This window comes from Glycomyces sp. NPDC050141 (assembly GCF_055586545.1).
On sequence record NZ_JBVJHZ010000013.1, the window covers coordinates 1 to 115343 of the forward strand.

Annotated in this window: 79 protein-coding genes, 1 tRNA gene and 2 pseudogenes (1 of these 82 running past the window's edge); 34 read left to right on the forward strand and 48 right to left on the reverse strand. The window is 69.2% G+C overall.

Going from position 1 to position 115343, the window contains the following annotated elements; translation table 11 throughout:
- Positions 1 to 119: 119 nt before the first annotated feature.
- Entirely contained in the window at positions 120 to 2948 is a 2829-nt protein-coding gene (locus ACZ60M_RS10325) for an AfsR/SARP family transcriptional regulator (RefSeq protein WP_465416720.1), read from the reverse strand.
- A gap of 126 nt (positions 2949 to 3074) precedes the next feature.
- On the opposite strand from ACZ60M_RS10325, the gene ACZ60M_RS10330 reads away from it, so the two are divergent.
- Positions 3075 to 3767, forward strand: a complete 693-nt coding sequence (locus ACZ60M_RS10330) for a hypothetical protein (protein ID WP_465416722.1) — start codon at positions 3075 to 3077, stop codon at positions 3765 to 3767.
- Complete coding sequence (locus tag ACZ60M_RS10335) at positions 3767 to 4447, forward strand: hypothetical protein (RefSeq protein WP_465416724.1); 681 nt, start codon at positions 3767 to 3769, stop codon at positions 4445 to 4447. The genes ACZ60M_RS10330 and ACZ60M_RS10335 overlap by 1 nt, the downstream gene beginning before the upstream one ends.
- Positions 4448 to 4494: 47 nt before the next feature.
- Here ACZ60M_RS10335 and ACZ60M_RS10340 read toward each other — a convergent pair whose 3' ends face one another.
- The gene (locus ACZ60M_RS10340) at positions 4495 to 4848 is read right to left on the reverse strand and encodes an ArsR/SmtB family transcription factor (RefSeq protein ID WP_465416726.1); all 354 of its coding nucleotides are present in this window, start codon (positions 4846 to 4848) and stop codon (positions 4495 to 4497) included.
- A gap of 103 nt (positions 4849 to 4951) precedes the next feature.
- Between ACZ60M_RS10340 and ACZ60M_RS10345 the strand changes: the two genes are divergently transcribed.
- Positions 4952 to 6439, forward strand: coding sequence for an FAD-dependent oxidoreductase (locus ACZ60M_RS10345; protein WP_465416728.1), 1488 nt, complete (start codon positions 4952 to 4954; stop codon positions 6437 to 6439).
- Positions 6440 to 6548: 109 nt separating this feature from the next.
- On the opposite strand, the gene ACZ60M_RS10350 is transcribed toward ACZ60M_RS10345, so the two are convergent.
- Positions 6549 to 8591, reverse strand: coding sequence for a beta-galactosidase (locus ACZ60M_RS10350; protein ID WP_465416730.1), 2043 nt, complete (start codon positions 8589 to 8591; stop codon positions 6549 to 6551).
- A 102-nt stretch (positions 8592 to 8693) separates the two neighbouring features.
- Complete coding sequence (locus ACZ60M_RS10355) at positions 8694 to 12980, reverse strand: putative Ig domain-containing protein (RefSeq protein ID WP_465416732.1); 4287 nt, start codon at positions 12978 to 12980, stop codon at positions 8694 to 8696.
- 407 nt (positions 12981 to 13387) lie between these two features.
- Here ACZ60M_RS10355 and ACZ60M_RS10360 point away from each other — a divergent pair, with 407 nt between their 5' ends.
- From ACZ60M_RS10360 to ACZ60M_RS10370, 3 genes are read left to right on the forward strand one after another with little or no spacing between them, the layout of a single operon-like run.
- Positions 13388 to 15040, forward strand: coding sequence for an extracellular solute-binding protein (locus ACZ60M_RS10360; RefSeq protein WP_465416734.1), 1653 nt, complete (start codon positions 13388 to 13390; stop codon positions 15038 to 15040).
- Positions 15037 to 16011 carry an ABC transporter permease gene (locus tag ACZ60M_RS10365; RefSeq protein ID WP_465416736.1) on the forward strand — a complete coding sequence of 325 codons (975 nt, stop codon included), beginning with the start codon at positions 15037 to 15039 and terminating at the stop codon, positions 16009 to 16011. The genes ACZ60M_RS10360 and ACZ60M_RS10365 overlap by 4 nt, the downstream gene beginning before the upstream one ends.
- Entirely contained in the window at positions 16011 to 16913 is a 903-nt protein-coding gene (locus tag ACZ60M_RS10370; RefSeq protein ID WP_465416738.1) for a carbohydrate ABC transporter permease, read from the forward strand. The genes ACZ60M_RS10365 and ACZ60M_RS10370 overlap by 1 nt, the downstream gene beginning before the upstream one ends.
- 59 nt (positions 16914 to 16972) lie before the next feature.
- On the opposite strand, the gene ACZ60M_RS10375 is transcribed toward ACZ60M_RS10370, so the two are convergent.
- Positions 16973 to 19240 carry an alpha-L-arabinofuranosidase C-terminal domain-containing protein gene (locus tag ACZ60M_RS10375; protein ID WP_465416740.1) on the reverse strand — a complete coding sequence of 756 codons (2268 nt, stop codon included), beginning with the start codon at positions 19238 to 19240 and terminating at the stop codon, positions 16973 to 16975.
- A 68-nt stretch (positions 19241 to 19308) separates the two neighbouring features.
- On the opposite strand from ACZ60M_RS10375, the gene ACZ60M_RS10380 reads away from it, so the two are divergent.
- On the forward strand, positions 19309 to 20301 hold the full coding sequence (locus ACZ60M_RS10380) for a LacI family DNA-binding transcriptional regulator (RefSeq protein WP_465416742.1): 993 nt from the start codon (positions 19309 to 19311) through the stop codon (positions 20299 to 20301).
- A 74-nt stretch (positions 20302 to 20375) separates the two neighbouring features.
- Here ACZ60M_RS10380 and ACZ60M_RS10385 read toward each other — a convergent pair whose 3' ends face one another.
- From ACZ60M_RS10385 to ACZ60M_RS10405, 5 genes are read right to left on the reverse strand one after another with little or no spacing between them, the layout of a single operon-like run.
- The gene (locus tag ACZ60M_RS10385; RefSeq protein ID WP_465416743.1) at positions 20376 to 21332 is read right to left on the reverse strand and encodes a glycosyl hydrolase; all 957 of its coding nucleotides are present in this window, start codon (positions 21330 to 21332) and stop codon (positions 20376 to 20378) included.
- 17 nt (positions 21333 to 21349) lie between these two features.
- Positions 21350 to 22843 (reverse strand): arabinosylfuranosidase ArfA, encoded by a 1494-nt coding sequence (arfA, locus tag ACZ60M_RS10390; protein ID WP_465416745.1) that lies wholly within the window; start codon positions 22841 to 22843, stop codon positions 21350 to 21352.
- 37 nt (positions 22844 to 22880) lie between these two features.
- Entirely contained in the window at positions 22881 to 23699 is an 819-nt protein-coding gene (locus ACZ60M_RS10395) for a carbohydrate ABC transporter permease (protein ID WP_465416747.1), read from the reverse strand.
- On the reverse strand, positions 23696 to 24601 hold the full coding sequence (locus ACZ60M_RS10400; protein WP_465416751.1) for a carbohydrate ABC transporter permease: 906 nt from the start codon (positions 24599 to 24601) through the stop codon (positions 23696 to 23698). The genes ACZ60M_RS10395 and ACZ60M_RS10400 overlap by 4 nt, the downstream gene beginning before the upstream one ends.
- The gene (locus tag ACZ60M_RS10405; RefSeq protein WP_465416753.1) at positions 24598 to 25860 is read right to left on the reverse strand and encodes an ABC transporter substrate-binding protein; all 1263 of its coding nucleotides are present in this window, start codon (positions 25858 to 25860) and stop codon (positions 24598 to 24600) included. Before ACZ60M_RS10405 ends, ACZ60M_RS10400 begins: the two co-directional genes overlap by 4 nt.
- A gap of 322 nt (positions 25861 to 26182) precedes the next feature.
- On the opposite strand from ACZ60M_RS10405, the gene ACZ60M_RS10410 reads away from it, so the two are divergent.
- Positions 26183 to 27847, forward strand: coding sequence for an AbfB domain-containing protein (locus ACZ60M_RS10410; RefSeq protein ID WP_465416755.1), 1665 nt, complete (start codon positions 26183 to 26185; stop codon positions 27845 to 27847).
- Positions 27848 to 27950: 103 nt separating this feature from the next.
- Here the strand turns inward: ACZ60M_RS10410 and ACZ60M_RS10415 are convergent, their stop codons facing one another.
- The gene (locus ACZ60M_RS10415) at positions 27951 to 29051 is read right to left on the reverse strand and encodes a ricin-type beta-trefoil lectin domain protein (RefSeq protein ID WP_465416757.1); all 1101 of its coding nucleotides are present in this window, start codon (positions 29049 to 29051) and stop codon (positions 27951 to 27953) included.
- A gap of 127 nt (positions 29052 to 29178) precedes the next feature.
- Complete coding sequence (locus ACZ60M_RS10420) at positions 29179 to 30675, reverse strand: non-reducing end alpha-L-arabinofuranosidase family hydrolase (protein WP_465416759.1); 1497 nt, start codon at positions 30673 to 30675, stop codon at positions 29179 to 29181.
- Positions 30676 to 31538: 863 nt separating this feature from the next.
- On the opposite strand from ACZ60M_RS10420, the pseudogene ACZ60M_RS10425 reads away from it, so the two are divergent.
- Both ACZ60M_RS10425 and ACZ60M_RS10430 read left to right on the forward strand, forming a co-directional pair.
- A pseudogene (locus ACZ60M_RS10425) lies at positions 31539 to 33746 on the forward strand (beta-xylosidase family glycoside hydrolase); the annotation flags it as partial.
- Between the two features lie 132 nt (positions 33747 to 33878).
- Positions 33879 to 34427 (forward strand): annotated as a pseudogene (locus ACZ60M_RS10430) (RICIN domain-containing protein); the annotation flags it as partial.
- A gap of 242 nt (positions 34428 to 34669) precedes the next feature.
- Here the strand turns inward: ACZ60M_RS10430 and ACZ60M_RS10435 are convergent.
- Positions 34670 to 36451 (reverse strand): cellulase family glycosylhydrolase, encoded by a 1782-nt coding sequence (locus ACZ60M_RS10435; RefSeq protein ID WP_465416761.1) that lies wholly within the window; start codon positions 36449 to 36451, stop codon positions 34670 to 34672.
- 535 nt (positions 36452 to 36986) lie between these two features.
- Here ACZ60M_RS10435 and ACZ60M_RS10440 point away from each other — a divergent pair.
- The 6 genes from ACZ60M_RS10440 (at position 36987) to ACZ60M_RS10465 (ending at position 45647) form a co-directional block, all read left to right on the forward strand.
- Entirely contained in the window at positions 36987 to 38378 is a 1392-nt protein-coding gene (locus tag ACZ60M_RS10440) for a glycoside hydrolase family 43 protein (RefSeq protein WP_465416762.1), read from the forward strand.
- A 189-nt stretch (positions 38379 to 38567) separates the two neighbouring features.
- Entirely contained in the window at positions 38568 to 40637 is a 2070-nt protein-coding gene (locus ACZ60M_RS10445) for a glycoside hydrolase family 36 protein (RefSeq protein WP_465416764.1), read from the forward strand.
- A gap of 219 nt (positions 40638 to 40856) precedes the next feature.
- Positions 40857 to 41594 carry a sugar phosphate isomerase/epimerase family protein gene (locus tag ACZ60M_RS10450; RefSeq protein WP_465416766.1) on the forward strand — a complete coding sequence of 246 codons (738 nt, stop codon included), beginning with the start codon at positions 40857 to 40859 and terminating at the stop codon, positions 41592 to 41594.
- Positions 41591 to 42691, forward strand: a complete 1101-nt coding sequence (locus tag ACZ60M_RS10455) for a Gfo/Idh/MocA family protein (protein WP_465416768.1) — start codon at positions 41591 to 41593, stop codon at positions 42689 to 42691. The genes ACZ60M_RS10450 and ACZ60M_RS10455 overlap by 4 nt, the downstream gene beginning before the upstream one ends.
- Before the next feature lie 152 nt (positions 42692 to 42843).
- Positions 42844 to 44331: a non-reducing end alpha-L-arabinofuranosidase family hydrolase gene (locus tag ACZ60M_RS10460; RefSeq protein WP_465416881.1), complete on the forward strand. Its 1488-nt coding sequence runs from the start codon at positions 42844 to 42846 to the stop codon at positions 44329 to 44331.
- A 320-nt stretch (positions 44332 to 44651) separates the two neighbouring features.
- On the forward strand, positions 44652 to 45647 hold the full coding sequence (locus ACZ60M_RS10465) for a LacI family DNA-binding transcriptional regulator (protein ID WP_465416770.1): 996 nt from the start codon (positions 44652 to 44654) through the stop codon (positions 45645 to 45647).
- A 49-nt stretch (positions 45648 to 45696) separates the two neighbouring features.
- On the opposite strand, the gene ACZ60M_RS10470 is transcribed toward ACZ60M_RS10465, so the two are convergent.
- From ACZ60M_RS10470 to ACZ60M_RS10520, 11 genes are all read right to left on the reverse strand, one after another.
- Positions 45697 to 48051, reverse strand: coding sequence for a glycosyl hydrolase 53 family protein (locus tag ACZ60M_RS10470; RefSeq protein WP_465416772.1), 2355 nt, complete (start codon positions 48049 to 48051; stop codon positions 45697 to 45699).
- A 19-nt stretch (positions 48052 to 48070) separates the two neighbouring features.
- Positions 48071 to 49603, reverse strand: coding sequence for an RICIN domain-containing protein (locus ACZ60M_RS10475; protein ID WP_465416774.1), 1533 nt, complete (start codon positions 49601 to 49603; stop codon positions 48071 to 48073).
- A gap of 6 nt (positions 49604 to 49609) precedes the next feature.
- Positions 49610 to 50848, reverse strand: a complete 1239-nt coding sequence (locus ACZ60M_RS10480; RefSeq protein WP_465416776.1) for an RICIN domain-containing protein — start codon at positions 50846 to 50848, stop codon at positions 49610 to 49612.
- A 108-nt stretch (positions 50849 to 50956) separates the two neighbouring features.
- Positions 50957 to 53197 (reverse strand): rhamnogalacturonan lyase family protein, encoded by a 2241-nt coding sequence (locus tag ACZ60M_RS10485; RefSeq protein WP_465416778.1) that lies wholly within the window; start codon positions 53195 to 53197, stop codon positions 50957 to 50959.
- A 97-nt stretch (positions 53198 to 53294) separates the two neighbouring features.
- Positions 53295 to 54584, reverse strand: coding sequence for an RICIN domain-containing protein (locus tag ACZ60M_RS10490; protein ID WP_465416780.1), 1290 nt, complete (start codon positions 54582 to 54584; stop codon positions 53295 to 53297).
- Positions 54585 to 54894: 310 nt separating this feature from the next.
- Positions 54895 to 55893, reverse strand: a complete 999-nt coding sequence (locus ACZ60M_RS10495; RefSeq protein WP_465416781.1) for a LacI family DNA-binding transcriptional regulator — start codon at positions 55891 to 55893, stop codon at positions 54895 to 54897.
- Between the two features lie 74 nt (positions 55894 to 55967).
- Complete coding sequence (locus ACZ60M_RS10500; protein WP_465416783.1) at positions 55968 to 57590, reverse strand: glycoside hydrolase family 53 protein; 1623 nt, start codon at positions 57588 to 57590, stop codon at positions 55968 to 55970.
- A gap of 73 nt (positions 57591 to 57663) precedes the next feature.
- A complete protein-coding gene (locus ACZ60M_RS10505; RefSeq protein WP_465416785.1) occupies positions 57664 to 58506 on the reverse strand; it encodes a sugar ABC transporter permease in 843 nt (280 codons plus the stop codon).
- A 3-nt stretch (positions 58507 to 58509) separates the two neighbouring features.
- On the reverse strand, positions 58510 to 59931 hold the full coding sequence (locus tag ACZ60M_RS10510) for a carbohydrate ABC transporter permease (protein WP_465416787.1): 1422 nt from the start codon (positions 59929 to 59931) through the stop codon (positions 58510 to 58512).
- Positions 59932 to 59943: 12 nt separating this feature from the next.
- Complete coding sequence (locus ACZ60M_RS10515) at positions 59944 to 61254, reverse strand: extracellular solute-binding protein (RefSeq protein WP_465416789.1); 1311 nt, start codon at positions 61252 to 61254, stop codon at positions 59944 to 59946.
- Between the two features lie 416 nt (positions 61255 to 61670).
- The gene (locus ACZ60M_RS10520) at positions 61671 to 62429 is read right to left on the reverse strand and encodes a FadR/GntR family transcriptional regulator (RefSeq protein ID WP_465416791.1); all 759 of its coding nucleotides are present in this window, start codon (positions 62427 to 62429) and stop codon (positions 61671 to 61673) included.
- Positions 62430 to 62709: 280 nt separating this feature from the next.
- Here ACZ60M_RS10520 and ACZ60M_RS10525 point away from each other — a divergent pair, with 280 nt between their 5' ends.
- Genes ACZ60M_RS10525 through ACZ60M_RS10560 form a run of 8 tightly spaced genes read left to right on the forward strand, consistent with a single transcriptional unit; the run spans position 62710 to position 71072 of the window.
- Positions 62710 to 63972 (forward strand): MFS transporter, encoded by a 1263-nt coding sequence (locus tag ACZ60M_RS10525; RefSeq protein WP_465416883.1) that lies wholly within the window; start codon positions 62710 to 62712, stop codon positions 63970 to 63972.
- The gene (locus ACZ60M_RS10530) at positions 63969 to 65699 is read left to right on the forward strand and encodes a dihydroxyacetone kinase family protein (protein ID WP_465416793.1); all 1731 of its coding nucleotides are present in this window, start codon (positions 63969 to 63971) and stop codon (positions 65697 to 65699) included. The genes ACZ60M_RS10525 and ACZ60M_RS10530 overlap by 4 nt, the downstream gene beginning before the upstream one ends.
- Complete coding sequence (locus ACZ60M_RS10535) at positions 65696 to 66166, forward strand: ribose-5-phosphate isomerase (RefSeq protein ID WP_465416795.1); 471 nt, start codon at positions 65696 to 65698, stop codon at positions 66164 to 66166. Before ACZ60M_RS10530 ends, ACZ60M_RS10535 begins: the two co-directional genes overlap by 4 nt.
- Positions 66166 to 66930 carry a triose-phosphate isomerase family protein gene (locus ACZ60M_RS10540; protein ID WP_465416797.1) on the forward strand — a complete coding sequence of 255 codons (765 nt, stop codon included), beginning with the start codon at positions 66166 to 66168 and terminating at the stop codon, positions 66928 to 66930. The genes ACZ60M_RS10535 and ACZ60M_RS10540 overlap by 1 nt, the downstream gene beginning before the upstream one ends.
- On the forward strand, positions 66927 to 67721 hold the full coding sequence (locus ACZ60M_RS10545; protein ID WP_465416799.1) for a sugar phosphate isomerase/epimerase family protein: 795 nt from the start codon (positions 66927 to 66929) through the stop codon (positions 67719 to 67721). The genes ACZ60M_RS10540 and ACZ60M_RS10545 overlap by 4 nt, the downstream gene beginning before the upstream one ends.
- Positions 67718 to 68572, forward strand: a complete 855-nt coding sequence (locus tag ACZ60M_RS10550; RefSeq protein WP_465416801.1) for a phosphogluconate dehydrogenase C-terminal domain-containing protein — start codon at positions 67718 to 67720, stop codon at positions 68570 to 68572. The genes ACZ60M_RS10545 and ACZ60M_RS10550 overlap by 4 nt, the downstream gene beginning before the upstream one ends.
- A gap of 9 nt (positions 68573 to 68581) precedes the next feature.
- On the forward strand, positions 68582 to 69337 hold the full coding sequence (locus ACZ60M_RS10555; protein ID WP_465416803.1) for an SDR family NAD(P)-dependent oxidoreductase: 756 nt from the start codon (positions 68582 to 68584) through the stop codon (positions 69335 to 69337).
- Position 69338: 1 nt separating this feature from the next.
- Positions 69339 to 71072: a D-apionate lactonase family protein gene (locus ACZ60M_RS10560; protein ID WP_465416805.1), complete on the forward strand. Its 1734-nt coding sequence runs from the start codon at positions 69339 to 69341 to the stop codon at positions 71070 to 71072.
- Positions 71073 to 71108: 36 nt separating this feature from the next.
- Here the strand turns inward: ACZ60M_RS10560 and ACZ60M_RS10565 are convergent, their stop codons facing one another.
- From ACZ60M_RS10565 to ACZ60M_RS10580, 4 genes are read right to left on the reverse strand one after another with little or no spacing between them, the layout of a single operon-like run.
- Positions 71109 to 73535: a glycoside hydrolase family 2 TIM barrel-domain containing protein gene (locus ACZ60M_RS10565; protein ID WP_465416807.1), complete on the reverse strand. Its 2427-nt coding sequence runs from the start codon at positions 73533 to 73535 to the stop codon at positions 71109 to 71111.
- A gap of 16 nt (positions 73536 to 73551) precedes the next feature.
- Positions 73552 to 74997: a glycoside hydrolase family 43 protein gene (locus tag ACZ60M_RS10570; protein ID WP_465416809.1), complete on the reverse strand. Its 1446-nt coding sequence runs from the start codon at positions 74995 to 74997 to the stop codon at positions 73552 to 73554.
- Positions 74990 to 77386 carry a glycoside hydrolase family 3 N-terminal domain-containing protein gene (locus tag ACZ60M_RS10575; RefSeq protein WP_465416811.1) on the reverse strand — a complete coding sequence of 799 codons (2397 nt, stop codon included), beginning with the start codon at positions 77384 to 77386 and terminating at the stop codon, positions 74990 to 74992. The genes ACZ60M_RS10570 and ACZ60M_RS10575 overlap by 8 nt, the downstream gene beginning before the upstream one ends.
- Before the next feature lie 43 nt (positions 77387 to 77429).
- A complete protein-coding gene (locus ACZ60M_RS10580; RefSeq protein WP_465416813.1) occupies positions 77430 to 80231 on the reverse strand; it encodes a family 78 glycoside hydrolase catalytic domain in 2802 nt (933 codons plus the stop codon).
- Positions 80232 to 80390: 159 nt separating this feature from the next.
- On the opposite strand from ACZ60M_RS10580, the gene ACZ60M_RS10585 reads away from it, so the two are divergent.
- From ACZ60M_RS10585 to ACZ60M_RS10615, 7 genes are all read left to right on the forward strand, one after another.
- The gene (locus ACZ60M_RS10585; protein ID WP_465416815.1) at positions 80391 to 81503 is read left to right on the forward strand and encodes a LacI family DNA-binding transcriptional regulator; all 1113 of its coding nucleotides are present in this window, start codon (positions 80391 to 80393) and stop codon (positions 81501 to 81503) included.
- A gap of 287 nt (positions 81504 to 81790) precedes the next feature.
- The gene (locus ACZ60M_RS10590) at positions 81791 to 83305 is read left to right on the forward strand and encodes an ABC transporter substrate-binding protein (RefSeq protein WP_465416817.1); all 1515 of its coding nucleotides are present in this window, start codon (positions 81791 to 81793) and stop codon (positions 83303 to 83305) included.
- Positions 83302 to 84276, forward strand: a complete 975-nt coding sequence (locus ACZ60M_RS10595; RefSeq protein WP_465416819.1) for an ABC transporter permease — start codon at positions 83302 to 83304, stop codon at positions 84274 to 84276. The genes ACZ60M_RS10590 and ACZ60M_RS10595 overlap by 4 nt, the downstream gene beginning before the upstream one ends.
- Positions 84273 to 86030 (forward strand): dipeptide/oligopeptide/nickel ABC transporter permease/ATP-binding protein, encoded by a 1758-nt coding sequence (locus tag ACZ60M_RS10600; protein ID WP_465416821.1) that lies wholly within the window; start codon positions 84273 to 84275, stop codon positions 86028 to 86030. The genes ACZ60M_RS10595 and ACZ60M_RS10600 overlap by 4 nt, the downstream gene beginning before the upstream one ends.
- A 2-nt stretch (positions 86031 to 86032) precedes the next feature.
- Positions 86033 to 86854 carry an ATP-binding cassette domain-containing protein gene (locus ACZ60M_RS10605; RefSeq protein WP_465416823.1) on the forward strand — a complete coding sequence of 274 codons (822 nt, stop codon included), beginning with the start codon at positions 86033 to 86035 and terminating at the stop codon, positions 86852 to 86854.
- Between the two features lie 37 nt (positions 86855 to 86891).
- The gene (locus tag ACZ60M_RS10610; RefSeq protein ID WP_465416825.1) at positions 86892 to 89012 is read left to right on the forward strand and encodes a Tat pathway signal sequence domain protein; all 2121 of its coding nucleotides are present in this window, start codon (positions 86892 to 86894) and stop codon (positions 89010 to 89012) included.
- Between the two features lie 87 nt (positions 89013 to 89099).
- Positions 89100 to 90827, forward strand: coding sequence for a DUF5605 domain-containing protein (locus ACZ60M_RS10615; RefSeq protein ID WP_465416827.1), 1728 nt, complete (start codon positions 89100 to 89102; stop codon positions 90825 to 90827).
- A gap of 280 nt (positions 90828 to 91107) precedes the next feature.
- Here the strand turns inward: ACZ60M_RS10615 and ACZ60M_RS10620 are convergent.
- From ACZ60M_RS10620 to ACZ60M_RS10670, 11 genes are all read right to left on the reverse strand, one after another.
- Positions 91108 to 91184, reverse strand: a tRNA-Pro gene (locus ACZ60M_RS10620).
- 85 nt (positions 91185 to 91269) lie between these two features.
- Entirely contained in the window at positions 91270 to 92661 is a 1392-nt protein-coding gene (gene der / locus ACZ60M_RS10625; RefSeq protein ID WP_465416828.1) for a ribosome biogenesis GTPase Der, read from the reverse strand.
- The gene (gene cmk, locus ACZ60M_RS10630) at positions 92654 to 93331 is read right to left on the reverse strand and encodes a (d)CMP kinase (RefSeq protein ID WP_465416830.1); all 678 of its coding nucleotides are present in this window, start codon (positions 93329 to 93331) and stop codon (positions 92654 to 92656) included. Before cmk ends, der begins: the two co-directional genes overlap by 8 nt.
- A 62-nt stretch (positions 93332 to 93393) precedes the next feature.
- The gene (locus tag ACZ60M_RS10635; RefSeq protein ID WP_465416832.1) at positions 93394 to 93768 is read right to left on the reverse strand and encodes a YccF domain-containing protein; all 375 of its coding nucleotides are present in this window, start codon (positions 93766 to 93768) and stop codon (positions 93394 to 93396) included.
- 44 nt (positions 93769 to 93812) lie between these two features.
- Positions 93813 to 94550, reverse strand: coding sequence for a pseudouridine synthase (locus ACZ60M_RS10640; RefSeq protein ID WP_465416834.1), 738 nt, complete (start codon positions 94548 to 94550; stop codon positions 93813 to 93815).
- Positions 94537 to 95298, reverse strand: a complete 762-nt coding sequence (gene scpB / locus ACZ60M_RS10645; protein WP_465416836.1) for an SMC-Scp complex subunit ScpB — start codon at positions 95296 to 95298, stop codon at positions 94537 to 94539. Before scpB ends, ACZ60M_RS10640 begins: the two co-directional genes overlap by 14 nt.
- Positions 95295 to 96173, reverse strand: coding sequence for a segregation and condensation protein A (locus ACZ60M_RS10650; RefSeq protein WP_465416838.1), 879 nt, complete (start codon positions 96171 to 96173; stop codon positions 95295 to 95297). The genes scpB and ACZ60M_RS10650 overlap by 4 nt, the downstream gene beginning before the upstream one ends.
- Positions 96174 to 96278: 105 nt before the next feature.
- The gene (locus ACZ60M_RS10655; RefSeq protein ID WP_465416885.1) at positions 96279 to 97151 is read right to left on the reverse strand and encodes a ParA family protein; all 873 of its coding nucleotides are present in this window, start codon (positions 97149 to 97151) and stop codon (positions 96279 to 96281) included.
- 225 nt (positions 97152 to 97376) lie between these two features.
- Positions 97377 to 98498 carry an alanine dehydrogenase gene (gene ald / locus ACZ60M_RS10660; protein ID WP_465416840.1) on the reverse strand — a complete coding sequence of 374 codons (1122 nt, stop codon included), beginning with the start codon at positions 98496 to 98498 and terminating at the stop codon, positions 97377 to 97379.
- Between the two features lie 212 nt (positions 98499 to 98710).
- Positions 98711 to 99265, reverse strand: coding sequence for an NUDIX domain-containing protein (locus ACZ60M_RS10665; RefSeq protein WP_465416842.1), 555 nt, complete (start codon positions 99263 to 99265; stop codon positions 98711 to 98713).
- Between the two features lie 32 nt (positions 99266 to 99297).
- Positions 99298 to 99837, reverse strand: coding sequence for a TetR/AcrR family transcriptional regulator (locus ACZ60M_RS10670; protein ID WP_465416844.1), 540 nt, complete (start codon positions 99835 to 99837; stop codon positions 99298 to 99300).
- Between the two features lie 130 nt (positions 99838 to 99967).
- Between ACZ60M_RS10670 and ACZ60M_RS10675 the strand changes: the two genes are divergently transcribed.
- Both ACZ60M_RS10675 and ACZ60M_RS10680 read left to right on the forward strand, forming a co-directional pair.
- On the forward strand, positions 99968 to 101485 hold the full coding sequence (locus tag ACZ60M_RS10675) for an MFS transporter (protein WP_465416846.1): 1518 nt from the start codon (positions 99968 to 99970) through the stop codon (positions 101483 to 101485).
- 91 nt (positions 101486 to 101576) lie between these two features.
- Entirely contained in the window at positions 101577 to 101963 is a 387-nt protein-coding gene (locus ACZ60M_RS10680) for a DUF805 domain-containing protein (protein WP_465416848.1), read from the forward strand.
- A 52-nt stretch (positions 101964 to 102015) separates the two neighbouring features.
- Here ACZ60M_RS10680 and ACZ60M_RS10685 read toward each other — a convergent pair whose 3' ends face one another.
- The 9 genes from ACZ60M_RS10685 to ACZ60M_RS10725 all read right to left on the reverse strand — a co-directional run bounded on the left by ACZ60M_RS10685 (position 102016) and on the right by ACZ60M_RS10725 (position 114615).
- The gene (locus ACZ60M_RS10685) at positions 102016 to 103626 is read right to left on the reverse strand and encodes a CTP synthase (protein ID WP_465416887.1); all 1611 of its coding nucleotides are present in this window, start codon (positions 103624 to 103626) and stop codon (positions 102016 to 102018) included.
- A gap of 145 nt (positions 103627 to 103771) precedes the next feature.
- Complete coding sequence (locus tag ACZ60M_RS10690) at positions 103772 to 106012, reverse strand: hypothetical protein (protein ID WP_465416850.1); 2241 nt, start codon at positions 106010 to 106012, stop codon at positions 103772 to 103774.
- A gap of 7 nt (positions 106013 to 106019) precedes the next feature.
- Positions 106020 to 107117: a glycosyltransferase family 4 protein gene (locus ACZ60M_RS10695; RefSeq protein ID WP_465416852.1), complete on the reverse strand. Its 1098-nt coding sequence runs from the start codon at positions 107115 to 107117 to the stop codon at positions 106020 to 106022.
- Positions 107114 to 108823, reverse strand: a complete 1710-nt coding sequence (murJ, locus tag ACZ60M_RS10700) for a murein biosynthesis integral membrane protein MurJ (protein ID WP_465416854.1) — start codon at positions 108821 to 108823, stop codon at positions 107114 to 107116. The genes ACZ60M_RS10695 and murJ overlap by 4 nt, the downstream gene beginning before the upstream one ends.
- Positions 108820 to 109716: a hypothetical protein gene (locus ACZ60M_RS10705; RefSeq protein ID WP_465416856.1), complete on the reverse strand. Its 897-nt coding sequence runs from the start codon at positions 109714 to 109716 to the stop codon at positions 108820 to 108822. The genes murJ and ACZ60M_RS10705 overlap by 4 nt, the downstream gene beginning before the upstream one ends.
- A gap of 10 nt (positions 109717 to 109726) precedes the next feature.
- Positions 109727 to 110656: a copper transporter gene (locus ACZ60M_RS10710; RefSeq protein ID WP_465416858.1), complete on the reverse strand. Its 930-nt coding sequence runs from the start codon at positions 110654 to 110656 to the stop codon at positions 109727 to 109729.
- The gene (steA, locus tag ACZ60M_RS10715) at positions 110653 to 111840 is read right to left on the reverse strand and encodes a putative cytokinetic ring protein SteA (protein WP_465416889.1); all 1188 of its coding nucleotides are present in this window, start codon (positions 111838 to 111840) and stop codon (positions 110653 to 110655) included. Before steA ends, ACZ60M_RS10710 begins: the two co-directional genes overlap by 4 nt.
- 91 nt (positions 111841 to 111931) lie before the next feature.
- Positions 111932 to 113668 carry a DNA repair protein RecN gene (gene recN, locus ACZ60M_RS10720; protein ID WP_465416859.1) on the reverse strand — a complete coding sequence of 579 codons (1737 nt, stop codon included), beginning with the start codon at positions 113666 to 113668 and terminating at the stop codon, positions 111932 to 111934.
- Between the two features lie 47 nt (positions 113669 to 113715).
- Positions 113716 to 114615, reverse strand: coding sequence for an NAD kinase (locus ACZ60M_RS10725; RefSeq protein ID WP_465416861.1), 900 nt, complete (start codon positions 114613 to 114615; stop codon positions 113716 to 113718).
- Between the two features lie 224 nt (positions 114616 to 114839).
- On the opposite strand from ACZ60M_RS10725, the gene ACZ60M_RS10730 reads away from it, so the two are divergent.
- Positions 114840 to 115343: the start of a GMC oxidoreductase gene (locus tag ACZ60M_RS10730; RefSeq protein ID WP_465416863.1), read on the forward strand. Its footprint extends 1092 nt past the window's final position; only the first 504 of its 1596 coding nucleotides appear in the window; the start codon lies at positions 114840 to 114842; the stop codon falls past the right edge of the window.

The following is a 115343-nucleotide window of genomic DNA, read 5'->3' on the forward strand; positions in this document are numbered from 1 at the left end:
GTGGCCCTGGAAGGCCTGCGTCCTCTTCCGCTCGCCCCCGCCCCCCCCCCCCCCCCCCCCCCCCCCCCCCCCCCCCCCCCCCCCCCCCCCCCCCCCCCCCCCCCCCCCCACTTCGGCCTTTACGCGGTTACCCCGGCGAGCTTGTCCCGGACCTGTCGTACGGCGGGGTGCTGGAGCTCGTCGAAGATGGCCTCGGCTTCGCGCCAGGCGTCGCGGGCCGCAGGCTGGTCGCCCATCGCGCGGCAGGTGTCGCCGAGGTTGTCGAGGCTCCGGGCGATGTAGAAGCGGTTTCCGACCTGCCGGGCCAGCCGGATGGACTCCTGGTAGCTGTCGACCGCTTCGGTGAACCGCCCCGACCGCTGGTAGGCGTCGCCGATCGTGTCCAGGGCCGCGGATGCCGCCTCAGGGGCGTTCAGCTCCCGGAACGCCGCGAGGGACTGTCGGGCGTGGTCGAGTGCCAGCTGATGCTGCCCCACTTGGATATAGCAGCAGGCCACCGAGTTGAGGGCGTTCGCGTGAGAACCGGCGTCGCCCAGCCGGTGGTGCAGTTCCAGCGCCCGCAGCGCGTGCTCCAGTGCCTCGGGGTGCCGGCCCTGCTGTTCGCGGAACGCCGCCAGTCCCATCTCGACGTGCGCCTCGCCCGACAGGTCGCCGTTGCCGCGGTAGAGGGTCAGCGCCGTCCCGAAGTGCCGGTCGGCGTCGTCGTCGCGGGCCGCCCTCAGGTACAGGTTCCCGAGCCCCCGGTGCGCCCTCGCTTGCAGCAGGGGTTCGCCGAGCCGTTCACCGGCCTTGAGCGCCGTCTCGAGACAACTGATGCTCTGCGCCGGGCTTCCCTGCCGCATGAGGTACGGGAAGAGGACCCACACCAGCTGCCACACCTGGCGGTCGAACCCGGCCTCCGCCGCCCAGTCCAGGGTGGAGAGCAGGACCTCCTGCTCGGCCGTGATCCAGTTCAGGGCCGCGTCATGGTCCGCCAGCTCCTCCAAGGCGACCTCGGGAAGCGCCTCACCCGGCCCCTCACCGGTCAGCAGCGGGTCGACGACGTTCACTGCGGCGTATCCGTTGTGCAGGTAGTGGTCGAGGAGACGGCGGGCGGCCCGGTCCCGGTCGGCTTCGGACTCGTCGGCGGACACCAGTTCGGCGGCGTACTCGCGCATCAGGTCGTGCAGGGCGAAGCGCCCCGGGACCGGTTCGAGGACGAGGTTCGCCTGCACCAGTTCGTCGATCAGCCTCCCGGCCGTCGTCACCGGGAGCCCGCCGAGGCTCGCCGCGGCGGGCGCCGTCAGATGCGGCCCCGGGTGCAGCCCGAGCAGTCGCAGCATGCGGGCGGCGTCCGGGCTCAGCGCGCGATAGGACCACGAGAACACCGCGCGCACATCTGTCAGGGCCGATGCGGTGTCGAAGGCGTCGAGCCCGCCGCGCAGCTGCTCGGCGAGTGCGCTGAGCGAGGCGCTGCGGTCGATCACGGCGCGGGCGGCGGCGATCGCGAGCGCCAATGGAAGCCGTGCGCTGGCGGCGATGATGTCATCGGCGCCTTGCGATTCGACGGCCAGCCGTTCGGGGCCGAGCCGCCGCGCCAGCAGCTCCCGCGCCTCGGCCATGTCGAACAGCTCCAGGTCGACCCGGCTCGCCCCCTCGATGGCGATCAGGCTCAGCAGTGCGTCACGGCTGGTGACGACGGCCAGGCAGTCGCGCCCGCCCGGTAGCAGCGGCCGGACCTGGTCGGCGCTGTTCACGTTGTCCAGCACCATGAGCAGTCGTCGGCCGTCGATCGTGGACCGGTACATCGCGGTCAGCTCGTCGGCTTCGGTGGGGATGTCCTCACTGCGCACCCCGAGCGTCCGCAGGAACCGCGCCTGTACGCGGTCCGGCGACAGCGCCTGCCCCGGGTGGTAGCCGCGCAGGTCGGCGAACAGCTGCCCGTCGACGAACTCGTCGGCGACCCGGCGCGCCCAGTGGACGGCGAGCGAGGTCTTCCCGACCCCGGCCGTTCCGGTGACCACGCCGACGACCGGCACGGACGACCCGTGCATCACCGTCAGCAGCCCGTCGAGCTCGGCGAGCTCGGCCTTGCGCCCCGAGAAGGCCGCCGCACCCGCCGGGAGCTGACGCGGGACCGGCAGCCGCAACGGCTCAGTGCCGGTGCCCTCGTCCTGTCTGCCGGTCAGGATCGCGGCGTGCAGGGTCCGCATCGACTCGCTCGGATCGACGCCGAACTCGTCGCTCAACCGGCGGCGGAACCGGTGGTAGACGTCCAGAGCCTCACCGCGTCGTCCACAATGGTGCAGCGCTTGCATCAGCTGGCCGCAGAGCCCTTCGCGCAGCGGATGCCGCGCGGTGAGGGCCACCAGTTCGTCCACCAGCTCGGCCGCGCTCCCTTGGCGGAGCATGATGTCGATGCGCCGCTCCAGCAGCAGCAACCGCTTCTCGCGCAGGCCCGGCACCACCTCCCGCTGCAGCTCGTCCGACGGGACGTCCGCCAGCGGCTCACCACGCCACAGTTCAAGCGCCGCAGTCGCTGCGGCCAGCTCGCGTTCGGCATCGTCGGCGGCCGCATCGGCTTCGCGCAGATGGATCGCGACGCTGCCGATGTCGGTGGCTTCCGGCGGGACGTCGAGCCGGTACCCGTCGGGACAGGTCGCCACGATGTCGCCCGCGCCGATCCGGTCGAGCTGCGCCCGCACCCGCACCGCGCACAGCTGGACCGCGCGGCGGGGGTTCTGCGGAAGGTCCGTGCCCCACAGGGCGTCCGCGAACTCGGACAGCGTCACCTGCCTGCCGGCGTTGAGCACCAGCAGGGCCAGGAACGTGCGCGACAGCGGTGAAGTCAACTGCAGTTCCGTGCCGCCTGCGGCGACCCGCAGCGGCCCGAGCACGCCGAGTGCAACGCCGCCAGGTGATCCAACGGGGGTGTTGGCGCTGCTCTCGCTGCCATGAGGGTCCGACACGTCCACATTTTAGCCCCGGGGACCAAGGGCCCCTGTGACGGTGAAGCCGATCTGAAGCCGGGTTCGGCGATAGTGCTCCCCATAGCCGCGAGGCGGCGAAGCCGAACGACCGATCAAGGAAACCGCATGTCCCTACGTACACCGTCCATACTCGCCGCGAGCCTGCTCCTCGGACTCGCCGGATGCTCCGGAAGCGGCAGCGGCGAGCGCTCGTCCGACGCGGCGGCAACCGAAGCGAGCGCATCTGCAACACCGCCCGGGCCCGCGTACTCGCAGTATGAGGACTACCCCGGCGAGGAGCTGCTGTACACCGACGGCCGCGAGGATTACCGCCTGAAAGTCAAGGCGGTGGAGACCGCGTGGCTCACCGAGCTGGCCGGCAGGCCCGCCCAGGTGGGATCGCACTACCTGGCGGTCTACGTCGTGGCGACCGGCGAGTCGGCCGACCGCGGCGTGGAGGAGGCCTACCTGAACGCCTTCTCGGTGGCGCTGCGGTTCGGATCGGGCGAGGACTGCCAGCGCGACAACCTCGGCGGCCGGGACGAGTCGATGGAGGAGATCTGCCACGACATGGCCACCTTGGTCACCTATCTCGAGGAGGTCCCCTACGAGGACTGGGGAACGTTCGGCTGGACGGAGTCGACCCTCGGCGGTATGCCGCTGGACGCCGGGGAGACCGTGGCCGGGGTCGCGGCCTTCACCGTTCCGGACGCGTTCGTGGCGACCGGTGCGATCGAGCTCTGCGGGGGTGGCGACTCGGTCCTCATGGAGTACGACGACTGCATCGCCGTTCCCGCGCCGACGGAGGAGCGGGTCTGATGTCGAAGCGCATTTCCTCCATCTTCATCGCGGCACTCCTCTTGGCGCTCACCGGATGCAACGGCAGCGGCGACACCGGCTCCGACTCCGACGCCGCCGAATCGACCGCGCAGCCTGAGTCGTCTCCGAGCCCGGCCGGACCGGTCTACACCGCGTTCGCCGACTTCCCCGGCGATGAACTGCTCTATGTCGAGCAGGAGGTGTCGCCCGTCGGGATGCGGCTGAAGGCCGTGGACACGGCCTGGCAGGTCGAACTCGCCGACCACATCGCCGATGCGGACTCCCACTACCTGGTGGTCTATGTCGCGGTGACCGGCGAGGCCGACGACCGCGGCGTGGCCGACGCCTGGCTGAACTACTTCGACTTCGAGCTGGCCTTCCCCGCTGGCGACAATGCCTGCGCGGCCGAGAGTCTCGACCCCTACGGGGCCTGCACCGCCAACCCCATCACCAGTCTCGAACAGGTCGCCGACGACGAGTGGCGCGAACACCGATGGGGCAGCGCCGACGTCTTCGGGCGCGTCGAGATCCCGCTGGGCGCCACCATGATCGGCGCTCTGGCGTTCCAGATCATGGACGACACCGAACCTGGCGAGATGGAACTGTGCGCCACCGGCCGCGACCTCTACCGCGCGGACAACTGCATCACGGTTCCTGCACCGGCGGAGCCGCGGACCTGAGTGATCTCCGGCGCGGACCCGACCCGAGCCGAGCGGCCGGGTCGGGTTCAGCAGCCCTTGGTTTCGGTGGCGGTCGAGAGCCCCGCCAGCGCCCGCATGGGGCCGGTGAAGGCGTCGCAGCAGAGGGCGTAGATGTTGCTGCGGCCCTTGGGGGTCACGGTGACGAGGCCGAGTTCGCGCAGCGGCGCGAGGTGGTGGGAGACGAGGGTCTGGGCGAGGCCGGTCGCTTCGGTGAGTTCGCGCACGGTGCGGTCGCGCTCGGACAGGAGCATGACGATCGCGAGGCGGTTCTCGTCGGCGAGGGCCTTGAACTGGGGTGCGAGGTCGCGGGCGCGCTCGACGAGCTTCTCGTCGGACTCGGCGGTGACGTCGGTCAGCTCGATCTCGATCAGGCGGCTCATGCAACAAGTAAACCACGGAACTTGCCATCAACAATAATCACTGGTATTAATTATCTCCGTTGATGTGATCGCGATCGGCGCGACCACCCCAAGGAGGTTCACCATGTCTTCCAGAAGTGCAGGGCTCTCCACCCGCCGCCTCGCCAAGACCGTCGCCGTGATCGGCGCCGGACCGGTCGGGCTCGCCGCCGCCGCGCACCTGCGCGAACGCGGCATCACCCCGATCGTCCTCGAAGCCGGTCCCAGCGCCGGGGCCGCGATCGCCCAGTGGGGCCACGTCCGCCTCTTCTCCCCCTGGCGCTTCGACATCGACTCGGCCGCAAGGCGACTCCTCGCCGGGACCGGCTGGACCGAGCCGGACGCGGACGGCCTGCCCCACGGCTCCGAGCTCATCGGCCGGTACCTCGAACCGCTCGCCGCCGCGCTCGCTCCCCACATCCGCTACGGCACCCGCGTCACCGGCGTTGCGCGCCTCGGCGCCGACAAGACCCACTCGCTCGGCCGCGAAGGCCGCGCCTACCTACTGCGCACCGTGACCGAGGACGGATGGTCCGATGTGGTCGCCGACGCGGTCATCGACGCTTCGGGCGTGTGGGGCCGCGCGAACCCGCTCGGCTCGGGCGGCCTGCCCGCCGCGGGCGAGAGCGCCGACGCCCCCTGGCAGGCCGGTCCGCTTCCCGACGTGCTCGGCCGCGAACGCGAACGCTTCGCGGGCAAGCGGACCCTCGTCGTCGGCGCGGGCCACTCCGCCGCAAACACGCTCCTGCTCCTCGCCGAACTCGCCGAGACCGAGCCGGGCACCCGCATCACCTGGGCGATCCGGGGCCGCAGCGCCGCGAAGGTCTACGGCGGCGGCTCGGCCGACGCGCTCCCGGCGCGCGGCACGATCGGCACCCGCCTCAAGGCCCTCGTCGAATCCGGCAGGGTCGAACTCGTCACCGGCCTCACGATCGACGCGTTCACCACGGCCGCAGACGGATCGGTCACCGTCCACGGCAAGGCCGGCAGCCGCGCCGTCCAGCTCGAAGCCGACAGCATCGCCGCCGCCACCGGCTTCCGGCCCGACCTGGAACTGCTGCGCGAACTCCGCCTCGACCTCGACGCCACCGTCGAGGCCCCGGTGAAGCTCGCCCCGCTCATCGACCCGAACTTCCACTCGTGCGGCACCGTCCCCGCCCACGGCGAAGCCGACCTCGCCCACCCCGACGAGGGCTTCTACATCGCCGGGGTCAAGAGCTACGGCCGCGCCCCGACGTTCCTCCTCGCCACCGGCTACGAGCAGGTCCGCTCCATCGTCGCCGCCCTCGCCGGGGACCGCGAGGCCGCCGACCGGGTCGAACTCGAACTGCCCGAGACCGGGGTCTGCTCCTCCAGCCGGGCCCTCGACGCCACCAGCATCAACGACGCCGACGAGTCCTCCGGCTGCTGCGGCACCACCGCATCGGACACCGGATGCGGCACCGAGGCCTCGGCCTGCGGCACCCCGGCCGCTGAAACCGTCCCGTCCCGCGGCCTCGCCACGGGCGTCCTCCACGGGCGCGCCGGACAGCTCATCGAACTGCCGCAAGTGAAGTCGAGCTGCTGCGGCTAGCCGGGGCCCGACCGCTGGCGCCGTTGCGACGGCCGACCAGCTGACGTTCGACTCCATGCGAGACCTCCGTTCGAGGTCGATCTTCGCAGTGCTGTCAAGGAGTCCTCCGCTACGCACGGCCCCCGGATCTCGGCCGTTCCAGGACCGCGGTGCCGTAGGCGGCGAGTTCGAGCAGCTCGCCGTCGAGATCGATGCGGACCTCCGTCGGGTTGAAGTTGAGGACGAAGACGTAGTCGGTCTGGCCGTCGCTGCGCAGCCGGGCGGTGACGCCCGCGGGCAGGTCGGCGTCGAGGGAGCGTTCCACACCGGTCGCCGAAACGGTCGCTCTGTAGAAGTCGTCGAGGAATGCGGCTCCGGTGCGGGCAGCGATGAAGTAGGCGCGGCCCTTGCCGTGGGCGTTGACCGTGAGCGCCGGGCCGCCGGCGTAGAAGTCGGCGCCGTAGGCGCCGAGGGCCTGAGCGCTTTCGGTGTGGACGATTTCGCAGAGGTCGAACGCGGGGTAGCTCTTGCCGTTCCATTCGATCGAGTTGCGTTCGCCTTCGTAGAGCGCGTCGATCTCCTCGCACCAGATGCCCAGTGTGGACCGGAGCGGCCCGGGGAAGCCGCCGAGGAACGTCCGGTCGTGCTCGTCCGTATAGCCGGTGGCATAGGTGGCGACGAACGTGCCGCCGTCCTGCACGAAGGTGTCGATCGCTTCGGCGACACCGGGTCTGAGCATGTAGAGCATCGGCGCGACGAGCATCTTGTACCCGCGCAGCCCGCCCGGGGCGGCGATGCGGGCGCCGTCGAGCATGTCGACCGGCACGCCCCGCCGCCAGAAGGCCGAGTAGTGGTCGACCACGGTGTCCCGGTAGCCCGTCCGGTCCTGGAGCAGTCCCTTCATGTCCGCGAGCGCCCACTGGTTGGGCCAGTCGAAGACCATCGCCACTTCGGCGGGGGTCGCCGTGCCGACGACCGCGTCCATGCCGGCGAGCCGCTCCCCGAGCCCGGCCACCTCGCGGAACACCCGGGTGCGCTCGGTGCCCTCGTGGTCGACGATCGCGCCGTGGAACTTCTCGGAGCCGCCGCGTCCCTTGCGGAACTGGAAGTACTGCACGGTGTCCGAGCCGTGCGCGACGGCCTGCAGCGCCTGGAGTTCGACCATGCCGGGACGCAGCAGCTTCGCCACCGGCCGCCAGTTGATCGCCGAGGGCGAGGACTCCATGAGCATGAAGGGCTTGTCTTTGAGGCCGCGCATCAGGTCGTGGGTAATGGCGGCCTCGGCGCCCACCCGCACGTCGAGGTCGGTGCCCGTCCAGGCCGGATAGGAGTCCCACGAGACGACGTCCATGACCTCGGCGAGCCGGAAGTAGTCGATGCGCGGGTTGGTGCCCATGAGGTTGGTCGTGCACGGGATCTCGGGCGTCGCGGCCTTGAGCGGGGCGGTCTCGTGCAGGTAGAAGTCCACGAACTGCTCCGTGGTGAACCGCTGCCAGTCGAGGTGCAGCCCGTGCATGTCGCGCTCGCCGCGCGGGCCGGGGCTCTCGATCTGGGACCAGTCGGTGTAGGTCTTGGCCCAGAAGCCGGTCCACCAGGCCTCGTTGAGGGCGTCGAGACTGCCGTGGCGCTCTTGGAGGTACGCGCGGAAGCGCTCCTGGCACAGGTCGCAGTGGCATTCGCCGCCGAACTCGTTCGAGACGTGCCAGACCCCGAGCGCCGGGTGGTTCCGGTAGCGCTCGGCGAGGGCGGTGTTGATCGCGAGCGTCTTCTCGCGGTACAGCGGTGAGGTGAGGCAGTGGTTGTGCCGCTCGCCGTGGAGGATGCGCCTGCGGTCCGCGTCGACGCGCAGCACCTCGGGGTAGCGGTGGCTCATCCAGGCGGGCCGGGCACCGGAGGGCGTGGCGAGCACGGCGGTGATCGCGTGCTCGGCGAGCATGTCCATCACCTCGTCGAGCCAGCCGAACTCGTAGCGGCCCTCCTCGGGTTCGAGTGCGGCCCAGGCGAAGATGCCGACCGACAGGGTGTTGACCCCGGCGAGCCCGGCGAGACGCATGTCCTCCTTCCAGACCGTGTCCTTCCACTTGAGCCACTGATCGGGGTTGTAGTCCCCGCCGTACAGGATTCGCGGCGCATTCGCCACGATCGGGTCGTGGCGGAAGATCTTCCTGGTCATCTCGTGTTGCGTCCCTTGCGTTGTTGATCGTGGCGGCGCATCGGCCGATGCGCCGCCGGTCGCGGCGGGGTCCGGGTGGTTTCGGACCCCGCCACCGGTTCATCAGGCCTCGACGAGTCCGCCGATCGCCCCTGCGAGTGCTTCAGTCGCCGCGTCGACAGTGGCCTGGTCGGCCCCCTTGTCGTCGGACACCGCCTGGGCCGCATCGCGAGCGGACGCCACCGCGTCCCACGATTCGGCCGTCCAGTCGGCCTCGGTCAGCGCCGCCGCGTCGGCCAAGCGCACCGCGAGCCCCGACTTGTCGATGGTCTCGACGATGAGCTGGAGTTCGGCCACGTTGCAGTAGCCGTTGCCGCCGCTGATGCGGACCGCGTCGTAGGCGACCGGTTCGGTGAGCGCGAGCGTGTTCCAGCCCGCGGTCGGTGTGCCGGTGTTGGCGAAGGCGGTCCAGGTGGCGCCGCCGTCGTTGGAGCCTTCGATCGGCATGCCGGTGGCGCGGGAGACCGCGTTCGAGCGGGGATGGTATTTGACCGCTTCGATCACGAACGCGGTGCCGTCGGTCGGCAGGACCGTGTTCGTGCACGCCTTGGTCGTGGTGTCGGTGTAGGTGCCGGTGTTCCCGTCGAACATGAGCCAGCCGTTGCCCGCGGCGTCGAGGCTGCCGTCGCCTTTGGCCGTACTGGCCGCGACCCAGGACTTGTCGATGACCGCCGGGCCGGAGGAGGCGGCGGCGTCGAGGAAGTCCCAGGCGTCCAGGAGGCGCTGGGCGAGCGCGGACTCGTCGGCGCCTTCCTCTTGTGCGAGAGCGCGAACGGTCTCGACTTCGCGCGGGAAGAGGATCTGCGAGCCGCGGGTGTAGGCGGAGAGGTCGACCGCGTCGGCGCGGGCCAGGATCGGGTCCAGGTCGCGTTCGATCGAGCCGAAGATCCGCAGTTCGGCGATGTTGATGACGGTGGTGTTGGTGACGCGCAGGTACCGGTACTCGCCCTGGTCGAGGGCGTCGAGTCGCTGCCAGGCGTGGGTGTTGAACGCCTGCCCGGTGAGGTCGGTCCAGTTTTCGAGGTCGTTCGAGCCCTGGAGCCTCAGGTTCGGCAGGCGGATCATGCCGTTGTTGTCGCGCAGCGACATGAAGTCGACCCGGTCGAGGCTGTAGGCCGCGCCTTCGCCGAAGTCCCAGATCAGTTCGAACCGACCGTCGACGGCGGTGACGTCGCTGAAGGTGGTGGCGCTGCCGTCGACCATGCGGGCGGCGTGGGCGGCCTTGGCCGCATCGGGTTCGCCCGCGCTGTTGACGACCTGGGCGTCGGCGAGGTCGATCAGGTTTCGCTGGTCGGAGCCGTACAGGGTGGAGAAGTCGGTCGAGCCGTGGACGGTGGCCGCCTGCTCGCCGTCGGCGGTGGTGTGGTCGATGGCGACGTCGAGGACGCCGCTGCCTTCCAGGTCGCCGAGGACACCGGTCGCGGTCCAGGACAGGCCGTCCTCACTGGCGGCTTCCAAAGGTTGCCCGGCGACCGTGACCGTGGTGTCGCTGATCGGCTCGGGGCTGGTGAAGGCGACGTTCACGGTGTCGCCGGCGGTGACGCGACCGGCCTCGGAGTCCGGCGAGGTGACCGCGACGGTGTCCACCGTGCCGGGCGCCTCGGTGCGCTCGCCGTTGATGCGGAAACCGCTGAAGGACCAGAGACCCGGGTAGGCCGGGTCGGTCGGGATGCCCGGGTGGTCGACCTGGAGTTTCAGATACCGGTAGGCGTCTCCGGCGTGGTCGTCGACGACGTCGATGTGCTCCCAGTCGTTGGTGTCGGTCGTCTCGCGCTCGGTCAGCAGGTCCCAGGTGACGCCGTCGTTCGAGCCGTACACGTTCGTCCCCTGGAGACGGTTGCCGAACGTGAACCGGGCCTGGAGCCCGAATGATGCGGCCTCGATGCGGTAGCGGGTGCCGAAGTCGAACACGATCGAGCCGGTCCGCAGGTCGGCGATGCCGGTTCCGTTGTGGTCGTCGGCGAGGTTCTTCAGGCCGGTCGCGTCGATGCCGGTGTAGGCCACGACACCGCCCTGATAGTCCAGGGTGCCGTCCGGCAGCGACGGGTTCAGCAGTCGCAATTGGCGGATCGCCGATCGCAGCTCGGCGACCGCGGCGGTGAACTCCTCGAGGCTGCCGAATTCGGCGGCTGCTTCGGCGGCCGCCTTCGCGGCCGTGTAGGGCTCGAAGGTGACGGTGGTGTAGACCGCGTCGCGGTCGGTCCCGTCGGCCACGATCGTTCGCACGGTCTGCTGCCGGTTCTTGGAGACGACCAGTTCGAAGGTGCGGGCGGCGACCGACTCGCCGTCGTCGGCGACGATCTGGACGTCGTAGCGCCCGGCCTGGTACCTGGTCGGCTTCCAAGTCAGCGCGCCGGTCGCGGCGTCGAGCTCGGCGCCGTCGGGGAGCCCGGAAGCCCGATAGGCGACCTGGCCGCCCGTGTCCACCGCGGAGAAGTCGAACGTCGAGGAGTCCTTGGCGGTCAGGTATTCGGTGGTCGTCGACTGGGCGAACTGCGGCGGCGTCAACGTGGTCTGCGCGTTGAACCGGAGGCGGTCGAGGTCTACGGTGGTGCCCTCGCCGCTGAGGCGCAGGAAGGCGGTGAAGGTGCCGCGCTCGGGGAAGATCACGTAACGCCATTCGCCGCCGGTGTCGGGCAGGTCGATCGTCGCGAGGACGGTCGCGTCCAGCTCGTTCGGGTTGAGCGGCGAGGGCTCGTCCTTGTCGAGGACTTCGAGGACGGCGGGACCGTCGGTGCGAACCCGGAGTCCGTTCACGCCGTTGGTGTCGTGCATGACCCGCGACAGGACGCTGGTCGTGCCCTGCTCGTCCGCGAAAGCGCGCGCGAAGGTCTCGCCGTCCTCGGTGACGAGCGCGGTGCGGTCGTCCGACTGCAGGCTGCGGTCCTCGAACCGGAGGTCGGAGGTCTCAGGGAGGGCAGCAGGGGCGGTGCCGGCCAGCGATTCGGGGAAGGCCACCCAGTACTCGGGGTTCTTGTCGCCCGGCAACCAGAAGTTGACCTTGTTCTGGCCGTCGTAGAAGTAGGGGCCGTCGATGCGAGAGGCGAGCTCGGCGACCCAAGGCGCCTCGGCTTCGACGTCGACGCCGCGTTCGAGCGCGTACTCGTAGTAGAGCTCGTTGACGGCGTTGAACATCCGGCCGCGGTACGCCTCGGAGATCGAGCCGTTCCAGCCCTCGCCGCGCTCCTCGGCCCACGGGGTCCAGGCGCCCATCATGAACCCGAAGAACTGGTTGGCGCCGTCGAGCAGGCGCTGGTCGAGGAAGTCGTAGGCGCTCACGGCATCGGAGGCCGTCGAAACGGTGCCCGCGGTCGGGTCGACTCTCGTGCCCTGGACTTCGAGCATGCGGGCCAGGCCCGTGAAGTTGTCGATGTTGCACTCGCCGTGGGCCTGGTCGCGGCCCATCTCGCGGACCTGCACGAACCCGAAGCCGTACGGGTTCGCCGGGTCGTCGGCCCCGATGTAGGGGATCTGCGCGGCGATCGACCCGTTGTCGTAGTCGGGGTCGGTGGCGTTGACGGTGAACCACTCGACGCCCTTGGCGTATCCCTCGGCGTCGTCGGCGTAGATCGCGGTCGCGATCCGGCCGAACAGGCCGAAGTTGTGCTGGTTCATCCAGCGGGTGTTGGAGTACAGGAACGTCTCCACTACCGGGTTCGCGAAGTTGGCGAGCAGGTTGGCGTCGTCCTCAGCGGACCAGACGACGTCGTAGCCGCCGTACGTGCCCGGGGTGTCGTCGGCGACCGGCTCGGTGGCGCGGATGATCTCGGCCGCCATGAGGAACTGGTAGAGCGGGTGGCCGGTGTGAATGTGCGCGTCGGCGAAGTACACGAAGCGGTCGGCGTCCATGCCGCCCCAGGTGCGCAGGGCCTGGATCGCGTTGCGGCGGTAGACCTCGTCGCCGGTGACCGTCCACATGAGCGCCTGCGTGAGGGCGCCGAACGAGTCCCTGGTCTCGCGGTTGCGCAGACCGGCGTGGGTGAACGTGGGGTCCAGCGGCACATCGGGTTCGGCCGCGGACTTCGAGTTCGAGGCGCGGTAGTCCGTGCCGGCGAAGCCGCTGGTGCTCATCGCCTCGAAGTAGGAGGCCCACGGCTCCTGGCCCGAGCGGACCATCGCCTGGGCGTTGCGGAGGTCCTCGGCCGAGAGGCCGACACCGGGGTGGACGAACCCGGCGTCGGAGACGGTCTCGTTGATCGCGACGACGTGATCGGTGATGAGGTCCGCCGCCGCGGCCTGCACGGGGGGCGGCGCCACGATGGCGCCGATCATCGAAACGGCCGCAGCCGCAAGGGCGGTGAGCCGAAGCGTCCCGCGTGGGCGGACATGCATCGTTGCAGGTCTGTTCAAGGTAGGGGTCCTTCCAGGTCAATCGGCGCAAAGTGGACTGATGCCGGGGAGCTGCTGGCGCACCGAGAGAGACGGATATCGCGATCCGTCTATGCGGATGATAGCGCTCACGCACGATGAGCGCAAGCGCTGTCAAGAAACCGATATCACCACCGCTGATATCAACCCTGATCGGTCATTCGTCCGATGCAAGATTGTTACTGGGCTCAAAAATACGGCATCTACCTGGATGTTTATCGATTCAATGACACAGGTAGGAGCGGCGATCCGCGATGCACTGGTATTGAGGGCTCGACATTCGACGATTCGACTCTTAATTTAGAAACCGATATCTAATGACCCCTTGGCGACACGCTCGCGAAGGCCCCGCGCCTGCACTTGTCAACGATGATTTAAGGAGGCCCCTCATGGCCGAACTCTCACGCCGCAGACTCCTCGGCACCGCCGGTGCGGCGGCCGCGACAGCGGCCCTCGGCACCACCGCCGCCTGCTCGGAGAACACCGGTGGCACCACCGGCGGCGACTTTGAACTCCCGACGTTCCAACCCGCCCCCGAACTCGACGTCCAGCCGTACTTCGCCAGCGAGACACCGGGAATGGAGAAGGTCTACACCGAGTTCCCGAAGTCGTGGTTCAAGTCCGTCGAGCGCGAGCCCGCGTCCGGCGGCAAGGTCACGAGCTTCCAGCTCACGTGGGGCGACCCCTCGACTCCGCTTGAAGACAACCCCTATTGGCAGGAGCTCAACGAGCGTCTCGGCGTGAGTTTCGAGCCGCAGTTCGTGCCGCAGCCGGTCTTCGACCAGAAGTTCGCGACGATGCTCGCCTCCGGTGAAGTGCCCGACCTGGTGTTCGTCAACGACCAGTCCGCGGTGAACCTGCAGGGCATCCGGGACGGCGCGTTCGCCGACCTCTCCGAGGTGTTCTCGGGCGACAACATCCTCAAATGGCCCAACCTCGCCGCACGTCAAGAGGAGATCTGGCAGGCCAGCCTCAAGGACGGCCGCATCTACCAGATCCCCTCGATCGTCTGGGCCCTCACGAACCTGCCGACGATGCGCACCGACCTGGTCGACCAGACCTCGATCGGCCGCGCACCGAAGGACGCCGACGAGCTGCTGACCGTCCTCAAGGAGGTGTCGGCACTCGGCACCGGACCTGGCGGTCAGAAGGTGTACGGCATCAGCAAGTACGAGCCGGTCATGTGGCGGCGCCTGTTCAAGGTCGGACCCGACTGGCAGCTCAATGATGCCGGCGAGCTCGTGCACGCCTCTTCGACCGAGAACTACAGGGCGATGCTCGAATGGCTCGCGCGGGCTTGGGCGGAAGGCGTCTTCGACCCGGTCGCGATGACCACCAACCCGGCCGACATCGTCTCGGGTGCCGCGCTCACCTGGGACGCGGTCTCGACGACGTTCGCGTCCCCGGACGGCTTCGTCCTGCGGGAGCGGGACCTGGCGGGCGCGACGTTCGACTTCTTCGACATGCCCGGCTTCGACGGATCGCAGCAGCTCGCCGTCCGCAACATCCCCTACGGGCGGTCGACGTGCGTGTCCGCCAAGGCCGCCGAGGACGAGGAGCAGCTGCACCGCATCCTCGACGTCCTCGACTACTTCTCGGCCCCGTTCGGCTCCGAGGAGTACCTGTTCGTCAGCTCGGGGATCGAAGGGCGGCACTACAACCTGGACCAGTTCGGCATCCCGGTCTCGACCGGCGAGAACGTCACCGAGCTCGGCGTGCAGTACGTGGGCGTCGTCTCCGGCGACAACTCGTACCGCGGCCACCCGAACCAGGCGCCGTGGGCAGAATCGTTCTCGCAGGTCATGGAGTCCATGGCGCAGAACTCGGTCGTGCGGCCGCTCGAAGGGCTCGAAGGGTCCTCCGACACGTTCATCGCCAAGGGCGCCCAGCTCCAGACACTGTGGGACGACTTCGAGCGCGGTGTCGTCACCGGCCGCGAGAGCGTCGACGACCTCGAATCGATCGTCTCCAACTACATGTCGCAGGGCGGCACGCAGGTCAAGGACGAGTACACCCAGGCCCTCAAGGACGCCGGCAAGTGAGCGTGAGCGTCACCGACAACCCCGGGACCCGCACCGAGCGGGCCCCGGGGCCACCCGCGCCCAAGCGCAAGACCACGCTGCGGCACCGCATCTGGCGTGAACGCTGGTCCTACACGTTCATCGTCCCCGGGGCGCTGTTCTTCCTGGTGTTCGCCTACGTGCCGATGCTCGGCAACGTCGTCGCCTTCCAGGAGTACACGCCGTTCCGCGGCATCGAGGGCTCCTCTTGGGTGGGCCTCGCGAACTTCACTGCGATCACCGCGGACCCTGAAGTGCTCATGGCCCTGCGCAACACGCTCATCATCGCGGTGCTGCAACTGGTCTTCGCCTTTCCGGCACCGATCGCCCTCGCACTACTGCTGAACTCGCTCATCTCAGACCGCGCGAAACGCATGGTGCAGACCGCGGTCTACCTGCCGTACTTCCTGTCCTGGGTCATCGTGATCTCGGTGTGGCAGCAGGTCCTCGGCGGCGGCGGGCTCGTCGCGGGGATCCTCGACGCCTGGGGGATGTCTGGGTTCGACGCGATGACGAACGCCGACACCTTCAAACTCCTCGTCGTCGCCCAGGCGATCTGGAAGGACTGCGGCTGGGGCACCATCATCTTCTTCGCAGCCATCGCAGGCATTCCCTCGGACCGTTATGAGGCGGCCGCGATGGACGGCGCGACCGGCTGGCAGCGCACCTGGCACATCACGCTCCCGGCACTTGTCCCCGTCGCGACGCTGCTGCTCATCCTCAACATCGGCTCGATCCTCACCGTCGGCTTCGAGCAACTGCTCCTCCAACAGCCCATGGTCGGGGCCCAAGCGGCGGAAGTGCTCGACACGTTCGTCTACTTCAGAGGCGTCCTCGGCGGCCAATGGGGCGTCGCGACCGCCGCGGGCCTGCTCAAGGGCGTCATCGGCACGATCCTGGTCCTGTCGGCCAACCGCATCGCCAAACGCCTAGGCGGAGAAGGGATCTTCTAATGAGCGCACTCGCACAGCAGCGCCGCCACGGTGCCCCCTGGTTGAGCCCGCCCTCCTTGGGGGTCCGGGCCGTCAAGGCCGTCGTGATCGCCCTGATCGTGACCACCATGATCTACCCGCTCGTGTACGTGATCGCGATGAGCTTCGCGGCACCGTCCCAAGCCCGCGCCGGAGTCATCTTCCCGACCGAGTTCTCCCTGGACGCCTACCGCGCGATCTTCAACGGCGGCACCGTCACCCAAGGCCTCATGAACTCGCTCTTCATCACCGTCGTCGGGACGCTGCTCTCCCTCGCCGCGACCTCGATGCTCGCCTGGGGCCTGGCACGCACCCGCCAAGTCCCCGGCGCCAAGATCGTGCTCGTCATGGTCCTGGCGACCATGTTCTTCTCGGCCGGGATCATCCCGAACTTCATGCTGATCAAATACCTCGGGCTCCTGGACTCCACCTGGTCGCTGATCATCCCCGGCCTCATCTCGGCCTTCAACATGATCGTCATCAGGAACTTCTTCCAAAGCCTCCCAGAGGAGTTGATCGAAGCAGCCCGAATCGACGGAGCAGGCGAATGGCGGATCTTCCTCCGGATCGTCCTGCCGCTGTCGAAACCAGTACTCGCCGTGATGGGCCTGTTCTACGCGGTCGGGTACTGGAACACCTACTTCAACGCGCTGCTGTACATCAACGACGCCGAGAAGTGGCCCATCCAAGTCGTGCTCCAGCAGTACGTCCTGGCAGGGGTCCAGATCCCGGGGGCGACCCTTTCCGGCGACGCTCCTCCCCCGCCCGGCGTGACGCTGCAGATGGCGGTCATCGTCCTCGCCACCGTCCCCATCCTCATCGTCTACCCGTTCCTCCAGCGCTTCTTCACCTCCGGAGTCCTCACCGGCGCCGTCAAAGGCTGAGTACGGACTGCATAGCGAAGGGGCCCTGCGGATCGCAGGGCCCATTCCGTTCGCGTGCCCTACCGTTCCGGGCGGACCACCGCGGTGGCGAACGACCACGGCGGCAGTTCGACGTCGAGCCCGTCGTCGCCCTTGACGCTCAGGTCGAGCGGTGCGACGGGGGACGTCTCGAAGCATTCGCCGTCGTCAGGTCCGGCGCCTGCCAGGAGGCGCACCGCGCCGGAGACCGGCCCGCGGATGGCCAGGTGCGCGGTCTTCGCCGTGTCCTCGGCGTTGACCAGGCGCACCACGTACTCGGTCCCGTGCTCACCGGTCCGGGAGAGGACCCCGGCGGCGACGCGCTGCTCGGGCCGGAGGTCCTGCTCGTAGTCGTGGCGCAGTTCGCCGTCGGCCCAGACGCGGACGCGGGCCCCGTCGAGGCGGACCCGCACCCGCACCGGTTCATCGGGATGCAGGCCCTTCCAGGGAACGGGGCCGTGGTCGCTGCCGTCGATGTCGTCGTCGTTGCGGTTGACGACGGTGAACTTGTTCTGCCACATGCCGAAGTTCACCGACAGCCAGCTCTGCGGCGACTCCGGGCCGAGGCGGATCTCGAAGCCGTCATCGCCGTCGCTCTTGAGTGCGGTGAACTCCAGTTCGGCGTTGGTCGGGTCGATGCCGCCCAGATGCGCGCCGTCGCTGCCAGGGGCGGTCCGCGCATCGGGCAGCCGGTTCCCGTCCAGGACGATGTCGGTGAACGCGACATCGGCGCGCGGCGACTTCAACAGCGCCGTGCCCGCGGTCGGCACCGTCACGGCCAGCCCCTCGACGCCGTCGAGCTCGACGGCGTGGACCCGCTCGCCGCGCTCAGCGCCGAACGCCTGCTGCACGTAGTAGGACGCGCTGGGCCGGACCTCGTCGGCGGTGAAGTAGATCAGGTCCGGCGTCCACTGCGTGTGGCCGACCCGGGCGAGCAGGGGCGCATAGGAGGCCAGGCGGACCACCTCGGGGCGGCGCTCCATCGCGATCATGTACGCGGCCTCGGCCAGCGCCGACCGGACCTTGCTCGACCATGCGGCGTATTCGCCCAGGTACACCTTGGGGCCGTTGGGGTCGTAGGCGTCCCAGCGGTCGGTGTTCTGGTGGTACCAGCGGGGGTTGCAGTAGCCGTGCTCGTCGATCATCGGGATCGCGCGCTCGCGGGCGAAGGCCCATCCGGCTTCGTAGTCGTCGCCGTGCGGGGCGGGACCGGCGGTGCCGATGGGGGTGACCTCGGGGTGGGCTTTGCGGAGGGCGTCTTCGATGCGGGCGTAGCGGTCGCGGAACTGGTCGGTGATCTCGTCTTCGTTGCCGATGCCGAGGTAGCGGAGTCCGAAGGGCTCGGGGTGTCCGAGGGCGGCGCGTTTGGCGCCCCACTTGGTGCCGGTGCCGCCGTTGGCGAACTCGACGAGGTCGAGGACGTCCTGGATGTAGTCGTCCATTTCGGATTCGGGGATGGCGTGCTGGCCGCCGGGCGAGTTCTGGCAGCAGACCCCGGCGGCGACAATGGGGATCGCGGTCGCGCCGGTGGCTTCGCAGAGCTGGAAGTATTCGAGGTAGCCGATCTGGCGGGACTGGTGGTAGTGCCAGATGTTGCGGGCCTGGACGCGTTCGTGGCGGGGGCCGATCGTGTCTTTCCAGTGGTAGACGTTGTCGAGGCCGAACCCGTGGGCGAGGCAGCCGCCGGGGAAGCGGATGAAGCTCGGGTGGAGGTCTTTGAGCGCTTGGAGGAGGTCGGGGCGGAAGTTGAGCGGTTCGCCGTGTTCGTCGAGGGGGCGGATCGAGACGGCGTCGATGTCGACGGTGGCGCCGTCGGGGACGGTGATGCGGAGGTCGCCGCGGCCGTCGGCCGTGACGTCGAGGTCGATTTCGGCGCGGTGCCAGCCGCCGGGGGCGACGGGGAGGCGGCCCCGCGCGCATCCGTCGGCGATGGTGATCTGCAGGCTGGTGGGGTCGCCGTCGGTGCGGGCGAACAGGGTGAGCCGGAGGCGCTGTCCCGCGGTGGCGCCGATCCCGTCCCAGCCGCTGTTGGCGATCGAGGCGGGACCGGTGAGGCGCGCGTAGTGGGCGTTGTTGGGGTGCAGCGGCTCGTCGGCGCGCACTTCGACGGCTCCGGCGGTGTCCCATCCGGTGAGCGGGTGGAAGCCCTCGCGTTCGGAGGCGTCGAACTCGAAGTCGCCGTTGCGCACCTGCTCGGCGTTGAGGCCGCCGTCGAGGGCGTCGTTGAGGTCTTCGATGAACAGGCCCCACAGGTCGGGGGCGGCTTCGGCGACGGCGTCGCCGATCGTGACGGTGAATCGCTGGCTCATTCGAGGGCTTCCTTGGCATTGTCGGTGGACAGTTGGTCGAAACTGCGTCTCCCGGGATAATGGGAGGCATGCAACGACGTGTGACGATCGAGGACATCGCGGAGGCGACCGGGGTCTCCCGGCAGACGGTGAGCCGTGCGATGAACGGGAAGCCGCGCATCAGCGCCGAGACCCGCGCTCGCGTCCTCGAGGCGAGTGAGCGGCTGGGCTACCGTCCGGACCGCTTCGCGTCGAATCTGGCCCGCAACGACAAGACGACGACCGTGGCGTTCGTGGTCGACTCGTTCCGCAACCCCTATTACTCGGAGCTGACCGCCGACCTGCTCGACGCGGCTTCGTCGCGGGGGTGGCAGATGACGATCTCCTCGCACGAGAACGAGCCCGAGCTCGCCTTGATCAGTCGCCTCACGAGCCAGGTGGACGCGGTTGTCGGCTATTTCAGCGAGGCCGACGAGGCCGCGATGGTCACCGCCGCGCGGGGTGCGCCGCTGGTGGTCTTGGGCCGTACCGCTTCGACGCCGGGGCTGCGGTCGGTGGACTTCGACTTCCAGGCGTCGTTCAAGGCACTCGTACCCGAGCTGCGCGAGCGCGGTTCGCGCCGCTTCGGTCTGCTTGAGAGCCAACCGGCTGGGACGGTGTACGCCCCGAGCAGCAGGCGCATCGCCTACGAGGCCGCGGTCGACGACGCGTCGGCGGCAGCGGTGGTGGTGTGCGAGGCGACCGCGCAGTCGGTGGAGGCGGGCGAGCGCGGGTTCCACGAGCTGATGGAGCAGTTCCCCGAGACCGACACGGTGATCGCGTTCGCCGACCTGATGGCGATGGGTGCGCTGCGCGCCGCCCAGCAGCGGGGACTGGGCGTCCCCGGAGACGTGCGGATCGTCGGGGTCGACGGTCTCTCCTTGGGCGCGGCCACTTCTCCGGCGCTGACGAGTCTGGCGATCCTCGGCGGGCCGTTCACCGAGACCATCGCCGATGCGGTGGAGCGGGCGCTGTCCGGTGAGCGGGATTCGTTCAAGCCCCGGTTCACGGTGCCGACGGTGCTCTGGCGCGAGTCGGCCTGAGCCCGGGCAGGCGTGTGCCCGGCGGCGCCCCCGGGGAGGCGGGCGCCGCCGAACGGATTCAGGGAGCGTGCGGGTCAGGGCCGTGGTCCTTCGACGGGGAGGATCGGGCCGGTCAGGGCCTCGTCCCGGTCGCACACCAGATGCCCGTCGACGACGCGGGCGCGGGCGACCTGGATGGAGGTGCGCCGGTGGCCGTGGAGGTCGTCGCGGATCGGCTGGCCCGGCACGCGTTCGGGGTGGGTGAAGTAGAAGACGAACGCGTCGTCGCCGACGACGACCACGTCGGCGTGCAGGCCGATGCCGCCGTCGTCCTCGCCCGTTCCCGGGGTTTCGAGGATGCGGTCCTGCTGGGCCCAGTCGCGCAGGTCGCCGGACTGGTGCACGCGCAGGCCGGACCATTCGTCGGTGAGCATCCACCATGAGCCGCCGAGCCGGAACACGTTCGGGCCCTCGTGCGGCTGGTTCGTCACGCCCGGTCCGCTCGGCGTCCACTGGTAGAGGTCGGGGCTGTCGGCCGTGTAGGTGTGCGCGCCGCCGCGATCGCTGTCCTTGAACCACATGCGCCAACCGCCTGCGGGGAGCGGGAGGACGCAGGCGTCGATGACGTCGCGCGAGTCCAAGTCGAGTGTGGACTCGTATCGCCAGGTGGCGAGGTCGTCGCTGGTGTAGTGGCGGATCTGCTTGTCGTGGCCGACCCACTGCTTGGGCACGCCTTCGATGACGCTGACGTACATGTGGAACGTCTCGCCGTCGTCGATCACCTCGGGCGCCCAGTAGGTGTCGCGGCCGAAGCCGGTCGCGAGCCCTTGGGCGGTGCCCCGGTAGAGCCAGGTCGCCCCGCCGTCCTTCGAGGAGGCGATGCCGATGTCGGTGCCGTGGACCCATGAGACGTCGTCGAACGGCGGGGCCCACACGCGCCGGTTGGTGTAGAACATCCACCACTCGCCGGCGGCGCGGTTCCAGATGACCGTGGGGTCGGCCGCGCCGTCGTGGATCGGGTCGCGGAACAGGGGCTTGGGAATCGCGGTCATGTGCTCGCTCCTTCAGCTCAGGCGATGGTGATGCAGGTCCAGGAGACCGGCGGCAGGTCGATGGTGACGGTGCTGCCGTCGCGTTTGACGGTCTCGTTGGTGCGCAGTCGGACCCGGTCGGGCTGCTCCAAGGTGTTCTTGGCGTGGCGGTCCTCGTCCCAGATCCCCTGCGCGGTCACGTCGCCGTCGAGCCCGAGCGCGCCGATGTCGACGGTGAAGCTCGCGGATTCGGTCGCGGAGCGGTTGACGGCGAAGACGGCGGCGCGGTCGCCGTCGATGGTGGCGACGGCGTCGACGGCGGTGACCTCGCCGTACTTCGCGGTCGCGATGGCCGGGGCGTCGAGGGCGCCGCGCAGCGCGGTCCCGGTGGCGGTCCTCGCGGTGAGCGCGAAGGGGTGGAACGTCGTCTGCTTCCAGGCCGGGCCGCCCGGTTCGGTCATGATCGGCGCGATCACGTTGACCAGCTGCGCGAGGCTCGCGGCCTTGACCCGGTCGGCGTGCTTGAGCAGCGAGACGAGGAGCCCGCCGAGTGCGACGGCGTCGGTGACCGAGTACTGGTTCTCCAGGAGGCGGGGCGCGACAGGCCAGCCTTCGATGGCGTCGACCTCGCCCGCCTGCTGGTACCAGATGTTCCACTCGTCGAACGAGAGGTTGATCCGGCGCTTGGAGCCCTTGACGGCGCGCACGTGCTCGATGGTGTGGACGATGCCCTCGATGTAGTCGTCCATGTCCGCGCCCGAGGCGAGGAAGCTCTCGACGTCGCCGTCGGACTCGTGGTAGTAGGAGTGGCAGGAGATGTAGTCGATCTCCTCGTAGGCGTGCTCGAGGACGGTGCGCTCCCAGGTACCGAAGGTCGGCATGCCGCGCCAGGAGGACCCGCAGGCCGAGAGCTGGAGGTCGCGGTCGAGGGCGCGCATGGCGCGGGCGGTGGTGACGGCGAGCTTGCCGTAGTCCTCGGCGCTCTTGGCTCCGATCTGCCAGGGGCCGTCCATCTCGTTGCCCAGGCACCACATCCGGACGTCGAACGGGTGCTCCCGCCCGTTGGCGCGGCGCTGGTCGGAGCGGGCGGTGCCGCCGGGGATGTTCGCGTACTCCAAGAGCTGCAAGGCTTCACGGGTGCCGCGGGTGCCGAGGTTGGAGGCGAGCATCAGTTCGGCGCCGACGAGGTCGAGCCAGTCGGCGAACTCGTGCAGGCCGACCTCGTTCGTCTCGGTCGAGTGCCAGGCCGGTTCGAGTCGCCTGGGGCGCTGCTCGACCGGGCCGACCCCGTCCTCCCAGTCGTAGGCGGAGACGAAGTTCCCGCCGGGGTACCGGACGGTGGTGATGCCGAGCTCGCGGACCAGGTCGACGACGTCGCGGCGGAACCCGTCCGGGCCGGACTCCGGGTGGCCCGGTTCGAAGATGCCGTCGTAGATGTGGCGGCCGAGGTGCTCGACGAACCCGCCGAAGAGCCGGTGGTCGACGCCGCCGACGGCGAAGGCCGGATGGAGGCGGAGGCTGGCGTTGTACATGGGTGGGTGTTTCGCTTTCGTTGAGGAGGGCGGCCGGTCAGCCTTTGACGGAGCCGCTGACCAGGCCGGAGACGATGTACCGCTGCGCGCACAGGAACACGATCACCATGGGCGCGAGGGCGATGACGCTGAGCGTCATGAACTTGGGCCAGTCGGTCGTGAACTGGCCGACCGCGCTGTAGACCTGGAGGACCAGGGTCTGCTTGTCCGGGGAGTTGATGAAGACGTTCGGGGTGATGAAGTCGTTCCACACCCACATGGCCTGGAAGACGCCGACGGTGACCAGGATCGGCCGGGTCAGCGGCAGCACGATCGTCCAGTAGATCTTCAGCGAGCCGGCCCCGTCGATCCGCGCGGCCTCGAACAGCTCGGACGGGATCGTCCGCATGTAGCCGATGATGAGGAAGTAGCAGAAGATCGCGCCCGACAGGTAGAGGACGACGAGGCCCTCCAGGGTGTCGACCAGCTGCATCCGCGTCAGCATGCGGTACAGCGGGATCAGCGTGGTCTGGCCCGGCACCAGGAACGCCACGACGAACAGGACGCCGAGCGCGGTGGTGAGCATGCCCCGGCCGATGAGCATCCCGTAGGCGGCCATCGAGCCGACCAGCAGCATGAGCAGGATCGACGCGGCGGTCACGTACACGGTGTTGAGGAACGCCTGCCCGATCGGCAGGGTCTGGAACACCTCGATGTAGTTGTCCGCGTTGAAACTCGAAGGCAGCCCCAGCGGGCTCGCCGAGCTCTCCGGCTGGGTCTTGAACGTGTTGACCACGAGGTAGTAGAAGGGGATCGCCATGAGGGCGGCGATCGGGAGCATCACGACACTCAAGACGATGCTGCGCAGATTCCTCATGAGAACCGGGCCTCCAGACGGCGCGAGAGGGCGAGCTGGGCGACGATGATGAGCCCGACCGCCAGGAAGAACACCACGCTCAGCGCCGACGCCTTGCCGATCTCCGACTGGGCGATGCCGTTCTCGATGATCGACTGCGTGAGCGTGCGGGTCGCGAATCCGGGCCCGCCGCCGGTGAGCGTGTACGGCAGGTCGTAGACCTTGAGCCCGCCGGTGAGCAGCAGCAGCTGGCTCACCGTGACCGCCGGTGTCAGGAGCGGCAGCGTCAGGTGCCGGAACTGCTGCCAGCGCGAGGCCCCGTCGATCCGGGCGGCCTCGTAGAAGTCCGAGGGGATCGCCTGGAGGTACGCGAGGTAGAGGATCGTGTGCCAGCCGGTTCCCGCCCACACGGCCACCACGATGACGCTGACCTTCGCCAGGACGGGGTCGGCCAGCCACGGGACCGGTGCGGCGCCGAACCAGCCGATCACGGAGTTGATGACCCCGGACCCCAAGGGCGCGAAGATGAACCCCCAGATCAGGCCGAGGATCGCGATCGACAGGACCGACGGGAAGAAGAACACCGAGCGGACCGCGTTGCGGCCGAAGAACTTCTGGTTCAGGGTGATCGCGAGCGGGATCGCCAGCGCGGTGATCGCCACTGTAGTGGTCACGGCGTACAGGAGCGTGAACCCCAGCGCCGAGAGCATCGAGGAGTCCTGCCAGATCGTGGCGTAGTTGTCGAGGCCGACGAATGCCGCGTCCGTCGAGTAGCCGTTGAAGTCGGTGAGGCTGTAGTAGAACGACTGCCCGAGCGGCACGAGGAAGAGCACGATGAATACCGCGATGACCGGCAGCAGGAACAGGTAGGACTCGAGACTCTGCCGGCGCAGCGCCCTGCGGCGCGAGGGCCGGGCGCTCATCGGAGCGAGGCCAGCTTCGCGTCCATGCCCTTGCCGACGTCGCGGGGGCCGATCTGGCCGGACGCGAGCTGCTGGACGAGCGCGGTGGACTCGGTGGCCATCGCGTCGCTGAACTCGGGCCAGCTCGCCGACGGCAGGTAGTACTCGTCGGCGCGGACGGCCGGGGCGAGTTCGTCGAACTCGGCCGGGAGCTCGGGCTCGAAGTCCTTGGTGGTGGTGATGTTCTGGTTGACCTCCTGGTAGACCTCGACGCCGGCCTTGGTGGACATCCAGTCGATGAACAGCTTCGCGGCCTCGGGCTGCTTCGCTTTCGCGTTGAGCGCCAGGCCCGGGGAGACCGCGCCGCACCAGTAGGGCTCGCCCGCGATGGCGGGGACGGCTTTGAACGTGATGTCGAGATCGGGTGCGCCGTCGAGGATGCCCGCCAGGCCCCAGGACCCGGCCGGCATCATGGCGACACGGCCCTGCTGGAATTCCTGGAGCACCTGGTCGTAGGTGGTACCGGCCGCTGCCTCGTCGAGGTAGCCCGCTTCGAAGAGTTGGAACCAGGCCTCGACTGCGGGGGCCCATGCCGCTTCGAAGGTCAGGTCGCCGTCGAAGATCTGCTGGTCCATGGTGCCGCCGTAGACGAGGTTCTGCTGGCCGAGCAGTCCGGCGAGCGTGGGCGTGACGCTGTCGACGGCTTCCATGTGGGCGCGCACGCCGGAGTCTTCGATCTGACCGCACAATGCGAGGAACCCGGCCCAGTCGGTCGGGAACTCGGCGGCGCCTGCGGCGGTGAGGAGTTCGTTGTTGACGGCGATGCCGCCGCCCCATGCGGAGACGGCCGAGCCGTAGAGCTTGCCGTCGCGGCTGTAGGTCGCGACCGCGGCGTCGGCGAGGTTCGAAGCCCATGCCTCGCTGCTGAGGTCGGCCACCAGCGCGGCGTCGATGAGCTGCTTCTTGTTCTCGGCGGTGATGATGACGACGTCAGGGGCGCTGTTGGAGCCCAGCTGCGTCTGGAGCTTCTGAATGTACGGCGCCCCGCCGCCGGGGTACTGGGCCTCGACCGTGTAGTCGGGGTTCGCCTTTTCGAACTCGGCGATGATCGGGTCCATGGTCACGGCCCCGTCCCAGGACAGGAACGTGATGGTGTTCGGGTCGGATTCGCCGCCCGAGCAGGCGGTGAGCGCGGTGCCGGCGATTGCGGCCGCAGGGGCGGCCGCCGCGAGGCGCCCGATCTGACGGCGTGAGAGCCGGATGTCGTCGGAAGGCTTCATTGCGCTTCATTCTCCCTCAGCTATCAAGTCGTCACTGCATGTTATAGTTGCATGTCACGACTGCGTGAGCGTTCACGCATTGGAAACTCTAACACCGCCGCGCCGAAACGCACCAGCACCAGCCCTCAAGCGATGCGAAGCCGAGACCTTACAGGTGGGAAGGTCGAGACCGCCGACCCGCAACCACGGCATCTCCCCCAACACATTGACATCTTTGCATCTATGAAGTTATCGTGAACCTGTTGCGTGATCGCTCACGCAACTGACACAGTTCGCGGTGACCTCCCCCGGCGTCGCTCACCGCATGGCGCATTGGAGCACCATGTCGAACCCAAGCACCACTCCCGCCCCGACCCGGGTGGGACGAAGAAACCTCCTTAAGGGAGCTGTACTCACAGGCGGTACCGCCGCCGGACTCGTCGGCCTCGGCCTCGCAACGGCTGCAAGCCAGGAGCTCGACGCCGCGGCCGCGACCCATCCCGGGATGCTGCACAACCAGGCCGACTTCGCCTACATCGCCGCCAAACTCGCCGCAGGCGCCCAGCCGTGGACGGCGGGCTGGAACAAGCTCACGGCCAACCCCCACTCCCAAGCCGGATGGGTCCCCCGCCCCTCCGCGACCATCACCCGCGGCGGCACCGGCACCCAGAACTACCCGCTGCTCTACAACGACGCACACGCCTGCTACCAGAACGGCCTGCGCTGGCGCATCGCCGGGACCGCCGACAACCGCGAGACCGCGGTGACCATCGCCAACGCCTGGTCGTCCACACTGGTCGAGATCAACGGCAGCTCCGACGCCCAACTGGCCGCCGGGATCTACGGCTACCAGATGGCCAACGCCGCCGAGCTCATCCGCGACGCGCCCGGGTTCGACCTCGGCCGGTTCCAGCAGATGCTCATGGACGTCTTCTACGTCATGAATGACGACTTCTTGCGCAACCATCAGGGCACCTGCGACTCCCACTACTGGGCCAACTGGGACCTGTGCGTCATGTGCTCAGTCCTGGCCATCGGCATCCTCTGCGACGACGACGCCCTCATCGACCAGGCGATCGACTACTTCTGGAACGGCATCGGCAACGGCTCGATCCAGCACGCGATCCCGTTCGTCTACGACGAGTACGCCCAATGGCAGGAATCGGGGCGCGACCAGGCCCACTCCGTGATGGGCCTCGGCCTCATGGCGACGTTCATGGAAATGGCCTGGCACCAGGGGATCGACCTCTGGTCGGCGCGCGACAACGCCTTCGCGAAGGCCTGCGAGTACGTCGCCCGCTACAACCTCGGCCACGACGACGTCCCGTGGACCAACTACTCGTGGGGCTCAGGGCACAACTGCGCCTACAACGAGCTGACCGCCATCAGCTACGCCGCCCGCGGCACCTACCGGCCGGTGTGGGAGATGGTCTACCACCACTACTGGTCGCGGCGCGGCATGGCGCTGCCGATGTCGGCCCAGTTCGCCGCCCAGGGCAGCCCCGAAGGCGGCGGCGGGGACTACGGCACGACCTCCGGCGGGTTCGACGCCCTCGGCTTCGGGACGCTGCTCTATGTGCGCGACCGGGTCCCCGTCGCCTCGAACCGGCTGCAGTCGTACAACTACCCGGACCGCTACGTCCGCCACAGCGGCCTCGTCGCCCGCATCGACGCCAACGTCAACCCCGCCGACGACGCCCGGTTCACCCTCGGCGCCGGGCTCGCCGACCGCGCCGCCGACTGCGTCTCGTTCGAGTCGCTGAACTTCCCCGGCTACTACCTGCGCCACGAAGGCTTCGCGCTGAAGCTCGAAGCGAACGACGGCAGCGCCGCCTTCGCCGCCGACGCCACCTTCCGCCGCGTCCCCGGCCTCGCCGACCCCGCCGCGGTCTCGCTCCAGTCCTACAACTACCCCGACCGCCATGTGCGCCACGTGAACTACGTACTGCGCATCGATCCGATCACCGACGCCACCGGCCGCGCCGACGCCACCTTCCGCATCATTTGACGCCCAGGGGCGGGCTGACGGCTCAGTCCGCCCCTGCTGTTCGCCAATCCCCCTCAGTCCAGGAGGACGGCGACTTTGCCTGCGGCACCTGGCGTCGTCGTGGTTACCGTCTGGCCCATTGCTGGTTGGCCTGTCCGCTGCCGCAGGTCCAGAGAGTGACCTTCGTGCCGTTGGCGGTGCCCCAGCCCGAGGCGTCCAGGCACAGGCCGGACTCCACCCCGGTGATGGTGCCGTTGGCGTTGACGTTCCATTGCTGGTTGGCTTGTCCGTTGCAGTCCCAGATCACCACCCGGGTGCCGTTGGCCGTGCCGTGACCGACGGCGTCCAGGCATTTGCTGCCGTACAGCATCAGCTGCTTGCCGGCGGTGTAGGTCCACCGCTGGTTGGCGCCGCCCCAGCAGTCCCATAGCTGGACGTCGGTGCCGTTGGCGGTGCCGACCCCGGTGGCCTCGAGGCAGCGACCGGACTGGGCGCCAACGATCTCGGTGCCGCCCGCGGAGCCGATGCTGCCGGGCACTGATCGCAGCGCGTCGTACCAGACCGCGGCCATCTTGTCGTATCCGGCGGCGGTCGGGTGGACCCCGTCGTCCAGGTCGGCGGCCGTCATGGCGCTGTGCATGTCGACCATGTGCACGTTCTGACCGGCGTTCACCTTGCCCTGCACGATGCCGGGGATCGCCGCGTTGAAGCTGTTGACCGCCGCGTCGCCCTCGGGCCACCCGAGCGGCGTGATCTGCGCGACGAACACCTCGGCGTTCGGCGCCGTCGCGGTGATGCGGTCGATCAGTGCGGACAGGCGGTTCGGGGCGGTGGCGACGTCGTGGTTCTGCAGGATGTCGTTGGTGCCGATGTGCAGCAGCACGGTCTTCGGCTGGTAGGTGTTCAGCCAGCCGACGATGTTCGCGTCGATCTGGTCGATCCGCCAGCCGGGATGGCCCTCGTGGTCGTGGTCGCCGAGGTTCCCCGGCCCGTTGAACTGCGACCCGACGAAGTCCGTGGTGTACCCGCCGCCCGCGAGGCGCTGCCACAGGCCGATCCGGTATCCGCCCGGCGTGGCGGTGCCCTCGGTGATGGAGTCACCCAGCGGCATGACCCGGACCCCGCCGTTCGACTCCGCGCTCGCGGAACCCGTCGGCGCCGCCATCATGGCCAGCACGAAACCGAGCGCCGCGATCGGTCCGAGCCACCTTGCTTTTCTGCGCATCTCTTGCTCCTGGAATTCGTTGGATCGTTGCCGTTCCGGGTGGCCGCAGGGGTCGGGGGCGGGCTCGGCCTTGGACCGAGCCCGCCGGGTACCTCAGGAACACCTGAGCCTGACCTGCGTCGTGCCGTTAGCGCTGCAGGGTCAGCAGACCCGGCCGATACGGCAGGAGTCCGTAGTCCATGCCGTCAGAGCCGGGGTCGCGTCCCTGGTAGAGGAACTGCAGGTTGCAGGGGTCGATGGTCTTGGTCTGGTCGGGGTTGTTGCGGACCAGGTCGCCGTGGCTGATGTCGTCGGTCCAGGTGACACCGGTGTTGGCCTTGCCCGCGAACGGGTTGGACTCGGTGGCGGCCTGCGGCGTCCACGTGCCGTCGAGGCTGGTGGCCGTGAACGAGCGGAAGTAGCGGCCGTTGTTCCCCATGGCCTCGACGATCATGAGGTACTGGTTCTGGCCCTGGACCTTGTAGACCTCGACCGCTTCGAACAAGTTCTCCTTCGTGTCGCTCATGACGAGCTCGTAGTCCGTGCCGAAGCTGCTCGGGAACTCCCCGAGCGGCATGCTGGACCGGTAGATCTGGCCGTTGTCGTTGGCGAAGAACAGGTACATGTTCCGGTCATCGGCGATGAGGGTCTGGTCGATGGGAGCGGCCACGGGAAGCTCCCCGTTGAACAGCTCCTGGTGCGGGCCCCAGCTGTTGGGGTCGCTGGGGTTGGTCGACGTGCGGTAGGAGAACTTGTACGGCCAGCCCCACTGGTAGGCGAGCACCCAGATGTTCTTCGGGGCGAAGTAGATCAGCGTCGGGGCGACGGGGTTGAAGCTCGTCACCGGGTTCTGGCGCGCCGAGGCCATGTCGGACCAGTTGGTGAACGGGCTGAAGACCGTCGAGTTCCAGGCGTCTCCGGCGTCGTGCGTCGTCCCGTAGACGAGGTACTGGCCGTTGTGGCGGACCGCGGTGAAGTCCTTGAGCGCGACCTGTCCGTTCTGCGGTTGCGCCAGCGGGCCGGTCGATGTCCAGTTGTACGTCGACGGGAGCGTGCAGGCGCCGCTGCCGCCGTCGACGCGGACGAGTTGCCACTGCTGGTTGGTGCCGTTCCAGTCGCTGTACTGGACGACGCCTGCGCCGTCGTTGGTCGCGGCGTTCTGGACTTCGACCGCCTTGTTGCTGTTGCGGTTGATCAGGCGGATGTAGCCGTTGTCGGCGTCGGCTAGTCGGAACTGCTGGTTGGCGCCGCCGTGGTCGGTCCACTGGTGGATAGCGGCGCCGTCGTCGGTCGACCAGCCGGAGACGTCGAGCACCTTGCCTGAGTGCCGCGCTTTGATCTTGTAGTAGCCGTTGCCGGCGTCCACGAACTGGAACTGCTGGTTCTGGGTGTCCGTGCGGGTCCACTGGTGGAGCAGGGCTCCGTCGGCGGTGGACACACTGCTGACGTCCAGGGCCTTGCCGCTGTTGCGGTTCACCAGCACGTACCAGGCGGTGGTGTCGACGGTGGCGGCCGATGCCGGGCCGGTGGCCGCGACGACACCGGCACCGGCCAGCACCGCTGTCACGCCGGCGGCGAGGAGCCGCGTCAACCATCGACGCCGCCGAGGCGGCGCGATCGACCGGGAATGAGAAAGGGCGGACATGATCCTCCTTGATTGAGAAACGGACGGTTCACCCGGAGACGGGCGCACCGCGAAGCGGCGCGGCCAGAGGGAAGTTCAGAACAGACTCGTTGCATGAATTTCCCTTTCGTGAGCAGCCAACACCGTCTGTTATCGCTCACATATCGCAATCCAACCCGGAAACATCTGATGATTTTCCCGGCGATTCGAACTATAGAGAGATATCTATGTGTAGTCAATGGTTCGACGAAGGTTTGTTGGTGCACCTAGCGTTAAGTTGCCGCGTCGAGTGTCGCGCCCTTGCCCCCCAGCGGCGCGAGTTCGCGACGCGGGCGTCCTGTCGGCAGAGGTCAGTCGGGGAGGGCGAGCGGCCAGGAGCTTGGCGGCGACGGGAAAACGTCGCCGACGAACCACCGAAGGCACCGGTCGCCAACAATCCTCCGTCGAGCCGTTGACTGCACATAGAGATCTCTCTATAGTTCAAATCGCCGGAGAAATCATCAGATGTTTCGGAGCTAGGTTTCGTCATGTGATCGATAACAGGCGGCTGCGTCTGCTCGAGGAGGGGAAATTCATGCAACGAAACCGTTCTGTGCTTCCCGCTGCCCCTGAGCGGAGGCGCCCCCTGGCCGGTGGGGAAGCGAACCTCGACTAAGGAGAGCAGCATGGCCTGGATGGAAACCCCCAAGAGCCGCAGGCAGATGCTCATCGGCGGCGCCAGCGCGCTCGCCGGGGCCGCCGCCGCGACCGCACTCAACCCGCCCACCGCAGCCCAAGCCCAGCAAGTGTTCGCGTCGACGGGCGCCGCCCAGGTCGCCGAAGCATGGAATCCCGCTTCGTCGTATACGACGACGGACACCGGCGATGGCGCCTACACGGTTCCCATGCTGAACTCCGACGTGCCGGATGTCAGTGTCGAGCGCGTCCCCGCGTCGCAGAACGATGAGAGGCGCGACATCTACTACATGGTCAGCACGACGATGCATCTCAGCCCGGGCGCACCGATCATGAAGTCGTACGACCTCGTCAACTGGGAGATCGTGAGCTACGCGTTCGACCGCCTCGACATCAGTGATGCCGCGTCCTTGCGCAACGGCTCGAACTCCTACGGGCAGGGGCAGTGGGCGTCGTCGGTCCGCTTCCACGAAGGCACCTTCTACGTGCTCATCAATTCGCTGAACCTCGGCGGCGCCTTCCTCTACCGCACCGACGACATCGAGAACGGAGCGTGGACGAAGACGGCGTTCGGTCGTGGCTTCCACGACCCATCGCTCTTCTTCGACGACGCCAACGGCGGAACGCCGTACGTCATCTACGGCGGCGTCAGCGCGGTTCGGCTGAACCCGACGCTGACGGCGGTCGAGCAGGATTTCCCGGACTTCATCCGGCGCAGCGACTACTCGAGCGAGCCGTACGTCGGCAGCGACGGGATCTTCGAGGGCGCTCAGGTGTGGTTCATCGACGGCTACTACTACGTGGTGATGATCACCTGGCGCAGCAACGGTCGACAGGTCGTCATGTTCCGCTCGACCGAACTGCTCGGACGGCTCGCGGACACCCCGGTGGCCTACGAGTCCTATGGAGCGCTGGCTTCGAACGGATTCGCGCAAGGCAGTCTTGTGCCCATCTCGAATGACGCGGGCGACGACGACTGGTACGGCTTCTTCTTCCGCGACTCGTACCCGGTCGGTCGCATCCCGGCGCTGATCCCGGCGACCTGGAGCGACGGGTGGCCGACCTTCGGTGACAACGGCGTCGTGCCGGTCGACGGCGTCTTCGAGAAGCCGATCAGGCTCACCCCGGAGCAGGAGCGCTTCGAACGGCTCAAGTGCATCGTCGTGTCCGACGACTTCGACAACGATGCACCGCACCGTGCCTTCCAGGACGAGCAGTGGACGCTGCCGACACCGCCCGACATCGACGAGACGCTGGTCGGGGTCGAGCTCTTCGGCAATCCCGGCGTCGAGTCCGGAAACACCGAGGGCTGGATCGCCAACGACGGCGCGACGCTCTCGGCGACGACGGACGCGCACAGCGGCTCGACGGCTCTCGCGGTCACCGGGCGGAACCTCACGGGATCGGGGCCGGCGCAGAACCTCACAGGCAAGGTGCAGCACAACGTCACCTACGACGTCTCGGCATGGGTCAAATACGAGAACCCCGCAAGCCCGGCGACCAAGCCGTTCCTCATCACCGCCCGGTACGGCGGCACCAACACGAACTTCGCCAACCTCACGCCCCAGACGGAGGTTGCCCGCGGGACCTGGGGCAAGGTGTCCGGGTCGTTCACGATTCCTGCGTCCCAGGAGCTCTCCGACGTGCGCATCTTCATCGAGACTCCCTGGGTGAGCAATCCGTCGACCGACCCCGACACGCACCTCATGGACTGCAAGGTCGACGACGTGTCACTCATTGGGAGGGCTGACGCCGTCGAGCTGCCGCATCCCGATGAGATCGCCCCGAACGGGTCGAACCTCGATCTGGCCTGGGAGTGGAACCACACGCCCGACAACCGGTACTGGTCCCTCACCGACCGCGAGGGGTGGCTGCGGTTGACGGCCGGCAAGGTCGTGACCGGTGGGTACACGCACCGCGACTCCGGTGGCGAGCTCACCTGGCTGGAAGAAGCGCGCAACACGCTCTCGCAGCGCTCCTTCGGACCTCGGCAGTCGGCCGAGACCAAGCTCGATTTCTCAGCTATGAACGACGGCGACGTCGCCGGACTCGCAGCATTCGGGCAAGACTTCTCGTATGTCGCGGTCCAGCGCGCGAACGGGGTGAACACGGTGGGGGTCGTCCATCGCGGCCGGCCCTTCGCTGCGCCGGTCGACCAGGCGGCGACCGAGCGTTTCCTCCCTGGAGCCACTGCGGAACTCGGGGATGCCACGGAGGTGCACCTCAAGGCGGATCTGGACTTCACCCGGAGCGAGGGGCAGCTCTTCACGACCTTCTATTTCAGTCTGGACGGGATCGATTGGACCCAGCTCGGCAACGCCGTCGGACCGCTCGAGTTCGGCGGGTCGTTGCACTTCATGGGACACAGGGTCGCGCTGTTCAACTACGCGACCCAGCAGACCGGCGGCCACGTCGACTTCGACCACTTCCTGCTGAGCGACACACTGACATCGCAGAACCAGCCGCTCGACAAACGCGACCTGGAGGCGGCGATCGCCTACGCCGAATCACTGGACTCAGGGGCCTATCCCGCCGAAGCGTGGGCGGCGATGCTCGACGCGCTCGCCGAAGCGCGAACCGTGGCGGCAGCGGTGGTCGGCACGCAGAACCAGATCGACGCCCCCGAGCGAGCACTCAGCTATGAGCTCGCCCGCCTCGGAACGCTGAAGGGGCCGGACCTCACCGCCTGGTATGTGCTGGTGAACCGCAACAGCGGTAAGGCCCTGGACGTCAGCAGTGTGTCCACCGCCGACGGAGCCCTGCTCCACCAGTGGACCCGCACGGACACCCAGAACCAGCAGTTCCAGTTCGTGGACGCCGGCAACGGCTACTACAAGATCAAAGCGCGGCACTCAGGCAAGGTGCTCGACGTCTCCGGCTGGTCGACGGCTGACGGCGCCGCTATCCACCAGTGGACCGACCACGGCGGCGCCAACCAGCAGTTCCGACTAGCCGACGCCGACAGCGGCTACATCCGCCTGATCAACCGCAACAGCAACAAGGCGGTCGAAGTCCAGAACGCCGCGACCAACGACGGCGCAGGCGTCGTCCAGTACAGCGACTGGAACGGCACCAACCAGCAATGGCAACTCGTCCGCTGACCTGAGCGGCACGGACTCCGCCGACCCGGTCCGCGTCAATCGTTCATGACTTTCCCAGCGCAGTAACCAAGAGCGGTTGCACCGATGCCGCCGGCCGCCAGTTTCATCCCCTCATGATTCCTGACCTGGTACACCGCCGCATGATGCACACGCGCATCCCGAATCGCCAGCACACCTGCAGCTCCGACAGCAAGGTGGCGTGGGTACCCCAGTACCCACGCCACCTTGCTGTTTGCCCTCTAGGCGCGGGTACCGGTCACGGTCGTGCCGGTCTTGGTGACCGTGTAGTCGATCGTGCCGCCGCCCCAGAAGTGGAAGGTGAGGGTGACGGGCTCGTCGTCCCTGATCCCGTTGAGGAAGTCAGGGGTGAGGCTGATCGTGCCCGCATCGTAGTCGGGCCGGTAGGTCGCCCAGAACTCCTTGTAGGGGGTCCAGTCGTGGGGCCCGGCGTTGGTGCCGTCGGCGTACTTGGCCTCCATCGTGGAAAGCTCGTCGCCGTTGAACTCGGTCGGGATCGCGAAGCACGAGGAGTTGCAGGCCTCCCACTGGGACCAAGGTTCGCTGTCCGTGGTCCCGGTGAGGTCGGAGATCTGCGGCGTGCCGTAGGTGATGACGTGGATCTGCCACGGCACACCGTCCGAGAAGCGGGCCTCGATCGTGCTGTTCACGCCGTACGCGCGGTCGCCGGAGAGGCGGGTGAGCGCAGAGGCCGTGAGGGTGAGCGTGTCGCCCTCGACCGTGTAGTCGTCGCCCTCGGCCAGTGCCGTGTCACCCTGCCACAGGCCCTCGAAGTCGAGGCCGTTGCGGTTGAGCGTGAGCGATTCGTCGGTGATGGTCCCGGCCTTCTCGAGGTAGATCGAGTCGAACGAAGCGGTGCCCGAACGCGTCGTCAGGCCGGACGACAGGTACGAGCGCAGGTGCGGGTCGCGCCATTCGAGCGTGTGGCGGTTGAGGTACGAGCCTGCGTCCCACAGCATCAACGTCAGGTGCTGGTACCGGGCCTGGTACAGGATGCCTTCGAAGAGCTTCAGGAGCTCGCCGTACTGCTGGGACTGGGGGACGCCGGAGCGCGTGTAGTCGTAGCCGAGGACGCCCCACTCTCCGACGATGACCGGGACGCCGTTGTCGACGAAGGTGTCGTTCACGCGCTGGAAGGTGTTCTCGAGGTCCTGCTGGGTCGCCTCGTCGTAGGTGGTGACGCCGGCGACGTTGACGCTGAAGGGCCAGAACCCGTAGAAGTGGACGGTGGCTGCGATCATGTCGTCGTCGAGCTCGTCGATCGTGGCCTTGAGCGCGTCCAGGTGCGGCTGCTCGGAGTTGGTCACCCAGGTCGGCAGCACCAGGAGCCGGTCGGCGTTCTTGCCGCCGGTGGCGCGGACGGTCTCGTAGAAGTTGACGTTGAGCGTGGCGGTGTGGGCGTCCTGGTTGGCCGTGTCAGTGGGGAACTGCGGCTCGTTGATGCTCTCGAACGACAGCTCGGACGGGTAGTCCTTGAACCGCTCGGCGATCTGGGCCCACATCGCGTTGAACTTCGCCAGCACGTTCTCGCGGTCGTCCGGCAGCTCCTTGGTGAACATCTGGTCGTGGATGTTGACCAGCACCTGGAGGTCGTTGGCGATCGCCCAGTCGACGACCTGCGCGACGCGCTCCATGCGCTCGGAGGAGATCGTGTAGTCCGGTGCCGGGCCGGTGTGCTCGTAATCCCAGGCCACCGGGAGGCGGATCGAGTTGTAGCCCTCGGCTTTGATGGTCTGGAGGAGTTCCTCGGTGATCAGCGGGTTGCCCCAGGCGGTCTCACCGCCGGTGCCGCCGAAGGCGTCGAGGGTGTTGCCGACGTTCCAGCCCGGCTGCATGGCCGCGACCTGCTCCATGGCGGTGACTGCATGGTCCGGCGGGGCGGTCGGCTTTTCCGCTTGAGCGCTGGCGGCGCCGATCAGGCCCGCGGTCAGAGCGGTGACCGCTGCGATGGCGATGGCGCCGAGGCGCAGTCGTCTTCTATGGACGGTGGTTGAACTTGTCACGGTTCTCCTTGTGAGGGTGGATACCGTGAGGGCGCGGCGTTCGCCGCTGGAGGGGGGTCGATCTCCTTGTGCGCCCAAACCTTAAGTTGAGCGATCAAACTTTGTCAATAGGCAGATTCTCGACGCCTCCTCGTCCGTCCTTCGTCGCGGTTCGACTGAGATTGCCTGCGGGCCTTGGGAAACGGACGTGAAGCCGAGGCGAGGCACGGAAATTTAACACTGGGCGTGCCAACAAACTTTTCATCAAACCGTTGACTGCATATCGAGATCTCCCTATAGTTCGAATCGCCCGAGATTCCGGGAAATCATCAGATGTTTCGGAGCTGGTGGAGCACGAGGGCGGCCCGGTTGCGGAGCGGCGGCGTACCGGGAGCCGATCATGGGCCCCCGGTTCGCGGTCTTCAACCACGCCACCCGATCCCTCGGCGGCGCCGTCGCCGTCAAACGCTTCACGGTCACCGCATAAGCACCCGCAACACCCGATTCGCGCATCCTGCATGACACCCGTGGCGCGCGAGCGCCGGAGAGGTTCCCCATGAAGACACCCCAACTGAGACGCCGCCTCGCGGCGGCGCTGGCCGCGGGGTTCGTCGCGGCCCTGCTGAGCACCGCCGCCGATCCGTCGCCCGACCCGGCACAGGCCGACAATCCGATCGTCCAGACCATCTACACCGCCGACCCCGCGCCGCTGGTCCACAACGGACGCGTCTACCTCTACACGGGGCACGACGAGGACGGCTCGACCTCCTCGTTCAATATGAAGGACTGGCGGGTCTACTCCTCCGACGACATGGCCAACTGGACCGACCACGGCTCGCCGCTCAGCCTCGACACGTTCAGCTGGGCGGGCGCGAACGCCTGGGCGGGCCAGGCCGTCGAACGAAACGGCATGTTCTACTGGTACGTCCCCACCTCCGAGCGGACCACAGGCCAGTTCGCGATCGGCGTGGCCGTCTCGAACAGCCCCACCGGTCCGTTCTGGGACGCCCTCGGGCACCCGCTCCTCATGAACGGCGAGATCGACCCGACGGTCTTCATCGACGACGACGGGCAGGCCTATCTCTACTGGGGCAACCCGAACCTGTGGTACGTGAAGCTCAATGCCGACATGATCTCCTACTCGGGCTCCCCCACCAAGATCCCCCTCACCACGGAGGGCTTCGGCACCCGCCCCGGGGGAACGGACCGGCCGACCCTCTATGAGGAGGGGCCGTGGGTCTACAAGCGCGGATCGCTGTACTACAACGTGTTCGCGGCGCAGTGCTGCCAGGAGTTCATCGCCTACTCGACGGCCCCGAGCCCGACCGGGCCGTGGACCTACCGGGGCACGGTCATGCCGGCGCAGGGCAACGCCTTCACGAACCATCCGGGCGTGATCGACTTCAAGGGATCGTCGTACTTCTTCTACCACAACGGCGCCCTGCCCGGCGGCGGCGGTTTCACCAGGTCCGTGGCCGTCGAGAAGTTCACCTACAACGCAGACGGCACGATCCCGCAGATGAACATGACCACGGCCGGGCCGCCGCAAGTGGGGACCCTCAATCCCTATGTGCGCCAGGAGGCCGAGACGATCGCCTGGGCTACGGGGGTCGAGACCGAGTGGACCGCCGCCGGCGGGATGAACGTCGGCTGGATCGAGAACGGGAACTCGATCAAGGTCAAGGGGGTGGCCTTCGGCACCGGCGCGCGCCAGTTCACCGCCCGCGTGGCCTCGGCGACCAGCGGCGGCACGATCGAGCTGCGGGTCGACGGCCCCAGCGGCCCTGTCGTGGGCAGGTGCACCGTCGCGGGCACCGGAGGCTGGCAGACCTGGGCGGACGTCACCTGCCCGGTCAGCGGCGCGACCGGCACCCGCGACCTGTACCTGAACTTCACCGGCAGCAGCGGTTTTCTGTTCAATGTGGACTGGTGGCGCTTCGCCGTATAACCAGAACGGAACGGGCCTCCGCGAAGGAGGCCCGTTCACGGCGGGTAGCGCCTTCGGCTGGCGGTCCTTCGAGTACGGGCGGCCCATCGTCGGCCACCCGCCCGGCCGCGAACACATGGCCATCCGCGTCCTCGCCGAGCAATGACGAGGAACCAGGGCAAAGCCCCGCAATCGAGAGTGGAGTAGTAAATGACATCGCAAGCCACGTCGCACCGTGACGAGGATCCGGCCTTCGAGTGGGCCCGACCCGGGCTCCACCTGCAGTTCGACCACCGCGACGACCGGCCCGTGCGGCTCGTGCGCCTCGCGACCGCACCCGAGGCGCCGTCAGCGGCCGAGCCCTGGGCGATCATCGACGTCACCACCGCGGGGGTCAAGCATGACGCCAGCGACGACCAGGGCCTCCTCTACTCCAGCGCCGGGCAACGGCTCCGCTACGCGGGCCACGAATCTGACGAGACCGAGCTGCGGATCCGCCAGCGGGCACCGGAGTTCGGCATCGAGGTGCTCAGCGTCTTCCGCGCCGCCGGACCCGGCGTCCAGATCCGGCACACCGTCCGCAACGCGGCCGACCGGAGCCTCGTACTGCTCTCGGTGAGCTCGGCGCTCGTGGCCGTGCTCGCCGACGGCGGGCACGACCTCCTCTGGGGCGAGAGCGAATGGCGAGCCGAGGGGCGCTGGCGGCAGCGCCCATTGCGCGAGCTGCTGCCCGACACCGATCCCCCGCTGCACGGCGGCCAGCACCCGCGCGGGCTCTTCTCGCTGACCAGCCATGGGAGCTGGTCGACCGGTTCGTTCCTGCCGACCGGGGTCCTCGCGGCCGAGACCGTCCCTTCGATCGCGTGGCAGGTCGAGACGAGCGCTGGCTGGCACTGGGAGGCGGCGCAGACCGGAAGCACTGTGACTGTGGGCGTGCACGGCGCGACCGACAGGCATCACCAGTTCGCCGCGCGGCTGGCGCCGGGCGAGGAGTTCACCTCGGTGCCGGCGGGACTCTGCGTCGCCGATGGCGGCCGGGACGCGGCCTTCGCGGCGCTCACCGGTTACCGGCGCGCGATCCGCGAGGTGCGCCCGGTCGACGCCCGGCTGCCGGTGGTCTACAACGACTACATGAACACGCTCATGGGCGAGCCGTCGACTGAGCGGCTGCTGCCGCTCATCGAGTCGGCCGCCGAGGCGGGCGCGGAGTACTTCTGCATCGACGCCGGGTGGTACGCCGTGCCCGGCAGCGCCTGGTGGGTCGGCGCGGGCGAGTGGCTCGAGGCTCCCGAGCGGTTCACCGGCGGCTTGTCGTCGGTCATCGACGCCATCCGCGCCAACGGCATGCGGCCCGGGTTGTGGTTGGAGCCGGAGTCGGTCGGGGTCGAGTCGGCGATCGCGGAGCGGCTGCCGGACGAGGCGTTCTTCCAGCGGTTCGGCGAGCGGGTGATCGTGGCGGGGAACTTCCAGCTCGACCTGCGGCATCCGGCGGCGCGCGCGCACCTGGACGAGGCGGTGGACCGGCTGGTGGACGAGTTCGGGCTCGAGTTCATCAAACTCGACTACAACAGGAACATCGGCGGCGGGACCGAAGTGGACGCCGACGCGCCGGGGGCGGGGCTGCTCGGTCACACCCGGGCCTTCCGCGACTGGCTGCTCGGCGTGCACGCCCGGCATCCGGGCGTGCTGTTCGAGAACTGCGGTTCGGGTGCGCTGCGCATGGACTACCACCTCCTTTCGGTGGCGCATCTGCAGTCGACCTCGGACCAGGAGGACTTCCGGAAGTACGCCCCGATCGCAGCGGCGGCGCCCGCGAGCGTCCTTCCCGAGCAGGCAGGGAACTGGGCGTATCCGGCCGCGACGATGAACTTGGAGGAGACGGCGTTCGCTATGACGGCAGGCGCCATGGGCCGGCTGTACCTCTCCGGGTTCCTCAACGAGCTGAGTGCGGAGCAGTCCGCGCTGGTCCGCGAAGCCGTTGCGCTGCATAAGGACTGGCGGCACCGGATCGCCAGGTCGCATCCGGTGTGGCCGCTGGGGCTTCCGGGCTGGGGGGACGAGGTGATCGCCTTGCGGCTCGACGCCGGATCCGAGTCGCTGCTGGCGATGTGGTCGCGCGGTGAGGCTGCGGAGGTCGCGTTGCCGGGGCTGCGCGGGCGGGACCTGAAGCAGGTCTACCCGGTCGCTTTGCCGGAGTGGAGGATCCGCACCGACGGCGAGACGCCGGTCGTCGAGCTTCCGACGGGACCCGCCGCCAGGATCTTCACGGTGCAGCGGTGACCCGGGGTCCGGGCGTCAGAAGCCTGCGAGAACTCCAGCGGCGGACGCTGAGAGCCGGGAAGGCTTGCAGGTATTCATCTGATCTTTTTCACGGGTAAGCCTTGTGCGGGGAAGGACTCTCGTCATATTGTTAGTTTGTAGGCATATCCAAATTTAAAGATCCTTCGCTACTTCAACCCTTCCGGCGACATCCCGTCCCCCGACCAGAAGGAGACCACCATGACCGCCGCGCTTTCGGTGCAGCTCTACAGTGTGCGGGACGCGCTCGCCGCCGATCTGCCGGGAACGCTCGACCGCATAGCGGAGCTCGGCTTCGCGAACGTCGAACTCTTCGGCTTCGTCGACCGAGTCGACGAGTACCGCACCGCGCTCGCGAACGCGGGTCTGACCGCGCTCTCGGGCCACGCATCCTTCGTCGAGCAGAACGATGCCGAGCGCGCACTCGAGGCCGCGGCCGCCCTCGGCATGCGGACACTCATCGATCCGATGATCCGCCACGGATGGGAGACCGAGCACGGCGTGTCCGCCATCGCGGAACGGCTCGGGCAGATCGCCGCCCAAGCGCAACCCCTCGGCCTCGAGGTCGGCTACCACAACCACACCTGGGAGTTCGAGTCCGACATCAACGGACGCAACGCCTTCGACGTGTTCGCGGACCGACTCGACCCCACAGTGGTGCTAGAAGTCGACACCTACTGGGCCGAGGTCGGCGGCCAGAGCGCGCCGGAGCTCCTTGCCCGCCTGGGTGATCGCGTGCAACTGATCCACGTCAAGGACGGGCCCCAAAGCGGCGACGCGGCCGCGCAGCTGCCCGCGGGATCGGGCGACATGCCGGTCAAGGAGATCCTGGCCGCCGCGCCCCAGGCGGTGCGGGTGATCGAATTCGACGACTACGCCGGCGACATCTTCGCTGGGATCGCGCAGAGCCTGCGGTTCGTCTCCGGGCAGGCGTCATGAGCGGCGGGCCGGTAGGCGTCGGCGTCATCGGCGCGGGAGTCATCAGCGGCGAATACCTGCGCAACCTCACGACGTTCCCCGACCTCGCAATGCGGTTCGTGGCCGACCTCGACACGGAACGGGCCCACGTCCAAGCGGAGGCGTTCGGCGTCCCGGCGTCGGGAACCGTGGCCGAACTCCTTGCACGCGAAGACATCGAGATCGTGGTGAACCTGACGATCCCCGCCGCGCACGTCGAGGTCGGCCTCCAGATCCTTCGCGCGGGCAAGCACGTGTGGAGCGAGAAGCCCGTCGCCATGGACCGCGAGAGCGGCCTGATGCTGCTGGACGAGGCGAAGCGGCGCGGCCTCAGGGTCGCGTGCGCGCCGGACACCGTCCTCGGCTCCGGCCACCAGACCGGCCTGCGAGCCATCAAGGACGGCCGGATCGGGGAACCGCTCACCGCCCTGGCGGTCATGCAGGCCCCCGGCCCCGAATCATGGCACCCGAGCCCGGAGTTCCTCTTCGACACCGGCGGCGGCCCGCTGTTCGACATCGGGCCGTACTACCTGACCGCCCTCGTCCACGTCTTCGGACCGGTACGCCGCGTCAGCGCGACCTCGTCGCGGTCCCACGCCACGCGCGTCATCGGTTCAGGTCCGCGCGCCGGAACCGAGTTCCCCGTGAACGTGCCGACCGCGCACAGCGCGCTGCTGGAGTTCCACGGCGGCGCGAGCGCGGTCGCCGTGTTCAGCTTCGAGTCCCACCTGGCGCGGACCGGCCTCGTCGAGGTCACCGGTACCTCGGGCACGCTCGCACTCCCCGACCCGAACGGCTTCGGGGGTTCCTCGCAGCTGTGGCGCAACGGCGGCGAGACGGAGGTGATCGATGCCGTCGGACCCGACTACGGCAGAGGCGCCGGGGTGCTCGACCTGGCCCGCGCCATCCGATCCGGAACCGCCGAGCGGGCCTCCGCCGAAATCGCCTTCCACGTCCTCGACGTCATGGCCGCGATCACCGAGGCCGCGGCGTCAGGGAGCGCCGCCGAACCGCAGAGCACTGCGACCGCGCCCGATCCCCTTCCACACCAATGGGATCCGGCGGCACGCACGCTCTGAGACACGCTCAATGTGAGTTCGATCCAGACCAGGCCTCGGCGGCGCACCAGCCGGTCCGGTCCCAGCCCTGGCAATGAACCCGCATGCCCATGCCCGACGCGTCGGCGACCTGCGGGAAGCGAACCTCGACTAAGGAGACCAGCATGGCCTGGATGGAAACCCCCAAGAGCCGCAGGCGGATGCTCATCGGCGGCGCCAGCGCGCTCGCCGGGGCCGCCGCCGCCACCGTACTCAGCCCGTTGACTGCAGCCCGAGCCCAGCAGTCGACCGACCCGAACGCCTGGTATGTGCTGGTGAACCGCAACAGCGGCAAGGCCCTGGACGTCAGCGGTGTGTCCACTGCCGACGGCGCCAACGTCCACCAGTGGACCCGCACGGACGCCCAGAACCAGCAGTTCCAGTTCGTGGACGCCGGAGGCGGCTACTACAAGATCAAAGCGCGGCACTCAGGCAAGGTGCTCGACGTCTCCAGCTGGTCGACGGCTGACGGTGCCGCTATCCACCAGTGGACCGACCACGGCGGCGCCAACCAGCAGTTCCGGCTGGCCGACTCCGACAGCGGCTACGTGCGGTTGATCAACCGCAACAGCAACAAGGCGGTCGAAGTCCAGAACGCCGCGACCGGCGACGGCGCAGGCGTCGTCCAGTACAGCGACTGGAACGGCACCAACCAGCAATGGCAACTCGTCCGCGTCGACGGCGGCAGCGGCGCCTGCACGCTTCCGTCGACGTACAACTGGACATCGACCGGCCCCCTGGCGCAACCGAAGGCGGGGTGGGCATCGCTCAAAGACTTCACCGCCGTCGTCCACAACGGCCAGTACCTCGTCTACGCCACGACGCACGGCGCGTTGCCCTATCCCGACGGCAACTGGGGACTGATGTCCTTCAGCCCCTTCACGAACTGGTCCGACATGGCCACCGCCACCCAGAACACGATTCCCTTCGACGGCATCGCGCCGACGCTGTTCTACTTCGCGCCGAAGGGCCTCTGGGTGCTCGCCTACAACGGAGCTTGGCCGTACAGCTTCGGCTACCGCACCTCGAGCGACCCCACCAACCCCAACGGCTGGTCCGCGCAGCAGGAGCTGTTCACGGGCACCCTCCCGAAGGGGGGTCCCCTCGACGTGACCCTCATCGGCGACGACACGAACATGTACATGTTCTTCGCCGACGATGAGGGCGGCATCTACCGCGCCAGCATGCCCATCGGCAACTTCCCGGGCACCTTCGGTCCGTTCACGGAGATCATGCGGGACACGCCGCTCAACCTGTTCGAGGCGGTCGAGGTCTACAAGGTCCAGGGGCAGAACCAGTACCTCATGATCGTCGAGGCCCAGAACTACACAGGGTTCGGTCGCTACTTCCGCTCGTTCACGGCCACCAGCCTCGACGGCACGTGGACACCGCAGGCCGGGGCCGAGACCGCGAACAGCCCCTTCGCCGGGAGTGCCAACAGCGGCGCGACCTGGACCCGGGACATCAGCCACGGCGACCTGGTTCGCACCAACCCCGACCAGACCAAGACCATCGACCCCTGCAACCTGCAGTTCCTCTACCAGGGACGCGACCCCAGCACTGACGGCGGGGAGTACGGCACGCTGCCCTATCGACCGGGTCTGCTGACCCTGCAGCGTTAGCGGCGAAGCACAGGTCAGGCCCAGGTGTTCCTGAGGTACGGGCGGGCTCGGTCGAGCCCGCCCGGATCCATACGACCCGCTCCTATCGGAAGCTGACTCCCCCTGTCGAACGGGTTGCGGGAGCTCATCGAGCCGCGGATCCCGGCGGCATCGCACGCCTGGTGCAACTGCAGGCACCGCAGCCCCGGGACGACTCGATAGACTCGGGTTCGCGGCGGCCCCGCCGCGTTTGCGAACCCCCTGGCGCTGCGGGCTTCCGCCCGGGCGCGACCGATGAATGCGTGAGTTGTGGAGGCATGGTGAAACGCGGCAGGATCACCATGAACGACGTTGCCGAGCTCGCTGGTGTCTCGACGATGACGGTCTCCAACGTCATCAACGACCGCGTCAGGGTCAGCCCCGAGGCGCGTGAACGGGTTCTGGCCGCCATTCGCGAATCCGGGTACCAGATCAACGCGGCGGCGCGGAGCCTCCGGTCCGGTCGCAGCGGCGTCATCGGGCTCGCCGTCCCGCAGGTCGGCAACGCCTACTTCGGGATGTTCGCCGCACTGGTCATCGAGGAGGCGCAGCGGCACGGCTACCATGTCGCGGTCGAGCAGACCGGCGCCGCCGCCGTGGGCGAGGCCGCGGCCGTCGCCCAGTCGCAGCGGCTTCAGCTCGACGGCCTCATCCTCTCACTCACGGCCGCCGAAGCCGACGCACCCGGACTGCCGCTCACCGACCAGAGCCCTCCGATCGTGGTCCTCGGCGAGCAGGACCCCACGGGCCGGTTCGACCACGTCACCGTCGCGAACGAGGCGGGCACCGCCGCGGCGACCGCGCACCTCCTCGACCGGGGATGCCGCCGCGTCGCCGTCGTCACCGGCGGCAACCTCGGCCGGCTCACCATGCTCACGCGCCGCTACAACGGCTACCGGACCGCGCTCGAGGAGCGCGGGATCCGGCCGGACCCGCGGCTGCGCTTCGTCGTCGACTCCCTCTCGCGGGACGACGCCCGCGCCACCGGACACCGGATCGCCGACTCGGGACTCGACGTCGACGGCGTGGTGGCGCTCAACGACATGGCGGCCATGGGCGTCATCCGCGGCCTGCACGATCGGGGCGTGAGCGTCCCCGGCGACATCCGCGTCATCGGCTTCGACGACCTCCCTGAGTCCGCGCTCTACATCCCGTCGCTGTCCACCGTCGGCCCCGACCATCGGTGGAAGGCCGCCAAAGCGGTGGAGCTGATCCTCTCCCGCATCGACGACCCGCTGATCCCGCCCCGCGAGTTCACCGCGCCGTGCGAGGTCATTCCGCGGGAGTCGACCGCTTGAGTCCGAAAGGCCCGGCGGCACGCCACAGGCGGCCGCCGGGCCTAGCCGCTCAGAGCCCGGCGCACTGGCCGCTCTTCGGCCCCCGCACCTCGTTGCCGGTGCCGGTCGGCGCCGGTTCGTTGCCGGTGCACGAGAGCGGCCCGCTGATCTCATTGCCCGCGATCGTGTTCCAGCCTGCGACGCCGGTGACCGTCACCGGCCCGAGCACGGTGTTCGACTCGCAGCCGAGCAGCGGATCGCCGATGACCACCGCTGCGCCGCCGTTGAGCGTCACGGGGCCGGCGATCTGCGTGCCGCACATGACCACTGCGTCGGCTCCCGTGGCCGAGACCGGTCCGGTGATCCGGGCGCCGTCCGTCACGAGCGAGGCCCCTTCGGCGACGCTCACCGGGCCGAACACGCGGGCGCCTTCACCCAGGCAGGTCGTGCCCGAAGCGACCGCGAGCGGTCCGTAGTGCGCACCGCTCACCTCCGCGTCGCAAGCGGGCGACGCGAAGGCGTCGACCACGTCGACGACCGCCGCGACCTCACCGAACTCGGTCGTACCGGCGACGGTGACCCGCCCGGACTCGTCGGTGGACGGCGTCTCGCCCCACTCGACCGGAACGGCCTTCTCCGAACCGTCCGCAGTGGTCAGCACCTGCACGGTCTCGGGCAGCGCGGGAACGCCACCGGTCTCGACAGCCGTGTAGACCGTGTCCTCGATGACGTGGGTCGCGCGGCTGCGGTGGTAGACGTCGATCGAGGCGTTCGGCTCCGAGGTGTTCGTGCCCGGCACGTTGCGGAACATCGACTGCCAGTTCGCGGGCTCCCATACGAGCGCGCCGGCGCCCTGGTCGCCGACGACGTCGTTGACCATCTGGAAGACGTGCTGGATCGCGTCGGCCTGGCCTTGGACGGTGCGCGGGAACGTCGAGTTCGGCATCGTGCCGGTGCCCGTCGCCGGGTAGGAGGTCTCGGCGATCTCGATCTTGTACTGCGGGTACGTGGTCGCGAGGGTGTGGAGGTTCGACTCCATCTGGTCGAGGCTGCCGTGGTGCTCGGGATAGTACGAGAGGCCGAGGACGTCGAAGTCCTGGCCTTTGGCGTTCAGGCGGGTGGTGAGCTGGTCCCAGTACTCCCCCGCCTTGCCCATGCCGCTGATCCGCCCGATCACCGAGTGCAGCTCCACTTCGGACTCGGGCGAGGCGTCGCGGACCGCGGCGATGCCGGCCGCGAGGAGCGTCGTGAACCGGTCCCAGGAGTCAAGGTAGCGCTGGCGCTCGGCCGGGTCGGCCGAGTTCCGGTACTGCCAGAGGATGCCGCCGCCAGGCTGGGACTGGTAGACCGAGGCCTGGTTGCGGAAGTACGGCGGGTTCGCGCCCGCGTGCACCGCCTCCGTCGCGGGAGCACCGACCGCCTCGCTGCCCCACATGAACCCGTTGGCGATCTCGTTGCCGACCGCGACCTTGTCGGGGACGGTCCCTTGCGCCACAAGCTGACTCACGTAGTCGTAGGTGTAGTCGTAGACCGCGTCGGTAAGCTCGGAGAACTCGAGTTCGGCCCAGGCGCGGGGCTTGGGCTGCTTGCCAGGGTCGGCCCAGGAGTCGGCGTAGTGGAAGTCGATGCCGAGGCCGAGCCCGCGCTCGGCGACCTGCATCGCCGAGTCCAGGGTCCGCTCAGGTCCTTGGTACGGCACGGGGTTGAGGCCGCCGGTGGACTCGTTACGCGGCTCGTTGAACACCCGCAGCCGCGTGTACTCCATGCCGCGGTCCTGCATGACGTCGAGCAGGTGCGGGCCCGCGCCGCGGTCCTGCTCGAGCGGGCTCACCCAGTACTCGCGGGTCGCTCCGTCCATCCAGGACAGGTCGGCGCCGAGAACCACGTCGTCGCGCAGGTAGTTGTAGACCTCCAGTTCACTGACGCCGACCGCCGCGCCCGGCGAGGTTTCGGTGACGGTCACTCGGACGTACCGGGTGCCGGGAAGGGTGAACAGGTCGACGCCGCCCGCGCCCGGGGAGGCGTTGCCCGACCGGTCCGCGACGACCTCCCACTGCTCGCCGTCCGGCGATGCCTCCACTATGTACTGGTGGACGGCGCCGGGGTCCGCGAAGGCAACATGGACTTTGCGGAGGTTGCCGTAGGCCCCGCCCAGGTCCAGTCGGAGCCATTGGCCCGCACCGGGATCAGTCGGCGTCCACGCGGTGGCCGGGTCCTGGTCGATAGCGAGCGCGGCGGTCTCAGCGCCGCTACTCACGGACGCCTCCACCCAGAACTTGGCGGCGAGGTTGCTCTCGATCGGGCTGATCTCGGCCTCGCCGTACAGCGCCGAGGCCGAGTCGGCTGGGCCGATGACGCCGGCCATCGCACCGGCGAGCACGAGGGCCGCCGATGCGGCCGCAGTGCTCCGTCGTGGTGGTCGCATGAAGGGTTCCTTTCGGGGGTCAGCGGAAGAGCCCGGCGGGCACGATCCCCTGATCGCGCATCTCGTTGCGGACCAGCTGCGCGAACTGGTCGGCGCCGTACTCGGAGGTGTGGGTGTTGTCGCTCGCCTCGTTGGTGAGGTAGAGGACCTTGGAGCGTTCGGGGCCGAGCTGTTCGACCATCTGCTTGGTGAGCGCGGTGAGGTCGATGAGGTCCACGCCCTGCTGCTGCGCCAGGGTGCGCATCTCGCGGGGCAGGTCGGCGCCGACGCCGTTGACGTGCAGGGCGGTGCCGTTGTTGAGGGTCCCGTCGCTGTTGAACGAGCGGCGGACGATCGGCGTCACGAGGACCGGGACGCCGCCTTGGGCTTCCACGCCGTCGATCAGGCGGGTGAGGTTCGAGCGGAAGGTGGAGGCGCTGGTCTGCTTGTCGTTGTGCCCGAACTGGATGAGCACCACGTCGCCGGGGCGGATGAGCGGGCGCATGGTCGGGAAGAGCCGGGAGTCGGACAGGAACGAGCCGGAGCTGTCGCCCGAATCGGCGTAGTTCGCGACCGAGAGGCCCTGAGTGAAGTACTGCGGCAGCTGCTGGCCCCAGCCGGTGTACGGGCGGGTGGACTGGTCGCAGACCGTCGAGTCGCCCGCGAGGAACAGCTGCGGCTGCCGCACGGGCGTGACGGCGACGCTGCTCAGGCGCGGCGCGGTGCCGCCGAAGTACAGGTTGAGCCCGGGGTTGCCGGTGGAGGCGGTCGGCTGGCCTTCGGGGTTGCGCACGTTGACGGTGAAGGTCTTGGTCACCTGCTGCCCGGCGGCGGTGACCGTCGTGCCGAGCATCGTGCGCCGGGCCTCAGCAGTGACCACTGTGGATCCGGCGGTCGCGCCCCCGAGGACCACGGTGACGTCGTAGGTCCCGGGCGGCACGTCGTACCGGCAGGAGATGGGCGAGGTGCCGGTGCAGCCGTCGAGGCCGCCGCCGGGCTCGCCGCCGTCGACGGGGATCAACTGGAACTGCTGGTTGGTGCCGCCGGTGGCGGTGTACTGGCTGATGCGCGCGCCCGGGGCCGTCGAGCGCTCCCAGACGTCGAGCGCCTTGCCGGACAGGCGGCTGATGAACATCGCGTAGCCGCCGCTCTCCTGGACCTGCCACTGCTGGTTGGTCGAGTTCTGGTCGGTGTACTGCGCGATGGTCGCGCCGTCGGCGAGGCTCTTCTGCCACACGTCGAGCACTTGGCCCGAGTGGCGGGCCTGGATCCGGTAGTAGCCGCCGCCGGAGTCGATGAACCGGAACTGCTGGTTCGCCGCTTCGGTGCGGGTGTTCTGGACGAGGCGGGCGCCGGTCGCGGTGGACGCGCCTTCGATCTCGAACACGAGCCCTGAGGAGCGCGACTGGATCACGTACCAGGCCGAGGTGTCCGGCGCGGCGGAGGCGCCCGCGGGGGTGAGGACCAGGAAGGCGAGGGCCGCTGCCGCCGCTGCCAGGACGGCGACGGGCTTGCGCAGGCGTTGAACGGTGGAGGTCCGCATGACCGCTCCGATCTTGAGGAGGAATGACAAGGCGGGCTACTTGACGTGTCCGGCGATGGGGAGCGGGAGCGCCTTCGCGCCTTCGGAGACGATGCGGGCCATCTGGTTCGCGCCGTACTCCTGGAAGTGGGTGTTGTCGGCGACGCCGTTGGGGAAGGCCGGGTACTGACCGGCGGCCAAGTGCAGGAAGACCCGTTTGGCCGCTTCGGGCCCGATGCCGTTGAGGTAGGCGCGCGAGCGGGCCGAGAGGTCGATCATCGCCACGCCGGTCTCGCTGACGAGCTCGTAGACCTTGTTCACGTAGTCGGGGAAGGAGACCCGGAAGTTGCCGCTGGAGTCGTAGTCGCGCCGCGAGACCGGCGTGAGCAGGACCGGGGTGGCGCCGCGCGCGGTCGCTCCGGCCATGTAGTGGTCGCGCAGGTACATCTTGTAGTCCGCGGGCGAGGTGTACCGCTCGGGACGTGAGACCGTGGCGTCGTTGTGTCCGAACTGGACGAACAGGTAGTCGCCGGGCCGGATGGCGTTGAGGATCGTGGTCAGCCTGCCCTCGTTGATGAACGATCGCGAGGAGCGCCCGCCGATGGCGTGGTTGGCCACGGTCGTGTTCGCGTCGAAATAGCCCGCGAGCTTCTGGCCCCAGCCCATCTGCGGGTAGTAGCCCGAGTTGTAGGTCTGCGCGGTGGAATCGGAGGCGATGAAGATCGTCGGCGTCCCGTCGGCGGGCGGCGACCCGACGGCGAGCGCCCGGAACTGCTGGTTCGTCCCGCCGTTCGAGTCGTACTGGGAGATGCGCGCGCCCGCGGCCGTCGACCGCTCCCAGACGTCGAGCGCCTTGCCGGAGTTGCGGTTGACGAACCGCAGGTAGGTGCCGTCGTCGAGGATCTGCCACTGCTGGTTGGTCCCGCCGTTGTCGTTGTACTGCACGACGTCCGCGCCATTGGCGGTGCTGCGGGCCGAGACGTCGAGCACCAGGCTCGAGTGGCGGGCCTGGATCTTGTAGTAGCCGCCGCCGACGTCCACGAAGCGGAACTGCTGCTGGTTCGCGTCGGTCCGGGGCTGCTGCACGAGCACCGCCCCGGCCGCGGTCGACGCCGAGAGGTCGAAGACGAGACCGGAGTGGCGGCTCTGCAGCACGTACCACGTGCCGGGGGTGAACGCCGCGTGCGCCGCGGCGGTGCCGAACAGGCCGCCGGCAGCCGCGCCTGCGGCGAGGGCGGCCAGGGAGCGGCGGGTGAGCTTGGCCTTGAACGGGTCGGCGGTGTCGGGAGTGATCATTGGTGCTCCAGTCATGCGAGGGTCGGGCCGCGGCGACGACCGCGGCCCGGATCGGTCGGGGCGCATGCCCCGGGCGCCTCCGGCACGGGCTCCCGGGGCATGCGGGTATCACGGGGTGTGGACGTCAGGCCACGGGTAGGCGGTCTTGTCACTGCCGATGTAGAAGCTCGGGTGCGGCGGCTGGTTGTAACCGGTGTTCTGCCAGGCGATCGCGACCCGGTACTGCGGGTCGTGCATGAGCGTGGCGATGCGCAGGTTCGTCTGGTGCGGGGTCGCGTAGATCCGCAGCGCCGAACTGTCCGAGGTCTTCCAGACGACCTCTTCGCGCCAGTCGCCGAACAGGTCGGCCGAGAGCGCCGGGGTGGACTTGGTGCCGTTGTTCGACGTGACGCCCGATCCGCTCAGGAGCGTGCCCGAGGGGTAGTTCGTGATCTGCGTGCCGTCGAGGAGCTCGCGCTCGCCGTCACCGTCCCACCAGGACAGGAAGTTCATCGAGCCGGGCTTCGACCCGATGTTCTGGCCCGAGGCGTTGAGCAGGCCGCCGACGTTCGCCGACCAGTACTCGGCGCCCGCGTTGGAGGCGAGCACGTTCGCGGCCACGCCGCGGCCGTTGTCGCCGCTCGCGCCGGTCTGGAACATGATCGAGCCGTTCGAGCCGTTCAGGTGCGAGGACGGCTGGTTCCCGGCCTCGTGCACCATGAAGACCTCCTGGCCCGCGCGGCTCGGCACGAAGTCCGAGACGTGCAGGGCGTCGCCGTGGCCGAACCGGGTGTTCCACAGCGCCTGCCCGTTGGAGCCGACCGCCATGGCGCCGTAGACGACGTCCTGGTTCCCGTCGCCGTTCAGGTCGGCGATCGAGAGGCTGTGCGCGCCCTGGCCCGCGTACTGGGAGCCGGCGGTGTTGGAGTCGAAGGTCCAGCGGGTGGTCAGGTCGGTCCCGTTCCAGTCGACCGCCCAGATCACCGAGCGGGTGTAGTAGCCGCGCGCGAAGATCATCGACGGGGTCTCGCCGTCGAGGTAGGCGGTCCCGGCGAGGAACCGGTCGACCCGGTTGCCGTAGTTGTCGCCCCAGGATGAGACGTTGCCGCGCGGCGGGTTGTAGTTGACGGTGTCCATCGCGGCGCCGGTCTGGCCGTTGAAGACCGTGAGGAACTCCGGGCCGGACAGGATGTAGCCGTCGCCGTTGCGGTAGTCCGCGCTCGCGTTGCCGATGACGGTGCCGGCGCCGTCACGGGTGCCGTCGGCGGTCTTCATCGCGACCTCGGCCTTGCCGTCGCCGTCGTAGTCGAAGACCTGGAACTGCGTGTAGTGCGCACCGGAGCGGATGTTGCGGCCCAGGTCGATGCGCCACATGCGGGTGCCGTCCTGTTTGTAGGCGTCGATGATCGTGTTGCCGGTGACCCCCGCCTGCGCGTTGTCCTTCGCGTTCGAGGGGTACCACTTGACGATGTACTCGTAGTCGCCGTCCCCGTCGAGGTCGCCGACGCTGACATCGTTGGCCTCGTATGTGAAGCCGCTCCCGGAGGGCCGCTGGATCGGGACGTTGAGGTAGCCGCTGGAGTTGAACACCGCCTCAGCGCCCGAGGCGGCGCCCTCGGTGCCGTCGACGACCGCGCGCACGGTGTACTGCGAGGACGAGGACCCGCCGGTGTCGAGGTAGTTCGACGCGCCGGTGAGCGGCGAGGCGTTGAGCTTGGTGCCGTCGCGGTAGACATTGAAGGCGACATTGGACGGATCGGTGCCCAGCAGCCGCCAGGAGACGAGCCGCCCGCTGCCCGAGGGCACCACGGACACGCCGCGCGTCAGCTCCTCGACCTCGTACCGGCCGTCGCCGGTCTGCGGCGGAGCGCCGTCCTCGAACTCGATGTAGTCGATGTTCGCCAGGCCCGCCGCGGTCGAGGCGGTCAGGCGGATCGTGTTCGCGCCCGCGTTGACCGGGACCGTGACGGTCTTGGTCAACCAGGTGGTCCACGCGCCGGTGGCGGGGAACGCGCTCGCCGCTTGGACGGTCGTGCCGTTGACGACGATGTCGGCTGAGCGGGTGTCGGTGCCGCCGTGGGCGTAGCGGATCGCGAGCGTCGCCGTGCCCGCGGCCGCGGCGTTCACCGTGTACAGGTTGGCCGCGCCGACCGCGTTGTTCGAGTTGCAGAACCCCGCGCCGGAGTAGCCGGCGTGATTCGAATCGATGGTGCCGTCGCAGGTGGCCGGGGCGCTCTCCGCTTCGTAGCGGACGGTCGCGGCGTCGGCGGCGTTGAGGGTGATCATGGTGGCGGTCGCGGCCACCAGGCCGATCACCGCCGCCGCGGGGGCTCGCAGACGCCTGGCCCGGCGAGGAGAAGCTTTGAACATGTTCACTCCATGTCGGATGGTCGGAGGTCGCCCGCCGCGGCGGAGTCGGCGCTGCCGAGCACGCCGCCGCGGCGGGTTGGAACGATCCAATGCCGGGTCAGACGGCCTGGCGGGTGAAGCGCTGGTTCGCAGCGCCGTTCGGGGTGTACTGCGAGATGCGCGCGCCGTCGGCGGTGGACCTCTCCCAGACGTCCATGGCGAGGCCGCTGGAGCGGTTGATGATGCTGACGGTGCCGTCGCCGTGGGTGGTGAGGCGCCACTGCTGGCTCGTGGAGGTGCTTTCGGGCTGCTGGGTGATGTCGGCCCCGCTGCTGTTGCTAGCCGCCTGGAGGACCAGGCCGGAGTGGCGGGCCTTGATCCGGAAGTGGCCGTCGCCCGTGTCGGTGAACGCGAAGTCCTGGTTGGTGCGGCCCGTCGCGGCCCACTGGATCAGCCGCGCGCCCGCGGCCGTGGAGACGGCATCGATGTCGGCCTGCTTGCCGCTGTGCTGGGCGATCAGTCGGTAGTGGCCGGTGCTGGGCGTGTCGCCGAGCTGGGCCTCCCACCTCGTGTTCGACCCGGCCGCGTCGGCGGGGAGGCGGTCGCGGGCGGCGGTGTCGCCGTACATGGTCCAGCGGGCCCAGTCCACGACCGTGGTCGGGAACCGCTGGTCGCTCCAGAAACTGGTGTGCGTGCCGCCGACGAAGGTGAGGAATGCCTTGGGCCAGGTCATCTCGTTGTACGCCTGCCGGGCCGAGCTGTACTGGGTCAGGTCGTCCCGGTCGCCGTGCACGAACAGCACCTTGGCGTTGATGGAGCTCGACGGGGTGCCCTGGTCGGTGCACGACTGCGGGTTCGCCGAGATGATGCGGCTGTCGGCCCAGCGGGTGAGCAGGCCGTGGGTGGTCATGCCGCCCAAGGAGTGTCCGGAGACGCCGACGCCGATGTCCGTGCGGATGTGACCGGCGAGCGGTCCGCTCGAGTTGAGGGCGAGGGTGTTGGTGAGGATCTGCGAGACGTCCTTCGGGGTCTCGCCGTTGCCGACGTCAGCGGGATTGTGGTTGAAGTGCGGGGCCGGAACGATGAACCCCGCCTCGGCCAGGCGCCGGATGATGAACAGCGAGTTCTGCGGGCTGCTCTGGTAGCCGTGGGTGAAGTTGTAGACGGGGAAGACGCCGTTGGCGACCGGGGCGTCCGTCACCGGGTTGCCGCCCGCGGTTCCTGTGGCCGGGTAGTAGACGTAGGTCGTGCAGGCCCGGGTGCCCCGAGTCCAGTTGTAGCGGCGCACGCCGACGGCGAACGGGGTCGAGGGGGCGGGGTCGGCGAGCGCCGGGGCGCCGCCCAGGAGGGCGGCTCCCGCGCCGACGGCCGTCATGGCGCCGAGGCCGAGGAAGGTCCTGCGCTGCATTGACATGGGTACTCCTTGAGTGAGGTTTCGGAGATTGAAGTCCGCCCGCCGCCCGCGACGCGGTGCGCTTGGAGAGCACGGCGGATGCCGTGGCGGGTGCGTGCGCCCGATGCGCTGACTGGGGACTTTCGATATCAAAGAGGCCGTTGCCGGGGCGGCCCCGTCGGGCGACTCCCCTCTGGCCGAGGGGCGTCAGCTTTCATGGAAGCGGTTACAACGAATTGAATTATATGGATAAATCGATACTTGGTCAAGCGTTCCGGCGGGCGCTTGTGAACGTTTTTCCCAGGGCCTACGCGGGGTCGGCGCGTCAGGCGGAGCTGCGCACCACCAGCTCGGTCGGCAGCACGACTGACTCCGCCCGGTCACCGTCCAGGAGGGCGGTGAGCAGTCGCACGGCCTCCTCCGCCACCCGGTCGAGCGGTTGGCGGACGGTGGTGAGCGTCGGGCTCGTCGCCGTGGCGATCGCGGAGTCGTCGAACCCGCCCACCGCGACGTCGCCGGGCACCGAGCGGCCGGAGCGCTGCAGTGCCTGCAGCGCTCCGGCGGCCATGAGGTCGGAGGCGACGAAGACCGCGTCGAGCGTCGGGACGTTCGCCAGGAGCTCGCTCATGGCCCGCTCGCCGCCGGACTGCGTGTAGTCGCCGTGCACCACCATGCGCTTGGCGGCCTTGCGGCCGAGCACCCCGGTGAAGCCCTCCAGGCGCAGTGTCCCGCCGGGGGTGTCGAGCGGGCCCGTGACCATGCCGATCCTGCGGCGCCCCAAGCCCACGAGGTACTCCGTGATCAGCTTGGCGCCTCCGCGGTCGTCCGCCGCCGCGTACGGGACGACACTCTCGCTGCCGAGGACCGCACCGCACGCCACGGCCGGCAACCCGCTGCGCTCGATGGACTCCAGCAGCGGGTCGCCCGAGTGGGCCGAGATGAGGAGCACGCCGTCGGCGTGGCCGCCGCGCAGGTAGCGGGCGACGCGGTCGCGGCCGTCGTCGTCGACGACCATCAGCACCAGCGACATGTCCCGCTCGGCGAGCCGGCGGGTGGCCGCCCGCAGCAGCACCGGGAAGTTCGGGTCCTCGAACAGGCGCTCCTGCGGCTCCGACACCACCATCACGACCGAGCCGGTGCGACTGGTCTTGAGGCTGCGGGCGGCCCGGTTGACGACGTACCCGGTCTCCTCCACCGCCCGCCGCACCGCCAGCTCGGCGGCCAGCGAGACGTTCGAATGTCCGTTGAGGACGCGCGAGACGGTACCTGTCGACACGCCCGAGACCGCCGCGACGTCGTTGATGGTCGGCCGCTTCCGTTCCAATGATCAGTCCTTCCCGCTTCGTGGTCGATGCTCGGACGGGGCGGGGCGGCACCGTGGCGCCGCCCCGCCCGCCGTCACGCGGTCCGGACCAGGCGCACGTCGTCGATGTTGATCCAGTTCCCGCCGCTGGCACTCGTGTAGAAGCCGGCCTCGATCCGGCCGCTGGTGACCTGGATGCCCGAGAGGGTCACCTGCGTCCACGTCGAGGTCACCGGCAGGTTGGCCTGGCGCTCGGTGCCGCCGTGGTTCTTGGCGTACATGCGCGCCGCGCTCTGGCCGCCGCCGTTCATGACCCAGGCGGTGAGCGTGTACGTCCCGTTCGGGACGCTCACCGACTGGTATGCGGAGGCGGTGTACACGGTGGACTTCCAGAACGTGAGCTTGCTCGAGCCCTGATAGATGCTGCCGCGAGACTCGCGGAAGACGGCGTTCGTGTCGGCGCTGTTCTGCGCCCAGACGCTCCAACCGCTCGCCGGGCTGCCCGAGGTCTCGAAGCCGCCGTTGGTCAGCACGTTCTGGCCCGTGCCCGGATCACCGCCGCCCGTGGTCTCCGCGAAGACGTCGAGAGTCGAGAGCGCACTGCCGCCGCAGTTGAACAGGCCCTGGTTGTCCCAGGAGTTGCTTTCGCCCGCGAAGTCGTTGATGTACGCCATGCCGGCCTGGCTCGCCCAGCTCGTGTTGCCGAGCCACGCCGGCTCCCACCACACCAGGCCGCGGCCGCGGTCGTTCGGCACGGCCTGGACGGCGTTGCGCAGGTCGCGCAGGAACTGGGTCTGCCCGGCGACGGTGGCCGGGTAGCCCGACTCCTGCGCGTGCGAGCTGGTGAAGATGTTGCCGCGTCCGTCGCAGTCGGTCAGCGTGTGAGCGTAAGCGGTCTCCACGATGAGCACGTCCTTGCCGTAGCGCGCGGACACGTCGTTCATGTTGGTGCGCAACTGGCTCAGCGTGCCGTGCCAGTACGGGTAGTAGGACATGGCGATGATGTCGTACGGGACGCCCTGGTTGCGGGCGTTGTCGAACCAGGTCCGGTAGGCGGCGTTGTTGCCCCCGCGGTCGAGGTGCAGCGCGATCTCGATCCCGCTCGCGCCTTCGTGGACGCCCGCGATCCCGGCTTTGAGCAGGCCGCCGAGCTGGGTCCAGTTGGAGGTGCTGCCGGTCGGCAGCAGCATCCCGTTGGTGATCTCGTTGCCCACCTGCACGATGTCAGGAGTCGCGCCCGCGGCGGCCATCTGCGAGACGACGCTGCGGGAGTAATCGCGCACCGCGGTCGTGAGCTGGCTGTACGACATGTTCTGCCAGGCCTTGGGCTTGATCTGCTTGCCCGGGTCGGCCCAGAAGTCCGAGTAGTGGAGGTCGAGCAGGACGTCCATGCCGAGGGCCTTGGCGCGCTGCGCCATCGCGATGGTCTTGGCCAGGTCGTTGGTGCCGCCGCCGTAGGCCTGGCCCGAGGACGAGTACGGGTTGTTCCAGAGCCGCAGCCGCACCAGGTTGGCGCCGTTTTCGGCCATGATGCTCAGGGCGTCGTCCTGGACGCCGTTGTCGGAGAACCGCACTCCGGACCGCTCGACGTCGATCAGGGTGCCGGGGTCCACGCCCATGTAGAAGTCGTCGCGCACGGCCTGGGCTGGAGAAGAGGCCGTGGCGAATGCCGTGAAGCTCAAGGCGGCGGCGAGTGCCACCGCGACAATGCGTCTCATGTGTCGCTCCTTTGCGATGGGGCCGGACGGCGCGCGCCCGGACGGTGAAGGCCCGCATGGGGGCCGCTGGAACTCATCCCTTCTCCGCACCGGCCATGGCGCCGGTGACGAGGTGGCGCTGCAGGACGATGTAGAGGATCGTGATCGGCACCGCGAGCACTACCGCACCGGCGGCGAACGTGGTGAAGTCGTTGGCGTACTGGTCGGTGATCAGCTGGAACAGGCCGATCGCCACGGTCTGCTTGTCGCTGCTCTGCAGCAGCAGCCGCGGCAGGATGAAGTCCATCCACGGCACCGTGAAGCTGGTGATCGCCACGAAGGTGAGCATCGGGCGCATGAGCGGCAGCACGATCTTGCGGAAGATCGTCAGCCGCCCCGCGCCGTCGAGCGCCGCGGCCTCGTCGAGGCTCGCGGGCAGGTTGTCCGTGTAGCCCTTCATGAGCCACGTGTTGTACGGCAGGGCTGCGGCGATGCTCACCAGGGCGAGACCTGTGAGGGAGTCGAGCAGCCCGAAATTCAGGAAGAGCATGTAGACGGCGATGGCGGTCAGGAAGCTGGGGAACATCTGGAGGACGAGGATGCCCAGCATGCTCGCCTTGCGGCCCCGGAACCTGATGCGGGCGAACACCCAGCCGCACAGGGCCGAGAGCGCGACCGAACCGACCATGTTGAGGACGGCGACGTACAGCGAGTTGAGGTACCAGCGGCCGTAGTCCGTCTGTGTGAAGAGCTCGATGTAGTTGTCGAACGTCGCGTCCTCGGGGATCGGGCCGGCGTTGGCCAGTCCCCCGCTCGGCCCGAAGGAGGAGCCGACGACCCACATGAGCGGGAAGACCACGATGATCGCGACAACGAGGAGCTGGAGGTGGAGCAGCGCGGTGGTGGCGCGGCCGCGCGCCCGCCTTGGTGCGGCCATGGGTCAGAGCTCCCGGATCGCTTTGGTGCGGTTGAGGTTCAGCACCGAGATGGCGCCGACGATGACGAAGATGACCAGGCTCATGACCGCGCCGATGTTGTAGAGGCGGTTGTCGAGGGTGAGCTTGAACAGCCAGGTGACGAGCAGGTCCGTGCTTCCGGCGAACCGGTAGTCCACATTGTCTGGTCCTCCCTCGGTGAGGAAGTAGATGACGCCGAAGTTGTTGAAGTTGTGCACGAACGACAGGACGAGCAGCGGCATGACCGTCCGCTGGACGATCGGCAGCGTGATGTACCGGAACTGCTGGAGCGGCCCGGCGCCGTCGATGCGGGCGGCCTCGTAGTAGCTGTCAGGGATGTTCGCGAGGACGCCGCCGACGAGGGCCATGAAGAACGGAAAGCCGAGCCACAGGTTGACCAGGAGCGCGACGGCGCGGGCGAGGTTCGGGTGGGTCGGGTCGGTGAACCAGTAGACGCGCTCGTCGGTGATGCCGAGGTCGACCAGCCACTGGCTGACGGGCCCGAACTGGCCGTTGAACATCGAGCGGAACACCAGGGCTGAGACGATCGCCGGTACGGCCCACGGCAGCAGGAAGATCGAGCGCCACACCCGCGGGAACCGCACCCGCTTGCTCGCCAGGAGCACCGCCTGGAGCATGCCCGCCGCGTACGTGGTGACCGTGGCGACCACTGCCCACACGACAGTCCAGCCGAGGATGCCGACGAACGTCGCGGTCCACGACGGCACGGCGAAGATGGTCGCGAAGTTCTCGAAGCCGACCCAGTCGACGAGGTTCTTGGGCGGCAGGTTGTCCCGGTTGTAGTCGGTGAAGGCCACGAGGATGCCGAAGAGCACCGGCAGGACCGCCATGAAGACCAGCAGGACCATGCCGGGCGAGAGCACGATGTACGCGAAGGCGCCCTCCCACAGCCGCCTGAAGTAGGCGCGCGAGGTCTCGGCCCCGCCGCCCGCGTTGAGGGCGGCCCGGTACCTGACGGCGTCGCGGACGCTCCAGCCCCACATGATGGCGAGCAGCGCCAGCGTCAGGAACGCGATCAGGCCGTTGGCCATGAGGACGATCGAGTTGTCGCCTTCAGTGAGGCCCGTCAGGGTCATCTCGCGCGGCTGGGTGCCGAGGGTGAACAGGCCCCACAGGCCGCGGATGAAGAACCCGCCGTTGGCGCGCGCCGTGAAGTCCATCCCGGCGTAGTAGTTGCCGGTGGCGATCTCCCAGACGATGGCCGCGGCAAAGAACGCGAAGAAGAAGGCGGCCTTGCCGGCCTGCCGGTTGATCAGCTGGCCCGCGCCCCACACCAGTGCCGAGGCGAGGCCCGGCACCGGAGCAGCGAGTTCGGGGCCCGCTCGCTCCGGGTCGCGCGGGGCGCGACCCGGAGCCGAGGGCTTCGAGATCGAAGTGGTGGTCACGACGGCCGGTCCCTAGAGTCCGTGCAGTTCGTTGTAGGTCGTCACGGCCTTCTCCTGGGCCGCCGCCGAGTCGGACAGGCCGTCCCAGGCGTCGATGACCATCGTGTTGCCGGTCTCCCAGAAGTACTGGGGCACTTGGGGAATGAGTTCGGCGTTCGCCGACTGCGCGACGACGCCGGCCACATGCGGATCGTCAGCGATCCCCTCGATGCCGGCGAGCAGGTCGCCGTTGAGGGCTGGGATCTGGCCAGTGGCGCCGTAAACGGCGGCGGCTCCGGCGTCAGAGGCCATGAAGTTCGCGAAGACCCTGGCCGCGGCGGGGTGCTCGGAATAGCCCGAGACGACCGCGACGTGCATTCCGGCGAATGAGCCCGCGGCTCCGCCGCCTTCGATGCCCGGCAATGTGGTCACGCCGTACTCGAAGCCGTTTTCGGCGGCACCGGTGTCGAAGAGCGAGAAGCTCCAGGGACCGGTGATGACGTAAGGCGTCTCGCCCTTGGCGAACCCTTCCTCGATCGTCTCCCAGGTGCTGTCGGCGCTGGGCACGTCGTAGATATCGCGCAGGCCCGCGTAGTAGTCGAGCGCGCCGGTGAGGGCCGGGTCGTCGAAGCCCGGGGCGTCGACGTCGCCGTCGGGGTAGACCTGCCAGCCCGCGGAGGAGAGGATCGGGTAGGCGCGGTAGATCTCCGAAGTGGACATGCGAAGCGTCCAGCGGTTCGCCGATGGATCGTTATAATCGGCGGCGAGCGCCTGGATCTCCTCCCAGGTCGCAGCCGGTTGATCGGATCCGGTCAGCTCCTGGAGGAGTGTCGTGTTGTAGATGAGCGCGAGCGACTCGGTGGTCACGGGCACGGCGTACATCTGGTCCTCAACGGAGACGACACTGGTGAAGGCCTCGCTCATCCGCTCCTGGAGCAGGCCCGTGTACTCCCCCATGGGCGCAGCGGTGCCGTCGTCGATGGCCCGGGCGACCTGGTCGTAGAAGCTCATGTAGACGTCGGCGCCGTTCCCGGCCTCGCCGGCCAGGGACATCTTCTCCACCGCGTCGTTCTTCGCGACGAGCTCGTACTCGATCTTCATGTCCGGGTACTCGTCCTTGAACTCCTCCTTGAAGGCGGCGATCACGGCCTCGGCGAGATAGTCCTCTTCGAACCAGACCTTCAGCGGCACTTCACCGGAGGCGATGTCCTCCTCGATGACGTACTGCCCGGCCTCGGCGTCCCACTCCAGCTCGGAGGCCTGCTCCTCCTCGGCGGGCCCACCGCATCCGGCCAACCCCAGCACTGTCGCCGCCGCCGCGGCGACAACTCCCTTGCGTCGCATCGCTTGTCCTTGTCTCCATGAGGGATGCTGCCGCTGACTTCGCCTCGGCAGCATGTGAACGTTTGCATAAACGTAGCGACATACATCACTGAAAACAAGGGTTCTTCACGGCAATTGAACAGTTTTGACCGAATCGAAAACGTTAAAATGATTGCAACTTCGTCACGACGACCGCTTGCGCGAGTCCCGCTGAGCCGTTTCACCGCAAATGAGCGTGCACGTTCACAGCCCCGCAAGGCGCCGAACACCCTGCCGCTGGCACCGGACCCGCTGGGGGGCGGCGAACAGCCAACGGTTGCCGACCACCGATCGAGGTCCGGGAGGCGTTCACGAACTCTCGGCCAAAGCCCCGGACACGTAAGACAGATTCAGCGACGCAGCTCCCGGAATCCACAAGCCCCTCAGTCTCCGGCGCCTCAGGATTCCCGGCCCGGCACGTCCATGGTGGCCGCATCGTTGCCCAGTCGCTTTGAGGCGGTTGCCATGTGGACGGCCATCGCCGACGCGGCGGCGTCGGCGTCGCGAGCGCGCAGGGCCTCGTAGACGGCGGCGTGCTCGGTGAGGGCGAGGTCGGCTTCTTCGCGGTCGCTTACGGCGCGGTCGGCGTAGACCTGGAGGAGGGAGCGGACGATGGCGAGAAGGTCGAGAAGGACGGTGTTCCCGGCGGATTCGGCGAGGGCGTCGTGGAAGCGGCGGTCGGCCTCGGCGAACTCGGCGAGGTTGTCGGCCGCCTCGCGCATGCGCTGCAGTTGGCGGCCCACTGCGTCCAAGGCGGTCTCGTCCGCGCCTGCGGCGAGGCGGGCCACGTAGATCTCGAGTCCTGAGCGCAGTTCGAGGAGTTCGGCGGTCTTCTTCTCGCCGATGAGCAGGCCCCATTTGAGGGTCTGCGGCAGCAGCTCGGAGGCGTTGCCGCGCAGGTAGGTACCCGATCCGGGGCGCACGTCGACGATGCCGAGGATCTCCAGCGCGGCGAGGGCCTCGCGAACGGCCGAGCGGCCGACGCCGAGGGAGTCGGCGAGCTTGCGTTCGGCGGGGAGGCGGGTGCCGGGAGCGAAGGAGCCGCTCGTGAACAGGTCGAGCAGGCGGCGGGCGACCTCCGATACCGGTGTACTCGACGGCAGGGCGCCGAGGGAGGCGACCAGGTCTGCGGAGTCGTCTGCGCGGGAAGCGGGCATGCGAACAATCTACAGCCGCGGCACGCGACGACGGGTTGACGCATGACGCACCGGTTCGACCGGTTTGTCACTTGCTCCCGCGCACAGACGTGAAGAAATCCGCCGCCATGACTTGCAATTGGTCAACCGGTTCGCCAATATAGAGGGATCCGGCCCGTCCGATCACTGTCGATCACCTGGAGTCCCCGTGCAAGATCCCCGAACCCCCGCGAGCGAGCCCCCGATCGCTCGCTCCGCGATCCGGAAGGTCGCCGTCCGGCTCGTGCCTTTCGTGGCGCTCATGTTCTTCATCAACTACCTCGACCGGACCGCCATCGGCTTCGCCGCGCCCAACGGCATGAACGAGGACCTGGCGCTCAGCGCCGCCCAGTTCGGCTTCGCCTCCGGCGTCTTCTTCTTCGGCTACATCCTTCTGGAAGTGCCCTCCAACCTGGCCCTCCACAAGTTCGGCGCCCGCAAGTGGCTGGCGCGCATCATGGTCAGCTGGGGCATCGTCGCGCTCCTGTTCACCTGGGTGCAGAACTACGAGCAGCTGGTGGCCCTGCGGTTCCTCCTCGGCGTCGCCGAAGCCGGGTTCTTCCCCGGCGCGATCCTCTTCCTGAGCCTGTGGGTGCCTTCCGCGTACCGCGGTCGCATCCTCATGCTCTTCTACCTGGCCCAGCCGCTGACCACCGTGATCGGCGCGCCGCTGGCCGGGGCCCTCATCGAGCAGCACGGCGTGTTCGGCCTCGAAGGCTGGCGCTTCATGTTCCTGGGCGTCGCCGTCCCGGCGATCGCGGTCGGCCTGGTCGCCTGGTTCTACCTGAAGGACAAGCCCGCCGACGCCAAGTGGCTCACGGCCGAAGAGCAGACCTGGCTCACCAGCGCACTGGAGGCGGAGCGGTCGGCAACCGAAGGGCACGAAGGCCACGTCTCGGCGCGGTTCGCCTTCGGCTCGGGCCGGGTGTGGGCGCTGTCGTTCATCTACTTCGGCTTCATCTACGGCCTGTATGCGCTGGCGTTCTTCCTGCCCACCATCATCGACGGGTTCCAGGAGCAGACCGGGAGCGAATTCACCTTCTTCGAGAAGGGCCTCATCACGGCCATCCCGTACGTTCCAGCCGCGATCGCGATGTACTTCTGGTCGAGGGACGCCTCCAGGCGGGGCCTCAAGACCTGGCACATCGCCGTCCCGGCCGTCGTCGGCGCGGTCTCGATCCCCTTGGCGCTCTTCGCGGGCAGCCCGGCGCTCACCATCGCCGTCATCGCCGTGACCGCCATGTCGATCTTCGCCGCGCTGCCGAACTTCTGGACGCTGCCGACCCGGTTCCTCACCGGCGCAGCGGCAGCGGCCGGAGTCGCACTCATCAACACGGTCGGCAACCTGGCCGGGTTCAGCGCCCCGTACATCACCGGCGCGGTGCACGACTGGACCGGCGGTTACGAGGTCCCGATGTTCATAGTCGGCCTGTTCATGCTGGCCTCGGCCGTGATCATGGTCGTGCTCGCACGCGGGAGCCGGATCGAGGCCTCGGTCGCCGACGAGGAGCTGGTGCGCCGATGACCCGCCTGTGGAACGACCCGGCGGACTTCGCCGACGAGATGATCGCGGGCTTCACGGCCGCGAACGACCGCCACGTGCGGCGCGTCCCCGGGGGCGTCACGCGCGCCACGGCGGTGCCCGAAGGGCAAGTGGCCGTGGTGATCGGCGGCGGCTCGGGCCACTACCCGGCCTTCGGCGGCCTGGTCGGGCAGGGCCTGGCGCACGGCGCGGCGATGGGCAACCTCTTCGCTTCGCCTTCAGCGCAGCAGGTCCACGCCGTCGCTTCGAGCATCGAACGCGGCGGCGGGGTGCTGCTGTGCTACGGCAACTACGCCGGGGACGTGCTGAACTTCGATGCGGCGCAAGAACGTCTGCGGGCCGAAGGCATCGACTGTGAGACCGTCGTCGTCACCGACGACATCGCCAGCGCTGCCGCCGAAGAGCGCGAGAAGCGGCGCGGCATCGCCGGAGACCTCGTGGTGTTCCGCGCGGCCGCCGCGGCTGCGGAAGCCGGGTACGGCCTCGCCGAAGTCGCCCGCGTCGCGCAGCTCGCGAACGACCGCACCCGATCCTTCGGCGTCGCGTTCACCGGCTGCACGCTCCCCGGAGCCGAATCCCCGCTGTTCACGGTTCCAGAAGGGCGCATGGCGATCGGCCTGGGCATCCACGGCGAGCCGGGGATCGACGAGAACGGCGTCCCTTCCGCCGACGGTCTTGCCGAGCTGCTCGTGGAACGTCTACTCGGCGAGCTGCCCGAGGGTGTCGAGGTCGCACGCGCCCGGGTGGTGCCGGTCCTCAACGGGCTCGGCTCGCTCAAGTACGAGGAGCTGTTCGTCGTCTACCGGCGCGTCGCGGAACTACTCGCCGACGCGGGAGCATCGATCATCGACCCACATGTGGGCGAGTACTGCACGAGCTTCGACATGGCCGGGCTCTCGCTGACGCTGTTCTGGCCGGATGCGGAGCTGGAGCGACTGTGGGAGACCCCGGTGGACGCTCCCGCCTACCGGCGAGGGACCGTTGCCGCCGCGGCGTGGGTTGCTGAGGAGAGCACCGAAGCGGCTGCGGCCGAACCGATCCCGGAATCCGACGAAGCGTCGCGCGCGGTAGCGGCCACAGTCTTGGTGGCGCTCCATTCCACCGTGCAGATCATCGACACCAATGTGGATGATCTCGGCCGCATCGACGCGATCGCCGGGGACGGCGATCACGGCATCGGGATGCAGCGCGGCTCCCACGCCGCGCTCAATGCCGCGACCGCTGCCGTCGAGGCCGGAGCCGGGGCCCGGACCGTCCTCACGCGCGCCGCCGACGCATGGTCGGACAAAGCAGGAGGAACCTCAGGCGCACTGTGGGGCGTCCTCCTTGCCAATCTGGCAGAGGCCTTGGGCGACAGAGGGACACCCGATGCGATCAACCTCGCGGACGGCGTGACCGCAGGAGTCGACGGCGTCATCGGCTACGGCAAGGCGCAGATCGGCGACAAGACCATGGTGGACGCCCTGGTGCCGTTCGCCGAGACGTTCAGGGCCGCGATCGAAACCGGAGCTTCCGATCCGTGGCAGGCCGCCGCGCAAGCAGCGTCCGAAGCCGCCGCCGCGACCGCCGGGCTCCTCCCCCGCATGGGTCGCGCCCGGCCGCACGCCGAGAAGTCCCTCGGCACCCCCGACCCGGGGGCCCACTCGTTCGCCCTCATCGCCTGCGCCGTGGCCGACCTGGTCGCGGCCGAGAGAAAGGACCCCGCATGACCGAGCGCCTGCGGATCGTCGTCGGCAGCGACGACGCCGGATTCGACTACAAAGAGGTCCTCAAGAGGGACTTGGAGGCCCACCCCGGGGTCGCGTCAGTAGTCGACGTCGGCGTGGACGCCGACGGCCACACGCCCTACCCGAAGGTCGCCATCGAAGCGGCCGGGCGGGTCGCGGACGGCGCGGCCGACCGGGCGCTGCTCATCTGCGGGACCGGACTCGGCGTCGCGATCGCCGCGAACAAGGTCCCCGGCATCCGCGCCGCCACCGCGCACGACAGCTTCTCCGTCGAACGCTCGGTCCTCTCGAACAACGCGCAGGTGCTCACCATGGGCCAGCGCGTCATCGGCGTCGAACTCGCGCGCCGCCTGGTGCGCGAATGGCTCGACTACCGCTTCGACGCCACGTCGGCATCAGCCGCGAAGGTCGCCGCGATCGGCGAGTACGAGTCCACAGGTTCGTGCTGATGGCGCCCATCAAGGTCGGAGTGAGCCTGAAGATGTACTTCAGGCACCGCGAGGCCGTCGAATGGTGCGAGCGGGTCGCGGCGCGCGTGGGCGACCGCGCCGCGCTCGCCTCTGGTGCGGTGGAGCTGTTCGTGATCCCGACCTACCTGCAGATACTTCCGGCGCTGGAGGCGTTCGCGGGCACGCCGGTGCGCATCGGCGCGCAGGACGTCGCCGCCTCGGATGCGGGGGCGTTCACCGGTGAAGTGAGCGCCGCCGAGCTGGCGGAGGTCGGGGTGACGATCGCGGAGATCGGGCACGCCGAACGCCGCCGCCTGTTCGGCGAGACCGACGCGACCGTGGCCGCGAAGGCGTCGGCCGCGTTGCGCCGCAATGTGACACCGCTGGTGTGCGTCGGCGAGGCCGAGCGCGGCTCCGACGCGGCCGCCGCCACGGTCGCTCAGCTGCGGCGCGGGCTGGCGGGCGCGCCCGCTGGTCCGGTGGTCGCGGCCTACGAGCCGGTCTGGGCGATCGGCGCGGCCGAGCCCGCCCCGGTCGAGCACATTGCCTCGGTGGCGCGCGCGGTCCGGACGGCGCTCGACGTCGCCCCGGACCGGGCGGGCAGCGCCGTGATCTACGGTGGCTCAGCCGGTCCGGGCCTGCTCACCGCACTCGGCGACGCGGTCGACGGGCTCTTCCTGGGCCGCTTCGCACACGACCCTGAGAACCTGGTCGCGGTGCTCGACGAGGCCGAGGCCCTCGCGACGGCAAGGAGCGCATCGTGATCGGCCTCGGCACGTACGCGTTCTTCTGGCAGCATTCCGACCGGGTCGCGAAGCCGCTGTCGCTGACCGGAGCGTTCGAAGCGACCCGCGAACTCGACGTGGACCTGTTCCAGATCTGCGACTACGCGCCGCTGGAGACGATGAGCGACAGCGATATCCGTGACGCAGCGGCCGCAGCCCGAGTCCTGGGTCTGACGATCGAGCTGGGCACCAAGGGTCTAGAGCCACAACGCCTCAACCGGTTCTTGGACCTCGCATCCGTCTTCAACGCGGCACTCGTACGCAGCATGGTCTTCGGCCCCGACTCCCGGCCGACCCTGGACAAGGCCGAGGGGTGGCTGCGCGCCGCGCTGTCCGCATACGAGGATGCGGGCGTCACGCTGGCGCTGGAGACGTACGAGCAGGTCGCAACACCCGACCTCGTGGGTCTGGTCGAGCGGATCGGCAGTCCGAACCTGGGCATCTGCCTCGACCCGGCCAATGTGGTCGCCCGGCTCGAACATCCCCGCGACACCGTCGAACTCGCCGCGCCGTACGTCAAGAACGTGCATGTCAAAGACTTCGCCTTCGACCGCCAGAGCGGCTGGGTCGGCTTCACCTACAGCGGCGCCCCCATGGGCGAGGGGCTGCACGACTATCCGCACCTGCTTGCGACCGTCCGACCCCGCGAGAAGGGCGCCAACGAGATCGTCGAGCACTGGCTGCCCTGGCAGGGCGACGCCGCCACCACCGCGGAGACCGAACGGGCCTGGACCCGCACCGCCATCGATTACCTGAGGAGCACCCAATGAACGACACCTTCACCGTCGCCGTCATCGGCGCGGGCGGCAAGATGGGCATGCGCGTGTCCAACAACCTCGTCAAGACCGACCACAAAGTCGCGTACGTGGAGAACTCCCCCGCCGGCCAGCAGCGCGTCACCGACGCCGGCCGTGAGCTGACCAAGGCCCCCGAGGCGGTCGCCGATGCCGACATCGTCGTGTTCGCCGTCCCCGACCTCGCACTCAAGCCCGTCACTGCCGACCTCGTGCCGCAGATGAAGCCCGGCTCGATCGCGCTCACGCTCGACCCGGCCGCCGCCTACGCCGGGCTCCTGACCACGCGGCCCGAGGTCGCGCAAGCCGTGGCGCACCCGTGTCACCCGTCGATCTTCCTGCAGCGCACCACACCCGAGGAGTACGCCGACACGTTCGGCGGCATCGCGGCCCCGCAGGACGCGATCGCCGCGATCGAATCCGACGACCCCGCGCAGCGGGCGACGGTGGAGGCCACGGTCCGCGCGATCTTCGCGCCCGTCGTGGACGTCCACTGGGTCACGGTCAAGCAGCTCGCCCAACTCGAACCCACCTTGGTGGAGACCATCGCGTGCATGGTCGGGGCCCTGCTCAAGGAGTCCCTCGACGAGGCCGTCAACACCATGGGGGTCCCCGAAGCCGCCGCCCGCTCGATCCTGCTCGGCCACACCCAGGTGGCGCTGGCCAACGGCCTGCGCGGCGACAACCCGTTCAGCGACGCCTGCCTCATCGCGATGGACTACGGGCGCGACAGCATCATCAAGGAGGACTGGAAGAAGGTCTTCCGCGACGACGAGCTCGACGCCAACCTGGCCCGTATGCTGCACCTCGACAAGATCGAACGCTGAGGAACGGAAATGGCCAGACTCAAGGGCAAGACCGCGCTCGTCACGGGTGCCGCTACAGGGATCGGCTACGCGGTGGCGAGCCGGTTCGCCCGTGAAGGCGCGAGGGTGGTGATCGCGGACCGCGATGCCGAGGCCGCACAGGAGGCCGCCGCCGCGATCGGCACGAACGCGAATGCGTCGGCCATGGACATCGCCGACGAGGCCTCCGTGTTGGCGGCCTTCGCGACGCTCGCGGCCGACGGCTGGACGCCGGACGTGGTCGTCGCCAACGCCGGGGTGCAGCTCTTCGGCCAGGACGCACCGGCCGCCGAACTGGACTTGGAGGTGTGGCGGCGGACCATCGACGTCAACCTGACCGGCACCTTCCTCACCGTCAAACACGCCGTGCGCGCGATGGCCGCGAACGGCGGCGGATCGATCATCCTCACCGGAAGCCCCACCGGTGTCAACGGCGAGGGGAAGGACTTCACCGCCTACAGCGCTTCGAAGGCCGGCATTCACGGGCTCGCCAGGACGGTCGCGGCCGCCTACGCGGACAAGGGCATCCGAGTGAACACGGTGGTCCCCGCCTACACGGAGACCTCGCTGGTCACCACCATCACCGCCGACCCTGAGGCGCGGGCGGCGATCATCGGGCGAATCCCCCTGGGCCGGGCCGGGACTCCGCAGGACGTCGAGGGCGTCATGGTGTTCCTGGCCTGCGACGACGGCGCGTTCGCCACCGGTTCGCTGTTCGCCGTCGACGGCGGGATGACGGCGCTCTGACATGGCATCGCGCAACGACTCATGGCATCCGCCGACCAAGCTCTGGCAGTCCGGGGCCTGGTCGGCGGAGCTGCGCGGCGACGAGCTCGCCGACATCCGCTACGACGGCCGTCTCATCCTGCGCGCCGTGAGCGCGGTGGTCCGCGACGCGGATTGGGGCACCGCCGCACTCGTAGTGGACGCTGTGGACGAGCGGCCGGGCCGACTCTCCCTCACCATCCACAGTGAGGGATTGGGCACGGATCTGCACGGCGGCATCGAGGTAAGGGCGCACGGACCAGAGCTCGAAGTGGTCTTCGAAGGGACGTCCGACGCAGGATTCGCGACCAACCGGACCGGTCTGGTGGTCCTGCATCCGCACGGGCTCGCCGGCGTCCCGCTCACCGTGGTCCACTCCGGAGGCGGAACCGAGCGGACCGGCTTCCCCGAGGCCGTCAGCCCGCAGCAACCCGTGTTCGACATCGCCAAGCTCGCCTGGGAGACAGACGGACTCGAGGTGGAGGTCGAGTTCGACGGCGACGTATTCGAGATGGAGGACCAGCGCAACTGGACCGACGCGTCCTTCAAAACCTACAGCCGCCCGCTGTCGCTCCCGTTCCCCTACGAGCTCGAACCAAGAGTGCCTGTGCAGCAGACAGTGACAGTTCGAATCCGAGGCGCGATCCGAACACCTGCCCCGGCAACTGACCGCATTACTCTCCGTCAAGGCGGGCGGTTCCCCGCGATCGGGCTCGGCGCCGCCACCGGCCCCGACCCCGAACCGCCCGGCGTCGCGCTGATCGGCGGCGAACTGCTCGTCGAACTCGACCTCGACACCCCCAACTGGCGGGCGGCCCTCGCCCGAGCTGCAGGGCGCGGGCTGCCGCTCGACGTGCGGGTGACCACGAGCGACACCGCATTCGAGGAACTGGCCGGTGCACTCGACGGACTCGCGCTCCGCCGAGTCGCGGTATTCGACGCCGGGCTCCACGTGTCCACGGCTCCGCTTGTCGACGCGTTGCAGAAGTCCTTGCACGACAAGGGCATCCGCGTCCCGATCATTTGCGGCTCACGTTCGCACTTCACCGAACTCAACCGTGAACGCCACCGGCTGCCGGCACGACCCGACGGGTACACGACGGCCCTCACGCCGCTCTTCCACAGCCTCGCAACGGAACAACTGATCGAATCGGTCGCGATGCAGCGACTCGTCGCCGAACAGACCGTTGCCTACGCGGCAGGACTGCCGGTTCACCTCGGGCCGGTGACGCTCCGGCCCCGCTTCAACAACGTCGCCACACTCCCCCAGCCCGGCCCCGTCCGGGACGACCTCGTCGAAGGCTACGGCGCCGCGTTCACCGGCGCGGCCGACCCGCGCCAGACCACGCCCGAACTCGCGGCGTGGACCATCGCCAGCGCCGCCGCACTCGCGGTCCCCGGTGTCGCGTCACTGTCCTACTTCGAGGAGTGGGGCGAACGCGGCATCCGCGACGCCGACGGGGTCGATTTCCCTGTCGCAGAAGCGCTCCAGGCCCTCGCCGCGATGTCGGACTTGGACCTGTTGCGGGGTGCGAGCCCCGACGGCCTCGCCTGGGCGATCGGCGCTCGCGGAGAACACGGCGACACCGTGCTCGTCGCCAACCTCGACCGGGTGCCACGCGAACTCCAGATCGAACTGCCGCCGCACGGACCGACCGCCGACCCCGCGCGCACCGTCATCGTCGAAGCTCTGAGCTGGTCCCGTCTACCGGTCTGAGCGAGCCGACACCGAGGCCGCGAGCGGCCTTGGCCTTCAATCGGCGTGCAGAACGATCTCGGTCGCGTCGAGACCTTCACCGGTGACGGTGACAGTGATGTCCCCGGGTTCGGTGGGCCGAATGGTCGCGAGTGCGCGCCCGTCGAAGGTGGTGGCAGTGCCGGAGTCGAATCGTTCCGCCGTCTTCGGGCGGGCACTGCCGAGGGCTTGGAGCACGCCCGCGCCGGAGACCTCCACGGTGACTTCGCGGTCCGCCGCAGTCGCGAGGGTGCCGTCGACATCGACGAGCTCCAGCGTGACGTACGCCAGATCAGTGGTGTCGGCCCGGATGCGTTCGCGGTCGACAGCCACGCGAAGGCTGATCGGACCGGTCGCGGTTCGGAGGACGGTTCGCGCGATCACTTCGCCTCGGGTACGGGCGATCGCGACGAGCTCCCCCGGGTGGTACTCAAGGTCGAAGACGGCCCGGTAGCGGTGGGAGGGCCCTGCGGCGGCCGTGCCGATCGTCGTGCCGTTGAGGACCATCTCCACTTCGTCCGCGTCGCTGTACACCTCGACTTCGATCGGCGTGCCGGGTTCCTGGTCCCAGGTCCAGGTGGCGATCGCGTCGCTCCAGGCCCAGTCGAGCGCCCGCGCCGCCTGTTTGTACGTCTCGGGCCTTCGCACGGCGATGAAGGGCTCGCGGCGCAGTCCGAAGACGATCTCCCGGTAGTAGGAGGATGGGCGCCGGTGCCCGGTGATGTCGATGTCGCCGCACCAGGCGAGCAGCCAGGGGAACTCGGGTGTGCTGCCGTGCCCGACCGCGCCGTCACCGTATTCGGTGCGCCCCAGGCCGGCCTCACCGATGTAGTCCCAACCGGTCCAGGCGAAGTCGCCGATCACGTGAGGGTGTTCGGTCACCAGTCGCCAGTTGGTGTCGATGTCCTTGGCGAGGGTCTCGGTACCGAGGACGATCCGGTTCGGGAACCGCTCGCGGTCGGCGAGGTAGCGGGAGGCGGCGTAATTGTGGCCGACGATGTCGACCCCGGCATGGATTTCGGCGGTCCGTTCGGTGACGAAGTCGGAGGTGCTGATCTGGTCGATCAGGGCGTTCATCTCACTCATGAGGTCGTTCACGTTGCCGTTGGATCGCACTTCGCCGATCTGGTCTTTGAACGACTCGATGATCTGGGTGATCGTGGCGACGAATCCGCTGACGCCGTTGGTGACGAAGCGCGTCTGGTCGAGCGAGCGGACCTTCTCCGCGAGTCCGCGTCCCCAAGCGGCCCCGAGCGGACGGCCGGCCTCGAGGATCTCGTTGCCGACCGAGTAGATGATGACGCTGGGATGGTTGTAGTCCTTGGCCACCATGGCTTCGAGGTCGCGTTCCCACCATTCGGGGAAGGCCAGAGAGTAGTCGAACGGGCTTTTCGAGTCGGTCCACATGTCGAACGCCTCGTCCATGACGAGCATGCCGAGCCGGTCGCAGGCGTCGAGCATGGCAGGACTGATCGGATTGTGGGCGGAGCGGATCGCGTTGAAACCGGCGGCCTTCAGGATCTCGACCCGCCGTTCCTCGGCGCGGCCGATCGCAGCGGCGCCGAGCGGGCCGTTGTCGTGGTGGACGCACGCGCCCCGCAGCTTGACCGGCTCGCCGTTGATGCGCAGCCCCCGCGCGGGATCGAGTCTGATCGTCCGGATGCCGAAGGTCGTGTACTCGCGGTCGACCTCGCCGCTTGAATCCCGCAGTATCGAGGCCGTCCGGTACAGATAGGGGCGCTCGACGTCCCACAACTCGGGTGCGGCGACATAGAGCCGTTGACGCAGCAGGCCGGTCGCTCCCGGGCGCACCGTGAACGGTACGGCGTCGACCGCGACCTGCACGCCTTCCGCGTCTTCGATCGCCGTCTCGACGGTGAAGGTGCGGGTCTCCCGTCCGCTGTTGGTCACCCGGGACGCGACCTCGACCACAGCGCGCTCGCCGTCGACGTCCGGAGTGGCGACCCTGATGCCGGACGCGGCGAAGTGTCCGAGCTCGGTGACGGTGAGTACTACGTCTCTGTGGATTCCGAGACCCGAGTACCAGCGCGAATCCTGGTGCGCCCGGGCCTCGACGCGGATCGTGTTCGGCTCCCCGCAGCGCAGGAACGGATCGAGGCTGATCAGGAACGGCGCATACCCGGAGGGGCGCTGTCCCGCGAAGTCGTCGTTCACGAAGACCATCGCGTCCCGGTAGACGCCTTGGAACTCGATGGCGACGCGTTTGCCCCGCCAGTCCTCGGGGGCGTCGAAGGTCTTCGTGTACTCGACCGCTCCGCCCGGGAAGTGGCCGCTCTGTGCGCTTTCGGCCGCTGAACGGGTGAACCCGATCATCGCGTCGTGCGGCAGTGTCACGTCGACCGCCGTTTCGGCGGCGTCGCCGAGCGGCGCGAAGATGCTGGTCTTCGGGCGGTACGACCAGCCGGTGTTGAAGGAGGTCCGCATTGCTGTCTGCTCCTGTTCAGCGGATGGGCGCGTATGAGACTGAAAGGACCCGAGAGGGGGCCGACGAGGCGCCGATGCCCAGCATCCGGCCGGTGAATCCGGCTGCGACCTCTGTGGAGAGATAGCGGCCGTCGAGTCGGGCGAGCTCCCGGAAGTGCTCGCCGTCGTGGAAGGACAACGCGATCTCGTCCGGCCCCTGGTTCGCCAGGGCCTCATGACCTGCTGGCAGGGCTTCGATCCGGAGTCTCACCGTGTCGCCCGAGGCCGACGCGGTGCCCAGTTCGGACTCTAGGTATCCGATCCGCGCGGTCGCCCTGATGCGACCGGCCTCGAACGCCAGGCCGTACCAGTGGTGGTCGTCCATGCGCAGCAGGAGACGCCCGGAGCCGGTGAAGTCGGCCTCGGCCCGCCATGCCAGGTCACGCACCCGGGCGCACAGCAGCTCCGAGGCGGCCGAGAGCGCAAGGCCCCCATCCGGGTGGAGCTGTGCGAATGACTCGGCCTCACCGCCGGGCACGACCCAGCGCGCGTGCAGGTCCGGTCCGGCGAACTCGTCGGTGAATCCGGTGTCGGCCGCGGGCACGTCGAACCGGTCCTCGGTGAAGACCGGCCAGCCGTCGACCCAGTCGATGCCCGCCAGGAACGACTCCCGGCCCAGCACATGGAAGTTCGGCGTGAAGCCGCGCGGACGCACGCCCAGGTGGACGGCGGCCCAGTCCCCTGCCGGGGTCTCCACCAGGTCGGCGTGGCCGACGCTCTGGACCGGGTGGGCGGTGCTGCGGCGGGAGAGGATCGGATTGCCCGGGCACGCCTCGAACGGCCCGCTCGGATGCGGGCCGCGCGCGACGGTGACGCTGTGGCCGCGTTCGGTGCCGCCCTCGGCGAGCAGCAGGTACCAGTGGTCGCCGATGCGGTACAGGTGCGGCCCTTCGGGGGCCATCATGAGGCCGGTCCCCTGCCACACCGGGTACGGCTCTCCGATGAACTTCCCCGTCTCGAGGTCCAAGCGGCCCTGCATGATCGCGTCGCCAATGCCGTCGAAGCGGGTGGCCCTCCACGTCAGATAGCAGTCGTCGCCGTCCCAGCACAGGTCCGGGTCGATGCCGACCGCTTCGGGCACGAACACCGGGTCGCTCCAGGATCCGGCAGGGTCCTCGGCGCTGACGATGAGCTGCCCGGACTCGAAGTCGCTGGCGTTCGTCGTGACGAACCAGAACCGGCCGCCGTGGTGGCGCAGCGTCGAGCCGTAGATCCCCTTGGAAGGCAGGGCGTCGCCACGACGGAACTGGGAGCGCCGGTCGAGAATGTTCCCGATCTGGCTCCAGTGCAACAGGTCGCGGCTGTGAAAGAGCGGCGCTCCCGGGAAGTACTCGAAGCTCGAGTTCGCCAGGAAGTAGTCCTCGCCGACGCGGCAGACGGTCGGATCGGGGTAGAAGCCCGGGATGATCGGCGTCTCAGACATTTTCGACCACGCTTTCGGAAAGGAAGGACCGTTCGGCGCTGGAGAGGACCCGCCGCTCGCCGGTCACCTCGAACGAAGCCTCGAGCCGCCGGTCGTCGGAGTCCAGGCCGAGGAAGAAGTCGACGCGGGCCGGTTCGACCGCGAAGTCGCGGTCAGCGGCGGTGCAGCCGAGCTGGGCCGCGTTGACGCGGAAGGTGATCCGGCGGGACTGCCCCGGCGCCAGCTCGATCCGCTGGAAGCCGCCGAGCTGCTGGGCGGGCCGGGTGACCCCGGTGCCATTGACCCGCAGGTAGAGCTGGACGACCGTGGCTCCGCCGACCTGACCGGTGTTGGCGACCGTGACGCCGATGCCCGCAGTCCCGGCCGTGTCGATCGCTGCGTCGCAGGACAGCTCGGAGAGGCCGAACTCGGTGTAGCTCAGTCCGTGCCCGAACGGGAACTGCGGCGTGGCCTCCATGTCGAGGTAGAGCCGGTTCGTGCCCGGAGGCAGCGTGTTGCGGTAGCCGGTGCCGGCCTTCTGGTGGTGATAGACGGGGACCTGGCCGGAGTGGTCGGGGATGCTGTACGGCAGCTTTCCGCTGGGGTTCACGGCCCCGAACAGGACCTCCGCGACCGCCTTCGGGCCGAACGGGCCCCCATAGGAGGCCATCACGATCGCCCTGGCGTCTCGAACGACCTGGGGCAGCGCGTAAGCGCGGCCTTGGAAGAGCACTGCGACGATCGGTTTCCCGGCGGTCGCGACGGCTTCGGCCAGGTCGGTCTGCACCTGTGGAAGCGCGATATCGGCCGTGTCACTGCCTTCACCCTCGGTCCGCTCGCCGTGGAACAGCAGGCTCGCACCGCCGAGTGCGAGCACGACGACGTCGGCCCGGCGCGCTGCCTCGACCGCCCGGTCGATCGCCTCCTGCCCGAGCGGCATGGTGAGGGTGCAGCCGGGTTCGACGATCACCTCGGCGAATTCGGTGATCCCCTCGGACAGCGAGAGTGCGCCGTATGCGGCGTGGACGTACTCCTCGGAGTCCGCTTCCGGAATCAGCTCGGCGTTCCACGAACCCATGCCGGGGTCGATGCCGACCTGCTTGGTGTGCTGGCCCTTGCCCATCTCGACGGTGGCCTCGCGCCAGCCGGGGTAGGTGTAGCCGGGGAACTGGAGGCGAGCGGCGTCGGCGTGCGGGCCGATCACAGCCACGGTCAACCGTTCGGGTGCGAGCGGCAGGACGCCGTCGTTGGCCGCCAGCACCACCCCGCGGCGCGCCAGTTGCCGCGACTCTTCGCGGCCCTCGGCGGCGATGGCGTCGAGGTCGATGCGCTCGGAGGGGTAGGGGTTCTCGAAGAGACCCGTCTCGAACTTGGCGCGCAGCACTCTGCGCACGCTGTCGTCGATGTGGCGCACCTCGACCCGGCCCGCCTCGGCTTCGCGGGCGAGCACGTCGCCGTACCCATAGGCTTTCGGCAGTTCGACGTCCAGCCCGGCGGTGATCGCGAGGCGGCCGGCCTCGGCAGGCGTTGCCGCCACGCGCTGGCGCACCACCAGGTGCTCGGTGGTGCCGTAGTCGGAGGACACGAAACCCTCGAAGCCGAGCGTGCCGCGCAGGAGGTCCGTGAGCACCTCGGTCGAGGCGCCCACCGGTATGTCGTCGACGTCGGCGTAGGAGTTCATCACCGATCGCATGCCTGCGAGTTGGATCGCGGCCTCGAACGGGTAGGCGAACACGTCGCGCAATTGCCGGGGTCCGCCCTCGTACGCGGACAGGTTGATCCCGCCCGCCGCCTTCGCGTAACCCAGGAAGTGCTTGGCGCACACCAGGGCTCCCTCGGAGAGGTCCTCGCCCTGGAGTCCGCGGGTGTAGGCCACGCTGAGCGCCGCCGCCAGATACGGGTCCTCGCCGTAGGTCTCGTGGACCCGGCCCCACCGGGGGTCGAGCGCGACGTCCATGACCGGGGCGAGCGCTTGCACGAAGCCAAGCCGGCGCATCTGCCGCCGGATCAAGTCAGCCATGTCCTCGACCAGTTCGGGGCTCCAGGCGGCGGCGAGGCCGGTCCCGGTCGGGAAGACCATGTGGCCGCCGACGATGAAACCGGTCAGCGCCTCGGTGTGGATCATCGCCGGAATCCCGAGCCGGGTCCGCTCGGTCATCTGCCGCTGGATCGTCGCGACTCGGTCGGCGAGCTGCCGCGGGCTGTCGAGATAGAGGCCCGCGACGTGCCCGGGCGGGTGCTCCAGGAGGTCCGCGATGCCGTCGGCGTCGGCGCCTTCCGGGCTGATGAGGTCCCACGGGAACACGGAGGAGAGCTGGCCGCACTTCTCGCGGATCGTCATCTCGCGCAGCAGCAAATCGGCGCGGACATCCGGCGGCAGAGCGGCGTTTCGGTAGGTCTCGGAAATCATGGTGGTCCTTTCGCATTGACGGGTAGGAGGATTCGCTACCGGGTCAGGACCGGCTGGACGCGAGGATCGCGTCCACTTTGCTTTGGAACAACGTGACCTCACTCGAGGTCCCGAACGACACGAGCGCCCGGCTCAGGTCGGCGGCGGGCAGGTCGAGGTACGGGGAGAGGAGGCTGGCGATCGACGTCTCGCCTCCGGGGGCGAGCCCGGATTCGACCGCGGCGGCGACGATCGCGTTCCAGGTCTCGGCGTCGTCGAACAGGTCGCGGACGCTCGCCTCGGGGCCGATCGAGCCGGGGCGGACCGGGTCGGCGGTCTCCCAGCGGTGCTCGCCGTGGCCGACGTCCTCGATGACCGCTCCGCCGGGCAGATGGACTCGGGCGGTCGCGCCGACGGGGACGCGCACCTCCAGGTGGAAGCGGCCTTCTTCGCGCCGCCAGGCAACGCGGGCCTCGCCGTAAGGTGTGCGGTGGCGGGCAGAGGCCGAGTCGAGCGCGGCGGTCGGGATCGGGCGGACTTCGATCTCGCGGTAGCCGGGCGCGCCCGGGGCGAGTCCGGCGACCGAGCGGTGCAGCCAGTCGGCCACCGCGCCGAGCGCGTAGTGGTTGAACGAGGTCATCTCGCCGGGGTTGATCGACCCGTCGGGCAGCATCGAGTCCCAGCGCTCCCAGATCGTGGTGGCGCCCATGGTGACCGGGTAGAGCCAGGACGGGCAGCCGGTCTGGAGCAGCAGCCGGTAGGCGGTCTCGGCGTGGCCGGTCGCCGTCAGCGCGTCGGTCACCAGCGGGGTGCCGACGAAGCCGGTGCCGATGCGGAAACCGTTGGTGCGCACCAGGTCCGCCAGCCGCTGCCCGGCCTCCTCACGCTGTTTCTCCTCTGGCAGGAGGTCCCAGACGATCGCGAGCGCGTAGACCGTCTGCGCGTCGGAGATGACGCGCCCGGCCGAGGTGACGTAGGCGGCGGCGAACGCCTCCTTGACCTCAGCGGCGAGCGCGCCGTAGCGCTCGGCTTCAGCGGTGCGGCCGAGCGCCTGCGCGGCCAAGGAGACGACCTCGGCGGAGCGGGCGAAGTGGGCGGTGGCGACAACGTCGTTGTCGGCCTTGGCGCGGAAGGGGTCCTCGGGCGGCGCGGTCGGGTCCAGCCAGTCGCCGAACTGGAAGCCGCCGGACCACAGCCGGTCCGGCCCGGCCAGCTCATCGATCTTGTCGACCCACGCGGTCATGCTCGGCAGCTGACGCTCCAGCAGGCCGAGGTCCCCGGTGCGCTCGTACACCGTCCAGGGGACGAGGGTGGCGGCGTCGCCCCAGGCTGCGGTCGCGGGCGAGGGCATCTCGAGGATGTCGGGGATGACGAACGGCATCGCGCCGTCTGCGTGCTGTTCGGCGGCGAGGTCGGCCAGCCAGGACTCCAGGAATCCGGCGCTGTCGTAGAGGAACGCGGCGGTGGGGGCGAACACCTGGATGTCGCCGGTCCAGCCCAAGCGCTCGTCGCGCTGCGGGCAGTCGGTGGGCACGTCCACGAAGTTGCCCCGCATGCCCCATACGACATTGTCGTGGAAGCGGTCGAGCAGGTCGTGGCTCGATTCGAACCAGCCGGTGCGTTCGAGGTCGGAGCCGATCACGACGGCTTCGATGTCCTCGGCGTGCAGGCCGGGGACGCCGGTGACCTCGGCGTAGCGGAAGCCGTGGAAGGTCAGCGACGGCTCCAGCGTCTCCTCGGGGCCGCCTGCGACCAGGTAGGAGTCGGTGGCGCGGGCGGCGCGCAGCGGGCGGACGCCCAGCTCGTCGTGTTCGAGGACTTCGGCGTGGCGGACGACGACCTCGTCGCCCGAGGTGAGGCCGCGGACGCGCAGGCGCGCCCAGCCGACCACGTTCTGCCCGAAGTCGACCAGGGTCTTCCCGGAGGGCGAGTCCCAGACCTTCTGCGCCGCAATGGTCTCGGTTGGCTTGATGAGCGGTGAGTCCTGCGCGGTCAGGTTAGCGAGGTCGGTCTCGAGGACTTCGACGCCGCCGGTCCGCACCTCGCCGCCGCGCCTCAGGTCGGTGCGCTGGCCGTCGTACAGGTCGTCGGCGAGGACGCCGCTGTCGCGGGCCGTCCAGGTCTCGTCTGTGGCCAGCACGTGGACGGTGCCGTCCTCGGTGGTCACTTCGAGCTGCGCGAGCAGGGCGAGGCGGTCGCCGTAGAGGGCGCGCTGCTCGTAGAAGCCGAGCTTGCCGCGGTGCCAGCCGTTGCCGAGCAGGACGTCCAGGGTGTTCGCGCCGGGCTCGACCAGGTCCGTCACGTCGTAGGCCTGGTAGCGCAGCCGGTGGCGGTAAGCGGTCCAGCCCGGGGCGAGCACCTGGTCGCCGACGCGTCGGCCGTTGACCGTGGCCTCGTACACGCCGTGGGCGGTGGCGTAGAGCCGGGCCTTGACGATCTGCCCCGGCACGTCGATGGCACCGGTGAGTACCGGCGCGGGTTCGTCGAGTCCGCCGACGCCGACCGGACTGATGAACCGCGCCGTCCAGTCGGACGCTTCGAACAGGCCGGCCTCCACGACCGACGCCGCGCTCCAGTCGCTCCAGTCGGCGCCGTGGGCGACCCGCACACGCACCGCCGCGGACCGCCGGGAGCCGAGCGGCTCAGCGGGCCAAGGCACCAGGACGCTGTCGGGGCCGTCGACTCGGTGGCGTTCGACCCCGCCCCGGCGGGAGATCTCCACTTCGTACGCCGTCTGCTCGTAACCATCCTCGGCGTTCGGGACCGTCCACGAGAGCCGTGGCGTCCCCGTACCGATCCCGCGGACGGGAGCAGCACCGGAGCGGTGCTCGAAACGGGGGGCTTCCGGCGCGGCGGCCTTGGACATGGGTGACTCCAGATCTTGTGCAACGTTCTACGAGCGAATGCTAGGCCGCGTTCCGAGCGATCGTCAAGTCCGTGGCGCGCTCGATCGGAGAACGATGCACGCGCTTGCGTACAATCAGCGCATGCACCGTGTACACACCGCCGCACCCCGGGCGGCAGCATGACCACCACGCCGCCGGCACCGCGCGGCCCCCGCGACAGTGCCTCCAAAAGCAGTGCCGCCCCCGAGAAGGCCCCCCACGGCAACGGCCGCCAGAACGGCGAACGCCGGGCGACCATCCAGGACGTGGCCGCAGAGGCCGGGGTCTCGGTCTCGGCCGTCTCCAAAGTGGTGCGCGGCGCGTACGGGGTCAGCGACCAGATGCGCGACAAGGTGAACGCGGCCATTGCGACCCTCGGCTACCGCCCGCACGCGGGCGCGCGCGCGATGCGGGGGCGCTCCTTCACCGTCGGCGTCATGCTCGTCTCACTCGACTCGTACTTCCAGCCGCAGATCGCCGCGGGCATCACGGAGCGGCTGGAAGCGACGCCCTTCCAGGAGATCCTGGTGACCGGCGGCGCCTCCCCCGAACGGCAGCGGCGCAGCATCGAGGCGCTGGTGGACCGCCAGGTCGACGGGCTGATCCTCATCGCCCCCAACATGGACGAGGCATGGCTGGCGGACCTCGCCTCGAAGCTGCCGGTCGTGGTGGTCGCCCGGCACGGCCAGCCCGCGGTCTTCGACACCGTCGTCGACGACGACTACACCGGCGCCAGCCTCATGGTCGACCACCTGGTCGCCTTGGGCCACCGGCGGATCGCCCACATCAGCCACCCCACCGGCGAGTTCGAGGGCCGGGCGGTGCTGTCGCACACGGCCCGCCGCGACGGCTACGCCGAGGCCATGCGGCGCCACGGCCTCGAACCCGACATCGTGGAGACCGCCTACGCCGACCTGGGCGGATACGTGGCGGCGCAGCGGATCTTCGCCCGGTCCGAGCTGCCGACCGCGGTCTTCGCCGGGGCCGACATCGCCGCGCTCGGGTTCATGCGCGCGGTCGAGGAGCGCGGCCTGCGCATCCCCGAGGACATGACCGTGACCGGCTACGACGACATCTACGCCGCCGGGCTGGGCCGCGTCGCCCTCACCACCGTCGACCAGTCGGGCACCCTGACGGGCTCGACCAGCGCCCGGCTCCTGCTCGAACGCATCGAAGGCCGCACGCAGCCGGTCCACTACGTCGTCGCGCCGCGGCTCGTAGAACGTGCGACGAGCGCGCCGCCCCACGCCTAGTCGTGCCTCTGAACTGCTGATTCACTCCGATCTCGGACACCGGTCGCGCTTCGGCCTCGTTGCGGAACTGTTACCGGTTCGAAGGTGCACAAGCTTGACGACGCCCGCAGCCCGGCCTAGCCTGTTTCGTATAACGTTGCACAAACGGCCACCGGAGTAGTTGGCCGCACCTTGGCACGACTGATCGTGCTCGCCCGGCGAGCACGGACTGACCGTCGGTGCGTCCCGCTCAGCGGTGGCTCGGCAGGCATCCGCACGGATGCCTCCCCTTGCCAGAAGGAGCGAGCATGCGGCGCACACGACTCAGTCGTTCAGCACCGGTCATCGCCATCGCGGTTGCCCTCACCGCCACCGCCTGCACCGGCGGGACCGCCGAGGACAGCGCGGACAAGAGCGTCCTCACCCTCGGCATGACCGCCGACATCCAGGGCTGGGACCCCTCCAACCAGCCGCCTTACCAGGGTTGGGCGGCCGACGCCGTCTGGGACACCCTGCTGCAGTGCGACGAGAACGGCGAGCCCGAGGCGAGCCTGGTGGAGACCTGGGAGTTCAGCGAGGACCAGACGACCTTCACCGGCACCCTCCGCGAAGGGGTCGAGTTCTCCGACGGCACGCCGGTGGACGCCGAGGCCGTCAGGGCCACCTTCGAGCACATCAGCACCGGCGCCGCACAGTCGGCTCGGTATGCGGGCCTCGACCTCGAGGTCATCGACGAGTTGACGATCTCCATCGCCTGGCCCGAGCCGAATCCCCTGATCGCCCAGCGCATCTGCGATCCGCAGATCACCACCCCCGCCAAGATCGCCTCGGGTGAGCTGGACGAGTCGCCGATCGGTTCCGGCCCGTACGTCCTCGACGAGGAGGCCACCACCCGCGGCTCGGTCTACGTCTTCGAGAAGAACGAGGACCACTGGGACTCGGCGAACTACCCGTACCAGCGGCTCGAGATCAAGGTCCTCGAGAGCGAGACGGCCGCGCTCAACGCCCTCAAGACCGGCCAGATCGACGGCAGCCTCATCGGCCAGTCCTCCATCGCTGAGGCCGAGACCTCCGGCCTGGACCTGGAGATCATGCGCGGCACGACCACCCGGCTACTGCTGACCGACCACCTCGGCGAGACCGTCCCGGCCCTCGGCGACGTGAACGTGCGCCGCGCCATCAACATGGTCTTCGACCGCGACGCCATCGCCGAGCAGCTCTACCAGGGCCACGCCGACCCGGCCTACCAGATCTTCAGGGAAGGCTCCGACGCCTACATCGAGGACCTCGGCGACCCGTACCCGTACGACGTGGAGGCCGCCAAGCAGCTCATGGCCGACGCGGGCTACGCGGACGGCTTCACCATCGAGATCCCGCACATGGAGGGCCAGAACCACGACCTGCTCATCCCCTACGTCGCCGACCAGCTGAGCCTGCTGAACATCACCGTGGAGCAGGTCAACCTGTCCGGACCCGACGCCATCGGCGAACTGCTGAGCGGCCAGTACCCGGTGCCGCTGTGGCAGCTCGGCAACTTCGGCGAATCGCTCATGGACGTCCAGGACTACCTGCTGACCGACGGCATCTGGAACGTCTCCCACCAGGAGGACGCCACGATCAACGCCCTGTGGGAGCAGATCGTCAACGGCACCGAGGAGGAGCGGGTCGCGGCCCAGCAGGAGATGAACCGCTACATCACCGAGCAGGCCTGGTTTGTCCCGATGGCCAACATGGACGGCGTCTACGCGCACAGCCCGGACGTGCAGATCGACCAGGTCTCCGACCTCTCCGCCCTGCACCCGCTCCTGCGGGACTTCAAGTGACGAAGGGCCGAAACCCGAAGGCCGCGGCCGCACTGCGGCTGTGCAAGCACCTGGTGCGCGCCGCGGCCGTGTTCCTTATCGTCACCTTCGGGGCGTTCTGCCTGATGTTCGGCAACGGCTCCGGGATCGCGCGGGCGGTCCTGGGGGTCCGGGCCACGGAGGCGGACGTCCAGCGGGAGGTCGTCCGGCTCGGTCTCGACCGGCCGCTGCTCGCGCAGTACTGGGACTGGCTCACCGGCCTGTTCACCGGCGACCTCGGCCGCTCGTTCTTCACCGGTCAGTCCGTGTCCGAGGCGCTCGCCTCGCGGATGCCGGTCACGCTCGCGCTCATCGGCCTGACCCTCGTGTTCACGCTCGTGATCGGGGTGCTGCTGGGCGTCGCCGCCGCGAAATGGGGCGGCTGGCTCGACCGCGTCCTGCAGTTCCTCTCCGTCACCGGGGCTGCGATCCCGGGGTTCATCGTCGCGATCGTGCTCGTCTCCTGGCTCGCCGTCTCGGTGCGGATCTTCCCGGCCACCGGATACGCGTCGCCGGAGACCGAGGGCTTCGGCGCCTGGGCGGCCTCCGTGACGCTCCCGGTGATCGCACTGCTCATCGGCTCGGTCGCGAACGCCGCGGTGCAGTTCCGCGGCGCGATGATCGACACGCTCTCCCAGGACTACGTCCGCACGCTCCGGGCCCGCGGCGTCAAGGAGTCGCGGGTCCTGTTCCGCCACGCCCTGCGCAACGCCTCCGGGCCGGGCCTCACGGTCCTGAGCCTCCAGACGCTCGGCCTCCTCGGCGGGGCCATCTTCATCGAGCAGGTGTTCGCGCTGCCCGGCATGGGCCAGATGGCGAACCAGTCGGCGCAGCTCGGCGACGTGCCCATGGTGATGGGCGCGGTGGCCGTGACGATCCTGATCGTCCTGTGCGTGAACTACCTGGCCGACCTGGCCAACTCCGCCCTCAACCCGAAAGCGAGGCTCGGATGAGCACCTCCGGCAGCGCCGTGGTGGCCGACCCGAACGCCAGACCGGTCCGCAACGGGAGGTCCAGCCTCCGGCGGCTCCTCGCCAACCCGATCGCGGTGGCGGCCATCGTCTTCCTGCTGTTCGTCGTCGGCTTCGGGCTCGGCGCGCCGTGGCTGGCCCCGATGAGCCCTAACACGACCGACCTCGCATCGGTCAACGCGGCGCCCTTCGGCGACCACCTGCTCGGCGCGGACGCCACCGGCCGGGACCTGCTCTCGCGCATGATGTGGGGCGTCCGGCCCACGCTGCTGGGCTGCGTGATCGTCCTCGCCGTGTCGGTCGTGATCGGCATGGCGGGCGGACTCGTGGCGGGCTTCTACCGCGGCAGGATCGAAGCGGTCGGCAACTTCGTGTCCGACGTGATCATGTCGATGCCCGGGATCGTCCTGCTCATCGCCATGTACGCGATCATCGGCCCGAACATCGCCGCAGCCATGGCCGTCTACGGCCTCATCGTCGCACCGACGTACTTCCGGCTGGTCCGGGCCGTCGTCGTCGGCGTCCGCTCAGAGCTCTATGTGGACGCCGCGAAGGTCGTCGGGCTGAGCGACGCGCGCATCATCGGCCGCCACGTCCTGTGGGCCGTGCGGGCGCCGGTGATCATCCAGAGCGCCTTCGTCCTCGCGGGCGGCATCGCCATGCAGGCAGGCCTGGACTTCCTCGGCCTCGGCGACCCGTCGCAGCCGTCCCTGGGGGCCATCCTCCAGAACTCCTTCGACAACATTTACAACAACCGCCCCGGCGTCGTCTGGCCCGCGCTACTCATCAGCCTCACGATCCTCGCGCTCGTGCTGCTGGGAAACGCCCTGCGCGACGTGCTGCAGGCCGGAGCGGGCGACAAGCGGCTCAAGCAGTCGCGGCGGCGGCGCTTCGCCCGCGAAGCCCAGGCCGAACGGCTGGCCCGCACCGAGGATTCGACGGCGCTGCTGTCGATCCGCGGCGTGCGCATCGCCTATCCCGAAGGCGGCGAAGCGGTCAACGAGGTCGTGCACGGCGTCGACCTGGACGTGAAACGCGGCGAGATCCGCGGCCTGGTCGGCGAGTCCGGCTCCGGCAAGTCGCAGCTCGCGTTCACCACCCTCGGCATCCTCCCCAAGGAGGCCGTCGTCCTCGGCGGCAGCGTCCTGCTCGACGGGGAGGATCTGCTCGCCGACGGCGGCCGAATGCGCGGCGCACGCGGCGGGCGGATCGCCTACATCCCGCAGGAGCCCATGACGAACCTGGACCCGTCCTTCACCATCGGCGCCCAACTGCGGCACGGGCTGCGAGCGGTCAAGCCGATGAGCCGCCGAGAGGCCGACCGGCACCTGCTGGGGCTGCTCGACCGGGTCGGCATCAAGGACCCGCAGCGGGTCTGGCGGCTCTACCCCCACCAGATCTCCGGCGGCATGGCCCAGCGGGTCCTCATCTGCGGCGCCGTCGCCGCCGACCCCGAGGTCATCATCGCCGACGAGCCGACCACGGCCCTGGACGTGACCGTGCAGGCCGAAGTGCTGGAGCTGCTGCGGGAACTGCGCGACGAACGGGGCCTGGCGATGATCCTGGTGACCCACAACCTCGGCGTCGTCGCCGACCTGTGCGACACCGTGAGCGTCATGAAGGACGGCCGCATCGTCGAGAGCGCCGACGTGGACACCCTCTTCGCGTCGCCGAAAGAGGAGTACACGAAAGAGCTCCTGGCGTCCTCGCGCCAGGTCGAACTGGCGGAGGCGTGACCGTGACCGAACCGATCCTCAAGGTCGAAGACCTCGTCGTCCGCTACGGCGGCGCACGGGGCGGGGCCACCGTCATCGACGGCGTCTCCTTCGAACTGCGCGCGGGTGAGACCCTCAGTCTCGTCGGCGAGTCCGGCTCCGGCAAGACCACCATCGGCCGCGCCGTCCTCGGACTCGCTCCCGTCACGTCCGGTTCGATCGCCTTCCGCGGTCAGACCATCAGCAACGTGCCGCGTTCCAAGCGGCGCAAGGTCGCCCGTGACATCCAAGTGGTGTTCCAGGACCCGTACTCGTCGCTCAATCCGGCGATGCGAATCACGGACATCCTGTCCGAGCCGCTCGCCGCCTCTGGCGTCGAGGGCGGCAGGAAGCGGGTCCGCGAACTGCTCGACTCGGTCGGCCTGCCGTCCGACGCGGGCGGGCGCTACCCGAAGGAGTTCTCCGGCGGCCAGCGCCAGCGGATCGCGATCGCCCGGGCCCTCGCGCTCGACCCGGCCGTCATCGTGTGCGACGAGCCGACCAGCGCGCTCGACGTCACTACGCAGGCGCGGGTGCTGGAGCTGTTCAAGGACCTCCAGCGCGAGACGGGCGTGGCCTACCTGTTCATCAGCCACGACCTCGGCGTCGTGCACGAGGTCAGCGACCGCATCGCCGTCCTGCACCAGGGCCGCATCGTCGAGATCGGCGACGCGCACCAGGTTGCGACGGCTCCCGAGCATCCCTACACGAAGAAGCTGCAGATGGCCGCCCCCGTCGCGGACCCCGCCCAGCAGCGCCTTCGCCGCGAACGGCGCCTGGCGCTGGCGGCCGAAGCCGGCGAGTGAACACGATTTCCCCAACCCCTGCAAGAGGAGTGAACGCATGAACGGCGACACACCCGTCAACGACGACGGGCAGGACACCCGGAACGAGTACCGGTTCGGGCACACGACGAGGTTCCGGCGGCGCGCCGTACTCGGCGCGGCCGCGGGCGCGGCGGCCGGGGCTACAGTGGCGGTCGTGGCACCGAACGCGACTGCGCAGGACCTTCCCGACGACCTGCCGGTGTGCGCCCCGCGCACCCCGGGCGGACCGATGTGGGTCACCCCCGACTGCGCCGACCCCGAGTACGCCGTGCCGGTCATCGACTCCGAAGAGGACCTGACCGACCCGGTCCCGCACCGCAAGGTCGCGTGCCACTTCGAGGACGACGGCCTGAAGTTCAACATCTACCTGCCGCCGAAGGAGCAGTGGGAGGGGCGGTTCTTCCAGAAGGTGTACCCCGCCCGCTTCGTCCAGGACGAGAACGCCTGGCCCGAGACGATCGCGTTCGGCGCGGCCAGCGGGGCGTACACGGTGCAGAGCGACTCGACCGGCGGGTACCGGCCCGACGCGGCGGCAGCGAAGTTCGCCAGGACCGTCGCCGCGGAGTACTACGGCGATGACCGGCGGATCTACGGGTATATCTACGGCGGCAGCGGCGGGTCCTTCCAGACCGTCGGCGCGATCGAGAACACCGAAGGGGTGTGGGACGGGGCGGTGCCGTTCATCATCGCCTCCCCCACGGCCATTCCGAACACGTTCTTCCCCAAGGCGTTCGCCAGACTCGTGCTCGAGTCGAAGGCCGAACGGATCGCAGACGCGGTCGCTCCCGGCGGCTCGGGCGACCCGCAGTCAGCACTGTCCGACATGGAGCGGACGGTGTTCGACGAAGTGACCCGCCTCGGCGTCCCGGTGCGCGGCTGGGAGGACCCCGACTACCTGCTCGGACTCTCCACGGCCGACGGGCTGCTCGGGTTCGGCAGCGTCGTCCGCGCCATCGATCCGGGATACGCAGACGACTTCTGGAGCGAGCCCGGGTACCTCGGCACCGAGCAGTCCGAGCTCGGGGAGTTCGTGCGAGCGGCCCTGGTCGAGCACACCTCGATAATTGAAACGATCCAACACAACGAGGACGGCAACCCGCAGGTGCTCACCCTCGACTCCGTGCCCGGAGCCGAACGGATCTTCACGCTCTCGTTCGCGGTCTTCGTCGCCGATGTCGAGGCCGGCGCCCTGACGGGCACGCTCGACCGGGAGGCGAAGACCTTCACGATCAGTGAGGGCAACGACGCGAAGGTGCTGGCCGCCATCGAGGTCGGCGGCGAGCTGCGCATGGAGAACCGCTGGAACCTCGCCTTGACCTCGTTCCACCGCCACCAGGTGCCGAGCCGGGCCGGGTTCTACGCCTGGGACCAGTTCCGCGACGAGGACGGCGCTCCGATCTACCCGCAGCGCCAGGTCGAGATCGGCCCGATGATCTCCGGGAGCGTCTCCGGCGGCGGCACCTGGTCGGGCCAGGTCACCGGCAATGTCATCGTCGTGGCCAACCTGCTCGATGCGGACGCCTACCCGTGGCACGCCGACTGGTACGCCGAGCAGGTCCGCGCCGCCTCCGGCGACGGTTTCGACGACCGGTTCCGCGTCTACCTCAACGACCACGCCGACCACCCCGAGGAACCGCTCAAAGACGGCCGCCTCGGGCGCCTCATCGAGTACAACGCGTCGCTCCAGCAGGCCCTCCGTGACCTCAGCGCCTGGGTCGAACACGGTGAAACGCCGCCCCGATCCACCGAGTACGCGGTGCGCGACAGCCAGGTCGAGGTCCCCCCGCACGCCGAGGACCGCGGCGGCATACAGCCGGTCGTGGACCTGGCAGTCCGCGGCTCCGACAGCATCGAGGTCAGGGCCGGCTCGACGGTCCGCTTCAAGGCGAGGGCCGAGGTCCCGCCGGGCACCGGCAAGGTCGTGGCCGCCGACTGGGACTTCCTGGGCACGAGCGAGTACACCCCGGCCGACATCGGCGAACCAGCACCGAACCTCACGGTGAAGGGCGCGTTCACCTACACCGAGCCGGGCGTCTACTTCCCCGCCCTGCGCGCCGTCTCACAGCGCGACGGCGACCCCGACACGCCGTTCGCCCGGGTGCAGAACCTGGGCCGGATGCGAGTCGTCGTCCGCTGACCGTGACCGGTCTCCGGCCCCCCGCGGCCGGAGACCGGCCCCGCTCCTGTTCCTCCTCAACAACACCCAGCGATATCAAGGACCGACATGACGCGACTGTTCACCCGCACCGACAAGCTGAGCGACGCGCTCGCCTCGCCGGAGGCCCGTGCGATCCTCGAAGCGGAGCTTCCCGAGCTGAGCGGTTCCCCGTTCATCGCCGAAGCGGCGAAGTTCCCGCTCGGCGGCTCGATCCGACTGTTCGCGGGCGCTGACAAGGCCCGCGCCGAGCGCGTCATGGAAGCCATAGAGCGCTTGGAGAACCCGGTGCCGCCGCCGGTCCAGGCCGAACCGGTCCTGCCCGACCCGGGCTACGAGCCCGAGACGGTCGAACGCGCCAGCGCAGTCGTCACGGTTCCCGTGCGGGCTCGGCAGCACCGCCTGACCGAGGTGGCCTTCACCGGTCCCTCCCATGGCAACCCATTCGTCGAGGTCGAGCTGAGCGCGCGTTTCCGCCTGGGCGACAAGGTGATCGAGGTGGGCGGCTTCTACGACGGCGCAGGCCGCTACGCCGTGCGCTTCCTGCCGCCCGAACCCGGAATCTGGGAGTTCGAGACGACGTCGACCGCCCGCTCGCTCGACGGCCTCGCGGGGACGTTCACCGTGGCCCCATCGGACGCGCCGGGTCCGGTCCGCGTCCACGAACGGTTCCACTTCGCGCACGCCTCCGGCGAGCCGTACCTGCCGTTCGGCACCACCGCGTACGCGTGGACGCACCAGAGCGAGGACCTGCAGGAGCGGACCCTGGCCGCGCTGGCGGACGCCCCGTTCAACAAGCTGCGGATGTGCCTGTTCCCCAAGGACTTCCTGTACAACCACAACGAGCCCGACCGCTTCGTGTTCCCGAAAGACGCCGACGGGGGGTGGGACACCGAGCGGTTCGACGTCGACTACTTCGCGCACCTCGACCGGCGCATCGCCGAGCTCGACGCCCTCGGCGTCCAGGCCGACCTCATCCTCTTCCACCCCTACGACCGGTGGGGCTTCTGCGGCATGGGACGCGCGGCCGACGACCGGTACGTCAAGTACGTCGTCCGGCGGCTGGCGGCGCACCCGAACGTGTGGTGGTCGCTGGCCAACGAGTACGACCTGTGCATGGACAAGTCCCTCGAAGACTGGCACCGGATCGGGGAGCTCGTCGCGCGCGAGGACCACGCCGGGCACCCGCTGTCGATCCACAACTGGGTCGAGCTGTTCGACTACAGCGCCGACTGGGCCACGCACTGCAGCATCCAGAACGGCGACATGCTCGTCGACGAGTGGCGCCACGCCTGGGGCAAGCCCGTGATCGTGGACGAGTGCGGCTACGAAGGCGACATCGACCCGGGTTGGGGCAACCTCACCGCCGAGACGCTCGTGGAGCGCTACTGGAAATCCGCCATGCGTGGCGGCTACACCACCCACGGCGAGACGTTCTGGACCGAGGACGAGGTCCTGTGGTGGGCCAAGGGCGGCGAGCTCACCGGCGAGAGCCCGGCCCGGATCGCTTTCCTGCGCAAGCTGACTGAGGAGTCCCCGACAGGCCGCCTCGACTCGCTCCCCTCCGAGTGGGACGTCCCGTGGGCCGGAGCGGCGGGCGAGTACGCGCTCCTGTACTTCGGAGCGGCGCGACCGCGCTTCCGCCCGGTCCGAGTCCCCGACGGGATGAAGGCCCGCATCGAGGTGATCGACACGTGGAACATGACGATCGAAGAAGTCCCAGGCGTCCATGAGGGCACAGTCCGCGTCGACCTTCCGGCACGCCCGTACATGGCGATCCGCCTGCGCCGAGCCTAGAACCGAACCGAGCCGCCGCCCGCACCCGACCTTCGCGAGGCCGTGATGGGCTTCGACGACGCCGGATTCGGCGCCTACACCTCACCCGCGCTCACAACCGTCCAGCGACGGCCGTACACCCTCACTCTTTCGGGCGAACTTCAGGCACGAAATTCAAGTTCGAATTGCAATGGTCTGTGCATTTTCAGACTGAACCGTCTGCAGCAACAAAACTGGCAGCAAGCAACGGAAAACCCGGTTCTCCCACAATAGGAGAACCGGGTTTGACCTGCGATTTCGCTGGTCGGGCTGACAGGACTTGAACCTGCGACCCCTTGACCCCCAGTCAAGTGCGCTACCAAGCTGCGCCACAGCCCGTTTTCCGCCGCGTTGTCCGCGGCGGTCACAACTTTAGCCTATGCCCCCCGGGGCCTCTGAGGCGAGGTCCCCGGTGTGAGCGAGGCTATTTGCGTTTGTCCTTCTTGCGGGATTCACGGGGTTTGACCACCAGTTCGATGGGCGTTCCCACGAAGCCGAAGTCCTCACGGAGCTTGCGGGTGATGAACTTCAGGTACTGCTTCTCGAACGGCGCGTTCGTGAAGAGGATGAAGCGCGGCGGTTCGGCGGCGGCCTGGGTCGCGTAGATGACCTTGGGGGCCTTGTTGGCGCGGACCGGGTGCGGCGTGGCGGCCTGGAGGTCGCTGATCCACTTGTTGAGCTCGCCGGTGCTGATGCGCTGGCCCCAGCCTTCGAGGGCTTCACGGAGCGAGCGGGCGATCTTCTCGACGGCGCGGCCGGTCATGGCCGAGACGTTGACGCGGGGCGCCCAGGAGACCTGGCCGAGCTCGCGGTCGATCTCCTTCTCCAGGTAGTAGCGCCGGTCCTCGTCCACGAGGTCCCACTTGTTGAAGGCGAGAACCATCGCCCGGCCCGACTCAGTGACTTGAGTGAGGACTCGCTGGTCCTGCTCGCTGATCGGTTCGGACGCGTCGAGGAGGACCAACGCGACCTCGGCGGCCTCTACCGCTGCTTCGGTGCGGAGACTGGCGTAGTACTCCGTGCCCGAGGCGAACTTGACGCGCTTGCGCAGGCCCGCAGTGTCGACGAGAATCCAGTCCTCGCCGTCGATCTCCACGAGGGAGTCGACCGGGTCGACCGTGGTGCCCGCGACGTTGTCGACGACCGCGCGGTCCTCGCCCGCGATGCGGTTGAGGAGGCTCGACTTGCCGACGTTCGGGCGGCCGACGAGGGCCACCTTGCGCGGGCCGCGCTCCTTGAGGGCGCCCGTGGGCTCCTCGGGGAACGCCCAGACGATCTTGTCGAGCAGGTCGCCCGAGTTGCGGCCGTGGAGGGCCGAGATCGGGAACGGCTCGCCCAGGCCCAGGCTCCACAGCTCGTGGACCTCGGCCTCCTGGCGCTCCGAGTCGGCCTTGTTGGCCACCAGGATCACGGGCTTGCGGGTCGAGCGCAGGATGCGCACGGCCGCCTCGTCGGCGTCCGTGGGGCCCACGCGGGAGTCGACCACGAACACGATCACGTCCGCGGTGCGCATGGCCAGCTCCGCTTGGAGGGCGATGGACTTCGCCATGCCCTCGGCATCCGGGTCCCAGCCGCCGGTGTCGACCAGGCTGAACTCGCGCCCGGCCCACTCCGCGTCGTATGCGACGCGGTCGCGGGTCACGCCCGGCTCGTCCTGCACCACCGCGGCGCGGCGGCCCAGGATGCGGTTGACCAGCGTCGACTTGCCCACGTTGGGGCGGCCGACCACGGCCACCGTCGGGACCGGACCGCGCTCTTCGAGGTCGTCGCTCTCGCTCCAGTCCCCGTCGTCGGTCCAGGTCTCTTCGTCACTCATCAATGTCCCTGTTGTTCAGCAAGGCCAGAATCTTGGCCACTACCTCCACGATCGGCAGCGTCGTGGAGTCGATCACCACGGCCCCCTCCGGGGCCTCCAGGGGTTTGGTGGTCTTCGAGTCGGCGGTGTCCCGCCGTTCGATGTCCTTCGCGGTGGTGTTCGCGTCGGCGCCGTTCTCGGCGGCGCGGCGTTTCGCGCGCTCCACCGGGTCGGCGGTCAGGTAGACCTTCACGTCGGCGTCGGGGGCGACGACCGAGACGATGTCGCGGCCTTCGACCACGATGCCCGCCTTGGCATCGGCGATGATCCGCCGCTGCTCGTCGATGAGGAACTTCCGCACCGTCTTGTTCCCGGCCACCGCCGAGACCGCCTTCGTCACGTCGTCGCTGCGGATCGCCAGGTCGGCGTCCTCCCCGTCGACGCGGGTGAACGGGTCCTCAGGGGTGGTCCCGAACTCGAGCTTCGCGTTCTTCACGGTCTTGGTGACCTGCGCGGTCTGCGAGGGGTCGACGCCGGCGTTGAGGACCGCCAGGGTCGCGGCGCGGTACATCGCGCCGGTGTCCAGGTACGCGGCTTCGATCGCGGTCGCCAAGGTCTTGGCGACGGTCGACTTCCCGGCTCCGGACGGGCCGTCGATCGCGACGACCGGTCCGCTCTTCTGCTCAGGCACTGTCGCGCTCCGTTCTTCGAATGCAAACCAAGCAAACCTACATCATGCCCGGTTCTCCCTGGTCAGCGCTTGTCGACTACCCTCGCGCCCATCGGCCACAGCGCCATGGGGATCATCTTCCAGTTCGCGACCGCCAGCGGGATGCCGATGATCGTGACCGCCAGCACGAACCCGGTCACGAGGTGCGCCAGCGCCAGCTCCCAGCCGAACAGGACCAGCCACAGGACGTTGCCGATCAGCGAGAAGCACCCGGCGCCGCGGTCGTAGACGACGGTGCGCCCGAACGGCCACAGCACGTACCCGGCCAGGCGCATGTTCGCGATGCCGAACGGGATGGTCACGATGAAGACGCAGAAGAGCAGGCCCGTCAGGAAGTAGCCGATGGCGAGCCACAGCCCGGCCAGCACGAACCAGATCACGTTCAGAATGGTTGACATGTCCGAACCCTAACCGGGCCTTGCCCTTGCGTCAGTACAGCTGGCTAGAGTCCGACCTCGCGGAACAGCTCGCCGATCTCGTTCGGGGTGAGCCTGCGGATCGTCCCCGGCTTGAGGTTGCGCAGCTTGACCGGGCCCATCTCGGTGCGGACGAGGCGCGAGACGTGGTGCCCGACCTCGTCCATGAGCCGCCTCACAATGTGCTTGCGGCCCTCGTGGATGGTGATCTCGATCAACGACTGCCCGGCGTGCTCGTCGATGATCTTGAGCTTGTCGGCCTTGGCCATGCCGTCTTCGAGCTCGACGCCCTTGAGCAGCTTGTTCCAGGTGTCGCGGTCCATGATCCCGGCGACCTGCGCCCGGTAGACCTTCGGCAGGCCGTGCGAGGGGTGCATGATGCGGTTGGCGAGCTCCCCGTCGTTGGTGAGCAGCAGGAGGCCCTCGGAGTCGGTGTCGAGGCGGCCGACGTGGAAGACGCGCTGGTCGATGCCTTTGGCGATCCCGGCGAGCGAGGGGCGGCCCTCGTCGTCCTCCATGGTCGAGATGATGCCGCGGGGCTTGTTGATCGCGAAGTACACCTTGTCGACGTCGGTCACGACCCGCTTGCCGCGGACGTGGATGACGTCCTTCTCGGGGTCCACGCGCTGGCCGAGGCGGGCGGTTTCGCCGTTGACCTTGACCTTCCCGTGGGAGATCAGGTCCTCTGCGGCGCGGCGGGAGGCGATCCCGGCCTGCGACAGCACTTTCTGCAGGCGGATGCCCTCTTCGTCAGCGTTGTTCATCTTCCTCGATATCCGTCACGTCGTCAGGTAGGAACGGGGCCAGCTCAGGGAGCTGCGCGACCGTGTCCAGGCCGATCTTCTCCAAGAACAGGGTGGTGGTGCGGTAGAGCGTCGCCGTCGAGTCCGGGTCGGTCCCGCACTCCTCGACCAGGCCGCGCGACACCAGCGTGCGCATGACGCCGTCGCAGTTGACCCCCCGGATGGCCGAGATGCGGCCGCGGGTGACCGGCTGCCGGTAGGCGACCACGGCAAGCGTCTCCAGTGCCGCCTTGGTGAGGCGGGCGGAGGCGCCGTCGGTCACGAACCGCTCCACGTAGCGGGCGTAGTCGGCCCGGGTGTAGAAGCGCCAGCCGCCGGCTTGGCGACGCAGATCGAATCCGCGTCCGTCACCAGTGTATTCGGCGCTGAGGCGGCCCAGTTGCTCGCGCACCTGTGAACGTGGCCGCTCCAATACCGCGGAGAGGAATTCCTCGCTCAGGGGTTCTTCGGCGATCATGAGGATCGCTTCGAGGACCGCGCCGAGGTCGACGTCGTCGGGGACGGGGCTCGTGGCCGTGACCTCGGGTTCTTCGTCCTCGTCGGGCCCGGTTCGGGTAGGGACGGCGGCGAGCGCTGCGGCGTACTCGTCGTCTCCGGCCGGTTCGTCGGCGGGCGTGTCGGATCGCAGCGGCGCGGCCTCCTGGCGCGCGCCGGGCATCTTCCACGTCGCCAGGTCCTGTTCGAGGGACTCCCCCAGGTGTTCGGTCATGCGCTCGCTTCCTCCCCCGCTGGTGCTTCCGGTTCCGCGGGCGCTCCCGCGTATTCGTCGACTTCGATCTCGGTGCTGCCGGTGCCGCCGAGCCATCGCACGGTGAGTTCGCCGAGCGCCTGCATCTGCTCGAACCCGACGAGGGCCTCCCGGTACAGCTCCAGGAGCGCGAGGAACCGGGCGACCACTTCGAGGTGGGATTCGCAGTCCGAGGTGAGGGCCCGGAACGTGGCGACCTGGACGCGCTGGAGGCGGCGGGAGATGATGACGGCGTGCTCGCGCACCGAGACGCGCTGCATGTGGATGTGGCCGGTGCCGACGGTGGGCGGCGGTTTGGGCTTCATCGCCTTGCCCGCCAAGGCGGCGAGGGCTTCGGGGGTGAGGTCGAGGACGAGTTCGGGGAGCAGGCCTTTGTAGCGTTCTTCGAGGCCGACGTTGCGGGGGACGCGGGTCGCGGCGGACTCGACGAAGACCGCGAGGGCCCCGGCGGCTTCCTTGTAGGCCTTGTACTGCAGGAGCCGGGCGAAGAGGAGGTCGCGGGCTTCCAGGAGCGCGAGGTCCTCTTCGTCGTCGACGACGGTGCCGGGCAGGAGCCGGGCGGTCTTGAGGTCGAGGAGGGTGGCGGCGATGAGCAGGAACTCGGAGGTCTCCTCGAGGTTCCAAGCGTCGTCGAGGCCGGTGACGTAGGTGATGAACTCGGAGGCGACCTGGTGGAGGGCGAGTTCGGTGACGTCGAGCTTGTGCTTGCCGATGAGCTGGAGCAGCAGGTCGAACGGGCCCTCGAAATTGGCGAGCCGGACGTGGAAGCCGCTCTCGGCCTCCTCCGGTTCGCCCTCCCGCTGGGTCGGGAGCTGGGGCGGCTGCTGGTCGGTCACGCTCGCAAGCTTAGACGGGCGCTGCGGACGCTACAGGGTGAACTCCGGGTTTCTTGTGGCGGAACGCGTTCGAAGATCCATTTGTCTGCGCTCAGTCGGCGACGCTCATTTGTCGGTAGCCGCGATGAGTTCGCGGGCGAGCTGGCGGTAGGCGCGGGCGCCGGAGGACGCGGGGGCCCAGGTGGTGATGGGCTCGCCTGCGACGGTGGTCTCGGGGAAGCGCACGGTGCGGGTGATGACGGTGGAGAACACCTTGTCGCCGAAGGCTTCCACGACGCGCTGGAGGACCTGGCGCGAGTGGGTGGTGCGCGAGTCGTACATGGTCGCGAGGATGCCGTCGAGTTCGAGGTCGTAGTTGAGGCGTTCGCGGACCTTGTCGACGGTGTCCAGGAGCAGGGCCACACCGCGCAGCGAGAAGAACTCGCACTCCAGGGGCACGAGCACCGAGTGCGCGGCGGTGAGCGCGTTGATCGTCAAGAGCCCCAAGGAGGGCTGGCAGTCGATGAGGACGTAGTCGAAGTCGGGGATGACCGGTCGCAGGACGCGGGCGAGGGTCTGCTCGCGGGCGACCTCGTTGACGAGCTGGATCTCGGCGGCCGAGAGGTCGATGTTGGCCGGGAGGAGGCGCAGTCCGGCGACGTTCGTCTTGACCATGACGTCGTCGATGTCGACGTCGTCCTGCATGAGGAGGTTGTAGACGGTGAGGTCGAGCGTGTGGGGGTTGGTGCCGAAGCCGACCGAGAGCGCGCCCTGCGGGTCGAAGTCGACGAGGAGGACCTTGCGGCCGTACTCGGCAAGGGCCGCACCGAGGTTGATGGTCGTGGTCGTCTTGCCGACCCCGCCCTTCTGGTTGGCCATGGCGATGACGCGGGCCGGGCCGTGGCGCTCGAGCGGCTGGGGCTGCGGGATCTCGCGCTTGTTCGTGTACGCCTCGGGGTCGGGCGAGGAGAGGTCCTCGGTTCCGTCAGCGGGAGGCATCTGCGCGGCACCGCGCAGGGCCGCCCATTTGTCGTTGCTGTCCACACTGCTCATTTCTTCGCGCCTCCGGGTGCGAGGTCGACACCGGGTGCCGGGCGTCTCACCATTGCCTGTCTTAGCGACTGTACGTCAGTGTATCGAGGCTGTCGACGGCTTGGGAGACTCCGAGGCACCCGGCGTGAGTTCGCCCGCTGTGCGCAGCGGCGCCTGAGTCCTGTTGGGACGTCAGTTCTCCGCGAGCACCTGCGCGATCGGCTTGAGCGGCAGGTGGTGCGTGATCGCGACGGGTTCGTTGACGACCTGGCCCGCGAACGTGTTGAGTCCTCGCGCGAGGGCCGGGTCGGCCTTGAGCGCCGCGACCCAGCCGAGGTTGGCGAGCTTCATGACGTACGGGAGGGTGGCGTTCGTCAGCGCGTACGTCGACGTGTTCGGTACGGCCCCGGGCATGTTCGCGACGCAGTAGAAGAGTTTGCCCGCGTGGGTGAACGTCGGGTCGTCGTGCGTCGTGGCCTTGGAGTGCGCGAAGCAGCCGCCCTGGTCGATCGCGATGTCGACGAGCACCGCGCCGTCCTTCATCTCGGCGAGCACGTCGTCGTCGACCACGGTGGGGGCCTTGGCACCCGGGACGAGGACGGCGCCGATGACGAGGTCGGCCTCGCGGCAGGCGCGCTTGACTTCGAAGCGGTTGGAGACGATGGTGCGCAGGCGGCCCTGGTACTGGTCGTCGGCGACGTGGAGCCGGTCGATGTTGAGGTCCAGGAGCTCCACATCGGCGCGCATACCGACGGCGATCGCGGCGGCGTTCATGCCGGAGACGCCGGCGCCGATGATGACCACGCGCGCGGGCGCGGTCCCGGGGACGCCGCCCATGAGGGTCCCGCGGCCGCCTTCGGGGCGCTGCAGGTGGTACGCGCCGGCCTGGACGGCGAGGCGCCCGGCCACTTCGCTCATCGGAGCGAGGAGCGGCAGGCGGCCGTCGGCGGTCTGCACGGTCTCGTAGGCGATGCCGGTGATGTGGCGTTCCAGGAGCGCGTCGGTGCAGTCGGCACTCGCGGCGAGGTGGAGGTAGGTGAAGAGGGTCTGGCCGGGCCGCATCCGGTGGAACTCGTCCTGGATCGGCTCCTTCACCTTGAGGACGAGATCGCCTGCGCCCCAAGTGGCGTCGGCGTCGGGGCAGATGAGCGCCCCGGCCTCGCGGTAGTCGGCGTCGGTGATCGCGGAGCCGAGGCCGGCGCCGGTCTCGATCGCGACGTCGTGGCCTGCGGCGACGAGCTCGTGGACCCCGGCGGGGGTGAGGGCGACGCGGTACTCGTTGTTCTTGATCTCGCGGGGGACGGCGACTTTCACGTGCGGGTTCCTTCCGAAGCGTTGTGCCAGTTCGGGGCCGGTCGGCATCCCGCACGGGCAGTCTAGGACGCCAGACGTCCAGGAGCCCGCATTCCTTGTGGGTTCAGCGGTTCGGACGGCGTCGTCGCCGTGATCGTAAAGCGGCCCGCCGCACCACGATGCGACGGGCCGGGTTTTCGGTAACACAGCAGCGGGCGACTTGGATGTGACGGCTAGTTTCGGTCGAGGTGCAGTTTCGTAAGGGTGAGCGCGAGCGCGCAGACGCCGTTGCGGATCTCCCCGTCCGCGACGGCGGCCAGCGCCTTGTCGAGGTCCCACCAGACCAGCTCGATGTGGGTCTCCTCGTCGGTGCGCTCGTGGCGCTCGGACTCGGGCACCGGGGTCAGGCCGGTGGCGAGGTAGTAGTGGATGAGCTCGCTGGAAATCCCAGGGGTGGAGTAGAACTCGCCGAGCTTGACGAGTTCGGCGGCGTTGAGGTCGGCCTCCTCGGCGAGCTCGCGGCGGGCGGCCACGGCCGGGTCCTCCCCTTCGATGTCGCGCAGGCCCGCCGGGAGCTCCCACAGGGTCTCGCGCGCCGGGACCCGGAACTGGCGGATCAGGCCGACCCGGCCCTGCTCGTCGAGCGGGACGGTGACGACCGCGCCGACGTGCTTGATGAACTCGCGCTTGGCGGTGCCGCCTCCGGGCATCGCGATGGTCTCGGCGGTCAGCTCGAAGGCCCAGCCGCGGTGGATGATTTCACTGTCGAGGACTCGGTACTCATGCACGAGGGCCACACTAGTCCGCTCAGGTTTCGGGATCACGGTTCTCCGGCGGCGTCCTTGAGGCGCTTGAGGATGCCTTCGACGACGGCGGGGGCCGGGAGGGGCATGCCGGAGAGGGCCGAGAGGAACAGGCCGTCGCCGACGAGCCGCACGATCTCGGCGGTCACGGGGTCTTCGATGCGCTCGTGGAGGGCCGCGGCCCAGCCGTCGAAGATGAAGAGCACGTCTTCCTTCGCCTCGGCCGAGAGCTCGTCGTTGCCGCGCACGGCGGTGAGGAGCGCCCACAGGCCTGCGGCCGACTCGGGCGACTCGACGTCGGAGACGCGCAGGAAGGTCTCGACGACGCCGGTCTCGCGGGCGCGGGCGATGTTGGCCTCTTCCTGGAGGCGGAAGCGGCGGGCGAGGCCGTCGTACAGGTCGGACTTGGATTTGAAGTGGTACAGCAGCCCGCCTTTGGAGACGCCGGCCTCGGCGGCGACCTTCTCCAGGGTCACGCCCGAGGAGCCGGTGTCCACGAGGATGCGCTGGAGCGCGTTCAGGATGCGGTCCCGGGTGGTGATCTCCGGCTCTCTCATGTTTCCTCCTCGTGACAACTGTACCGTCCGGACGGTACAGTGAAGGGGCGTGTCGCTCTCCGGCACGCCCATCTTCCGGGATGCCCTTCGCGAGCCGTGCTCCGGCTCACGTCCAGAAAGAGTGAAACCCATGACCGCCACGCTTCGCGCACCGCAGGAGCCCCGCGCCCGCATCAGCGCCAAGCAGGGCTGGGCGCTGGCCACCCTGGTGCTCCCGGTGCTGCTCATCTCCATCGACATGACCGTGCTCGGCTTCGCCGTGCCGTTCCTGTCCGAAGACCTCGCGCCCACCAGCTCGCAGCTGCTGTGGATCGTCGACGTCTACGGCTTCGTCCTCGCCGGGCTCCTGGTCACCATGGGCACGCTCGGCGACCGCGTGGGCCGCCGCAGGCTGCTCGTCATCGGCTCGGCCGCGTTCGCCGCCGCGAGCGTCCTCGCCGCGTACGCGCCGAGCGCCGAAGCGCTCATCGCCGCGCGGGCCCTCCTCGGCCTGGCCGGGGCGACGCTCATGCCGACCACGCTGGCGCTCATGCGCAACCTCTTCCACGACGACCGCCAGCGCAAGTTCGCCATCGCGATCTGGGCGTCGGGCTTCTCCGCCGGTGCGGCCCTCGGGCCGATCCTCGGCGGCTGGCTGCTCGAGCACTTCTGGTGGGGCTCGGTGTTCCTCATGGCCGCGCCGGTCTCGCTCGCGGTCGTGCTGGCCGCGCCGTTCCTCCTGCCGGAGTCGAAGGACCCGAACCCGGGCCGGATCGACCTCCCGAGCGTCGCGCTGTCGTTCCTGGCGATGTTCCCGTTCGTGTACGGGGTCAAGACGATCGCCGAGCACGGCGTCACCGTTGCGGCGGTCGCCGCCATCGCCGTGGGGGCGCTGGCGGGCGTGTGGTTCGTGCGGCGCCAGAAGCGCCTGGAGCACCCGCTGATCGACGTGGGGCTGTTCAAGCTCCGCCGCTTCAGCGCCTCGCTGGCCACGAACTTCACGATCGTGTTCGCGATGATCTCGTCGCTGTTCCTCTTGACGCAGTACCTCCAGCTGGTGCTGGGCTTCTCCCCCATGCAGGCGGGGCTGCTGCTCCTGCCGGGCATGGCCGTCTCGGTGCTGTCCGGGCTGTTCGCGGTCCGCATGTCCGAGCGGGTCGGGCTGGTGCGCACCATCATCGCCGGTCTGGTGTTCGTGATCGGCGGGTTCGCGGCGATGGCGTTCATCGGCGTGGACTCGGGCGCGGCCGTGGTCGCGATCGCCTTCGCGCTCATCGGCCTGGGCTCCGGCCTGGCGCAGACCGTGACGAACGACGCGATCCTCGCGGCGGCCCCGGCCGACCGGGCGGGCGCGGCCTCGGCGATCTCCGAGACCGCGTACGAGCTCGGCGGCGCCATGGGCGTGGCGCTCATGGGCTCGCTCGCGACCGGGATCTACCGGGCCGAGCTGGGCGACGCCCCGGCCGCCGCCGCGGAGACCCTGGGCGAGGCCGTGCATGTGGCCGCGACGCTCCCGGCCGAGGCCGGGGACGCGCTCCTGCAGGCCGCGCGGACGGCGTTCACCGACGGCCTGCGGACGGTGTCCGTGGTCGCCGCCGTCCTGGTCCTGATCGCGACGGTCGCCGTCGGACGCGCCCTGCGCACGCGGAACGCCGAAGTCGGCTCATAACCGTGTAATTCGTCCTACGATGCCCTGACCAGGTGCTATCCGGCACCCGGTCAGGGCATCGCCCCGCTCGGGGCGGGAAAGGGGCACGGCAATGAGCTGGTACACGACCGCCCTCAAGAAGTACGCGGTGTTCCAAGGCCGCGCTCGCCGCCGCGAGTTCTGGTGGTTCGTCATCGTCAACGCCGTCATCAGCACGATCCTGGGGTGCTTGAGCAACCGGCCGGACGACGCGAACTACTGGAACTACATGGGGGACGACCCGAACTTCTGGAACTGGCTCGCCCTGCTCTTCAGCCTGTTCATCCTCATCCCGAGCATCGCCGTCCAGGTGCGGCGCCTCCACGACACCGGCCGCTCCGGCTGGTGGTGGTGGATCGGGCTCGTCCCGTGCGTCGGCTGGATCGTCCTGCTCGTCTTCAACCTGTTCGACAGCCAGCCGGGCCCCAACAATTACGGGCCCAATCCCAAGGGCACGTAAGCGGATACGGAAAAGGCGGGGCTCGCATGAGCCCCGCCTTCTTCGTGTCTGCTTACGCCGCTTCGAGGTCGAGGCGGTCGCCGGCCTGGCGCTTGAGGGCCGCTTCGACGAGCCCGGCGAAGAGCGGGTGCGGGCGGGTCGGGCGGGACTTCAGCTCCGGGTGGGCCTGGGTCGCGATGTAGTACGGGTGCACCTCGCGGTCGAGCTCGATGAACTCGACGAGGCGGCCGTCGGGGGAGAGCCCCGAGATCACGAAGCCGGACTTCACCAGCTGGTCGCGGTAGGCGTTGTTGACCTCGTAGCGGTGGCGGTGGCGCTCGTTGACCTCAGTGGCGCCGTAGACCTCAGCGGCGATCGAGCCCTCGGCGAGCTCCGCCGGGTAGGTGCCCAGGCGCATCGTTCCGCCCATGTCGCCGCGCCCGGCGACGATGTCGGTCTGGTCGGCCATCGTCGAGATGACCAGGTGCTCGGCCCCGCTGTCGAACTCCTCGGAGTTCGCGCCGACGAGACCGGCGACCTCGCGCAGGCCCTCGATCGCCATGCACTGCATGCCGAGGCACAGGCCCAGGGTCGGGACGAGGCGGGTGCGCGACCACGTGAGCGCCTGCAGCTTCCCTGGCACGCCCCGGTCGCCGAAGCCGCCCGGGATCACGACCGCGTCGACACCGGCGAGGGCCTTCGCGGTGCCCTCGGGCGTGCCGCACTCGTCGGAGATGACCCAGCGGACCTTGACCTTCGCGCGGTTCGCGAAACCGGCCGCGCTCAACGCCTCGACCACGGACTTGTACGCGTCCGGCAGCTCGACGTACTTGCCGACGATCGCGACCTCGACCGTGGCGACCGGGTTGTGGACGCGGTCGAGCAGGTCGTCCCAGGAGGTCCAGTCGACATCGCGGAACGGCAGGTCCAGCTTGCGGACCACATAAGCGTCCAGGCCCTCGGAGTGGAGGGTCTTCGGGATCTCGTAGATCGACTTCGAGTCGGGGGCGGAGACGACCGCCGCGTCGTCGACGTCGCAGAACCCGGCGATCTTGCTCTTCAGCCCGTCCGGCAGCGGCCGGTCCGAGCGGCACACGATCGCGTCGGGCTGGATGCCGATGCTGCGCAGCTGCGCCACCGAGTGCTGCGTCGGCTTGGTCTTCATCTCCGAGGACGCGGCCAGGTACGGCACCAGCGAGACATGGAGGAAGAAGCAGTTGTCGCGGCCGATGTCGTGCCGGTACTGGCGGATCGCCTCGAGGAACGGCAGCGACTCGATGTCGCCCACCGTGCCGCCGACCTCGGTGATCACGACGTCGGGGACGCGCCCGGTCTCGGGGTCCGGGTCGGCCATCGCCGCGAGGCGCGACTTGATCTCGTTCGTGATGTGCGGGATGACCTGCACCGTGGCGCCCAGGTAGTCGCCGCGGCGCTCCTTGGCGATGACGTCGGAGTAGACCTGGCCGGTGGTCACGTTGGCGTGCTTCGACAGGTTCCGGTCCAGGAACCGCTCGTAGTTGCCGATGTCGAGGTCGGTCTCGCCGCCGTCGTCGGTGACGAAGACCTCGCCGTGCTCGTACGGGTTCATCGTGCCGGGGTCGACGTTGAGGTACGGGTCGATCTTCTGCATCACCACGTACAGTCCGCGCGCGGTCAGCAGGTTGCCGAGACTCGCGGCGGTCATGCCCTTGCCCAGGGCGGAGGTGACTCCACCGGTGACGAAGAGGTGCTTCGTGGAACGGATCTGACCATTAGCGGCGCTGGCCAAGGCGGACTCCCGTGATGTTCGTGGCGAACGAGCCGCTTACAAAAGCAGCCGGTGGATCGCATCATCCACGGGATTCCACACTAACACTTTCATCGCCGTTTTCCTCATCGACCCACGACGGTGCGTCGACGATCATGTCCGAGTACTGGCCGTCCTTGACGTGCGCGCGGGCCAGCACGCGGTGACTCATGATGACCGCCAAGGGAACCATGACCGCGAGGGCCGCGCCGAGGCTCATGAGGCCCTTGCCGAGGAGGAGGCCCGCCATGGCCGATCCGGCGACGGCGGCCGAGAACGCGGCGCGCAGCGGCGGGTACAGGCCCCACGCGCGGCGCAGGCCCCCGCCCGGGCGCAGGAGGATCAGCCAGCAGTAGGCCCCGGCCATGACGGTGAGCACGCTCAGCGGCGACGTGAAGACCGCCACGATGTTCGAGCCCACACCGGAGGCGATGACGCCGTTCGTGTCGCCCATGATGTCGCCGAGGAACGAGCCGAGCTCGCCGCGCTCGGCCTCGGGGCGCTGGTAGTCGATCCAGGAGAGGCCGAACAGGACCGCGACGCCGGCCAGGCCCGACCACACGAAGCGCGGGAACGTGACCCAGCCTCCGGTGGCGAGCGCAGCAGCGAGGCAGGTGCCCACGATGATCGCCACGGCCGCCGGGACGGAGTCGCCGAGGAACCCGGCCGAGACGATGATGACGCCGACGCAGCCGATCCCGGCCATCGCCGGGGACTGGAAGCGGCGCGGGAGCCGCCAGGACACCGCGGCGGCGAGCAGCCACAGCGAGGCGATGAACATGCCGGTGGCGACCGGCCCGAGCTCGTTCGAGGCGGAGTCGGCCACCGTGTAGTCGCCGAGGAGGGTCCCGAGCGGGTCCTCGGTGTGCAGGAGCATCGCGAGGACCGTGACGATGATCCCGAAGGCGGACACGGAGACCATGAGGCTCGCGGGCCCGTGGCGGCCGGGCAGGCCGATCGCGATGAACGCGCACACCACGGCGATGCCGAGCGCGGTCAGCGGCCCGACGACGCCGGGGTGCGCGGCGGACCACCAGCCGAAGAAGTCGGCGAGGATCGCGGCGGCCGTGAACAGGGCGCACACGAGCGCCGAGACGATGTTGAGCCGCATGAGCCACAGCGGCGGCGGCTTGACGCCGGGCTGCCCGGCCTGGCGCAGCAGGTGCAGCAGCGGCCAGGCCACGAACGTCAAGGCGAGGAACAGGAGCACCTGGAGCCACTGGGTGGCCGGGGCGGCGACATCGGCGGCCATGAGCCGCGTGTCGGTGTCGTCGAACACCGCCTGGCGGTCCTCATAGGACAGCGAGTCGGCGGTGGCTCCGGCGGCCGTCCCGGTCACGGTGTCCGGCGGCGGCGAGTCCAGGAGCGTCAGGATCGTCGCGGTCAGGTCGGTGAGCCGCAGGTAGCCGGGGCGGTCGGCGGGCAGGTCGAGGAGGTTGTGACCGTCCTCGCCGCCGAAGTTCGCGATCGTGGCGAGCAGCCGGTTCGGTTCGGCCACTTGGCTTATGCCCGACACGATGAGCGCGGAGTCCGCACCGCGCGCGGCCTGGAGCTCGCCGACCTTGGCGTCGAGCACCGCGAGCGCGTCGGCCCGCGAGCCGGTCTCGGCCGGGAGGATGCCGCCGTCCACGACAGTGAGCGGGCATTCGGCCAGGAAGTCGGGCAGCTCGTCGCTGTCGGGGAGGGCGGACTCGTACTCGCCGACGCGGCCGACCGAGTTCGCGGTCGCGTACGCCGCACCGGGGCCCACCGCGGTCGCGCAGCTGGTCCCGGCGGCGAGCGTGCCGAGCTGGGTGCCCTGGTCGAGGTCGCGGTTGAGGGTGACCAGGTCGGTCATGTCCCCCACCGTGGCGGTGCCGTCCTCGACGGTGACCTGGTCGGCCGAGACCGGCTCGCACCGGGCGCCCTGCCCGTACGGGTCGCTCACGGCGGGCGCGCCCGCGGAGAGGGTGAGCCAGCCGTCGAGGGCGCACGTGAAGTTGCGGCCCGAGTTCGTGTTCAGCTCCGCGAGGGAGCCGTGCTGGGCCAGCTCGGCGAGGTTCGGGGTCGTCTCGGCGTCGATGTCGGTCCAGGTGAGGCCGCTGACGCCAAGGACCACAACCGAATCGACGGTGGTGGGCAGCGACTCCTCGCCGTCCTCGGGCAGGAGCTGGAAAGCCGCGAGCGCCGCGAGGACGGCCACGCCGAACCAGGCCCCGATCGGGCCGAGGTTCTCGGAGACGCCGCGGGCGATCGCCTTGCGGGCTTTGCGGGTCAGGCGCCCGGCATCGAGTTTTCGCGACACGGCGGCGCTATCTTCCCGTCAGTTCCAGGTAGAGCGCGTCGAGGGAGTCGAGCATCTGGGCCTCGTCGGGCCATGTCGCCGCGCGGGCGAGGCTCTTCTCCCCGTAGGAGGCGAGGCGCGCGGGGTCGCCGAGGAGGTCCTGGACGGCCCGGTCGAGGCCGTCCACGTCGCCGACCTCGAAGTACACTGCCGCGTCGCCCACGAGCTCGGGGATGCCGCCGGTGCGGGTGGTCACGAGCGGCACGCCGGCCTGCATGACCTCCTGCGCGAAGAGCTGGCGGGCCTCCCACTGACTGGTGATGACCGCGAGGTCGGCGGCGGCCAGGAGGTCGGCCACGTCGGTGCGGTGGCCGAGCAGGCGGATGTCCACCTTGGCGGTGTCGATGAGCCCTTGCAGCCTCATCCGTTCGGGGCCGTCACCGGCGACGACCACGACGGGCTGCCGGTCGAGGTCGGTCCAGCGCTTCGCCGCGTTGACGAGCGTGTCGTAGTCCTTCTGCGGGTGCAGGCGGCCGACGGAGAGCAGCAGCGGCCGGTCGCCGATGCCGAGTTCGGCGCGGACCGCTCCGGCGTCGCTCACGGCGACGCGCGGCGGGGCGGCGACAGGCGCGAGGCGGGCGTCGCGGGCGCCGAGGGCGACCAGGTGCTCGTGCAGGTCAGAGGAGGCCGCGAGGGCCACGTCGACGCCGCGCGCGAGCCGCTTCTCGATCTCGTCGGAGACTCGACGCTTGAACCCGGCGGTGATGAGCTGGTTGTGCCAGGTCGTGACCAGCGCCGCGCCTTGGGGACGGGCCCCGAGCGCGGTGATCCCTGCGGTCAGTCCGTGGGCGTGCACGAGGTCCACGCCGCGACCGGTGATGCCGCGCAACGCGTTCCGGGCCGCCCACCACGCGAGCGGCAGCTCCGGCGAGGGCTTGGCGGTTATGGGGGCAGGAAGGAACCGGGCGCCCCTGGCGCGGAAGCCGAAACGCTCCTCGGTCTCGGGCGGGCCGACGACCAGGACGGCGTCGCCGCGTTCGACGAGGCCCGCCGCGAGCGACGCGACGTGCGTCCCGATGCCGCCGGTCGAAGGGCCGAGCACCAAGGCGATACGGCGTTGGCTCACTGGTCTGCTCCACGGTTCTCGTCGGGTGCTTGCTCGTCGTCTGCGGCAGTGTCGTTGGATGCACTGTCGCCGGGTTCTTCAGACGCTCGGATTATGCCAGCGCGTCGCAGGACCGGGCGCACGACACCGGAACCGCCGATGAGCGCGGCGACCCCGAGGTAGACGACGGCGGTGGCGGCACCGACGACGGCGCCCTGGAAGAGGGCCCAGTAGATCGTTTCGGCGTGTCCCCACAGGATGATGAGTTCTCGCGCGGCGAAGACTGCGGCGATCGCGGCGACGATGGTGGCGAGCGCGGCGCGGGGTATGCCCCTGAGGCTGGCCGCGCCGGTGTGGCGGGCGATCGCGGCGGTGAGGGCCAGGCCGATGACGGTCATGCCCGTGGACCAGGCGATGGCGAGCGCGAGGGTGCGGTCTTCGACGGGCATGGTCTGCGAGAGGACGATCGCGGCGACTGCCCCTGCCGCCCAGCCGAACGCGGTCGCTCCCGCGGCGTACTTGTTGCGGCCGATGGCGTAGAGGCCGCGGGAGTAGATCGCGAACACCGAGTAGCCGAAGAGGCCGAAGGCGAGGCCGGTGAGGGTCGCCTGGAGCTGCGGCTGGGTGCTCTGTCCGCTGTCCGCCGAGACGGAGGAGAGGACGGTGCCGATGGGTTCGGCGAGGCCTGCGAGCGCGGCGACGCCGAGGCCGGAAAGGAGCAGGACCGCGCGGCCGGTCTGGGACAGGCGGCGCTGGTAGCGCTCGTGTTCGCCGAGTGAGAACGCTTCGGCGAGAACGGGGTAGGCGGCGGTGGCGAGCGGGACGGCGAGCACCGCCCAGGGCAGGAGGAAGAAGGTCTGCGAGACGGTGAAGATCGCGGCCGGGCCTGTACCGGCGTCGTTGGCGAGCCGCAGCAGCAGTGCCTGGCACAGCTGCTGGGCGCCCACGGTGATGGCTCCGGCGATCGCGAGGGACTTGAGGCCGGAGGCCACGTGGGTGTCGAGCCGCCAGGCCGGGCGCAGGCGCAGGCCGAGGCCCCGCAGCGGGAAGATGAGGCATCCCGCGAGGACGGCGACACCGCAGGTGGTGCCGAGTGCGAGGAACACGATGCCGTCTTGGCCGAGTTTGGCGACGTCGTCCTGGCGCCCGGAGATGACGCCGTAGATGACGTACACCCCGGCCATCACGACGCTGGAGAGGAGCGGCGCGAGTGCGGGCCAGGCGAAGCGGCGGTGGGACTGGAGGATGCCGGTGAGGACGACCGCGACGCCGTAGAGCGGGATCTGGGGGGCGAAGAGGACGAGCATCTCGGTGGCGGCGTCGATCGCCGCTTCCATGGCGACCGGATCGTCGGCCACGCCGTTGTCCGGCATGAGCAGTTCGATGATCGGACGGGCGAAGACCGCCACGAGCAGGCCGGCGGGGATGAGGATCGTCAGGGCCCAGGTCATCAGCGCCGAGGCGATGTGGCTGACCTGCTTGGGGTCGTTCCTTGCCAAGGGGGCTGCAAGGAGCGGGATCACCAGGGCGGCGAGGGCGCCGCCCGCGACGAGCTCGAAGATGATGTTGGGGATGCTGTTGGCGGTCTGGTAGGCGGTACCGAGCGTCCCGAGGCCGATGGCCCACGTGAACACCATCGTGCGGCCGAATCCGGCCAGGCGGGAGGCTACGGTGATCGCACCGATGACCGAGGCGGCACGACCGACTTCGCGTCGGGTCTCGGTCAAGACTTCGTCCGACCCAGCTCGTCCAACTCCCGGAGCACGGGCGTCTCGGCGATCACCTTCGTGAAGCTCACTTTTTCGGAGGCGGCGATGAGGGCGGCGACGCCCGCGAGGGCGACGTGGCGTCCGATCATGCCGGTGCGGGCGATGTAGGCGAGGCCGAGCAGGGCGCCGAGGGCGTTCGCGCCGCCGTCGCCGAGCATGGTCTTGCCGTCGAGGTCTTCGGCCATGGCGGCACCGGCGGCGGCGGAGACGGCGAGCGCGGTGTTCGCGCCTCCGGCGGCGGTCTTGCGGCGGGACTTGGCGCCCACCGGGCGCGACAGGGGCGCGGAGGCGAGGGTGACGACCTTGAGGGCGCGGCCGGGCCGCAGGTCGAAGAGGTTGACGACGTTGGCGGCACCGGCGATGACGCCGCCGCCGACGCCGACGTTCCAGAGGCGGCGGACCCAGTGGCGGCGTTCGTCGGTGAGCTCGCCGTTCTGCAGGTCGATGAGGGCGGCGGCGGCGATCCCGGCGGTGGAGATGCCGAGGACCTTGATGAGTCCGGCGCTCAAGCGGCCCTTGAGGAGCGCGCCGACGTGGCCTTTGAAGCCCTTGGCCTTCTCGCCTTTGGCGTCGGCGATGTCGTCGTAGAGGCCGACCGCTCCGGAGGTGAGTCCGGCGGTCGCCGCGGCTGCGGCGTACGCCGGGGAGTTCGCCCCGAGGACCGCTCCAGCGGTGGCGCCCAAGGTGATCCCGGGGCCTTCGGCCAGGGAGACGGTGTCGCCCTTGTGGTTCGTGCGTTCCAGTTCGGCCGCCCACTTGGAGCGGCGTACGGCGCTGATCGCGGCGATCGTGCCGCCCGCGGCGAGGCCCCCGATGAACGCCCGCCCTACCGTGCGCGTTAGCTGGCTCATGGGCGCGATACTAGGCCGCGGCGGGAAGCAGGTCTGAAGCGCCCTCCCCGGTGCCGAGGTGGTTGACGGTGTTGGTGTTGATGTAGTCGGCGAGCGCGGCGACCGCGGCGATCTGACCTTGGGTGAGGGCGACGTTGTCGACAGTGGCGACGGTTTCGGCGTCCTCGGTGCGGATCGTCTTGATGGGGTTGCCGTCGCCGGTGTCGGTGGTGGCGGCGTAGACCGTGGGGTCGTCGGCGGCGTACTCGGTGGTGAACGCGACCATCCCGGCGTTGCGGTCGGCGGCGTCGGCGTCGGTGGAGCCGGGCCCGGCGAGGATGATGACGCCGTCGGCGACGCCCGTGGGCGGGGTCTCGACGGTGAGCATGCCCAGTTCGCTCAGGCCGGTGGTGACCTCGGTGATGTCGCCGGGCGTGATGGCGACCGCGGCGCCCGCGGCCTCGCCGGTGGTGACGGCGGCGAGCACGTAGCTCATCGCGGTCACGCCGTCGTAGGTGACGGGCGTGGTGACGGTGTCGGGCGTGGTGGTCTCGGCGAGGTCGCCGAGGGTGTCGGTGTTGGCCGGGTCGAAGTACTCGTCGAGGATCGAGATCCGGCCCGCGACGGTGGCCCCGGCGTAACCGAGCATCTCGACGGTGCCGTCCACATAGGCGGTGTCGGCGCCGGGGAGGGCGATGACGAGGACGTTCTTCGCGGTGAGCTGCCCGGCGAGGTAGGACGGGGCGACCGCTTCGGCGAAGGCCTGGTCGTCCTCCAGGTCGTTCTCCATCTGCTCGACCTGGGAGCGCAGCTGCTCGTTGCTGTCGCGCAGGGACTGGATGTTGCTCTCGAAGGCCTCGATGGCCGGGCCGTTGAGGGCCGCGGTGCCGAGGATGAGGCCCACGGTGAGGGCGAGGAACACCGCGGTGAGGCTCACCAGGTGGTAGCGGAAGTTGATCACGAGAACAGCCTTTGGATTTGGAAGAGCAGTCCGTCCCACCAGTCGGCGATGACGTCGACGAAGGAGCGGCCGACGGTGGAGATGGCGACGGCGGTGGCCATGGCGGCGAGCCCGGAGACGATGAGCAGGAGCAGCGCGGAGATCGACATGTCCTGGCGGTAGAGGCGCGAGACGCCCTTGGCGTCGACGAGCTTGCCGCCCACGCGCAGGCGCGTGAGGAACGTGGAGGCCATGCCGCCGCGTCCCTTGTCGAGGAACTCGACCATGGTGACGTGCGTGCCGACGGCGCAGATGAGCTCGGCGCCCTTCTCGTCGGCCATGAGCATCGCGATGTCCTCGGAGGTCGCGGCCGCGGGGAACGGGATCGCGGGGACCCCGAGCTTGTCCATGCGCTCCATGCCGGGGGCGCGCCCGTCGGCGTAGGCGTGGACGACGATCTCGGCGCCGCAGCGCAGGGCGTCGTCGGAGACGGAGTCCATGTCGCCGACGATCATGTCGGGCGTGTACCCGGCTTCGAGGAGGGCGTCCGCGCCGCCGTCCACACCGACGAGCACGGGCTTGAACTCGCGGATGTAGGGGCGCAGGACGTCGATGTCCTCTTTGTAGTTGTAGCCGCGGATGACGATGAGCGCGTGGCGGCCGTTGAAGGAGGTCTTCACGTCGGGCACGCCGACGCCGTCGAGCAGGAGGTCCCGCTCGCGCTTGAGGTACTCCATCGTGTTGGCGGCGAAGGCCTCCAACTGGATCGAGAGCCCTTCCTTGGCGGCCTCCATGTCGGCGCCCACGGTGGCCTCGGTCTGGACCGCGCCTTCGGCGATGAGGTCGCCGCCGGAGAAGATCTGGCCCGCTTCGAGGTCCACGGAGACGGGCTTGCCTTCGCGGACGCGGTCGAAGATCTCGTCGCCGACGCCGTCGATGAGGACGATCCCGGCCTTGACGAGCACTTCGGGGCCGAGGTTCGGGTAGCGCCCGGAGATCGACTTGGAGGCGTTGACGACCACCGGGACGCCGGTGCCGACCAAGGTGTCGGCGGCGACCCGGTCGAGGTCGACGTGGTCGATGATGGCGATGTCGCCGGGTTCGAGACGGCCGCACAGCCGCTTCGTACGGCGGTCGAGGCGGGCGGTGCCGACCAGCCGATCGTCGGAGGGGTCGCCCTCCGGGTTCCGCCCGGGCAAACGCAAGCTAGGTACACGCATCGTGCATCATCATGCCATCCGATCACACGTGCCGAGGCGACGGCACGCCGCAACGGCCTACGGGAGTGGGCCGTTGCTACTTCTTCATCTTGGCGGCCTCTGCCAGCAGTTCTTCGGCGTGGGCCACGCCCAGGTGGGAGTCGGGCATCCCGGCGAGCATGCGAGCAAGCTCACGCGCCCGCGCGGCGTCGTCGACCACGCGCACGCCGGAGACCGTGACGGCCCCTGACGTGTCCTTCGAGACCACGAGGTGGCGGTCGGCGAAGGCCGCGACCTGCGGCAGGTGGGTGACGACGAGGACCTGGTGGCGGCGGGCGAGCTTGGCGAGGCAGCGGCCGATCTCGATGGCCGCGCCGCCGCCGACACCGGCGTCGACCTCGTCGAACACGAGGACGGGCGGGCCGCCGATCTCGGCGAAGACCACTTCGATCGCGAGCATGACGCGGGAGAGCTCGCCGCCCGAGGCGCCCTTGTGCAGGGCGGCCGGGAGCGAACCCGGGTGCGGGCGCAGCAGCAGCTCGACCTCGTCGGCGCCGTCTTCGGTGGCGCCGGAGATCGCGGTCTCGACCGCGAGGTCGACGCCGCCGCGTCCGGCCGGGCGTGGCTCGACCGAGGCGGTGACCTCGGCGTGCGGCATCGCGAGGCCCTTGAGTTCGGTGGAGACGGAGCCGGAGAACCGCTCGGCGGCCGCGCGGCGCGAGGCCCGCAGCTGCGCGGCGAGCTCGGCGGCCCGCGCGGTGAGCTCCGCGTGCTGGGACTCCAGTTCGGCGACGCGCTCGTCGGAGACGTCGAGCTCCCCGAGCCGCTTCTGCGCGTTCTCGGCCCACGCGAGCACGCCGGGGAGGTCCTCGGCGTACTTGCGGAACAGGGTCTTCATGGCCGCCTGGCGCTGGTAGATCTCCTCCAGGCGCTGCGGGTCGGCCGAGAGGTCGTCGAGGTACGCGGAGAGGTCCACGGCCGCTTCGGCAAGCAGCGCACCGGCTTCGGCGAGGCGCTCGGCGAACTCGGCGAGCTTGGGGTCGGCGTGGGCGTCGTGCTCCAGTGCGCGCGCGGCCGCGCCGACGGTGTCGGTCGCGCCGCCTTCGCCCGTGGACGGGTCGCCGGTGATCGCGCCGTGCGCGGTGGCGGCGGCGAGGCGCAGGGCCTCGGCGTTCTCCAGGCGGCGGGCCTCTTCGGCGAGTTCGGCGTCCTCGCCTTCCTGCGGGTCGACGGCGGTGATCTCGTCGAGGCCCAGGCGCAGCATGTCGGCCTCGCGGGCCATCTCGCGGGCGCTGGTGCGCAGGCGCGAGAGTTCGGCGGCGCACGAGCCGAGCTCGTGGAAGACGGCGCGGTAGGCGTCGAGGATTTTGCCGTGGTCGGCCCCGGCGAACCGGTCGAGCGCGGCCCGCTGCTCGGCGGCGTTGAGCAGCCGCATCTGGTCCGACTGGCCGTGCACCGAGATCGCCAGCTCGCCCAGTTCGGACAGGACGCCGACGGGCGCGCTGCGGCCGCCGACCCAGGCCTTCGAGCGGCCTTCCGACGACACCGAGCGGGCGAGCAGCAGCTCGCCGCCCTCGAGGTCGGCACCGGCCTCGATGGCGCGTTCACGCAGTTCGAGGGCGCGCTCGCCTACGACGAAGCGGCCCTCCACAAGGGTCTTTTCCGCACCGAGGGGGGCACGGGAGGCACGACCGCCGAACAAGAGCCCCAGACCGGCGACGACCATGGTCTTACCGGCGCCGGTTTCACCGGTGATGCAGGTCAGGCCGGAATCGAGCGGCAAGGTGGCGTCAGCGATCACGCCCAGATTCTGGATGCGAAGCTCCTCCAACACGCTTCGAAGCCTAGCCGGTCGGTCTGACAATCGGCGCCCGAGCGGCCTCAGATGCGACCGTGACGCCAACCGTCAACGGGCAGAGAGAGTTTCGACACCAGGCGGGAGGCGAAGGGCTGACCGGACATGCGCACCAGGCGCACCGGGCGCTCCGAGCGGCGGATGGTGACCGTGGAACCGCTCGTGAGGCGGGTGAGCTCCTTGCCGTCGGCGATGAGCGCGCCCTCAGTGCCCGTGGACTCCACGCCGATGCGGATCAGCGAGGAGGAGTGCACGACCATCGGCTTGGCGAACAGGGCGTGCGCGTTCATGGGGACGACCACGAGGGCGTCCACATCGGGCCACACGACCGGGCCGCCCGCCGACATCGCGTGCGCGGTCGAGCCGGTCGGCGAGGCCACCACGACCCCGTCGGAGCCGTAGCGGGCGATGCGGGTGCCGTCGATCTCGATGTACAGCTCGAGCATCCGCGCGGGCTCGGCCTTCTCCACGGCGATGTCGTTGAAGGCCCACGAGAGGTGCTCTTCGCCGTCGGTGCCCATGGCCTCGACCGCCAGCGCCGTGCGCTCCTCGACGGTGTACTCGCCTTCGAGGAGGCGCGAGACGACGGTCTCGAGCTCGCCGGTCTCGGCTTCGGCGAGGAAGCCGACCTTGCCGAAGTTGACGCCGAGCAGGGGGACGTCGGCCTTGGCGGCCATCTTGGCGGAGCGCAGGACCGTGCCGTCGCCGCCGAGGGCGAGGACGAGGTCGGCGGTGTCGCCGGCGACCTCGCCGCCGACGACGAGCGCGTCGGGGCGCTGGAGGGACTGGGTCGCGCCGGAGCAGATCTTGACCTCGACGCCTTCGGCCCGCAGGGCGGCCGCGAGCTTGTCCGCGAGCTCGGCGACGTCCTCGCGGAGCGGGTGCGTGACCACCAGGACACGGCTCGGCTTCTGCTGCGGCTCCACTCGCGCTCCTACTCAGACGGTTTCAGGGCCTCGAACTGTACTCCAGGCGGCTTCACCGGGCGTATCGGAGAGCATACCGAGGATAACGCTTGCTGAAAGCGGTTCGGCGTGAAAGCCCAGCCCCCGGCTTCCCTTGGGCGGCAAGCCGCTCTGAGGTCTGGTCAGGTGTGATCCGTTGCGGCACAATGTGTCCCCAACACCACCAGAAACCGAAGGAGACCTCAATGGCCACCCGCAGACAGCTCTTCGGCTATTCGGCGCTCACGGCGGCGGCAGCGGCCGGACTCACCACCGTGGGGCCCCGGGCCGCCGCCGCGAACGGCGCGCACGTCCCCGCCATCGTCATCGGCTCCGGCTACGGCGCGGCCGTCTCGGCCCTGCGCCTCGGCGAGGCCGGTATCGAGACCACCGTTCTCGAAATGGGCCGGCTCTGGAACGAGCCGGGCGAGGACGGCAACGTCTTCTGCACCATGACCGCGCCCGACAAGCGCAGCATGTGGTTCAAGCGCCGCACCGAGGCGCCCCTGTCGACCCTCCTGTGGCTCGACGTCGTCAACCGCAACATCGACCCCTACCCGGGCGTGCTCGACCGGATCAACTACGCGGACATGTCCGTCTACGTCGGACGCGGCGTCGGCGGCGGCTCGCTCGTCAACGGCGGCATGGCCGTCGTCCCCCGCCGCGACTACTTCGAGGAGGTCCTGCCGGGGGTCGACGCGGCCGCGATG

Bases quoted from the DNA above. Each gene is read 5' to 3' on its own strand.
- ACZ60M_RS10330 (WP_465416722.1), top strand. From the start codon at position 3,075: ATGTCCCTACGTACACCGTCCATACTCGCCGCGAGCCTGCTCCTCGGA.
- ACZ60M_RS10335 (WP_465416724.1), top strand. From the start codon at position 3,767: ATGTCGAAGCGCATTTCCTCCATCTTCATCGCGGCACTCCTCTTGGCG.
- ACZ60M_RS10340 (WP_465416726.1), bottom strand. From the start codon at position 4,848: ATGAGCCGCCTGATCGAGATCGAGCTGACCGACGTCACCGCCGAGTCC.
- ACZ60M_RS10345 (WP_465416728.1), top strand. From the start codon at position 4,952: ATGTCTTCCAGAAGTGCAGGGCTCTCCACCCGCCGCCTCGCCAAGACC.
- ACZ60M_RS10350 (WP_465416730.1), bottom strand. From the start codon at position 8,591: ATGACCAGGAAGATCTTCCGCCACGACCCGATCGTGGCGAATGCGCCG.
- ACZ60M_RS10360 (WP_465416734.1), top strand. From the start codon at position 13,388: ATGGCCGAACTCTCACGCCGCAGACTCCTCGGCACCGCCGGTGCGGCG.
- ACZ60M_RS10370 (WP_465416738.1), top strand. From the start codon at position 16,011: ATGAGCGCACTCGCACAGCAGCGCCGCCACGGTGCCCCCTGGTTGAGC.
- ACZ60M_RS10375 (WP_465416740.1), bottom strand. From the start codon at position 19,240: ATGAGCCAGCGATTCACCGTCACGATCGGCGACGCCGTCGCCGAAGCC.
- ACZ60M_RS10380 (WP_465416742.1), top strand. From the start codon at position 19,309: ATGCAACGACGTGTGACGATCGAGGACATCGCGGAGGCGACCGGGGTC.
- ACZ60M_RS10385 (WP_465416743.1), bottom strand. From the start codon at position 21,332: ATGACCGCGATTCCCAAGCCCCTGTTCCGCGACCCGATCCACGACGGC.
- arfA (WP_465416745.1), bottom strand. From the start codon at position 22,843: ATGTACAACGCCAGCCTCCGCCTCCATCCGGCCTTCGCCGTCGGCGGC.
- ACZ60M_RS10395 (WP_465416747.1), bottom strand. From the start codon at position 23,699: ATGAGGAATCTGCGCAGCATCGTCTTGAGTGTCGTGATGCTCCCGATC.
- ACZ60M_RS10400 (WP_465416751.1), bottom strand. From the start codon at position 24,601: ATGAGCGCCCGGCCCTCGCGCCGCAGGGCGCTGCGCCGGCAGAGTCTC.
- ACZ60M_RS10405 (WP_465416753.1), bottom strand. From the start codon at position 25,860: ATGAAGCCTTCCGACGACATCCGGCTCTCACGCCGTCAGATCGGGCGC.
- ACZ60M_RS10410 (WP_465416755.1), top strand. From the start codon at position 26,183: ATGTCGAACCCAAGCACCACTCCCGCCCCGACCCGGGTGGGACGAAGA.
- ACZ60M_RS10415 (WP_465416757.1), bottom strand. From the start codon at position 29,051: ATGCGCAGAAAAGCAAGGTGGCTCGGACCGATCGCGGCGCTCGGTTTC.
- ACZ60M_RS10420 (WP_465416759.1), bottom strand. From the start codon at position 30,675: ATGTCCGCCCTTTCTCATTCCCGGTCGATCGCGCCGCCTCGGCGGCGT.
- ACZ60M_RS10440 (WP_465416762.1), top strand. From the start codon at position 36,987: ATGAAGACACCCCAACTGAGACGCCGCCTCGCGGCGGCGCTGGCCGCG.
- ACZ60M_RS10445 (WP_465416764.1), top strand. From the start codon at position 38,568: ATGACATCGCAAGCCACGTCGCACCGTGACGAGGATCCGGCCTTCGAG.
- ACZ60M_RS10450 (WP_465416766.1), top strand. From the start codon at position 40,857: ATGACCGCCGCGCTTTCGGTGCAGCTCTACAGTGTGCGGGACGCGCTC.
- ACZ60M_RS10455 (WP_465416768.1), top strand. From the start codon at position 41,591: ATGAGCGGCGGGCCGGTAGGCGTCGGCGTCATCGGCGCGGGAGTCATC.
- ACZ60M_RS10460 (WP_465416881.1), top strand. From the start codon at position 42,844: ATGGAAACCCCCAAGAGCCGCAGGCGGATGCTCATCGGCGGCGCCAGC.
- ACZ60M_RS10465 (WP_465416770.1), top strand. From the start codon at position 44,652: ATGAACGACGTTGCCGAGCTCGCTGGTGTCTCGACGATGACGGTCTCC.
- ACZ60M_RS10470 (WP_465416772.1), bottom strand. From the start codon at position 48,051: ATGCGACCACCACGACGGAGCACTGCGGCCGCATCGGCGGCCCTCGTG.
- ACZ60M_RS10480 (WP_465416776.1), bottom strand. From the start codon at position 50,848: ATGATCACTCCCGACACCGCCGACCCGTTCAAGGCCAAGCTCACCCGC.
- ACZ60M_RS10485 (WP_465416778.1), bottom strand. From the start codon at position 53,197: ATGTTCAAAGCTTCTCCTCGCCGGGCCAGGCGTCTGCGAGCCCCCGCG.
- ACZ60M_RS10490 (WP_465416780.1), bottom strand. From the start codon at position 54,584: ATGCAGCGCAGGACCTTCCTCGGCCTCGGCGCCATGACGGCCGTCGGC.
- ACZ60M_RS10500 (WP_465416783.1), bottom strand. From the start codon at position 57,590: ATGAGACGCATTGTCGCGGTGGCACTCGCCGCCGCCTTGAGCTTCACG.
- ACZ60M_RS10505 (WP_465416785.1), bottom strand. From the start codon at position 58,506: ATGGCCGCACCAAGGCGGGCGCGCGGCCGCGCCACCACCGCGCTGCTC.
- ACZ60M_RS10515 (WP_465416789.1), bottom strand. From the start codon at position 61,254: ATGCGACGCAAGGGAGTTGTCGCCGCGGCGGCGGCGACAGTGCTGGGG.
- ACZ60M_RS10520 (WP_465416791.1), bottom strand. From the start codon at position 62,429: ATGCCCGCTTCCCGCGCAGACGACTCCGCAGACCTGGTCGCCTCCCTC.
- ACZ60M_RS10525 (WP_465416883.1), top strand. From the start codon at position 62,710: ATGTTCTTCATCAACTACCTCGACCGGACCGCCATCGGCTTCGCCGCG.
- ACZ60M_RS10530 (WP_465416793.1), top strand. From the start codon at position 63,969: ATGACCCGCCTGTGGAACGACCCGGCGGACTTCGCCGACGAGATGATC.
- ACZ60M_RS10535 (WP_465416795.1), top strand. From the start codon at position 65,696: ATGACCGAGCGCCTGCGGATCGTCGTCGGCAGCGACGACGCCGGATTC.
- ACZ60M_RS10540 (WP_465416797.1), top strand. From the start codon at position 66,166: ATGGCGCCCATCAAGGTCGGAGTGAGCCTGAAGATGTACTTCAGGCAC.
- ACZ60M_RS10550 (WP_465416801.1), top strand. From the start codon at position 67,718: ATGAACGACACCTTCACCGTCGCCGTCATCGGCGCGGGCGGCAAGATG.
- ACZ60M_RS10555 (WP_465416803.1), top strand. From the start codon at position 68,582: ATGGCCAGACTCAAGGGCAAGACCGCGCTCGTCACGGGTGCCGCTACA.
- ACZ60M_RS10560 (WP_465416805.1), top strand. From the start codon at position 69,339: ATGGCATCGCGCAACGACTCATGGCATCCGCCGACCAAGCTCTGGCAG.
- ACZ60M_RS10565 (WP_465416807.1), bottom strand. From the start codon at position 73,535: ATGCGGACCTCCTTCAACACCGGCTGGTCGTACCGCCCGAAGACCAGC.
- ACZ60M_RS10570 (WP_465416809.1), bottom strand. From the start codon at position 74,997: ATGTCTGAGACGCCGATCATCCCGGGCTTCTACCCCGATCCGACCGTC.
- ACZ60M_RS10575 (WP_465416811.1), bottom strand. From the start codon at position 77,386: ATGATTTCCGAGACCTACCGAAACGCCGCTCTGCCGCCGGATGTCCGC.
- ACZ60M_RS10580 (WP_465416813.1), bottom strand. From the start codon at position 80,231: ATGTCCAAGGCCGCCGCGCCGGAAGCCCCCCGTTTCGAGCACCGCTCC.
- ACZ60M_RS10585 (WP_465416815.1), top strand. From the start codon at position 80,391: ATGACCACCACGCCGCCGGCACCGCGCGGCCCCCGCGACAGTGCCTCC.
- ACZ60M_RS10590 (WP_465416817.1), top strand. From the start codon at position 81,791: ATGCGGCGCACACGACTCAGTCGTTCAGCACCGGTCATCGCCATCGCG.
- ACZ60M_RS10600 (WP_465416821.1), top strand. From the start codon at position 84,273: ATGAGCACCTCCGGCAGCGCCGTGGTGGCCGACCCGAACGCCAGACCG.
- ACZ60M_RS10610 (WP_465416825.1), top strand. From the start codon at position 86,892: ATGAACGGCGACACACCCGTCAACGACGACGGGCAGGACACCCGGAAC.
- ACZ60M_RS10615 (WP_465416827.1), top strand. From the start codon at position 89,100: ATGACGCGACTGTTCACCCGCACCGACAAGCTGAGCGACGCGCTCGCC.
- der (WP_465416828.1), bottom strand. From the start codon at position 92,661: ATGAGTGACGAAGAGACCTGGACCGACGACGGGGACTGGAGCGAGAGC.
- ACZ60M_RS10635 (WP_465416832.1), bottom strand. From the start codon at position 93,768: ATGTCAACCATTCTGAACGTGATCTGGTTCGTGCTGGCCGGGCTGTGG.
- ACZ60M_RS10640 (WP_465416834.1), bottom strand. From the start codon at position 94,550: ATGAACAACGCTGACGAAGAGGGCATCCGCCTGCAGAAAGTGCTGTCG.
- scpB (WP_465416836.1), bottom strand. From the start codon at position 95,298: ATGACCGAACACCTGGGGGAGTCCCTCGAACAGGACCTGGCGACGTGG.
- ACZ60M_RS10655 (WP_465416885.1), bottom strand. From the start codon at position 97,151: ATGCCTCCCGCTGACGGAACCGAGGACCTCTCCTCGCCCGACCCCGAG.
- ACZ60M_RS10670 (WP_465416844.1), bottom strand. From the start codon at position 99,837: ATGAGAGAGCCGGAGATCACCACCCGGGACCGCATCCTGAACGCGCTC.
- ACZ60M_RS10675 (WP_465416846.1), top strand. From the start codon at position 99,968: ATGACCGCCACGCTTCGCGCACCGCAGGAGCCCCGCGCCCGCATCAGC.
- ACZ60M_RS10680 (WP_465416848.1), top strand. From the start codon at position 101,577: ATGAGCTGGTACACGACCGCCCTCAAGAAGTACGCGGTGTTCCAAGGC.
- ACZ60M_RS10685 (WP_465416887.1), bottom strand. From the start codon at position 103,626: ATGACCGCCGCGAGTCTCGGCAACCTGCTGACCGCGCGCGGACTGTAC.
- ACZ60M_RS10705 (WP_465416856.1), bottom strand. From the start codon at position 109,716: ATGAGCCAGCTAACGCGCACGGTAGGGCGGGCGTTCATCGGGGGCCTC.